This is a genomic window from Paenibacillus sp. FSL R7-277 (assembly GCF_000517965.1).
Classification (GTDB): Bacteria; Bacillota; Bacilli; order Paenibacillales; family Paenibacillaceae; genus Paenibacillus_AQ; species Paenibacillus_AQ silagei.
In genome coordinates this window covers 1-84,707 of record NZ_ASPX01000004.1, presented here as the reverse complement: position 1 = coordinate 84,707, position 84,707 = coordinate 1, and the positions used below count along the sequence as shown (strand labels likewise).

100 protein-coding genes, 1 rRNA gene and 1 other annotated feature are annotated in these 84,707 nt (G+C 49.5%); of the genes, 94 read left to right on the top strand and 7 right to left on the bottom strand.

The genetic code is table 11. The annotated features are described in order from the left end of the window. The first annotated feature begins 216 nt into the window (after window positions 1–216). From rrf to pssA, 9 genes are all read left to right on the top strand, one after another. A 5S ribosomal RNA gene (gene rrf, locus C173_RS02100) occupies window positions 217–333 on the top strand. Between the two features lie 434 nt (window positions 334–767). Further along, window positions 768–1,940, top strand: a complete 1,173-nt coding sequence (locus C173_RS02095; RefSeq protein ID WP_036721904.1) for a GNAT family N-acetyltransferase — start codon at window positions 768–770, stop codon at window positions 1,938–1,940. A gap of 361 nt (window positions 1,941–2,301) precedes the next feature. Beyond that, window positions 2,302–2,763, top strand: a complete 462-nt coding sequence (locus tag C173_RS02090) for a CtsR family transcriptional regulator (RefSeq protein WP_036721901.1) — start codon at window positions 2,302–2,304, stop codon at window positions 2,761–2,763. A 30-nt stretch (window positions 2,764–2,793) separates the two neighbouring features. Then, entirely contained in the window at window positions 2,794–3,318 is a 525-nt protein-coding gene (locus C173_RS02085) for a UvrB/UvrC motif-containing protein (protein ID WP_036721899.1), read from the top strand. Window positions 3,319–3,347: 29 nt separating this feature from the next. Further along, entirely contained in the window at window positions 3,348–4,412 is a 1,065-nt protein-coding gene (locus tag C173_RS02080) for a protein arginine kinase (protein WP_036721897.1), read from the top strand. Between the two features lie 37 nt (window positions 4,413–4,449). Continuing rightward, window positions 4,450–6,918, top strand: a complete 2,469-nt coding sequence (clpC, locus tag C173_RS02075) for an ATP-dependent protease ATP-binding subunit ClpC (protein ID WP_036721895.1) — start codon at window positions 4,450–4,452, stop codon at window positions 6,916–6,918. 217 nt (window positions 6,919–7,135) lie between these two features. Continuing rightward, a complete protein-coding gene (radA, locus tag C173_RS02070) occupies window positions 7,136–8,503 on the top strand; it encodes a DNA repair protein RadA (RefSeq protein WP_036692317.1) in 1,368 nt (455 codons plus the stop codon). A 13-nt stretch (window positions 8,504–8,516) separates the two neighbouring features. Beyond that, window positions 8,517–9,593 carry a DNA integrity scanning diadenylate cyclase DisA gene (gene disA, locus C173_RS02065; protein ID WP_036721893.1) on the top strand — a complete coding sequence of 359 codons (1,077 nt, stop codon included), beginning with the start codon at window positions 8,517–8,519 and terminating at the stop codon, window positions 9,591–9,593. Between the two features lie 64 nt (window positions 9,594–9,657). Next, window positions 9,658–10,395 carry a CDP-diacylglycerol--serine O-phosphatidyltransferase gene (gene pssA, locus C173_RS02060; protein WP_036721891.1) on the top strand — a complete coding sequence of 246 codons (738 nt, stop codon included), beginning with the start codon at window positions 9,658–9,660 and terminating at the stop codon, window positions 10,393–10,395. A gap of 177 nt (window positions 10,396–10,572) precedes the next feature. Here the strand turns inward: pssA and C173_RS02055 are convergent, their stop codons facing one another. Next, window positions 10,573–10,968, bottom strand: a complete 396-nt coding sequence (locus C173_RS02055; protein WP_036721889.1) for a hypothetical protein — start codon at window positions 10,966–10,968, stop codon at window positions 10,573–10,575. 209 nt (window positions 10,969–11,177) lie between these two features. Between C173_RS02055 and C173_RS02050 the strand changes: the two genes are divergently transcribed. From C173_RS02050 to tuf, 25 genes are all read left to right on the top strand, one after another. Beyond that, a complete protein-coding gene (locus C173_RS02050; protein ID WP_036721886.1) occupies window positions 11,178–12,266 on the top strand; it encodes a PIN/TRAM domain-containing protein in 1,089 nt (362 codons plus the stop codon). A gap of 100 nt (window positions 12,267–12,366) precedes the next feature. Further along, on the top strand, window positions 12,367–13,065 hold the full coding sequence (ispD, locus tag C173_RS02045; protein WP_036721883.1) for a 2-C-methyl-D-erythritol 4-phosphate cytidylyltransferase: 699 nt from the start codon (window positions 12,367–12,369) through the stop codon (window positions 13,063–13,065). After that, entirely contained in the window at window positions 13,062–13,550 is a 489-nt protein-coding gene (ispF, locus tag C173_RS02040) for a 2-C-methyl-D-erythritol 2,4-cyclodiphosphate synthase (protein ID WP_036721882.1), read from the top strand. Before ispD ends, ispF begins: the two co-directional genes overlap by 4 nt. 58 nt (window positions 13,551–13,608) lie before the next feature. After that, window positions 13,609–15,072 carry a glutamate--tRNA ligase gene (gene gltX, locus C173_RS02035; RefSeq protein WP_036721880.1) on the top strand — a complete coding sequence of 488 codons (1,464 nt, stop codon included), beginning with the start codon at window positions 13,609–13,611 and terminating at the stop codon, window positions 15,070–15,072. A gap of 438 nt (window positions 15,073–15,510) precedes the next feature. Next, window positions 15,511–16,203, top strand: a complete 693-nt coding sequence (cysE, locus tag C173_RS02030) for a serine O-acetyltransferase (protein WP_036721878.1) — start codon at window positions 15,511–15,513, stop codon at window positions 16,201–16,203. A gap of 51 nt (window positions 16,204–16,254) precedes the next feature. Then, window positions 16,255–17,661, top strand: coding sequence for a cysteine--tRNA ligase (gene cysS, locus C173_RS02025; protein ID WP_036721875.1), 1,407 nt, complete (start codon window positions 16,255–16,257; stop codon window positions 17,659–17,661). After that, window positions 17,658–18,095, top strand: coding sequence for a Mini-ribonuclease 3 (locus tag C173_RS02020; RefSeq protein ID WP_036721873.1), 438 nt, complete (start codon window positions 17,658–17,660; stop codon window positions 18,093–18,095). Before cysS ends, C173_RS02020 begins: the two co-directional genes overlap by 4 nt. 24 nt (window positions 18,096–18,119) lie before the next feature. Beyond that, complete coding sequence (gene rlmB / locus C173_RS02015; RefSeq protein ID WP_036721871.1) at window positions 18,120–18,881, top strand: 23S rRNA (guanosine(2251)-2'-O)-methyltransferase RlmB; 762 nt, start codon at window positions 18,120–18,122, stop codon at window positions 18,879–18,881. A 2-nt stretch (window positions 18,882–18,883) separates the two neighbouring features. Then, complete coding sequence (locus tag C173_RS02010; RefSeq protein WP_036692346.1) at window positions 18,884–19,405, top strand: NYN domain-containing protein; 522 nt, start codon at window positions 18,884–18,886, stop codon at window positions 19,403–19,405. Window positions 19,406–19,566: 161 nt separating this feature from the next. After that, window positions 19,567–20,211: an RNA polymerase sporulation sigma factor SigH gene (gene sigH / locus C173_RS02005; protein ID WP_036721868.1), complete on the top strand. Its 645-nt coding sequence runs from the start codon at window positions 19,567–19,569 to the stop codon at window positions 20,209–20,211. Between the two features lie 363 nt (window positions 20,212–20,574). Next, window positions 20,575–20,724 (top strand): 50S ribosomal protein L33, encoded by a 150-nt coding sequence (gene rpmG, locus C173_RS33465; protein ID WP_074086515.1) that lies wholly within the window; start codon window positions 20,575–20,577, stop codon window positions 20,722–20,724. A 21-nt stretch (window positions 20,725–20,745) separates the two neighbouring features. Further along, entirely contained in the window at window positions 20,746–20,937 is a 192-nt protein-coding gene (secE, locus tag C173_RS02000) for a preprotein translocase subunit SecE (protein WP_036692354.1), read from the top strand. A gap of 21 nt (window positions 20,938–20,958) precedes the next feature. Further along, window positions 20,959–21,492: a transcription termination/antitermination protein NusG gene (gene nusG / locus C173_RS01995; RefSeq protein WP_020427084.1), complete on the top strand. Its 534-nt coding sequence runs from the start codon at window positions 20,959–20,961 to the stop codon at window positions 21,490–21,492. 75 nt (window positions 21,493–21,567) lie between these two features. Continuing rightward, entirely contained in the window at window positions 21,568–21,993 is a 426-nt protein-coding gene (rplK, locus tag C173_RS01990) for a 50S ribosomal protein L11 (protein ID WP_019908208.1), read from the top strand. Between the two features lie 80 nt (window positions 21,994–22,073). Next, window positions 22,074–22,766: a 50S ribosomal protein L1 gene (gene rplA / locus C173_RS01985; protein ID WP_036692357.1), complete on the top strand. Its 693-nt coding sequence runs from the start codon at window positions 22,074–22,076 to the stop codon at window positions 22,764–22,766. Window positions 22,767–22,834: 68 nt separating this feature from the next. Next, window positions 22,835–22,988: a sequence feature (ribosomal protein L10 leader region), on the top strand. Between the two features lie 64 nt (window positions 22,989–23,052). Then, on the top strand, window positions 23,053–23,556 hold the full coding sequence (rplJ, locus tag C173_RS01980) for a 50S ribosomal protein L10 (protein ID WP_036721864.1): 504 nt from the start codon (window positions 23,053–23,055) through the stop codon (window positions 23,554–23,556). A 63-nt stretch (window positions 23,557–23,619) separates the two neighbouring features. Then, complete coding sequence (rplL, locus tag C173_RS01975) at window positions 23,620–23,979, top strand: 50S ribosomal protein L7/L12 (protein WP_036721862.1); 360 nt, start codon at window positions 23,620–23,622, stop codon at window positions 23,977–23,979. Window positions 23,980–24,115: 136 nt separating this feature from the next. Next, the gene (locus C173_RS01970) at window positions 24,116–24,712 is read left to right on the top strand and encodes a class I SAM-dependent methyltransferase (protein WP_036721860.1); all 597 of its coding nucleotides are present in this window, start codon (window positions 24,116–24,118) and stop codon (window positions 24,710–24,712) included. A 425-nt stretch (window positions 24,713–25,137) separates the two neighbouring features. Beyond that, on the top strand, window positions 25,138–28,683 hold the full coding sequence (rpoB, locus tag C173_RS01965) for a DNA-directed RNA polymerase subunit beta (RefSeq protein ID WP_036721858.1): 3,546 nt from the start codon (window positions 25,138–25,140) through the stop codon (window positions 28,681–28,683). A 113-nt stretch (window positions 28,684–28,796) separates the two neighbouring features. Then, window positions 28,797–32,408, top strand: a complete 3,612-nt coding sequence (rpoC, locus tag C173_RS01960; RefSeq protein WP_036721855.1) for a DNA-directed RNA polymerase subunit beta' — start codon at window positions 28,797–28,799, stop codon at window positions 32,406–32,408. Window positions 32,409–32,587: 179 nt separating this feature from the next. Continuing rightward, entirely contained in the window at window positions 32,588–32,839 is a 252-nt protein-coding gene (locus C173_RS01955; protein WP_036692367.1) for a ribosomal L7Ae/L30e/S12e/Gadd45 family protein, read from the top strand. Between the two features lie 134 nt (window positions 32,840–32,973). Beyond that, window positions 32,974–33,393: a 30S ribosomal protein S12 gene (rpsL, locus tag C173_RS01950; RefSeq protein WP_036721853.1), complete on the top strand. Its 420-nt coding sequence runs from the start codon at window positions 32,974–32,976 to the stop codon at window positions 33,391–33,393. A gap of 45 nt (window positions 33,394–33,438) precedes the next feature. Beyond that, window positions 33,439–33,909 (top strand): 30S ribosomal protein S7, encoded by a 471-nt coding sequence (rpsG, locus tag C173_RS01945; RefSeq protein ID WP_020427074.1) that lies wholly within the window; start codon window positions 33,439–33,441, stop codon window positions 33,907–33,909. A gap of 47 nt (window positions 33,910–33,956) precedes the next feature. Continuing rightward, complete coding sequence (gene fusA, locus C173_RS01940) at window positions 33,957–36,035, top strand: elongation factor G (protein WP_036721851.1); 2,079 nt, start codon at window positions 33,957–33,959, stop codon at window positions 36,033–36,035. A 108-nt stretch (window positions 36,036–36,143) separates the two neighbouring features. Further along, a complete protein-coding gene (gene tuf / locus C173_RS01935) occupies window positions 36,144–37,334 on the top strand; it encodes an elongation factor Tu (RefSeq protein WP_036721850.1) in 1,191 nt (396 codons plus the stop codon). Between the two features lie 91 nt (window positions 37,335–37,425). Here tuf and C173_RS01930 read toward each other — a convergent pair whose 3' ends face one another. Further along, window positions 37,426–37,767 (bottom strand): cupin domain-containing protein, encoded by a 342-nt coding sequence (locus C173_RS01930; RefSeq protein ID WP_036721849.1) that lies wholly within the window; start codon window positions 37,765–37,767, stop codon window positions 37,426–37,428. Between the two features lie 33 nt (window positions 37,768–37,800). Next, window positions 37,801–38,217 (bottom strand): V4R domain-containing protein, encoded by a 417-nt coding sequence (locus C173_RS01925; protein ID WP_235191733.1) that lies wholly within the window; start codon window positions 38,215–38,217, stop codon window positions 37,801–37,803. 194 nt (window positions 38,218–38,411) lie between these two features. On the opposite strand from C173_RS01925, the gene C173_RS01920 reads away from it, so the two are divergent. The 35 genes from C173_RS01920 to rpsI all read left to right on the top strand — a co-directional run bounded on the left by C173_RS01920 (window position 38,412) and on the right by rpsI (window position 56,587). Then, window positions 38,412–39,131 (top strand): Crp/Fnr family transcriptional regulator, encoded by a 720-nt coding sequence (locus tag C173_RS01920; RefSeq protein WP_036721843.1) that lies wholly within the window; start codon window positions 38,412–38,414, stop codon window positions 39,129–39,131. A gap of 236 nt (window positions 39,132–39,367) precedes the next feature. Beyond that, a complete protein-coding gene (gene rpsJ, locus C173_RS01915) occupies window positions 39,368–39,676 on the top strand; it encodes a 30S ribosomal protein S10 (protein WP_017692074.1) in 309 nt (102 codons plus the stop codon). A 38-nt stretch (window positions 39,677–39,714) separates the two neighbouring features. Further along, a complete protein-coding gene (rplC, locus tag C173_RS01910; RefSeq protein WP_036721840.1) occupies window positions 39,715–40,338 on the top strand; it encodes a 50S ribosomal protein L3 in 624 nt (207 codons plus the stop codon). A gap of 25 nt (window positions 40,339–40,363) precedes the next feature. Then, the gene (rplD, locus tag C173_RS01905; protein WP_036721837.1) at window positions 40,364–40,987 is read left to right on the top strand and encodes a 50S ribosomal protein L4; all 624 of its coding nucleotides are present in this window, start codon (window positions 40,364–40,366) and stop codon (window positions 40,985–40,987) included. Beyond that, window positions 40,987–41,280, top strand: a complete 294-nt coding sequence (rplW, locus tag C173_RS01900; RefSeq protein WP_019908225.1) for a 50S ribosomal protein L23 — start codon at window positions 40,987–40,989, stop codon at window positions 41,278–41,280. The genes rplD and rplW overlap by 1 nt, the downstream gene beginning before the upstream one ends. Window positions 41,281–41,307: 27 nt before the next feature. Continuing rightward, a complete protein-coding gene (gene rplB, locus C173_RS01895) occupies window positions 41,308–42,138 on the top strand; it encodes a 50S ribosomal protein L2 (protein WP_036692392.1) in 831 nt (276 codons plus the stop codon). 77 nt (window positions 42,139–42,215) lie between these two features. Beyond that, entirely contained in the window at window positions 42,216–42,494 is a 279-nt protein-coding gene (gene rpsS / locus C173_RS01890; RefSeq protein WP_036721834.1) for a 30S ribosomal protein S19, read from the top strand. A 31-nt stretch (window positions 42,495–42,525) separates the two neighbouring features. After that, window positions 42,526–42,858, top strand: coding sequence for a 50S ribosomal protein L22 (rplV, locus tag C173_RS01885; RefSeq protein ID WP_019908228.1), 333 nt, complete (start codon window positions 42,526–42,528; stop codon window positions 42,856–42,858). A gap of 13 nt (window positions 42,859–42,871) precedes the next feature. Further along, the gene (gene rpsC, locus C173_RS01880) at window positions 42,872–43,537 is read left to right on the top strand and encodes a 30S ribosomal protein S3 (protein WP_036721832.1); all 666 of its coding nucleotides are present in this window, start codon (window positions 42,872–42,874) and stop codon (window positions 43,535–43,537) included. A gap of 2 nt (window positions 43,538–43,539) precedes the next feature. Beyond that, window positions 43,540–43,974: a 50S ribosomal protein L16 gene (gene rplP / locus C173_RS01875; RefSeq protein ID WP_020427064.1), complete on the top strand. Its 435-nt coding sequence runs from the start codon at window positions 43,540–43,542 to the stop codon at window positions 43,972–43,974. Continuing rightward, window positions 43,964–44,161: a 50S ribosomal protein L29 gene (gene rpmC, locus C173_RS01870; RefSeq protein ID WP_019908232.1), complete on the top strand. Its 198-nt coding sequence runs from the start codon at window positions 43,964–43,966 to the stop codon at window positions 44,159–44,161. Before rplP ends, rpmC begins: the two co-directional genes overlap by 11 nt. 43 nt (window positions 44,162–44,204) lie before the next feature. Next, on the top strand, window positions 44,205–44,471 hold the full coding sequence (rpsQ, locus tag C173_RS01865) for a 30S ribosomal protein S17 (protein ID WP_036692400.1): 267 nt from the start codon (window positions 44,205–44,207) through the stop codon (window positions 44,469–44,471). A gap of 40 nt (window positions 44,472–44,511) precedes the next feature. Beyond that, window positions 44,512–44,880, top strand: a complete 369-nt coding sequence (gene rplN / locus C173_RS01860) for a 50S ribosomal protein L14 (RefSeq protein WP_036680556.1) — start codon at window positions 44,512–44,514, stop codon at window positions 44,878–44,880. A 56-nt stretch (window positions 44,881–44,936) separates the two neighbouring features. After that, window positions 44,937–45,290, top strand: a complete 354-nt coding sequence (gene rplX, locus C173_RS01855; protein WP_019908235.1) for a 50S ribosomal protein L24 — start codon at window positions 44,937–44,939, stop codon at window positions 45,288–45,290. Between the two features lie 30 nt (window positions 45,291–45,320). Beyond that, the gene (rplE, locus tag C173_RS01850; protein ID WP_036721829.1) at window positions 45,321–45,863 is read left to right on the top strand and encodes a 50S ribosomal protein L5; all 543 of its coding nucleotides are present in this window, start codon (window positions 45,321–45,323) and stop codon (window positions 45,861–45,863) included. Between the two features lie 44 nt (window positions 45,864–45,907). Continuing rightward, a complete protein-coding gene (locus tag C173_RS33460; protein WP_036589425.1) occupies window positions 45,908–46,093 on the top strand; it encodes a type Z 30S ribosomal protein S14 in 186 nt (61 codons plus the stop codon). A 32-nt stretch (window positions 46,094–46,125) separates the two neighbouring features. Further along, window positions 46,126–46,524 carry a 30S ribosomal protein S8 gene (gene rpsH, locus C173_RS01845; protein WP_036692403.1) on the top strand — a complete coding sequence of 133 codons (399 nt, stop codon included), beginning with the start codon at window positions 46,126–46,128 and terminating at the stop codon, window positions 46,522–46,524. A gap of 30 nt (window positions 46,525–46,554) precedes the next feature. Beyond that, complete coding sequence (gene rplF, locus C173_RS01840; RefSeq protein WP_036721827.1) at window positions 46,555–47,097, top strand: 50S ribosomal protein L6; 543 nt, start codon at window positions 46,555–46,557, stop codon at window positions 47,095–47,097. 84 nt (window positions 47,098–47,181) lie between these two features. Beyond that, window positions 47,182–47,550 (top strand): 50S ribosomal protein L18, encoded by a 369-nt coding sequence (gene rplR / locus C173_RS01835; RefSeq protein ID WP_036692407.1) that lies wholly within the window; start codon window positions 47,182–47,184, stop codon window positions 47,548–47,550. Between the two features lie 26 nt (window positions 47,551–47,576). Next, window positions 47,577–48,074: a 30S ribosomal protein S5 gene (gene rpsE / locus C173_RS01830; RefSeq protein ID WP_036652980.1), complete on the top strand. Its 498-nt coding sequence runs from the start codon at window positions 47,577–47,579 to the stop codon at window positions 48,072–48,074. Between the two features lie 14 nt (window positions 48,075–48,088). Continuing rightward, window positions 48,089–48,274 (top strand): 50S ribosomal protein L30, encoded by a 186-nt coding sequence (gene rpmD, locus C173_RS01825; RefSeq protein ID WP_019908243.1) that lies wholly within the window; start codon window positions 48,089–48,091, stop codon window positions 48,272–48,274. 41 nt (window positions 48,275–48,315) lie between these two features. Further along, complete coding sequence (gene rplO / locus C173_RS01820) at window positions 48,316–48,756, top strand: 50S ribosomal protein L15 (protein ID WP_036692409.1); 441 nt, start codon at window positions 48,316–48,318, stop codon at window positions 48,754–48,756. Beyond that, window positions 48,756–50,054 carry a preprotein translocase subunit SecY gene (gene secY, locus C173_RS01815; protein WP_036721825.1) on the top strand — a complete coding sequence of 433 codons (1,299 nt, stop codon included), beginning with the start codon at window positions 48,756–48,758 and terminating at the stop codon, window positions 50,052–50,054. The genes rplO and secY overlap by 1 nt, the downstream gene beginning before the upstream one ends. A 98-nt stretch (window positions 50,055–50,152) precedes the next feature. Next, window positions 50,153–50,797, top strand: a complete 645-nt coding sequence (locus C173_RS01810; protein ID WP_036721823.1) for an adenylate kinase — start codon at window positions 50,153–50,155, stop codon at window positions 50,795–50,797. Between the two features lie 4 nt (window positions 50,798–50,801). After that, window positions 50,802–51,554, top strand: coding sequence for a type I methionyl aminopeptidase (gene map, locus C173_RS01805; protein ID WP_036721822.1), 753 nt, complete (start codon window positions 50,802–50,804; stop codon window positions 51,552–51,554). Window positions 51,555–51,565: 11 nt separating this feature from the next. Then, window positions 51,566–51,874 (top strand): KOW domain-containing RNA-binding protein, encoded by a 309-nt coding sequence (locus tag C173_RS01800; RefSeq protein WP_036721819.1) that lies wholly within the window; start codon window positions 51,566–51,568, stop codon window positions 51,872–51,874. 2 nt (window positions 51,875–51,876) lie between these two features. After that, window positions 51,877–52,092, top strand: a complete 216-nt coding sequence (infA, locus tag C173_RS01795) for a translation initiation factor IF-1 (RefSeq protein WP_018753971.1) — start codon at window positions 51,877–51,879, stop codon at window positions 52,090–52,092. Window positions 52,093–52,145: 53 nt separating this feature from the next. Next, window positions 52,146–52,259, top strand: coding sequence for a 50S ribosomal protein L36 (gene rpmJ / locus C173_RS01790; RefSeq protein ID WP_003322638.1), 114 nt, complete (start codon window positions 52,146–52,148; stop codon window positions 52,257–52,259). A gap of 19 nt (window positions 52,260–52,278) precedes the next feature. Further along, on the top strand, window positions 52,279–52,647 hold the full coding sequence (rpsM, locus tag C173_RS01785; RefSeq protein ID WP_036721817.1) for a 30S ribosomal protein S13: 369 nt from the start codon (window positions 52,279–52,281) through the stop codon (window positions 52,645–52,647). 19 nt (window positions 52,648–52,666) lie between these two features. Continuing rightward, window positions 52,667–53,062 (top strand): 30S ribosomal protein S11, encoded by a 396-nt coding sequence (gene rpsK / locus C173_RS01780; protein WP_020427052.1) that lies wholly within the window; start codon window positions 52,667–52,669, stop codon window positions 53,060–53,062. A 131-nt stretch (window positions 53,063–53,193) separates the two neighbouring features. Then, entirely contained in the window at window positions 53,194–54,138 is a 945-nt protein-coding gene (locus C173_RS01775; protein ID WP_036692422.1) for a DNA-directed RNA polymerase subunit alpha, read from the top strand. A 42-nt stretch (window positions 54,139–54,180) separates the two neighbouring features. Continuing rightward, window positions 54,181–54,546 carry a 50S ribosomal protein L17 gene (rplQ, locus tag C173_RS01770; protein ID WP_019908254.1) on the top strand — a complete coding sequence of 122 codons (366 nt, stop codon included), beginning with the start codon at window positions 54,181–54,183 and terminating at the stop codon, window positions 54,544–54,546. A 179-nt stretch (window positions 54,547–54,725) separates the two neighbouring features. Beyond that, window positions 54,726–55,505, top strand: coding sequence for a tRNA pseudouridine(38-40) synthase TruA (gene truA / locus C173_RS01765; RefSeq protein WP_036721814.1), 780 nt, complete (start codon window positions 54,726–54,728; stop codon window positions 55,503–55,505). 231 nt (window positions 55,506–55,736) lie between these two features. Beyond that, complete coding sequence (rplM, locus tag C173_RS01760) at window positions 55,737–56,174, top strand: 50S ribosomal protein L13 (protein WP_036721811.1); 438 nt, start codon at window positions 55,737–55,739, stop codon at window positions 56,172–56,174. A 20-nt stretch (window positions 56,175–56,194) separates the two neighbouring features. Further along, window positions 56,195–56,587, top strand: coding sequence for a 30S ribosomal protein S9 (gene rpsI / locus C173_RS01755; RefSeq protein WP_036692433.1), 393 nt, complete (start codon window positions 56,195–56,197; stop codon window positions 56,585–56,587). Window positions 56,588–56,654: 67 nt separating this feature from the next. On the opposite strand, the gene C173_RS32635 is transcribed toward rpsI, so the two are convergent. Continuing rightward, on the bottom strand, window positions 56,655–57,548 hold the full coding sequence (locus C173_RS32635) for an ImmA/IrrE family metallo-endopeptidase (RefSeq protein WP_051477760.1): 894 nt from the start codon (window positions 57,546–57,548) through the stop codon (window positions 56,655–56,657). Window positions 57,549–57,634: 86 nt separating this feature from the next. Next, complete coding sequence (locus tag C173_RS34810; protein WP_051477759.1) at window positions 57,635–58,033, bottom strand: helix-turn-helix domain-containing protein; 399 nt, start codon at window positions 58,031–58,033, stop codon at window positions 57,635–57,637. A 252-nt stretch (window positions 58,034–58,285) separates the two neighbouring features. Between C173_RS34810 and C173_RS01740 the strand changes: the two genes are divergently transcribed. The 21 genes from C173_RS01740 (at window position 58,286) to C173_RS01645 (ending at window position 79,864) form a co-directional block, all read left to right on the top strand. After that, a complete protein-coding gene (locus C173_RS01740) occupies window positions 58,286–58,759 on the top strand; it encodes a sigma factor-like helix-turn-helix DNA-binding protein (protein ID WP_036721921.1) in 474 nt (157 codons plus the stop codon). A gap of 97 nt (window positions 58,760–58,856) precedes the next feature. Continuing rightward, window positions 58,857–59,279, top strand: a complete 423-nt coding sequence (locus tag C173_RS01735; protein ID WP_051477758.1) for a hypothetical protein — start codon at window positions 58,857–58,859, stop codon at window positions 59,277–59,279. Beyond that, window positions 59,276–59,548, top strand: coding sequence for a hypothetical protein (locus tag C173_RS01730; protein WP_036721808.1), 273 nt, complete (start codon window positions 59,276–59,278; stop codon window positions 59,546–59,548). The genes C173_RS01735 and C173_RS01730 overlap by 4 nt, the downstream gene beginning before the upstream one ends. 3 nt (window positions 59,549–59,551) lie before the next feature. After that, window positions 59,552–60,997, top strand: coding sequence for a phage tail sheath family protein (locus tag C173_RS01725; RefSeq protein WP_036721805.1), 1,446 nt, complete (start codon window positions 59,552–59,554; stop codon window positions 60,995–60,997). Between the two features lie 14 nt (window positions 60,998–61,011). Continuing rightward, window positions 61,012–61,530, top strand: a complete 519-nt coding sequence (locus tag C173_RS01720) for a phage major tail tube protein (RefSeq protein ID WP_036721803.1) — start codon at window positions 61,012–61,014, stop codon at window positions 61,528–61,530. 9 nt (window positions 61,531–61,539) lie between these two features. Further along, a complete protein-coding gene (locus C173_RS01715) occupies window positions 61,540–61,863 on the top strand; it encodes a phage tail assembly protein (RefSeq protein ID WP_081750971.1) in 324 nt (107 codons plus the stop codon). Window positions 61,864–62,012: 149 nt separating this feature from the next. Next, a complete protein-coding gene (locus tag C173_RS01710; RefSeq protein WP_036721800.1) occupies window positions 62,013–64,943 on the top strand; it encodes a phage tail tape measure protein in 2,931 nt (976 codons plus the stop codon). Continuing rightward, the gene (locus C173_RS01705) at window positions 64,940–65,140 is read left to right on the top strand and encodes a tail protein X (protein ID WP_036721798.1); all 201 of its coding nucleotides are present in this window, start codon (window positions 64,940–64,942) and stop codon (window positions 65,138–65,140) included. Before C173_RS01710 ends, C173_RS01705 begins: the two co-directional genes overlap by 4 nt. A gap of 5 nt (window positions 65,141–65,145) precedes the next feature. Beyond that, the gene (locus C173_RS01700) at window positions 65,146–66,177 is read left to right on the top strand and encodes a phage late control D family protein (protein WP_036721796.1); all 1,032 of its coding nucleotides are present in this window, start codon (window positions 65,146–65,148) and stop codon (window positions 66,175–66,177) included. Next, window positions 66,178–66,594 (top strand): phage baseplate assembly protein V, encoded by a 417-nt coding sequence (locus C173_RS01695; RefSeq protein WP_036721793.1) that lies wholly within the window; start codon window positions 66,178–66,180, stop codon window positions 66,592–66,594. It abuts the gene before it with no gap. Further along, on the top strand, window positions 66,591–67,031 hold the full coding sequence (locus tag C173_RS01690) for a phage tail protein (protein WP_235191732.1): 441 nt from the start codon (window positions 66,591–66,593) through the stop codon (window positions 67,029–67,031). Before C173_RS01695 ends, C173_RS01690 begins: the two co-directional genes overlap by 4 nt. Continuing rightward, window positions 67,028–67,357 (top strand): lysozyme, encoded by a 330-nt coding sequence (locus C173_RS01685; protein WP_036721791.1) that lies wholly within the window; start codon window positions 67,028–67,030, stop codon window positions 67,355–67,357. The genes C173_RS01690 and C173_RS01685 overlap by 4 nt, the downstream gene beginning before the upstream one ends. Window positions 67,358–67,360: 3 nt before the next feature. After that, entirely contained in the window at window positions 67,361–68,488 is a 1,128-nt protein-coding gene (locus C173_RS01680; protein ID WP_036721788.1) for a baseplate assembly protein, read from the top strand. After that, window positions 68,481–69,032: a phage tail protein I gene (locus C173_RS01675; protein WP_036721785.1), complete on the top strand. Its 552-nt coding sequence runs from the start codon at window positions 68,481–68,483 to the stop codon at window positions 69,030–69,032. Before C173_RS01680 ends, C173_RS01675 begins: the two co-directional genes overlap by 8 nt. A gap of 12 nt (window positions 69,033–69,044) precedes the next feature. Continuing rightward, window positions 69,045–74,738, top strand: a complete 5,694-nt coding sequence (locus C173_RS32630) for a phage tail-collar fiber domain-containing protein (RefSeq protein WP_051477756.1) — start codon at window positions 69,045–69,047, stop codon at window positions 74,736–74,738. Window positions 74,739–74,752: 14 nt separating this feature from the next. After that, on the top strand, window positions 74,753–75,304 hold the full coding sequence (locus C173_RS34585; RefSeq protein WP_051477755.1) for a hypothetical protein: 552 nt from the start codon (window positions 74,753–74,755) through the stop codon (window positions 75,302–75,304). After that, window positions 75,297–75,407, top strand: a complete 111-nt coding sequence (locus C173_RS35295) for a CD1375 family protein (protein WP_268748425.1) — start codon at window positions 75,297–75,299, stop codon at window positions 75,405–75,407. The genes C173_RS34585 and C173_RS35295 overlap by 8 nt, the downstream gene beginning before the upstream one ends. 438 nt (window positions 75,408–75,845) lie before the next feature. Continuing rightward, window positions 75,846–76,538, top strand: a complete 693-nt coding sequence (locus tag C173_RS01660) for a phosphoadenylyl-sulfate reductase (protein ID WP_036721783.1) — start codon at window positions 75,846–75,848, stop codon at window positions 76,536–76,538. A gap of 126 nt (window positions 76,539–76,664) precedes the next feature. Then, window positions 76,665–77,840, top strand: a complete 1,176-nt coding sequence (gene sat / locus C173_RS01655) for a sulfate adenylyltransferase (RefSeq protein WP_036721781.1) — start codon at window positions 76,665–76,667, stop codon at window positions 77,838–77,840. A 71-nt stretch (window positions 77,841–77,911) separates the two neighbouring features. Continuing rightward, window positions 77,912–78,658, top strand: coding sequence for an N-acetylmuramoyl-L-alanine amidase CwlD (gene cwlD / locus C173_RS01650; protein ID WP_036721779.1), 747 nt, complete (start codon window positions 77,912–77,914; stop codon window positions 78,656–78,658). Between the two features lie 96 nt (window positions 78,659–78,754). Beyond that, window positions 78,755–79,864 (top strand): Mrp/NBP35 family ATP-binding protein, encoded by a 1,110-nt coding sequence (locus tag C173_RS01645; RefSeq protein WP_036721776.1) that lies wholly within the window; start codon window positions 78,755–78,757, stop codon window positions 79,862–79,864. Window positions 79,865–79,947: 83 nt separating this feature from the next. Here the strand turns inward: C173_RS01645 and gerD are convergent, their stop codons facing one another. Beyond that, the gene (gerD, locus tag C173_RS01640; protein ID WP_036721773.1) at window positions 79,948–80,652 is read right to left on the bottom strand and encodes a spore germination lipoprotein GerD; all 705 of its coding nucleotides are present in this window, start codon (window positions 80,650–80,652) and stop codon (window positions 79,948–79,950) included. Between the two features lie 127 nt (window positions 80,653–80,779). Here gerD and C173_RS01635 point away from each other — a divergent pair, with 127 nt between their 5' ends. Together C173_RS01635 and C173_RS01630 are read left to right on the top strand one after the other, a co-directional pair. Continuing rightward, window positions 80,780–81,376 carry a KinB-signaling pathway activation protein gene (locus C173_RS01635; RefSeq protein ID WP_036721907.1) on the top strand — a complete coding sequence of 199 codons (597 nt, stop codon included), beginning with the start codon at window positions 80,780–80,782 and terminating at the stop codon, window positions 81,374–81,376. Between the two features lie 128 nt (window positions 81,377–81,504). Further along, window positions 81,505–82,326, top strand: coding sequence for a PPK2 family polyphosphate kinase (locus C173_RS01630; protein WP_036721770.1), 822 nt, complete (start codon window positions 81,505–81,507; stop codon window positions 82,324–82,326). Between the two features lie 21 nt (window positions 82,327–82,347). On the opposite strand, the gene pdaB is transcribed toward C173_RS01630, so the two are convergent. Next, window positions 82,348–83,151, bottom strand: coding sequence for a polysaccharide deacetylase family sporulation protein PdaB (pdaB, locus tag C173_RS01625; protein ID WP_036721768.1), 804 nt, complete (start codon window positions 83,149–83,151; stop codon window positions 82,348–82,350). A gap of 190 nt (window positions 83,152–83,341) precedes the next feature. Here pdaB and C173_RS01620 point away from each other — a divergent pair, with 190 nt between their 5' ends. Both C173_RS01620 and C173_RS01615 read left to right on the top strand, forming a co-directional pair. Then, window positions 83,342–83,896 (top strand): stage II sporulation protein M, encoded by a 555-nt coding sequence (locus C173_RS01620; protein ID WP_235191731.1) that lies wholly within the window; start codon window positions 83,342–83,344, stop codon window positions 83,894–83,896. 237 nt (window positions 83,897–84,133) lie between these two features. Further along, on the top strand, window positions 84,134–84,364 hold the full coding sequence (locus C173_RS01615; RefSeq protein ID WP_036692450.1) for a hypothetical protein: 231 nt from the start codon (window positions 84,134–84,136) through the stop codon (window positions 84,362–84,364). Window positions 84,365–84,707 lie beyond the last annotated feature (343 nt).

Here is an 84,707-nt window from a genome sequence, read left to right as displayed (position 1 = left end):
CAAAAAGTGAAGATGACGCTGACGAAGCGGATTCCGAGTACTTTCCGGGGGCCCCGTAAGAAGGGCAAACGCAGATTCGTTTCGGATTCAGTTTTCAGGCGATCAAGCCTGGCAGGAAGTTAAACCGATGGTTTGATATTTTCTGTAGCGATTATTTTGGAAGGTTCATTATTTTCCTGAAGAAGTTCAGGGAGTAAGCCGACCGGAAAAAATCCGTTTGGTGGCGATAGCGGAGGGGTTCCACGCGTACCCATCCCGAACACGACCGTTAAGCCCTCCAGCGCCGATGGTACTTGGACCGAAGGGTCCTGGGAGAGTAGGACGTTGCCAAGCACATGAGCCATTGTTGAGCAATCGACAGTGGTTTTTTTGCGTGCGGGCAGGGCTGTGGAAAAGCTGTGGATAGATTTCAGTAAGTACAGAAAAGTTGCGCACATGTGGATACCTTTACAGGAACAGAATGATCCCCGGATCATGGAGGAATCACGCACAATATTGTGGATGAGTCAAGCGAAAACATAAGTAATACACCGATTTTGTGGATAAAAAGTGAATATTGTGGATAGATAAAATGTAATCGGGGATAACTCTTTTGAGCCGGAAAGAAACTCTTTCCGGTTTTTTGCTTTGCTGTGCAAAAGCTGTGGATAACTATTCTTTTTGCAACTGGTGGCCAGCCTTTATTAGCATCCGTCGGCTTGGCTTGTTATACTCTCTATTAAGCAAATATCTGGAGCTAATTTATGGAATGTAACGGAGGGAACAGCATGGAAATCAGGCAATTACGTGCCGGAGAATTTGAGGACAGCCTAAGCTTGTCCGAATATGCTTTTAAGTATAAGGTTTCTGCAGAAGACAGAGTACGCGCCAAGGAGAGCTTCAAACCGGAACAAACCTGGGCGATTTTTGAAGGGGACAGTATCGGTGCGAAGCTGACGCTTCTTCCGTTACAGGTATATATACAAGGCAGGCCCATTTCTATGGGGGGCATCGCCGGTGTAGCCACTTGGCCGGAGAACCGCCGGCAGGGTTATGTAGCCCATCTGCTGACCCATGCGCTCGAGACGATGAATGAAGCCGGTCAGACATTGTCCTTTTTGCATCCGTTCCTGATTCCCTTTTACCGTAAATTCGGCTGGGAGATCTACTGTGAATATAAGAAGTATACTCTTCCGGTAGGGAAGTTCCCGCACAAGACGGAGATTAAGGGCAGCGTGAAGCGCGATATCCCGGATCTTGCAGTATTCCAGCAGTTGTACGACCAATTCGCTATGAGGTATAACGGGACTCTCCAGCGCACTGAGACCTGGTGGAAGGAAAGTGTGCTTGATGACGATACGCATTCCTGTGTGTTTTATTCAGAGCAGGGTGAACCGGAGGGCTATGTGCTGTATAAAATAGTGCAGCAGGAGCTGGTCATAGATGAGTTTATCTATGGGAACGAGCTTGCCCGCCAGGGCTTGTGGACCTTCCTGGCCAATCATGACTCCATGATTACGGCTGCACAGCTGAAGCTGGTGCCTGCTGACGATATTCTTCCCTTCCTCCTTCCCGATCCGCGGATTGCGCAGGAGAATTATCCATACTTCATGGCGCGTATCGTCAATGCTAAGGCTTTTGTGGAGAACATGACCTTCAATGTGCCGGAGGGTGACCGGGAGCGGATGCTTTATATTGAAGATAAGCATGCGTCATGGAACAACGGGTTATGGCGGTGGACTGTGTCGGAGCAAGGGGAAGCGGCGTTCACCCGGATTCAGGGCGAGCGGTCAGAGGCTGACCTGGAATGCAGTATCGGTACGCTTACTGTGTTGCTGATGGGATACAAGCGTCCGCTTCACGCGGCAAAGTACGGACAATTATCCGGGACTGCTGAGGCGACAGCTTGGCTTGAAGCGCTGATTCCGCAGGCCGAGACGGCATTATTCGATTTTTTCTGACAGAGAACGGCTCTTCCTCTTCCCCTGGGAGGGAGGAGCTGTCCTATACATAACGCCTCCATTCAGTGAACTAAGCAGGCAACCGGAATACAATACAGCCAAAACGTAAAAAATAAGAGTAACCCCTTGGCATTCAGCGAGAATATGTTATAATATGAAAAAGTCAAAGAAAGTCAAAGTCAACGCAGGCCGGATATCATCGTTCTCAGGAATGTAACATTTAGAGAAAAAGCGCAGGGCAGAGGCTATTGCAGCCGATTCTTATTACATTGCCCGGGTTAAGTTCTTAAGAGCATGTCTCTGACGGCAGGCGTTGGCGCAGCACAGATTTAACCAATGCTTATACACTGGAGGATGAGTGATGCGTAATATCTCCGATATTATTGAACAATATCTGAAGAATATTTTGCATGAAAGTCCCGAAGGTACGGTGGAAATTCAGCGCAATGATCTGGCGGACCAGTTCTCCTGTGTCCCGTCACAGATCAATTATGTCATCAGCACACGGTTCACATTGGAAAAGGGATATGTGGTGGAGAGTAAACGCGGCGGCGGCGGATATATCCGGATTCAGCGCTATGAGCTGCCTCAGAATGTGGCCTTATACGCACATCTGAACTCCACGATAGGGAATGATATTGATCAGAATTCTGCCGAAGGGCTGATTTATCAGCTGGAGGAGGCCCGTTTCCTCTCCAAACGTGAAGCGTGTCTGATGCGTTCTGCGGTTTCCCGGGAATGCCTGACGGTTAATCTGCCGTACCGGGATGAGATTCGTGCCAAGCTTATGAAGGCTATGCTAATCTCTTTATTGGGCAAATAATTTGTCAAATGGTAAGGAGGGACACCGCTCATGCTATGCCAGGAATGCGGCGTCAAACCGGCTACACTCCACTTCACGAAGATTGTGAACGGGGAGAAGACGGAATTTCATATCTGCGAAAGCTGTGCGCGGGAGAAGGGTGAACTGATTCCCGGAACTGCGGGAGGCTTCTCTATCCACAGCTTGCTTTCCGGTCTCCTGGATCTGGAAGGCTCGGGCAAGGGAAAGTCAGCAGCCGCACAAAGTGTGCAGGGGCTGCATTGTGAAAACTGCGGCATGACCTATTCACAGTTCAGCAAGCTGGGACGGTTCGGCTGCAGCTCCTGTTATAAGTATTTCGACAGTACACTTGACCCGCTCTTCAGGCGGGTGCATGGCAGTACAGCGCATGTCGGCAAGCTGCCCAAGCGGGCGGGCGCACAGATTATGTGCAAGCGCCAGATTGATGAGCTGAAGCAGGAATTGCAGCAGAGTATTGTGCAGGAGGAGTTCGAGACCGCAGCTGAGCTGAGGGACAGAATCCGCAAGCTTGAAAAAGAAATGCCACAAGAGTAAAGTCTTTGATATATAGGAGGGATCCGGGCATGTCAAGTCTCCGGTTTACCGAACAAGCACTGAGTGACTGGATGCGCTGCGGCGGCAGCCATTCCGAGATTGTCATCAGCAGCCGTATGCGGATCGCCCGTAATTTGGAGCATCTTCCGTTCCCGCTGCTCGCTTCAAGAGAGCAGTCGGAGGAGGTGCTGGAGCAGCTTGCCCCCGTATTTCAGGGTGAAGCTTCGGCCGACTTCGGCAGCTTCGAGCTGCTGAGACTGGATGAGCTGGGTGAGCTGGACAAAAAGGTACTGGTGGAAAAGCACCTCATCAGTCCTAACCTGGCGGATGATTCCAAAGGCGGGGCAGTCATTCTTAATGAGGACGAGTCGGTCAGCATTATGATCAATGAGGAGGATCATCTCCGCATTCAATGCCTGTTCCCGGGGCTGCAGGTCAGAGAAGCCTGGGTAAGGGCAACCGCCATCGATGATATTTTCGAGGCTGCTGTCAATTACGCCTTCGATGACCGCAGAGGCTACTTAACAAGCTGTCCCACCAATGTGGGAACAGGGCTGAGAGCCTCGGTTATGGTGCATCTGCCGGCCTTGGTGATGACGCATCAGATCAACCGCATTTTGTCCGCAGTTAATCAGGTGGGGCTTACCGTTAGAGGAATTTATGGTGAAGGCAGCGAAGCAGTAGGGAATATCTTTCAGATCTCCAACCAGATTACGCTCGGACAGACCGAAAATGAGATTATTGAGAATCTTCACAGCGTAGTCACCCAGATTATAGAGCATGAACGCAACGCCCGCGAACGCCTGCTGGTCGATTCCGCTCTGCGGATTACGGACCGTATCAAGCGCTCCTACGGAATTCTGGCCTATGCTGCTGTGATGGAACTGAAAGAATCGGCACAGCGGCTCTCCGATCTGCGGCTTGGTGTAGATCTGGGGATACTGGAAGGGCCTTCGATTTCAGTGCTCAATGAGCTGAATGTCAAGACTCAGCCGGGCTTTCTGCAAAAGCTGTTCGGTGACGAGCTGTCGCCTACTGAACGCGATATGTACCGGGCGAAGCTGCTCCGGGAGACACTGGGATCACAACATTAAATTATAGATATTTATTATCCGTGGAGGTGCAGGAGATATGATGTTTGGAAGATTTACGGAACGCGCACAAAAGGTGCTGGCGCTGGCGCAGGAAGAAGCCGTACGTTTGGGACACAACAACATTGGGACAGAGCATATTTTACTCGGACTGATTCGTGAAGGAGACGGCATTGCCGCTAAGGCATTGATCGGACTTGGTCTGGGTCTGGAGAAGATACAGGATGAAGTGGAAACACTGATTGGCAGAGGTCAGGAACAACCGACCAACATCGCTTATACTCCTCGTGCCAAGAAGGTGATCGAGCTGTCCATGGACGAGGCCCGCAAGCTGGGACACACGTATGTGGGAACAGAGCATATCCTGCTCGGTCTGATCCGCGAGGGAGAGGGCGTAGCAGCCCGTGTGCTGAACAATCTCGGCATTAGCCTGAACAAGGCCCGCCAGCAGGTATTGCAGCTCCTGGGCAGCAGTGAAGCCACCTCCAGCCACAGCGGAGCTCCGGCTAACGTCAGCACGCCAACGCTGGACGGCCTGGCCCGCGATCTGACGGCCTATGCCAAGGACGGTAACCTCGACCCTGTGATCGGCCGCAGCAAGGAAATTGAGCGTGTCATTCAGGTGCTGAGCCGCCGGACCAAGAATAATCCGGTGCTGATCGGTGAACCTGGGGTTGGTAAAACGGCGATTGCCGAAGGTCTGGCCCAAAAGATCATCAACAATGAAATTCCGGAGACGCTGCGCGACAAACGTGTCATGACCCTCGATATGGGTTCTGTAGTGGCTGGTACGAAATACCGCGGTGAATTCGAAGACCGCCTCAAAAAAATCATGGATGAGATTCGCCAGGCGGGCAACATCGTGCTGTTCATTGATGAGCTTCATACGCTGATCGGAGCGGGTGGTGCGGAAGGCGCGATTGATGCCTCCAACATCCTGAAGCCTGCCCTCGCCCGTGGTGAGCTGCAATGCATCGGTGCCACAACGCTTGATGAATACCGCAAATATATTGAGAAGGACGCCGCGCTGGAGCGCCGCTTCCAACCGATCACAGTGGATCAGCCTTCCCCTGAGGAAGCTGTACAGATTCTGTTCGGTCTTCGTGACCGGTACGAAGCCCATCACCGGGTGAAGATTACAGATGAAGCCATTGTGGAAGCAGTCAAGCTGTCTGACCGCTACATTCCTGACCGGTTCCTGCCAGACAAGGCTATTGACCTGATTGATGAAGCAGGCTCTAAGGTAAGACTGAATTCTTACACCATCCCGCCGAATCTGAAGGAACTGGAAATGCGTCTGGATGATATCCGCAAGGAGAAGGATTCCGCAGTACAAAGCCAGGAGTTCGAGAAGGCTGCTGCACTTCGCGATACCGAGCAGAAGATTCGTGAAGAGCTGGACACTACGAAGAACCAGTGGAAAGAAAAGCAGGGCCGCACCGATTCCCAGGTTACACCTGAGGATATCGCACAGGTGGTGGCCAGCTGGACCAGCATTCCGGTCAGCAAGCTGAAGGAAGAAGAGACAGACCGCCTGCTGAATATGGAAGCCCTGCTGCATGAACGTGTAATTGGCCAGGACGAAGCCGTTAAGGCGGTCAGCCGGGCACTCCGCCGGGCGCGTGCGGGTCTGAAGGACCCGAAACGTCCGATGGGCTCCTTCATCTTCCTCGGACCAACCGGGGTTGGTAAGACCGAGCTGGCGCGGGCGCTTGCCGAAGCGATGTTCGGTGACGAGAATGCGGTAATCCGCATCGACATGTCGGAGTATATGGAGAAACATTCCACCTCCCGGCTGGTCGGAGCGCCTCCAGGGTATGTAGGGTATGAAGAAGGCGGACAATTGACAGAGAAGGTTCGCCGCAAGCCTTACTCGGTTGTACTGCTGGATGAGATTGAGAAGGCCCACCCTGAAGTGTTCAACATTCTGCTGCAGGTACTGGAAGACGGCCGTCTGACCGATTCCAAGGGCCGCGTGGTCGATTTCCGCAATACCCTGATCATCCTGACCTCGAACGTAGGGGCACAGGCGATCAAGAAGAATTCGACGCTTGGATTCACCGCAGTACAGGATGCGGGCGCGGATTACAGCAACATGAAGGGCAAGGTTATGGAAGAGCTGAAGAAGAGCTTCCGGCCTGAGTTCCTGAACCGGATCGACGAGATCATTGTCTTCCACTCGCTGGATGAGAAGCATATCGCAGAGATCGTGACTCTGATGTCCGAGGAGCTGCGCAAGCGTCTGCGTGAGTACGATGTAGATTTCCTGCTCACTGACGGCGCCAAAGCATTCCTGGCCAAAGAGGGCTATGATCCGGCCTTCGGTGCCCGTCCGCTCCGCCGGGCGATTCAAAAGCATATCGAAGACCGCCTCTCCGAAGAGCTGCTCAAGGGCAACATCAAGAAGGGGGATTCCCTGAACATTGATGAGGTGAACGGCGAACTGGTCGTAACCACCGTTGAAGCACCGGCCGAGGTCTCCCTGGAGAAAACAGTCGAAACTGAATAATTGTTCCGGAAAATGAAACAAAGCTCCCGCTCCTCCGTATAGAGGGGCGGGAGCTTTATTTGTTTCCGCCCCTCAGGCATACCTTAACCCGCCTAAAAGAAGACGCAAATGAAAACTAGATCTTAAGTGTCCTTCCGTTCAGTGTGCAGAAATGGTAAACTTTGAATAAGAGTAAAATATCCGCAATTTTAGCAAGTTCGGACGGTAAGGAGTGCACATGGCTAAACCTAAAACAAAATTTTTCTGTACCGAGTGCGGCTACGAATCACCGAAGTGGTTCGGAAAGTGCCCGGGCTGCCAGGAATGGAACTCGATGGTAGAGGAAACGGAAAGCGTAGTCAAAACACAAGGCATGAATGCACCTATTTTTCAGAGTAAAGAAAAGGCGCAATCGATCATAAATATAGAAAGTGACAAGGAGCCCCGTATTCTGACGGGCATCGGTGAGCTTAACCGCGTGCTTGGCGGCGGGATCGTTCCCGGCTCGCTGGTGTTGGTCGGAGGCGACCCCGGAATCGGGAAATCGACACTGCTGCTGCAGACCTCGCATGCCTTGACTACACAAGGGCTGCGCGTGCTGTATATTTCGGGGGAAGAATCTGTGCGGCAGACCAAGCTGCGGGCCGACCGCCTCGGAGCGCTGTCTGCGGAACTGTACGTTCTATGTGAGACGAACATGGAGAGCATTGAGGAAGCGATTGAGCAGATTCAGCCTCAATTTCTGGTCATTGACTCGATCCAGACTGTATTTATGCCGGAGGTAACCAGTGCGCCGGGCAGTGTAGCACAGGTGCGGGAATGTACCACAAGATTCATGCGCATCGCCAAGATCCGGGGGATCGCCACAGTGCTTGTTGGTCATGTAACGAAGGAAGGCGCTATTGCCGGCCCGCGTATGCTGGAGCATATGGTGGATTGTGTCCTTTATTTTGAAGGGGAGCGCCATCATACGTACCGTCTGCTGCGGGCGGTGAAGAACCGCTTCGGCTCCACCAATGAGATTGGGATCTTTGAAATGGGGGAAATCGGACTGACTGAGGTGGAGAACCCGTCGGAGCTGTTTCTGTCTGAGCGCCCGCTCGGAGTGGCCGGGTCAGCGGTGGTAGCCAGCATGGAGGGCACAAGACCCGTTCTTGTTGAATTGCAGGCGCTGGTGGCTTCAACACATTTCCCTTCGCCCCGCAGAATGTGCACAGGTATGGATCATCAACGGATGGCGCTGATCATTGCTGTGCTGGAGAAGCGGATGGGCATGTTCCTGCAGAATCAGGACGCTTACCTCAACGTTGCGGGAGGGGTGAAGCTGGATGAGCCGGCGGTGGATTTGGCTGTCGCTATCAGCATTGCCTCCAGCTTCCGTGATTTTCCGACCAAGCCGTATGATGTGTTTTTCGGGGAGGTAGGGCTTACCGGTGAGGTGAGAGGGGTATCACGCGCAGAGATGCGGGTGAAAGAGGCGGCCAAGCTTGGCTTCCGGCGGGTTATTATGCCCGAGAAGAGTCTGAAGGGCTGGAAGCATCCGCAGGATATCCAGATTATAGGCGTCAGCACAGTAGCACAGGCACTAGCGGTCGCGTTAGATTAGGGGGCACAGGGACATGAAAGAATATAATCCATCAGATAATATGAATGATCTGCTTAGAATGGCTGCACCCGGAACACCCTTCCGGGAAGGGCTGGAGAATGTGCTTCGCGCGAAGACCGGGGCACTGATTGTTGTCGGATATAGTCCGGAGGTCATGGAGGTTGTCGATGGCGGCTTCTCCATTAACTGCGATTTTTCACCAAACTATTTATACGAGCTGGCCAAAATGGACGGAGCGATTATTCTGAGCGAGGATCTGAAGCGGATTCTGTACGCCAATACGCAGCTGATCCCCGATTCCTCCATCTCTTCGATCGAGACAGGAATCCGGCACCGGACGGCAGAACGGGTAGCGAAGCAGACCGGCAAGCTGGTCGTTTCCATTTCCCAGCGCCGTAATATTATTACGCTGTATCAGGGCTCCATCCGTTACGCACTCAAGGAAATTGGTTCGATTCTGGCCAAAGCCAACCAGGCGATTCAGACCCTGGAGAAGTACAGAGCCGTTCTGACACAAGGGCTGACCAACCTGTCCGCTTCTGAATATGAGGGGATTGTGACGGTGGCCGAGGTCGTCGGTGTGATCCAGCGCGTGGAGATGGTGCTGAGAATCAAAATGGAAATTAAGCGTTACATCAACGAGCTTGGCAATGAAGGACGGCTGATCAGTATGCAGATGGAAGAATTGGTTGGAAATACAGAGGAAGAAGCATGGCTGCTGTACAGAGACTATGCCAGAGAAGAGCAGGAGGAGAAGATCCGTGAGATCATTGCCGGGCTGAAGCGCAGCAGCGATGATGAACTGATGGATGACAACCATATTGCCCGCCTGCTGGGCTATTCCTCAACAGCCATTTCCTCCGAAGAAGCTGTAACTCCCCGTGGTTACCGCCTGCTGAACAAGATTCCACGGCTGCCGAATGTGATCATCCACAATTTGGTGGAACGCTTCGAAATGCTGCCTAACCTGATGAAGGCAAGCATAGCTGAGCTTGATGAAGTGGACGGCATTGGCGAGGTCCGCGCACGCAATATTCAGGACGGGCTGAAGCGGCTCCAGAAACAAGTTCTTATTGACAGACAAATGTAAATACCATACAATCACGTAATGTTGCAGTCCCATGCAGTACAAGTAGGAAAATTGAGGTGAAGAAATGATACAAAAATCAATTCCAAGTCTTTTTACGATTGGTAATCTGATGCTTGGAATGTTTGGTATCATGATGGCGTTTGACGGCAAGCTGAGCATGGCCGCTATCATGGTGATTATCGCGATGCTGCTCGATGGGCTGGATGGCCGGATGGCCCGTGCGCTGAAATGTGAGAGTGAATTCGGCAAGGAGCTGGATTCTCTATCCGATGTAGTTTCGTTTGGAGTCGCCCCGGCGCTGATTATGTATTTAACAAGTCTGCAGGAGCTGAATCCTGCACTGGGATGGACCGTCACGGCGATCTTCCCTGTATTCGGAGCCTTACGTCTGGCCCGGTTCAATGTCCGCCCGGGGATTCCGGGATATTTCGTAGGATTGCCGATTCCTGCTGCGGGCGGGGTTCTGGCCACGCTTGCACTTTTCCATAAGGATGTATCTGCACCATTCATGATTATGGCTACCCTGCTGCTGTCGTATCTGATGGTCAGCACAGTGAAGTATCCCAACTTCAAGAAGATTGGTTTTCCCAAAAAAGCGGTTATAGGCGCACCTGTAGTTATCGTGATCGCTGTAGCTGTTGCGGTGGTCTTCCCTGAACAGATTGCCAAGCTGATCTTTGGACTTCTGGCGCTGTACGCCTTATATGGCTTCAGACAGAGCTTAGGGCTGTTTAAGGTCCGCCGGCAACGCCGCCGCAGAAGACGCTCGGAGGATAAGGTATATCATTCCAAGAACGGTTAGCCCTTCTTCAGAACTTATTTCATTCATAGACCGCTATACGCTATATACAAAAGGCATTGCCTTTCCTGAATATCAGGAGAGTGCAATGCCTTTTTGCTGCCTGCGGGAAGGGAAGTATACGGAATAAGGTTCCCCCGGAGCTGGCGGAATGGATGAAGGAGAGCGCGGACGGTCTGCTCAGGACAAGTTGAACAACCCGAGTGTTGCGCATTTCTGCGATTCCTTGGCGACAACCTCGTCCATATTGATAGCAAGCAAATTGCAGAGTGCAGACATGTAGAACAGCTCGCGGCCCAGCTCGGAGCCAATGACCTCGCGGCAGTTCTCACACAGATCCCCTGCCAGATGGGTTCCGGCAAGCTCCTTGGCTTGCTCAAGGCCTAGAGTGGGCTCGAAGACCTGCTTGGTGGCATGCAGCTGAATGCAGCCGCATTCGGTAATGGCTTTGACGACAGCCCGGTTGACGGAAGCACTGCTCTGTCCGTTCTTGGACATGACATCCAGAAGACTACGGTGACGGAGCAGCAGTTCGGAGACTTGATCCTGGAAGGCCTGTAAACTTGGTGCGCTCATTTTCCATTCACCCCTGGGTTCGAATTGAATTCATTATATGCCAGGGTCTCCCTCATTTTCAACCAGGAATAGCAGTTTACGGCAACAGAACCGGACGAAATTCGGGGCTTGCAGAAAAAATAACGCGCCCCCGGATTATCGTCCTAAAAATTGGAACATACTGGTGAGGTATAGAGGATTGATGGATGAATAAAAGGAGGTGCGAGGTTATGTGGAAAAAGTCTGTTTTGATACTTGCCGGGTGTTGTGGAGCCTGGTCCGGTTATTCGCTATATCACGCGGCAGAAAGAGGGTTCCCGGTAGGCCTTGGGAAACTGGAGGATAGCTTGCCTATGGAAGGAAGCATTTTGTTTGCGGTGCTGGGTGCCATTATTTTTCTGATTGCGGGGACTTTATGCGCGGAATGGGCAAGTTCAAAGCTGCGGGAGATGGTTGCGTATTGCTCGCGTATCCCGATGAATGAGCTTGCTGCAGGCGCAGCAGGGCTTACGGGAGGTCTGCTGCTGTCTCTGCTGCTGTATCCCGCTATGTCCTGGCTGGGTAAAGCAGGGGAGCTGCTGCAGGTAGCTGCCACGCTTGCTCTGGGCTATATGGGCCTGCGGATCGGGCTGGAGAAGAAGGAGGAGCTGGCTTCGCTCTGGAACACCGGACGCTGGGCACGCTCTGCTGAACCGGAGGAGCGTGGAACTCAGGAGCATAAAATCCTCGATACCAGCGTGATTATTGACGGGAGGATTGCTGACATCTGTAAAACGGGCTTCATCGAAGGCACGATTGTTATTCCTGAGTTCGTGCTGGAGGAGCTGCAGCATATTGCGGATTCATCGGATCTGCTGAAGCGTAACCGCGGACGCAGAGGGCTTGATATTCTGAATAAGATTCAGAAAGAGCTGGACGTTAAGGTGCTGATCTATGAAGGGGATTTCGAGGAGATCTCAGAAGTGGACAGCAAGCTGGTCAAGCTGGCGAAAGTACTGCACGGCAAGGTCGTCACCAACGACTTTAACCTTAACAAGGTATGCGAGCTGCAGGGAGTGTCGGTGCTGAATATTAATGACTTGGCGAATGCAGTGAAGCCGGTGGTTCTGCCGGGCGAAGAGATCATTGTTCAGGTGATCAAGGACGGCAAAGAACATGGACAAGGCGTAGCCTATCTGGACGATGGCACGATGATTGTGGTGGAGGGCGGCCGGGATTATATCGGCACTACGATGGAGGTTCTGGTGACGAGCGTGCTGCAGACATCGGCAGGACGGATGATTTTTGCCAAACCGAAGCTTCTGGAAAAAGCACAATAAGTTCAGCTGTAGCCTCCGGCAGCACCCTTTCGGGCTTGGAAATGCCAGCCAAACACGTTATGATGGGAGTATACGTGAAAGAAAGACAGGAGCCGAAAGCATGTCAAACAGTGTTGGCGTCGTTATCGTAGCGGCAGGCAGAGGAACCCGGATGGGAACGGCAGAGAGCAAGCAATATTTGCTGCTGCAGGGCAAGCCGATACTCGTGCATACCCTGGAGGTATTCCAGCGGCATAAGCTGATCTCCGAGATTGTGCTCGTCACCGGGGAAGAGGATGTGCAGCGCTGTAAGCAATGGGTACAAGCCTTCAAGCTGGATAAAGTAGCTGCGGTCATTCCCGGGGGAACGGAGCGCCAGCACTCGGTACGCCGCGGACTGGATGAACTTAAGACCCATTGGGTCATGGTTCATGACGGGGTAAGGCCGTTCGTACAGGACAGCGAGATAGAAGCTTGCTACGAGCGGGCGCAGTCCGCCGGAGCGTCGGTGCTTGCAGTACCGGTTAAGGATACGATCAAGCAGGTCGACAGTGAAGGCAAGGTGCTGTCAACGCCGGACCGGCGAAGTCTGTGGGCGATTCAGACCCCGCAGACTTTTCGTTTGTCCGATCTGCTGTCCGCCTATGAGGAGGCAGAGCGGGACGGTTTTCTCGGGACAGATGATTCCAGTCTGGCGGAACGCAGCGGCATTACCGTGTCAGTTGTAGAAGGAAGCTACATGAATATTAAGATCACGACGCCGGAGGACTTGGATTTCGCTGAATTCACAGTAAGAAGCAGGGGAGAGGGACACAGATGATTGCTGTAGGACAAGGATTTGACGTACACCAGCTGGTCGAGGGAAGGCCGTGTATTATCGGCGGAGTGACGATTCCTTATGAGAAGGGGCTGCTGGGGCATTCCGATGCGGATGTGCTGCTGCATGCGGTAAGCGACGCTATACTGGGAGCGCTGGGCCTTGGGGATATCGGCAGACATTTTCCCGATACCGATCCGGCCTTCAAGGATGCAGACAGCCTGAAGCTGCTGGAGCAGGTATGGGCACTTGCGCGTGAGCGCGGATACCGGCTGGGGAATATCGATTCAACCATCATAGCGCAACAACCGAAGATGGCACCTTATATTCCGCAGATGACGGAGATTATTGCCCGCACGCTTGGCGCTGACGTAGCGAAGGTGAATGTAAAAGCAACAACGACCGAGCAGCTTGGCTTCGCAGGGCGCGGAGAGGGAATTGCCGCCCAATCTATTGTTTGTCTGCTGCAAGATGTGATATCATCGTGAGATGGCTTTAGCGTAAGTAAAGGCCTGATTTCAACCAATATGAAGCGGAGGGAAACCCATGGCGGATCAAGTTCGGGTGCGTTACGCACCGAGCCCTACGGGACATTTACATATCGGAAATGCCAGAACAGCCTTGTTTAACTATCTGTTCGCCCGCAATCTGGGCGGCAAATTCATTATCCGGATCGAAGATACGGATCTTAAGCGCAACATTGCAGAAGGTGAAGAGAGCCAGCTGAAGTATTTGAAGTGGCTGGGAATCGATTGGGATGAAAGCGTGGATGTAGGCGGCGAATACGGGCCTTACCGCCAGACTGAACGTCTGGATCTGTACCGTGTCTACTGGCAGGATCTGCTGGACCGCGGCCTGGCTTACCGCTGCTATTGCACAGAGGAAGAGCTGGAGGCTGAACGCGAGGAGCAGACGGCACGCGGCGAAACCCCGCGTTATTCCGGCAAACACCGTAATCTGACCGAGGAGCAGCGCCTGGCCTTTGAGGCAGAGGGACGCGTGGCCAGCATCCGTTTCCTTGTTCCGGAAGACCGCACTTATACCTTCAATGATATCGTAAAAGGCAGCATTTCGTTCAACAGCAAAGAAATGGGTGACTTCGTCATCGTGAAGAAGGACGGTATTCCGACCTATAACTTCGCTGTAGCGGTGGACGACCATCTGATGGCTATCTCCCATGTGCTGCGCGGAGAAGATCATATCTCCAATACCCCGCGCCAGCTCATGATTTATGAGGCACTGGGCTGGGAAGCTCCGCTCTTCGGACATATGACGCTGATTGTCGGCGATGACCATAAGAAGCTGAGCAAACGGAATGAATCGATCATTCAGTTTATTGAACAGTACGATCAGCTCGGCTACCTGCCGGAAGCTCTATTCAACTTCATCACCCTGCTGGGCTGGTCGCCTGAGGGTGAAGAGGAGATCTTCACCAAGGAAGAGCTGATCTCGATCTTTACGGCGGACCGTCTGTCGAAGAGCCCGGCAGTGTTCGATACGAACAAGCTGGCGCATCTGAACAATCACTATATCAAGCATGCCGATCCTAAGCGGATAGCGGCACTTGCCATTCCTCATTTGCAGAAGGCGGGCCGTCTGCCTGAGGTACTCAGTGAGGAGCAGCAGAGCTGGGCGGAGAGCCTGGTTGCGCTGTACCAGGAGCAAATGACAGCTGCGTCGGATATTGTCGCCCTCTCCGAGCTGTTCTTCCGCAGCCACCTGGAGCTGGAGACCGAAGCGGCAGGGGTGCTTGCCGAAGCTCAGGTTCCTGAAGTGCTGTCCGCATTTCTGGCCAAAGTGGAGGCTGCCGAAGATTTCAGCGCCCCGCATATGGCTGTTCTGATCAAGGAAGTGCAGAAGGAGACCGGTCACAAAGGCAAAGCGCTGTTTATGCCGATTCGTGTCGCTCTTACCGGACAGATGCATGGCCGCGACTTGAATGCAACGATTGCGCTGCTTGGCCGCAGCCGGGTGATCGAACGCCTGAAATCACAAATCAAAGGCGCTTAGGGCAGGGACATGCAGGGGGAGAAGACCCTTGTCAGTTCTGCGGCTTTTCGCTAAGATAGAAGGATATAAGAAATAGCTGGGATCAGGAAAAGTAGGCGTATCAGGACAATTACCAGAGAGAATAACCGCTTAAGGGCGAATGCCCTTGCAGGCTGGGAGTTATTCATTTGTCTGCCGCTGAAAATGCACCTGTGAGCTGCATGGTTGAATGTCCCTGTGCGGGGCTGTAGACTGTGCCGGGCTGTCGCCGTTACAGACACCAAGAGGAACACCGGATACAGCGGCTGCGAAGTGTAACAGCTCTGGCATATACGAATGTTCAAGCAGAGTGGGACCGCGGTTAAACGTCTCTGCAGCTATCATGCTGCAGGGGCGTTTTTTGTTGAAATATAAGAATGTAACTTGAAATATAGCATCTCAAAGAAGAGGGGAACCGCGATGTTTAAGCATATCAAGTCGGACATTCGGGCAGTATTCGACAATGATCCCGCTGCCCGCAGCAGGTTCGAGGTCGTCTTCACCTACGCCGGGCTTCATGCGATCTGGGCACACCGGATGGCCCACTCTTTTTATAAACGCCGCTGGTTTACCTTGGCACGCATGGTCTCTCAGATCAGCCGGTTCATGACGGGAGTGGAGATTCATCCGGGCGCGGTCATCGGCAGCCGGTTGTTTATTGACCACGGAATGGGTATTGTCATTGGTGAGACCTGTGAGATTGGCGATGATGTTATTATCTATCAGGGAGTTACACTCGGAGGGACCGGCAAAGAGAAAGGCAAGCGGCACCCTACCGTCGGCAACAATGTAGTCATCGGCTCTGGTGCCAAAGTACTGGGTTCCTTCCGGATCGGCGATAATTCTAATATCGGCTCTAACGCAGTCGTGCTGCGTGAAGTGCCTAACAACAGCACGGTAGTCGGCAATCCCGGGCGTGTAGTCAAGCGTAACGGCGAACGTGTATCCGACCGGCTGGATCATACCAAGATGCCTGACCCGCTAATCGATTCCCTCAAGTTCCTGCAGAAGGAGATTGAGGAGCTAAGAGAAAAGATGGGGGCTGAAGATAAGCAGAAGCAGGAACAGCGGCGGCTCGAAAGCCAGCAATATATCGGCGATTACGAAATTTAAGAGCACCGGCATTTCAGAAATCCGGGGACAATAGAAAGGGTTGGGACAAGAATGGCTTTGCACATTTACAACACAATGACGCGCACGAAGGAAGAATTTGTACCGCAGGAGCCGGATAAGGTGAAGATGTACGTCTGCGGACCCACGGTCTACGGCTATATGCATATCGGGAATGCAAGACCGGTCATTGTTTTTGACATGGTGCGCAACTACCTGGAGACGCTTGGTAATGAGGTCCGCTATCTGACAAATTTCACCGATGTGGATGATAAAATGATCCGCAAGGCGGAGGAGCTGAACATCACAGTAGCCGAGGTTGCCGAAATGTTTATTGCCGCCTACCAGGAGGATCTGGCCGGGCTGGGCGTGAAGCCGGCGACGATGAATCCGCGCGTTACGGAGAGCATGGACACGATTATCGAGTTCATTAAGGAGCTTGAAGACAAAGGCTACGCGTATGAGAACGGCGGAGATGTGTATTACCGTACCGGGAAATTTGCCAATTACGGCAAGCTGTCCCGCCAGAATCTGGAGGAGCTGCGCTTCGGTATCCGTGTCGAGGTGGATTCGCGCAAGGAGAACCAGGAGGATTTCGTACTCTGGAAGGCAGCCAAGCCGGGCGAAGTTCACTGGTCCAGTCCATGGGGAGAGGGCCGTCCAGGCTGGCATATTGAATGCTCGGCGATGGTGCGTGAATATTTGGGTACAACGATCGACATTCACGGCGGCGGAGAGGATTTGAAATTCCCGCATCATGAATGCGAATGTGCCCAGACCGAAGCGCTGACGGGTGAACCGCTGTCGAATTACTGGATGCATAATGCTTTTCTGAATATCGGTGACGAGAAAATGTCAAAGTCGCTGGGGAATGGCCTCCTCGTGAAGGATATCCGCGCGCGCTTCAAGCAGGGTGCTATCCGTTACTTCATGCTATCCAGCCATTACCGCAATCCGCTGAACTTCACCGAGGAAGCACTGCTGTCTGCTGAGAAAAGCGTAGAGCGGATCGCTCTGGCTGAAGGCAATGTGAAGCATCGCCTTGAACTGGCGGCGGAGGGGACAAAGGGTGAAGCAAGTCCGCAGGTTACGGAGCGGCTGGCCGCTATCCTTAGCAGCTTCCATGCGCGGATGCAGGATGATTTCAATACACCGGACGCTATTACGGCGGTGTTCGACTGGGTGAGCCTGGCGAACCTTACGCTTGCTGATCCTGAGGCGAATCCGGCTGACTTCGCCGCGCTGCTGAAGGCTTTTGCCGAGATGAATGCGGTGCTTCGCCTCACGGTAGAGACTGAGGAAGAAGTGGCAAGCGAAGAGGTGGAACGCCTGATTGCAGAGCGTGTGGAAGCGCGCAAGAACAAGAACTGGAGCCGGTCGGATGAAATCCGCGATGAGCTGAATGCGCTGGGAATTCTGCTGGAAGATACTCCACAGGGAATGCGGTGGCGGCGCAAATGAACGGGCTGTTTGATCTGAACCGCGCCTGGTTCCCGTATGAACCCTCTAAGCCTGCCCATCTGCTGCCTCCAATCGTCCTTGCTTATGCAGGTGACGCTATCTACGAAGTTGCAGTCCGGCAGTATCTGATCTCGCTGCCTAATTTGCGCCCCCAGCATCTGCACCGGTCGGCGACCGGACTGGTCTCCGCCAGAGCTCAGAGCAACATTCTTGCTTATCTGGACCCGGTGCTCACCGAGGATGAGAAGGATGTGGTCAGACGGGGGCGCAATGCCAAATCCGGCAGCATTCCCAAAAATGCGGATGTGCTGGAATACCGCCACGCCACTGCTTTTGAATGCATGATCGGCTATTTATATTACACAGGACAGCAAGCGAGAATCCAGGAGCTTGTTCACAGCAGTATCGAATATATGATGCACCGCCCCAAGTGAGTATACAGAACAGGAGATAAAACAATGGAAGAATTGAGAACTGAAGAGGAAATACTGGCAGGCAAGCATTCGGTGCTTGAAGCCCTTAGAGCGGGACGTACACTCAACAAAATATGGATCGCCGAAACTGCACAAAAGCACCTGACCGCACCTATCGTTGCGGAAGCGCGCAAGGCGGGCATTGTCATTCAGCATGTAGACAAGCGCAAGCTGGATCAGCTTGCACCTGGCGTTCAGCACCAGGGAGTGGTGGCGCAAGCGGCGCCTTTTGCCTACACGGAGGTTGCTGATATTCTGGCAATTGCTGAAGCCAAGGGAGAACCGCCGTTTCTGCTCCTGCTGGACGAAATTGAAGATCCGCATAACCTCGGGTCTATCCTGCGTACGGCTGACTGCACAGGTGTGCACGGAGTCATTGTGCCGAAGCGCCGCTCTGCGCAGATTACAGCTACCGTATCCAAGACCTCGGCTGGTGCAGTCGAATATGTGCCTGTGGCCCGCGTAACGAATCTGGGACAGACCATTGATCGGCTGAAGGAGCAGGGAGTCTGGGTAGTCGGCACGGATGTGGATACCGATCAGAATCTGTTCGGATCGGATATTGTCACCGGGCCGGTAGCAGTGGTGATCGGCAATGAGAACAAGGGGATGGGCCGCCTGATCCGTGAGAAATGCGATGTGCTGCTTAAGCTGCCGATGGCCGGAAGAATCAACTCTCTGAATGCTTCAGTAGCAGCGGGCGTAATCATGTACGAGGTACTCCGCCGCCGCCAAGAACAGGGATAACTATGGCAGACTGGCGCGATATCCTGCTCGTGGACGGATACAATATGATCGGCGGCTGGCCGGAGCTTGCGGCATTGTCGCAGACCGGTATGCAGGGGGCACGCGACCGGCTGCTCGATATGCTGGCCGATTATCAGGCATTCTCCGGGCTGCGCGTCATTGCCGTATTCGATGCCTACCGTGTGCCGGGACTGGGCAGGTCGTTTGAACAAGGGAAGATCCAGGTCTTCTTCACCAAGGAGAAGGAAACGGCAGATGAATGCATCGAACGGCTGGTTGGGGAATTCACGCACCGCCGCAGACAGATCTCGGTAGCCACCAGCGATTTTGTGGAGCAGCATGTCGTTTTTGCCCAGGGCGCACTCCGGATTTCAGCCAGGGAACTGAGGCTTGAGATTGAGGAGAACCAGAAGCAGGTGAAGAAGGCGATCGAGCCGGGAAGCGTGAGCGGGACCCGTCACTCGCTTGAAGACAAGCTGCCGCCGGAGACACGTAAACGGCTGGAGGACTGGCGCAGGCAGTAGGACAGGAATAGCAGTTGCCCCTCACGAGAAAATTACATAATATGTTATTGAAGATTGTTTTTGGACAAATCCGGTTGACGGTGTAAGGTAACATAATATATACTGTTCCTATATTTCGAGAAGTAACGATGTGTCTTGCGTTGCAGCCGGGGGGATTCTTGGTGAGTGTCGACCTCAAGGAAATAATGCTGTCCGAGTATGATTTCATAAGTGATGAAGAAATTGTCGAGATCTTCCGTGGTGGCGACAGTGGCGCATTGGAGCATTTAATTAACAAGTACCGTAATTTTGTGCGTGCCAAGGCCCGTTCCTATTTTTTGATCGGGGCAGATCGTGAAGATATTGTGCAGGAAGGCATGATTGGCTTATACAAGGCCATCCGTGACTTCAAGGGTGACAAGCTGTCATCGTTCAAGGCCTTTGCCGAGCTGTGCATCACCCGTCAGATTATAACCGCCATTAAGACCGCTACCCGCCAGAAGCATATTCCGCTTAATTCATATGTCTCGTTAGACAAGCCCATCTATGATGAGGACTCCGACCGGACATTGATGGATGTGATATGCGGAAGTCAGGTGCTGGACCCGGAAGAGCTGATTATCAACCAGGAGGAGTTCATCGGACTGGAAGATAAGATGGCCGAGATTCTGAGTGATCTGGAACGCAAGGTTCTGATGCTCTATCTGGACGGACGGTCCTATCAGGAGATTGCCGAGGATTTGAAGCGGCATGTGAAGTCCATTGACAATGCTTTGCAGCGTGTGAAACGTAAATTGGAAAGATATCTGGAAGTGCGTGACAATTAATGATATAATGACTAGGAAGGCTCGGGACTCGAGTCTTTTTTTAGTGTCCGCTAGATTTGGATACGACGAATTTACAATTGCTGAAAACGTTGGATGATGGCAGGTTTATACACAAGCGGATTGCAGCATAATGATTATGGAAGACAGCTAGCGGTAAAAGAAGAAACAGGATCAAAGATGACTTATGGCATAAGGCTACAGCACCCGGAATTACCCAGTGCGATGGGGGAAACTTTCGTTGACACAGACATTGATATTATGCTAAAGTGTTTTAGGTAGGCCTAAATTCGCGGCTTTTTTTTGAATCAATATCTACGTCTTCTAATTTGATGATTAGAAGTACGTCTTCGGGAGGTGCACATCATGCGGGTAATTATCACTTTGGCTTGTACAAGTTGCAAACAAAGAAACTATGCAACAACCAAAAACAAGCGAAATCACCCCGACCGCTTGGAGATGAAGAAATTTTGCAAGTTCTGTAACGAGCAAACTCCTCATCGCGAAACCAGATAGTCTTTTGGAGGTGTAGTCGGCGTGAAACGTAGTTTCAAGTCTTTGTTTTCCTTTTTCACTGAGAGCTGGAGTGAACTCAAAAAGGTTCGCTGGCCTAGCCGTAAAGAACTGAAGAACTATACATTGATCGTTCTCGGTACAATTGTAGTTATTTCTCTTTACTTCTGGGTTCTGGACATCGGTATTTCCGCTGTGATTGAAGCGATTATTTAGAGAGGTCCCAGGTGGCTTGATATGGAAAAAAGATGGTACGTTGTTCATACCTATTCCGGGTATGAGAATAAGGTCAAGGCCAATTTGGAAAAACGCGTTGAGTCCATGGGCATGGAAGACAAAATATTCCGCGTTCTTGTTCCTATGGAAGAAGAGCTGGTAAACAAGGATGGCAAGAAAAAAACTGTCATGCGCAAAGTTTACCCTGGTTACGTTTTGGTCGAAATGGTTCAGACTGATGATTCCTGGTATGTTGTCCGCAATACACCGGGCGTTACCGGATTTGTCGGTTCAACTGGTTCGGGCTCTAAGCCTACCGCTCTGCTACCCGAAGAGGTTGAACAGATTCTGAAGCATATGGGCATGGTTGAACCTAAAGCGAAGATTGATTTCGAAATTAAGGAATCCGTACGTATTATGGTCGGTCCATTTGCGAATTTTGTGGGCTCCGTGGAAGAAATTTTGGCAGACAAAAGCAAGATCAAGGTACATGTCAACATGTTTGGACGGGAAACCCCGCTGGAGTTGGATTTCACTCAAGTGGAGAAGATATAACAAGCACAAGGGTTTCTTGTGGGAGAATGCTGTTTAGCATTCGAATACCACTATTTACGCAAGGAGGTGTCACTCATGGCTAAAAAAGTTATTAAAATGGTGAAACTGCAGATTCCTGCAGGGAAAGCGAATCCAGCGCCTCCAGTAGGTCCGGCGTTAGGTCAAGCGGGTGTCAACATCATGGCATTCTGTAAGGAATTCAACGCTCGTACTGCCGACCAGGCTGGTCTGATCATCCCGGTTGAAATTACAGTATTTGAAGACCGTTCGTTTACCTTCATCACCAAAACTCCTCCGGCTGCTGTTCTGCTTCGCATCGCTGCAAAAGTAGAAAAAGGCTCCGGTGAACCAAACAAGAAAAAAGTAGCGAAGCTGGGCCGCGCAGCGGTTCGTGAAATCGCTGAAACCAAAATGCCCGATCTGAACGCTGCATCTGTTGAAGCTGCAATGCGTATGGTTGAAGGTACTGCCCGCAGTATGGGAATCACAATCGAAGACTAATATGTATTCGATGAACCGGTCATTCATGACCGCAATATGTGGGAGGAATTTCCGCTAATACCACAAAGGAGGAACATTTCATGGCTAAACATGGTAAGAAGTACCAAGAATCCGCGAAGCTGATCAACAGCGAAGCGACTTACGAGCCTTCAGAAGCTGTAGAGCTTGTGAAAAAGGCGGCAACTGCCAAATTCGACGAAACCGTTGAAGCAGCAGTTCGTCTGGGTGTAGACCCGCGTAAACAAGACCAGGCAGTTCGTGGTGTTGTTGTCCTGCCTCACGGCACAGGCAAAACACAACGCGTGCTTGTATTTGCAAAAGGTGAAAAAGCGAAGGAAGCGGAAGCTGCTGGCGCTGATTTTGTTGGTGATGCTGATATGATCAACAAGATTCAACAGGGCTGGTTCGAATTCGACGTCTGCGTAGCTACACCTGATATGATGAGTGAAGTCGGTAAACTGGGTCGTCTGCTCGGTGGTAAAGGTCTCATGCCTAACCCTAAAGCAGGTACAGTTACTTTCGACGTTACCAAGGCTGTTCAAGAAATCAAAGCCGGTAAGATCGAATACCGTCTTGACAAAGCGGGCCAAATTCACGCGCCAATCGGCAAAGTGTCTTTCAACGCTGAACAACTGAACGAGAACCTTAAAGCTCTTATGGACGCTCTGAACCGTGCGAAACCGGCTGCTGCCAAAGGTGTATACCTTAAAGGCATCGCTATTTCGTCAACAATGGGACCTAGCGCTCGTGTGAACGCGGCTGCTTTCAGATAATTAAAGGTTGACTCCTCGAGTTATCTTTGATAATCTATAACAGTTGTAAACATTAAGGTGATCAATCTTAAATGTGAATATGCTTACCGTAGACAGTAGGTGCCGTAGGGCTTAATTTCCTACCGAGGTGTTGTGATAGAAACAAAAAGTGCCAGGCTCGCCTGATTAACTTTCCGTTTTATCAAGCCTTCGTGAATCTGCGGAGGCTTTTCTAATGCCTGCGTAGGAACGGCGGGGTTTCTCCGGAATAACCGCCGTGACATAAATTTTCAGGAGGTGTATATAATTGGCAAATGCAAAAGTAATCCAAGCTAAACAGGATGCGGTTGATGTTGTGACTGGCAAACTGCAGAACAGTGTCTCCACTGTTGTTGCAGACTACCGCGGATTGAACGTATCGCAAGTGACTGAACTGCGTAAGCAGCTTCGTGAAGCTGGCGTTGAGTTTCAAGTCCTGAAGAACACATTGCTTCGCCGTGCAACTGCGGCAGCTGAGCTGACTGATCTGGACGCTGTCCTGACGGGTCCTACAGCGATCGCATTCAGCGAGACTGATGCGGTAGTAGCAGCTAAGATTCTAAATGACTTCGCTAAGAAGAACGACGCTTTGAAACTGAAAGGCGGCGTTGTAGAAGGTAAAGTTATCGATGCGGACCAACTGAAAGCACTGGCTGAACTGCCATCCCGCGATGGTTTGCTCTCCATGCTGCTTAGCGTGCTTCAAGCTCCAATGCGCAACTTCGCGCTTGCAGTTAAAGCTGTTGCTGAGAAAGAAGAACAAAGCGCGTAAGCCTTTGCTTCCAGCTTCATAATCAAGACCACAAACCAATTCAAATATAATGGAGGTTCAATCATGAGCAAAGAAACAATCTTAGAAGAAATTAAAGGCATGAGCGTACTGGAACTGAACGACCTGGTAAAAGCAATCGAAGAAGAATTCGGCGTAACTGCAGCAGCTCCAGTAGCAGCTGGCGGCGCTGTAGCAGCTGTTGAAGCTGAACAGTCCGAATTCGACGTAATTTTGACAAGCGCTGGCGCTTCCAAAATCAACGTTATCAAAATCGTTCGCGAAATCACAGGTCTTGGCTTGAAAGAAGCTAAAGAAGTTGTAGACAACGCTCCAAAAGCAATCAAAGAAAAAGTAAGCAAAGAAGAAGCCGAAGCTACCAAAGCAAAATTGGAAGAAGCAGGCGCAGCTGTAGAAGTAAAATAAGTTGATTCAATAGGTACTGCCCCGGGGCAGAAGTCATTCTCTCCGGTTTCCGCAACCCCCTTGAACTTGTTCAAGGGGGTTGCTCTATAAGGGAGCCTTGCAGGTATGTGTAGTTCAACGTGAAAGGGAGGATAGTATGTCGCAGCATTATTACTCGCAGCAGCCGGAAGCGCGTCATGACAGACGCAGCATCGATACGGAGCTGAGAGGCAAACGCCTACGCTTTACCAGCGACGCCGGTGTTTTTTCAAAAGGAGATATTGATCATGGCAGCCGTGTTCTGATTGAGGCGATGGAGATTCCGGAGGATGCGAAGGTGCTGGATGTGGGTTGTGGTTACGGGCCTATAGGGATTAGTGCGGCGCATCTCGCTTCCAAGGGACATGTAACGATGATTGATATCAACAGCCGTGCGGTAGAGCTTGCCCGCGAGAATGCGCAGCATAATGGAATCCGCAATGTTACGGTGATGGAAAGTGATGTGCTATCGGCAGTAGAGGGGCAGACCTTCGATGTGATTCTAACCAACCCGCCGATTCGCGCCGGCAAGGCCGTAGTGCATGCGATTTTTGAACAGGCGTATGATCATTTGAATGAGGGCGGTTGTCTGTGGGTTGTCATTCAGAAGAAGCAGGGTGCGCCGTCGGCGGTTGCCAAGCTGGAGAGTATGTTTGCAGTGGTAGAAGAAGTAGGGAAAGACAAGGGCTATAGAATCTTAAAAGCTCAAAAATAAATAATAATACTCATTGACATGCGATGTCCGTAGTGGTATTATTATAAAATGTCAGTATTAAGATAGGCTCCATGTCTTTAGTTTGCTGAAATGTCAAGTGATATATTGTCGCCCGGTAAGCGCATGCCGCACGGCAGGTTTTTGCGAATTCCGTTCTCTATGTTCCTGTCACGGCGAAGGTCGCCGGGGCAATAGATAATAGCGCATGAACTGTAGCCTGGTGACGTATAATACGCACGTTTTGGGCAAATCTACTGGATAAGGAGTATTTTGGCCGTGGATAGATGTGCTCTTTTTTCGAAAGATTTCGATAAGGGGCTTTTCTGTATTTATGGCTGAATCCTTGTGTTATGGTTCCATTATACGGGTCCAAACAAGGGTTCGCAATCAATTTTTAAGTGAGTAGACATGAGGGGTGAGTAAAGTTGGCAGGACATCTTGTTCAGTATGGTCGACGCACTCGGCGGAGCTATGCGAGAATTAACGAGGTACTCGAGGTCCCGAACCTGATCGAGATCCAACAAAAATCTTATGATTGGTTTTTGGAGGAAGGATTGCGGGAAATGTTCCAGGACATCTCGCCGATCCAGGATTTCACAGGGAATTTGGTACTAGAGTTCATTGATTACAGCCTGGGTGAACCGAAGTACACGGTTGACGACGCTAAAGAGCGGGACGTAACATATGCAGCACCTCTGCGTGTGAAGGTGCGTCTCATCAATAAGGAGACCGGTGAGGTTAAAGAGCAGGAAGTGTTCATGGGAGATTTCCCTCTGATGACGGAAACCGGCACTTTTATTATCAATGGTGCGGAACGGGTTATTGTCAGCCAGTTGGTTCGCTCTCCAAGCGTCTATTTCAGCACAAAAGTGGATAAGAACGGCAAAAAAACTTACACCGCCACAGTAATTCCAAATCGCGGAGCCTGGCTGGAGCTTGAGACCGACGCTAAGGACATCATGTATGTCCGTATCGACCGGACTCGTAAGATCCCGGTAACAGTCCTCTTGCGTGCTCTGGGCTTCGGCAGTGATGCTGAAATTCTGGAACTGCTTGGCAATGATGAATATATTCGCAACACGCTGGATAAAGACAACACGGATTCCACGGAGAAGGCGCTTATTGAAATCTACGAGCGTCTGCGTCCGGGCGAACCACCTACACTTGATAATGCCAAGAGCTTGCTCGTCGCACGTTTCTTTGACCCGAAACGTTATGATTTGGCCAATGTAGGCCGTTACAAAATCAACAAAAAGCTGCATATTAAGAATCGTCTGTTCAATCAGCGTCTGGCACAGCCTTTGGTTGATGAATCTACCGGAGAAATCCTGGCAGAATCCGGCCAAATGGTGGACCGCCGCCTGCTTGATGAGCTGATTCCTTATTTCGAGAAGAGTATGGCTGCCAAAAACTACCGTGTAACCGGCGGTGTAATGGACAGCGAAGATATTCCGCTTCAGACCATTGACGTATTCTCGCCAATCGAAGAAGGCCGTATCATCAAACTGATCGCCAATGGCAACATTGATAAATCGGTTAAGCATATTACTCAGGCTGATATTATATCCTCAATCAGCTACTTTATTAATTTGCTGCATGGTATCGGCAACACGGATGATATTGACCATCTGGGTAACCGCCGTCTGCGTTCTGTAGGTGAGCTTCTGCAGAATCAGTTCCGGATCGGTCTATCCCGTATGGAGCGCGTAGTCCGCGAGAGAATGTCGATTCAGGATGCCAATGCGATTACACCGCAGGCGCTGATCAACATCCGTCCGGTTATCGCATCGATCAAAGAGTTCTTCGGCAGTTCGCAGCTGTCCCAGTTCATGGATCAGACGAACCCGCTTGCCGAGCTTACGCATAAGCGCCGTCTGTCTGCACTCGGACCCGGCGGTCTGACTCGTGAACGCGCAGGCTTTGAAGTCCGCGACGTCCATCACAGTCACTATGGCCGTATGTGTCCTATCGAGACTCCAGAAGGTCCGAATATCGGTCTGATCAACTCCTTGTCCACCTTCGCCCGCATCAATGAATACGGCTTTATCGAAGCTCCGTATCGTTGGGTAGATCCGAAGACAGGTAAGGTAACTGAGCAAATCGATTATCTGACTGCCGATGAAGAAGATAACTATGTAGTTGCACAGGCTAATGTACTGATCGATGAGGATGGCTCCTTTAAGGAAGACCAGGTTATCGTTCGTTACAACAAGGATTCAGACAACATCACTACTATGCCTAGCAACCGTGTAGACTACATGGACGTTTCGCCAAAACAGGTCGTATCGGTCGCAACGGCGCTCATCCCGTTCCTTGAGAACGATGACTCCAACCGCGCACTGATGGGATCGAACATGCAGCGTCAGGCCGTTCCGCTTCTTATTCCTAAGGCTCCGCTTGTAGGGACAGGGATGGAGCATAAGTCTGCTAAAGACTCCGGCGTATGTATTGTCTCCAAATATGACGGTATTATCGAACGCTCCTCTGCTAATGAAATCTGGCTGCGCCGTGTTGAGGCAGTTGAAGGCAAGGAAGTCAAAGGCGATATCGTTAAATATAAATTACACAAATTCATGCGTTCGAACCAGGGTACCTGTATTAACCAGCGTCCACTGGCTAAACGTGGGGATATCGTCAAAAAAGGTGACATCCTGGCAGATGGACCTTCCACAGAAATGGGCGAACTTGCGCTTGGCCGCAACGTAGTCGTTGCGTTCATGACTTGGGAAGGCTACAACTACGAGGATGCGATCCTGCTGAGTGAGAAGCTGGTGAAGGAAGATGTATACACTTCGATCCACATCGAGGAATACGAATCCGAAGCCCGTGATACGAAGCTCGGACCTGAAGAGATCACACGTGATATTCCTAACGTCGGTGAAGAGGCGCTCCGCAATCTGGATGAGCGCGGAATTATCCGTATCGGTGCGGAAATCAATGCCGGCGATATTCTGGTAGGTAAGGTTACTCCGAAGGGTGTAACTGAGCTGACTGCTGAGGAACGCCTGCTGCATGCGATCTTCGGTGAGAAGGCCCGTGAAGTTCGTGATACCTCCCTGCGCGTTCCGCATGGTAGTGATGGTATTATCGTTGACGTCAAAGTATTCACACGTGAGAACGGCGATGAGCTGCCTCCTGGCGTGAATCAGCTGGTTCGTGTCTACATCGCCCAGAAGCGTAAAATTTCTGAAGGTGACAAGATGGCCGGACGTCACGGTAACAAGGGTGTCGTTGCCCGTATCCTGCCAGAAGAAGATATGCCGTTCCTTCCTGACGGTACGCCGGTACAGGTTGTCCTGAACCCGCTGGGCGTTCCTTCCCGTATGAACATCGGACAGGTGCTTGAAGTCCATATCGGTATGGCTGCACTGCGTCTGGGTATCCACGTGGCTACTCCGGTATTCGACGGAGCCCGTGAGTATGACGTGTTCGATACGATGGAAGAAGCCGGTATGCAGCGTAATGGTAAGACTGTGCTGTATGACGGACGTACAGGCGAGCGCTTCGAGCGTGAGGTTACTGTCGGCGTCATGCACATGATCAAGCTTGCGCACATGGTTGACGATAAGATTCATGCCCGTTCCACAGGTCCTTACTCACTCGTTACACAACAGCCACTGGGCGGTAAAGCTCAGTTCGGCGGACAGCGTTTCGGGGAGATGGAAGTGTGGGCGCTTGAAGCTTACGGTGCGGCGTATACACTGCAAGAGATTTTGACCGTGAAGTCTGATGATGTGGTCGGCCGTGTGAAAACGTACGAATCCATTGTCAAAGGTGAAAATGTTCCAGAACCGGGTGTACCGGAATCGTTCAAGGTATTGATCAAGGAACTGCAGTCGCTCGGGATGGATGTCAAAATCCTCAGCGGTGACGAGCAGGAGATCGAGATGAAGGAACTGGACGATGAGGACGAGACGTCAGGCGATAAGCTGAGCCTCAATTTGGAAGGCGCAGAAGTTGGCATAGAGTAGTTCACCAGCAAGCCACTAATTTCATTACACAAAGGACCATGCCCTCTGTTGACCTCAGCGTCAAGAGAGGGCTGTGGTACTAAATCAGGATATAGGTTAAGGAGGGTTGCTCCTTGTTGGACGTTAACAATTTTGAATTTATGAAAATCGGGCTCGCTTCCCCGGAAAAAATTCGTTCTTGGTCCCGCGGAGAAGTTAAAAAACCGGAAACCATTAACTATCGTACATTGAAACCGGAAAAAGAGGGTCTCTTTTGCGAACGTATTTTTGGACCGCAAAAGGACTGGGAATGTCACTGTGGTAAATACAAACGCGTCCGTTATAAGGGCGTAGTGTGCGACCGCTGCGGCGTGGAAGTTACCCGCGCTAAAGTCCGCCGCGAACGTATGGGCCACATCGAACTGGCAGCTCCTGTATCTCATATCTGGTATTTCAAAGGTATTCCAAGCCGTATGGGTCTGGCACTGGATATGTCTCCTAGATCGCTCGAAGAGATTATCTACTTTGCATCTTATGTTGTAACTGATCCAGGGGAAACTCCGCTGGAGAAGAAGCAGCTGCTGTCCGAGAAAGAATACCGCAGCTACCGTGAGAAATATGGCTACGGATTCCAGGCCGGCATGGGTGCAGAAGCTGTCAAAAAGCTGCTTCAGGATATCGACATCGATAAAGAACTGGAATTCCTCAAAGAAGAGCTGCGTACCGCTCAAGGCCAGCGCCGCAACCGGGCAATCAAACGTCTGGAAGTCATTGAGGCATTCCGCAACTCCGGCAACAAGCCTGACTGGATGATCATGGATGTACTCCCGGTTATCCCTCCGGAGCTTCGTCCAATGGTTCAGCTTGATGGCGGCCGTTTTGCTACGTCTGACCTTAATGACCTGTACCGCCGTGTAATTAACCGGAACAACCGTCTGAAAAGACTGCTGGACCTCGGCGCGCCTGACATTATCGTTCAGAATGAGAAACGGATGCTTCAGGAAGCTGTAGATGCGCTGATTGACAACGGCCGCCGCGGCCGTCCTGTAACAGGACCAGGTAACCGTCCGCTCAAATCGCTCAGCCATATGCTGAAAGGTAAACAGGGACGTTTCCGCCAGAACTTGCTCGGTAAACGTGTTGACTATTCCGGACGTTCGGTTATCGTCGTAGGACCTTACCTGAAGATGTACCAATGCGGTCTTCCTAAGAAGATGGCACTGGAGCTGTTCAAACCGTTTGTAATGAAAGAACTGGTTAACAAAGGGCTAGCCCACAACATAAAGAGCGCGAAGCGTAAGGTTGAGCGCGTAAGTCCTGAAGTATGGGATGTGCTTGAAGAGGTAATCAGAGAGCATCCGGTTCTGCTGAACCGTGCCCCTACGCTGCATAGACTGGGTATCCAGGCGTTCGAACCAATTCTGGTAGAAGGTCACGCGATCCGTCTTCACCCGCTCGTATGTACGGCTTACAATGCCGACTTTGACGGTGACCAGATGGCGGTACACGTTCCTCTGTCCGCTGAGGCTCAAGCTGAAGCCCGTATTCTCATGCTGGCGTCCGGTAACATCCTGAACCCTAAGGACGGTAAGCCGGTCGTTACCCCTTCCCAGGATATGGTCCTTGGTACGTTCTACCTGACCATGGACAACAAGGAAGAAAAGGGTACCGGGATGATCCTGCGTAACGTGAATGAAGCGGTCTCTGCTTATCAGCGCGGAACTGCAGGTCTGCATGCACGTGTTGCTATTCCTGTTAAGGCTCTGGGTAAAACCAGCTTCACAGAAGCGCAGCAGAATGCTCTGCTGATCACTACTGTGGGTAAGATTATCTTCAACGAAATCTATCCAAGCAGCTTCCCGTATATCAACGAAGCTACCAAAACTAACCTGCTGCAGGGAACTCCTGAGAAGTACTTCATCTATGAAAAGGGTGCGGATGTCCGCGAACTGATCATGGCAGCTCCGGAAGCCAGTGCTGTAGGTAAAGAATATCTGGGCCTCATTATCGCCCGCTGCTTTGAGACGTATCACACCACCAAGACTTCAGTGATTCTGGATAAAATTAAGCAACTCGGCTTTACGTACTCTACACGTTCCGGCGTTACGGTTGCCGTATCGGATGTTATCGTGCCTGAAGAAAAAGCTACCATTCTTAAGGAATCCGAAGCTAAGGTTGATGTGGTTGCGAATCAATACCGCCGTGGTCTGATTACCAATGATGAGCGGTATGACCGCGTTATCGAGATTTGGTCGAAGACCAAGGATGATCTGACTAACGTATTGCTTAAATCAATGGACCGCTTCAACTCCATCATGCTCATGGTCGACTCCAAGGCGCGTGGTAACAAATCGCAGATCACCCAGCTCGGTGGGATGCGTGGTCTGATGGCAACACCTTCGGGCCGAATCTTTGAATTGCCAATCAAAGCGAACTTCCGTGAAGGCCTAACCGTCCTCGAGTACTTTATCTCCACTCACGGAGCGCGTAAAGGTCTGGCCGATACAGCGCTGCGTACAGCGGATTCCGGGTACCTGACACGCCGTCTGGTTGACGTAGCGCAGGATGTTATTGTCCGTGAAGAAGATTGTGGTACTGATAAAGGCTTCATGGTTAGCCGGATTCAGGATGGCAAGGAAGTCATTGAGGATCTCTACGACCGTATTGAAGGCCGTTATTCCTTCGAGACCGTCCGTCATCCTGAGACGAAGGAAATCATCGTTCACCGTAACGATCTGATTGACTCGGATAAGGCTGAAGAAATCGTGAATGCTGGCGTGACCAAGCTGCAGATCCGCTCTGTACTGAGCTGCCGTGCCCGTCACGGTGTCTGCAAGAAGTGCTACGGACGTAACCTGGCAACAGGTAAATTCGTGGAAATCGGGGAGGCTGTCGGTATTATTGCCGCACAATCCATCGGTGAACCGGGAACACAGCTTACCATGCGTACGTTCCATACCGGCGGTGTAGCCGGAGACGATATTACGCAAGGTTTGCCGCGTATCCAGGAGCTGTTTGAAGCCCGTAACCCTAAAGGTCAGGCTACAATCAGTGAGATTGACGGGGTAGTTAAGGAAATCCGCGAAACCAAGGACCGCCGCGAGATCGAAGTCCAGGGTGAAGCAGAGTCCAAAACGTATTCCATCACTTACGGCTCCCGTCTGCGTGTCAGCGAAGGCCAGGAGATTGAGGCCGGCGATGAATTAACAGACGGTTCAATTGACCCTAAAGAAATGCTGCGTATCAAAGGGATCCGCGGGGTACAGAACTACATTCTGCAAGAAGTACAGCGTGTATACCGTAACCAGGGCGTTGAAATCAATGATAAGCACATTGAAGTTATGATCAAGCAGATGCTGCGCAAAATCCGTATTATCGATGCCGGAGATACCAGTCTCCTGCCGGGTGCATTTGCGGATATTCATGAATATGAAGCAGCCAACAAGGAAGCCATTCTTGCCGGAAATGAACCAGCAGTCGCCAAACCGGTTCTGCTCGGGATCACCAAGGCCTCCCTGGAAACTGATTCATTCCTGTCTGCGGCATCCTTCCAGGAAACTACCCGCGTCTTAACAGATGCAGCTATTAAGGGTAAAGTGGATAAGCTGCTCGGTCTGAAAGAGAATGTAATCATCGGTAAGCTGATTCCTGCAGGTACAGGCATGAATCGTTACCGTAATGTGAAGCTGAGCGATCCGAATGCTGAAAGCAGTGAAGAAGCTTTAGAGCCGGTACCCGCTGAATAATTGAATACTCATGGCAAGCAGTATCCGCGTCACGCAGAAATCTGGCGTGACGTGGCTGTCTGCTGTGATTATTAATAAATTTATTGTCGTTTTTCTTGACATCATGTGCTGAGGATGCTAATATGTCTAAGGTGCGTGAGTAGTCTTGTCATTCTTATTCAGTGGAGGTAATGATTTTCATGACTGATGACAGAGGGTTACAGGATGCTCAGGTCAAGATCGGTTCCAAGCAAACCGTCAAGGCGGTGGAGTTGGGCCAAGCCGCAGAAGTCTATGTGGCAGAGGACGGAGATCAACGGCTTACTTCCAGAATTGTAATGCTTTGCAACAAACAAGGTGTGAAGGTCACTTATGTGGACACGATGCTGAATTTGGGCAAGGCCTGCGGTATAGAAGTTGGTGCTGCGATGGCAGCCGTCTTAAAACAATAGCAGCAAGAGAACGTTTTTGTACCGGGGTACACTTCGGCAGCAAGGACTTTTCATTTGTCTTTTTATGAACCACCTGGGTCTGTGGACTTAATGTTTGTAAATTGACTATCATTTCAGGAAGGGGGTGGCACAACATGCCAACTATTAATCAATTGGTTCGTAAAGGCCGTCAAGCCAAAATCGAAAAATCCAAATCTCCCGCTCTTCAAAAAGGGTTCAACGCCCTCAAGCGTGAGGCTACAAATTTGAGCGCTCCGCAGAAACGCGGTGTATGCACTCGTGTAGGCACAATGACTCCACGTAAACCAAACTCAGCACTTCGTAAGTATGCCCGTGTTCGTCTGACGAACCGTCTTGAGGTGACTGCTTACATTCCGGGTATCGGACACAACCTTCAAGAGCACAGTGTAGTATTGCTGCGCGGAGGTAAAGTTAAGGACCTTGCAGGAGTTCGTTACCACATCGTTCGTGGTGCACTGGATACTGCAGGTGTTGCTAACCGGATGCAGGCTCGCTCCAAATATGGTGCGAAACGTCCTAAAGTCAAGAAATAAGATGAGCTTATCAGAATAATAACCATATAAGAAAGGGGGATATCCATGCCACGCAAAGGTCCAGTTACTAAAAGAGATGTATTGCCAGATCCATTGTATAATAGCAAGTTGGTTACTCGTTTGATCAACCGTATTATGCTGGGTGGTAAAAGAGGTGTCGCTCAAAGCATTTTGTACAATTCGTTCAAGTTGATTCAAGAACGTACAGGTAAAGAGCCGATGGAAGTTTTCGAAGCTGCCATCAAGAATATCATGCCTGTATTGGAAGTTAAAGCTCGTCGTGTCGGCGGTGCTAACTACCAAGTACCTATTGAGGTTAAACCTGAAAGACGTACTGCTTTGGGATTACGTTGGCTTGTAAACTACTCACGCAACCGCGGTGAGAAGACTATGGAAGAACGTTTGGCGGCTGAGATTATCGATGCTTCCAACAACACAGGCGCTTCCGTTAAGAAACGTGAAGACACACACAAGATGGCTGAAGCGAACAAAGCGTTTGCTCACTACCGCTGGTAGGATTGCAGTCGTTCAAATAACTTCTATTTTGAAAGGAGATCCATTTCATGGCAAGAGAGTTCTCCTTAAAAAATACACGTAATATCGGGATCATGGCGCATATTGATGCTGGTAAGACTACTACCACTGAGCGGATTCTATTCTACACAGGCCGTACGCACAAAATCGGTGAAGTTCACGAGGGTGCTGCTACAATGGACTGGATGGAACAAGAACAGGAGCGCGGAATCACGATTACTTCCGCTGCTACAACTGCTGCATGGAAGGGTCACCGCATCAATATCATTGATACCCCAGGACACGTTGACTTCACCGTTGAAGTTGAACGTTCCCTGCGTGTATTGGATGGGGCAGTTGGTGTATTTAGTGCGAAAGAGGGCGTAGAACCTCAGTCTGAAACCGTATGGAGACAGGCTGACCGTTACAACGTTCCACGGATCGCATATGTGAACAAAATGGACATTATCGGTGCGGATTTCCTTAACGTTATCGAAACGATGCGTGATCGTCTTCAAGCCAATGCAGTTGCTATTCAACTGCCAATCGGTGCAGAAAATGATTTCGCAGGTATCATCGACCTCGTTGAGCAAAAAGCACATATGTTCAGAGATGATTTGGGCCAAAATATTGAAGTTACGGATATTCCGGAAGAATATTTGGCAAAGGTTGAGGAACTGCGTCTCGAGCTGATCGAGAAAGTTGCTGAACTTGATGAAGATCTGACTATGAAGTACCTGGAAGGCGAAGAAATTACTATTCCGGAAATCAAAGCTGCTCTGCGCAAAGGCGTAGTTGAAGTTAAAATTTTCCCAGTAATTTGCGGCTCTTCCTACCGGAACAAAGGGATTCAGCTTATGCTGGATGCTGTTGTTGATTACTTGCCTTCACCTTTGGATGTACCGGCTATTACGGGTCATCTGGAGGATGGAACAGAAGCGGAACGTCATCCTTCGGATGAAGAGCCATTCGGTGCCTTGGCATTTAAGATCATGACAGACCCTTATGTTGGTAAACTCACGTTCTTCCGTGTATACTCCGGTATCCTGGAATCAGGTTCTTATGTAATTAACGCTACTAAGGGCAAACGTGAGCGTATTGGGCGTATCCTGCAGATGCATGCGAACAGCCGTCAAGAAATCTCCATCGTTTACGCTGGTGATATCGCGGCAGCCGTTGGTCTGAAGGACACTAGCACAGGCGATACACTCTGCGACGAGAAGCATCCGATCATTCTGGAATCCATGAACTTTCCAGATCCGGTTATCGAAATCGCAGTCGAGCCAAAAACCAAAGCTGACCAAGATAAACTGGGTGTTGCTCTCGGAAAGTTGACTGAAGAGGATCCTACTCTTCGTGCTCACACTGATGAAGAAACAGGCCAAACCATCCTGGCAGGTATGGGTGAGCTTCACTTGGACATCATCATCGACCGTATGCGTCGTGAATTCAAAGTAGAAACCAATGTGGGTAAACCGCAGGTTGCCTACCGCGAAACGTTCAAGGCATCTGCCCGCGTAGAAGGCAAGTTTGTTCGCCAATCCGGCGGTCGCGGTCAGTACGGTCACGTATGGGTTGAGTTTGAACCCCTCGAGCCAGGTACTGGCAGCCAATTCGAAAGTAAAGTTGTCGGTGGCTCGGTTCCAAGAGAATACATCGCTCCTGCACTTGCCGGTATTGAAGAGCAAATGAAGAACGGCGTTATTGCAGGCTTCCCGCTTGTTGACGTTAAAGCTACCATCGTAGATGGTTCTTACCATGATGTTGACTCCAACGAAATGGCGTTCAAAATTGCCGGTTCGATGGCGCTTAAAGCTGCAAAAGAAAAATGTCAACCTGCATTGCTTGAGCCAATCATGAAAGTGGAAGTAACTGTTCCTGAGGAATACATGGGCGATGTAATGGGTATGCTGAACTCCCGTCGCGGTAGAATCGAAGGTATGGATTCCCGTGGTGGAGCGCAAATTATCCGTGCGAAGGTGCCTTTGTCCGAAATGTTCGGATACTCCACAACACTCCGTTCCGGTACTCAAGGACGCGGCGTATTCTCAATGGAGCTTTCTCACTATGAAGAAGTACCTAAATCCATTGCTGAAGAAATCGTAGCCAAGAACAAAGGCGGAGAATAAGCTTAATTTTTAACTTGCCGTCCGGGTATAACACTTAAGTCATCTTAGAACTGCAAATAGGCGGACGGCTCAAATATATGGACCCCACAATAAGGAGGAACTGTTCAAATGGCAAAGGCAAAGTTTGAACGTAACAAACCGCACGTTAACATCGGTACTATTGGTCACGTCGACCATGGTAAAACAACTCTGACTGCTGCAATCACAACTGTATTGTCCAAAAAATACGGTGGTGCTGCTGTAGCATTCGACCAAATTGATAAGGCTCCTGAAGAACGCGAACGCGGTATCACTATCTCCACCGCTCACGTTGAATATGAAACTCCTAACCGTCACTACGCTCACGTAGACTGCCCTGGACACGCCGACTATGTTAAAAACATGATCACTGGCGCAGCGCAAATGGACGGAGCGATCCTGGTTGTATCCGCAGCTGACGGCCCTATGCCACAGACTCGTGAACACATCCTGCTGTCCCGTCAAGTAGGCGTTCCTTACATCGTTGTATTCCTGAACAAATGCGACATGGTTGAGGACGAAGAGTTGCTTGAATTGGTTGAAATGGAAGTTCGCGATCTGCTTAGCGAATACGACTTCCCAGGCGATGACACTCCAATCGTTCGTGGATCTGCTCGTGAAGCTCTGCAGAACCCTGATGGCGAGTATGCACAAAAGATCGTTGAAATGTTCGAAACGATCGACACATACATCCCGCTTCCAGAACGTCAGACTGACAAGCCTTTCTTGATGCCTGTCGAAGATGTATTCTCCATCACTGGCCGCGGTACTGTGGCAACTGGTCGCGTAGAACGCGGAACAGTTAAAGTCGGAGAAGAAATCGAAATCGTTGGTATTCACGAAGAAACTAAGAAGTCTGTAGTTACTGGCGTGGAAATGTTCCGCAAATTGCTTGATTCCGCTCAAGCTGGCGACAACATCGGCGCACTCCTGCGTGGTGTTGACCGGAACAACATCGAGCGTGGCCAAGTATTGGCTAAGCCGAACTCCGTTAAGCCACACACTGAGTTCACTGCTCAGATCTACGTTCTGACTAAAGAAGAAGGCGGACGTCACAAACCATTCTTCACTGGTTACCGTCCACAGTTCTACTTCCGTACAACTGACGTAACTGGCATCATCAACCTGCCAGAAGGTACTGAAATGGTTATGCCTGGTGACAACATCACTGTAACTGTTCAGCTGATCTCCCCAATCGCTATTGAAGAAGGTACTAAATTCTCCATTCGCGAAGGCGGACGTACAGTTGGTGCCGGTTCCGTAGCTTCCATCCAGAAATAATTCAGGCTCTATCCGTTAGGATAGACTGAATATAAGTCAGGCCCCCTTCATTTGAAGGGGGCCTGTTTTATTTTATAGATAAGATTGAGAATTAGATTTCCTTCGCATAGTCCGCACTTGGCAACTTGGATAAAACCACATGCAGGCTGGACGGCGATGAACTATTATTCGTATAAGCGAATGACTCGTCACCGGCAATGTAGATGGTCTCTCCTTGGATGAAGGAGAACTCTTCCTCATTAACATGAATGGTACCGTCACCGTGTAAGGCGAGGATATACACATCTGCTCCCGGGTGCTTGTGAACGGGCAGCTTTTGCCCAGGCATGAAATTAAGCACAAATACTACGCTATCGCCTTTTTGGAAAATGATCTTTTTGGTAAAGCGTTCCTCTTGATACTGTACGGCCTCAGCTAGTGTTTTCTTTTCCATTATAAATCCCTGCTTTCATTATATTAGTATTATTTAAAGCTTAACTTCGTACTCGCAGTGCTCATGACCGGTGACATTACATTTGATCTCTTTCACTGAAACCTTGCGGCCGAGAATTCGGCACAGAGCACCTTCAATGATAGCTCCCTCCAGATCACAGACCATTCTTTCATCTTCAAGGGAAGGTAGTCCTTTGCAGAAGCAATCGTCAACAGCGATATTAATTTTGCGCTCATCGGAATGAACAATTCGGGGAATCCCGATTTTGAGCTCCTCAAAGATCTGCAGCAGCTCTTCCACGGAATGGACAGGCAGGCTCTCGCCGATCTTTCTGCCAATGGTCACAGTCGTTCCCTTTCCGCCTAACGGCAATCCCTGGTTCATTCCAATTAGACGGATGGTCCGGAATAGTTCAAGGGGCACCATATTGCCCAGAATTGTTCTATTCATCTGGCGCATGTCCTCAAAAGTGTATTGCTGCAAGCCCATCAACTCCTTTTCTCTCTATGAACCTATTGTATAGACAGCCGGCGCGTTAATCCTTGATATAGATCAAGTTTTATGAAAATTTGTGCGTCCAGTCACCTGGCAGCGCTTCGATCATTGATATGGTGGGATAAGCGACAGTAGAGGAGGAATGATGTATGGAATGCAATACGTGCAGTTCTCATGCCTGTGTGCGCCAGGTTCCGGTATTCAGGAGTTTGTCCGATGAAGAATTGGCTATCATAGAATCAATCACAGAATCCCATTCATATAAAAAGGGTAGCCAAGTTTGCCGAGAAGGGGAGCCGTCTGAAGCCTTGTTTGTGGTGAAGAGCGGGCTTATCAAATTAACGAAGAACAGTAAAGAAGGGAAACAGCATATTGTCCGTTTTCTTTTCCCGGGGGATTATTTCGGTCAGTTTGCCCTGCTTCACAATAAAAATAATGATGTAACGGCGGAGATTATTGAGAGTGGAGTGGTCTGCCGGATGCACCGGAAGGATTTCATTCCCCTGCTGGAGCAGAATGCGGGCCTGGCGTTTAGCTTTCTGTTGTCTGTTAGTGAGCAGCTGCATCTGGCGGAAGAAACAGCAGGGGCACTGCATATGTTTGAAGTGGAAAAACGGTTAGCCCGGCTTCTAGTCTACTTGTACACGAGGAATCTACCAGAATCAGCTCTGACAATGCAAGCTTTAAGACATTCCGTGGATCTCCCATCGGCGCAAAAAGAAGTGGCAGCGATGATCGGCACTACTGCCGAGACCCTAAGCCGTAAGCTGAACAAGCTGGAAGCGCTGAAGATCATCGCTATGCATAAAAGAACCGTGAATATTTTGGAGATGGAGACTCTAATTCAGCTCGCTGAAATCAGTCATTAACAATTTTCAGATAAAACCGTGTATTTTTAAACTTTTTTTCTGGAAAAAGTGATTTGTTTTGCAAAGGCTCTTGCAATATAGCCGCCTATTAGATATAATAATAAATGTTGTTCTGAGACGTTGCGATGATGTGAGAGGTTACTGACACACCCGGCCCCTTTGCCATGAGGTCGACGTCAGAAAATTTTCACGGAGTATGTCCGATAATAAATTGGGCGATAGAAGGAGGGACTAAAATGGCAAAGCAAAAAATTCGTATTCGCTTGAAAGCATACGACCACAGAATTCTTGATCAATCCGCAGAGAAAATCGTTGAAACAGCAAAACGTTCGGGTGCTGGTGTATCCGGGCCGATTCCGCTGCCAACTGAGAAGCAAATCATTACCATTCTCCGTGCGGTACACAAGTACAAGGATTCCCGTGAACAGTTTGAGCAACGGACTCACAAACGTTTGATCGATATTGTGAACCCAACACCACAAACTGTGGATGCCTTGATGCGCTTGGATCTACCGTCCGGTGTAGATATCGAAATCAAATTGTAATTCATTAAGTAATCAGGAAAAGAAAAGAGGTGTCAACATTGAAAGGTATCTTAGGAAAAAAACTCGGTATGACTCAAGTGTTTACTCCAGAAGGTAACGTAATCGCGGTTTCTGTTATCGAAGCTGGACCTTGTGTGGTACTGCAAAAGAAAGACCTGAATATCGACGGATATGAAGCAGTGCAGTTGGGCTTTTCCGATAAAAAGGAAAGTCGCTCCAACAAGCCTGAACAGGGTCACGCCAAAAAGGCAAATGCAACACCTAAGCGCTACGTTCGCGAAATTCGCGGTGTTGACCTCGGGTCACTCGAGGTTGGACAAGAGCTTAAGGCTGACATCTTCGCTGAAGGCGAGTTTGTTGACGTAACAGGTACTTCGAAGGGTAAAGGCTTCCAGGGTAACATCAAACGCTGGGGACAAAGCCGCGGACCAATGGCACACGGATCGCGTTACCACAGAAGACCGGGCTCGATGGGTTCCATCCAGGCTAACCGTGTTCCTAAGGGCAAACGCCTGCCAGGACATATGGGTCACACGACCGTAACGGTTCAAAAGCTTGAAATCATCCGGGTTGACGTAGAACGTAATGTACTGCTGGTTAAAGGCGCTATTCCAGGTCCTAAGAACAGCTTCGTGAAAGTTAAACAAACCGTTAAGAAATAATTACTGAAGAAAGGAGGAACATGAAATGCCAAAAGTAACACTTTTCAATACTAGTGGTAACGAAGTTGGCGAAGTTGAACTGAGTGATTCAGTTTTCGGTATTGAACCGAACGTACATGTGCTGCATGAAGCTGCACTTATGCAAAGAGCTTCCCTTCGTCGCGGTACACATAAAGTAAAAGGACGCTCTGAAGTGCGTGGCGGCGGACGTAAGCCTTGGAAACAAAAAGGTACAGGTCGTGCTCGTCAAGGCTCCATTCGTTCTCCACAATGGAAAGGCGGCGGCGTAGTCTTCGGACCAACACCACGCAGCTATTCCTGGAAATTGCCTAAGAAGGTTCGCCGGTTGGCCATCAAATCCGCGTTGTCCTCAAAAGTGCTTGAGAATGACATCATCGTATTGGATAGCTTGACTCTGAATGCTCCGAAGACGAAAGAATTCGCAGCGATTCTGAACAACCTTAAAGTGGGCAGCAAAGCCCTGATCGTAGCTCCTAGCTATGATGACAACGTAGCACTTTCCGCTCGTAACATCCCTGGGGTGAAATTCGTAGCGGCTGACGGCATCAATGTTCTTGACGTACTGACGTACGACAAACTGATCATCACTAAAGAAGCAGTTCTGAAGGTAGAGGAGGTGTTCGCGTAATGAAAGATCCTCGTGATATAATCAAGCGTCCAGTGATTACGGAACGCACATCCGAATACATGAGCGAACTGAAGTACGCTTTTGAAGTGGATATCCGTGCTAACAAGACCGAAATCAAAAAAGCTGTCGAGGCTATTTTTAAAGTAAAAGTCGTTAGTGTGAACACAATGCGCGTACCTGGTAAACTGAAACGTTACGGCAAATATTCCGGTTATACTCCGGAGTGGAAAAAAGCCATCGTGAAGCTTAGCCCGGACAGCAAACCGCTTGAGTTCTTTGAAGCGGTAGAATAATACTCTTAAAGTAAGGAGGAAACTATAGTGCCAATCAAAAAGTACAAACCGACCTCTCCGGCAAGACGCAACATGTCTGTGTCTACGTTTGAAGAAATTACAACAAACCAGCCAGAGAAATCGTTGCTGTCCCCGCTGTTCAAGCATGCCGGACGCAACAACCAAGGTAAAATTACGGTTCGTCACCATGGCGGCGGACACAAACGTAAATACCGTATCATCGACTTCAAGCGGACTAAAGACGGCATACCAGGTAGCGTTGCTACAATCGAGTATGACCCGAACCGTACTTCCAATATTGCTTTGATCCACTATGCTGATGGAGAGAAACGTTATATCATCGCTCCTAAAGGCCTTAAAGTTGGGGATAAAGTTGAGTCCGGCCCTGCTGCGGACATCAAAATTGGTAACAGCCTTCCGTTGATCAACATCCCGGTAGGTACAGTTATCCACAACATCGAGTTGAAACCAGGCAAAGGCGGACAATTGGTTCGTGCTGCAGGTACTGAAGCTCAGCTGCTGGGTAAAGAAGATAAATACGTATCTGTTCGTTTGAACTCGGGTGAGGTTCGCAGAATCCTCAGCGTTTGCCGTGCGACTATCGGAGCCGTAGGTAACGGAGATCACGAACTGATCAAGATTGGTAAAGCCGGACGCAGCCGCTGGCTCGGACGTCGTCCTGAAGTACGCGGTGTTGTCATGAACCCTAACGATCACCCACACGGTGGTGGTGAAGGCCGCGCTCCTATCGGACGGAAATCGCCAATGTCACCTTGGGGCAAACCAACCCTCGGCTACAAAACGCGTAAGAAAAACAAAGCATCTGATAAATATATCGTTCGCCGCCGCACGAAATAAGACGCTTCAGGCAAGTTAGTTAAGCGCGAAGCGTCGATTCGCGGTTTTGAAGAACCGGATGAAGGGAGGATTCACACATGGGTCGCAGTTTAAAGAAGGGGCCGTTCATCGATGGCTACCTGCTGAAAAAAGTTGAGGATTTGAACGAGTCAGACAAGAAAGTCGTAGTAAAAACCTGGTCCCGTCGCTCAACCATTTTCCCTCAGTTTATCGGACATACGTTTGGTGTATATGACGGCCGCAAACACGTGCCTGTATACGTAACGGAAGATATGGTAGGTCACAAGTTGGGCGAGTTCGCGCCAACACGTACTTACAAAGGCCACGCGGGTGACGATAAGAAAACCAGAAGATAATTAACGTCTTCGTTTGAGAGGAGGGAAAACAATGGAAGCAAAAGCACATGCAAGATCGGTGCGGATTTCCGCTCGTAAAGCGAAACTGGTTGTTGACTTGATTCGCGGCAAGCAAGTGGGGGAAGCAATTGCAATTCTTCGCCACACTCCGAAGTCCGCTTCTCCGGTTGTTGAGAAGCTACTGAACTCGGCGATTGCGAACGCTGAGCATAACTACTCTATGGACGTTAACAGCTTATTCGTAAGCGAAGTTTTCGTTAACCAGGGTCCTACAATGAAACGTTTCCGTCCGCGCGCCATGGGCCGCGCAAGCCGGATCAATAAACGTACCAGCCACATTACTTTGGTGGTATCTGAGAAATAAGGAGGGATAACACGTGGGTCAAAAGGTAAATCCAGTCGGACTCCGAGTCGGTATTATTCGCGATTGGGAATCAAAATGGTATGCAGGCAAAGATTTCGGTACTCTTTTAATGGAAGACGTCAAAATCCGGGAATACCTTAAAGGCAAGTTGAAAGATTCCTCTGTTTCCCGCATCGAGATCGAAAGAGCGGCAAGCCGAGTGAACGTTACAATTCACACTGCCAAGCCAGGTATGGTAATTGGTAAAGGCGGAGCAGAAGTAGAAGTACTTCGCAGCGCAGTTACAACTATCGCCGGCGGTAAGAAAGTACACATCAACATCAATGAAATCAAACACCCTGAACTGGATGCTATTCTTGTTGCTGAAAGCATTGCACAACAGCTGGAACGTCGCGTATCGTTCCGTCGTGCTCTGAAACAAGCGATTCAAAGAACTATGCGTTCCGGCGCAAAGGGAATTAAAACTCAGGTTGGCGGACGTCTTGGCGGCGCTGAGATTGCCCGTTCAGAAGGTTATAGCGAAGGAACAGTTCCACTTCATACGCTTCGTGCTGATATCGATTACGGAACAGCTGAAGCACATACAACTTACGGCCGTATCGGCGTAAAAGTATGGATTTATCGTGGAGAAGTTCTTCCCCCAGCTAAGAAACAAGCTGCTCAGGAAGGAGGCAACTAATCATGTTGGTACCAAAGCGCGTTAAACACCGCAAGCAACAACGCGGTCACATGAAGGGTATGGCAAAAGGCGGAACCGAACTTAACTTCGGCGAATTCGGTTTGCAGGCACTGGAGCCATCTTGGATCACTAACCGTCAGATCGAAGCTGCTCGTATCGCAATGACACGTTACATCAAACGTGGCGGTCAGGTTTGGATCAAGATTTTCCCGGATAAGCCAATCACTCAGAAGCCTCTCGAGGTTCGTATGGGTAGTGGTAAAGGTAACGTTGAGAAGTGGGTAGCTGTAGTTAAACCGGGTAAGATTATGTTCGAACTCGGAGGCGTGTCGGAAGAAATCGCTCGTGAAGCGATGCGTCTTGCCGCTCACAAGCTGCCTGTAAAGACTAAGTTTGTGAAACGTGAAGAATTGGGTGGTGAAGCAAATGAAAGCTAATGAACTTCGCAACTTAACCACTGCTGAGATTGAACAGAAAATCGCCGGATTTAAGGAAGAACTTTTCAATCTCCGTTTCCAATTGGCAACAGGCCAACTGGATAACCCGACTCGGATTCGTGATGTGCGTAAGGAAATAGCTCGTGCTAAAACCGTTATCCATCAAAGAGTACTTGGGATTAGTTAAGTGACGGCGGATGCATAATCCGTAATCAGGAAGGAGGCTAATTATGAGCGAAGAGCGTAATGCACGTAAAGTGCTGATCGGTAAAGTAGTCAGCGACAAAATGGATAAAACCATCGTAATTGCTGTTGAAACCTATAAAAAGCACAATCTGTATCACAAACGCATCAAGTCCACGAAGAAATTCAAGGCACATGATGAAGAGAATGTAGCTAAAATTGGTGATGTCGTGAAAGTCATGGAAACTCGTCCATTGTCGAAGGACAAACGGTGGAGACTGGTTGAAGTGGTAGAAAAAGCGGTAATCATCTAAGACATGAAGCAGATCCCTTTCCGGAAGGAGGAAAATAATAATGATTCAACCATTTACACGTTTGCATGTGGCTGACAACTCTGGTGCGAAGGAACTGATGTGTATCCGCGTACTGGGTGGTACTGGACGCCGTACAGCAGCAATCGGCGATCTGATCGTTTGTTCCGTTAAACAAGCAACACCAGGCGGCGTTGTCAAAAAAGGTGATGTTGTTAGAGCGGTAGTTGTTCGTACAAAACGTTCGGTACGCCGTAAAGATGGATCTTACATCGCATTCGACGAAAATGCAGCTGTTGTTGTCAAAGACGACAGAAGCCCGCGCGGAACACGTATCTTCGGACCAGTTGCTCGCGAACTTCGCGACAAGGACTACATGAAGATCGTTTCCTTGGCACCGGAAGTAATCTAAAAATCCGAGTGATGCTCGGTTGTACTTGAAAAGGTCAGTTATAGGAGGTGTAATCAATGCCTAGAGTTAAAAAAGTTCTGGAATCCCATAACAATAAACTGCACGTGAAAAAAGATGATGTGGTGCTTGTGATCAGCGGGAAAGACAAAGGTAAAAAAGGCCGTGTCATCGCTGCTTATCCTCGTGAAAACCGCGTCCTGGTAGAAGGCGTGAACATGGTGAAGAAACACCAGAAGCCTAACCAGTTGAATCCGCAAGGCGGAATCATCGAGCAGGAAGCTTCGATTCATGTGTCTAACGTAATGCACATTGATCCGAAGAGCGGGAAAGTTACGCGTATCGGCTATAAAGTACTAGATAACGGTAAGAAGGTTCGGGTAGCAAAAAGATCCGGAGAGATTATCGACTAATACAGTCCTAATGAAAGGAGGTAAATCTTCATGGCAGCAAGAATGAAAGAACGTTATCTGAATGAAATCACACCATCTTTGATGCAGAAGTTTAACTACACAACAGTTATGCAAGTGCCTAAGATCGAGAAGATCGTCATCAACATGGGTGTAGGTGACGCTGTTCAAAACTCCAAAGTACTTGACGCTGCAGTTAACGATATGCAACTGATTTCTGGTCAAAAGCCGGTTATCACTAAAGCTAAGAAATCCATCGCCGGTTTCAAACTGCGCGAGAATATGCCGATCGGGGTTAAAGTAACACTGCGCGGCGAGCGTATGTATTACTTCCTGGATAAATTGATCAACGTAACGCTTCCACGCGTTCGTGACTTCCGTGGTATTTCCAGCAAAGCCTTTGATGGCCGTGGTAACTACACACTGGGTCTTAAAGAACAATTGATCTTCCCGGAAATCGAGTATGACAAAGTGGATAAGGTTCGCGGTATGGACATCGTTATTGTAACGACTGCTAAGACGGACGAGGAATCCCGTGAGCTGCTGAATCAGCTGGGAATGCCTTTCACAAAATAAGAATCATCCATTTCTCCGAAAATGTTTAGGAGGTGTCAGTCTAAGTGGCAAAGACTTCAATGAAAGTTAAACAACAACGCGAGCCTAAGTTCAAAGTACGTGCATACACACGTTGCGAGCGTTGCGGTCGTCCACATTCGGTACTGCAAAAGTTCAAAATTTGCAGAATTTGTTTCCGTGAATTAGCTTATAAAGGCCAGATTCCTGGCGTGAAAAAAGCAAGTTGGTAAGAAGTTTATAAACGGGAAGGAGGTTTACACACATGACTATGTCTGATCCTATTGCAGATATGCTTACTCGTATTCGTAACGCCAACACTGTGCGTCACGAGACAGTAGAAATGCCTGCTTCTACTATGAAAAAACAAATCGCGGACATCTTGAAGCGTGAGGGCTTCATCCGTGATGCTGAATTCGTTGAAGATAGCAAACAAGGGATTATCCGTATTTTCCTGAAATACGGCCCAAGCCAGGAGCGCGTTATCACTGGTCTGAAAAGAATCAGTAAACCAGGTCTGCGCGTATACACGAAGAGCAATGAAGTGCCTCGTGTACTCGGTGGCCTTGGAATCGCGATTATCTCCACATCTAAGGGAGTTATGACCGACAAAGAAGCTCGTCAATCTAAATCCGGCGGAGAAGTTGTCTGCTACATTTGGTAATAAACGTCACAAGATAAGGAGGTGCAACACATGTCTCGTATTGGTCGCAAACCAATCGCAGTACCTAGCGGTGTAGATGTCACTTTGGACAACGCCGTTATTACAGTAAAAGGTCCTAAAGGCACTTTGACTCGTGAGCTTCATAAAGACATGAAGATTACAGTTGAAAATAACGAAATCACTGTTGTTCGCCCGTCGGACAACAAATTGCATCGTTCACTTCACGGCACAACCCGCTCCGTTGTCAACAACATGGTGAGTGGTGTGACTGAAGGTTTCTCGAAATCTCTGGAACTGGTTGGGGTCGGATATCGTGCAAGCAAATCCGGAGATAAGATCGTATTGAACGTTGGTTACTCCCACCCGGTTGAAATCACACCGGAAGCGGGTATCGAGTTCGATGTTCCTGCGAACACGAAGATCATCGTTAGAGGGATTGACAAAGAACGCGTTGGCGCTTATGCTGCCAAAATTCGTTCCGTACGTGAACCTGAACCATACAAAGGTAAAGGTATCAAATATGAAGGCGAGCGTATCATCCGCAAGGAAGGTAAAGCTGGTAAGAAGAAATAACCAGCTCTACCTTAATTGTAAGATACCCCGTGCATCTTAAAGTGAAGCTGTTTACGGCAAACTGAAGGGAGTGAAAGGGAAGTCATGATTACAAAAGAGGATAAAAACAAGGCTCGTCTCAAAAGACACCTGCGTGTTCGTAAGAAGATCCAGGGTACTACTGAGCGTCCACGTTTGAATGTGTTCCGTTCTTCGAAACACATCTACGCTCAACTGATCGATGATGTGACTGGCGTTACTATCGTATCGGCCTCCACACTTGATAAGGAATTGAGTGCTACAATCGGAAATGGCGGCAGCGTTGAAGCTGCAAGCAAAGTGGGTCAATTGATCGCTGAGCGCGCCAAAGAAAAGGGTTATGCAGTGGTTGTATTTGACCGCGGTGGATACTTGTACCATGGACGGATTCAGGCTCTGGCTAGCGCAGCTCGCGAAGCTGGTCTTGAATTCTAGAATATTTCTAAAAGGAGGTTAACGACTTGCGTGTAGATCCGAACAGTTTAGAACTGACAGAAAGAGTTGTACACATCAACCGTGTTGCAAAAGTTGTAAAAGGCGGACGCCGTTTCAGCTTTAGTGCACTTGTTGTTGTGGGCGACGGCAACGGCTACGTTGGTGCTGGTATCGGTAAAGCCGGCGAAGTTCCGGATGCCATCCGTAAAGGCATTGAAGACGCCAAGAAAAACCTGATCCACATTCCAATCGTAGGAACTTCGATTCCTCACCTGGTTACTGGACATTTCGGCGCAGGACGCGTTCTGCTGAAACCAGCATCCGAAGGTACCGGCGTTATCGCTGGTGGACCGGTTCGTGCGGTGCTTGAATTGGCAGGCGTTGGCGATATCTTGACAAAATCTTTGGGTTCTTCGAATTCCATGAACATGGTCAATGCTACTCTAGAGGGACTTTCCCGTCTGAAGCGCATTGAAGAGGTCGCGAAGCTTCGCGGCAAATCTGTCGAAGAATTACGCGGTTAAGGAGGGGAACGTCAATGGCTAAATTGCAAATTACCCTCGTACGCAGTGTAATTGGACGTCCAGAAACACAACGTGTTACTGTTAAGACGCTCGGCCTGCGCAAAACCAACTCGTCCGTGGTTCACAACGACACTCCTGCAATTCGCGGGATGATCAACAAAGTGAGCCACTTGCTGTCCGTTACTGAAATTGAAGGCTAATAAGCCTCGCATAAATTAACAAACATAAGGAGGTGCAAACGATGAAGTTACATGAACTTGCTCCAGCTCCTGGATCACGGAAAGAACGCAACCGCGTTGGTCGTGGACCAAGTAGCGGTAACGGTAAAACTTCGGGCCGTGGACACAAAGGTCAAAACTCCCGTTCCGGCGGTGGTGTACGTCCAGGCTTCGAGGGTGGACAAAACCCACTCTATCGTCGTCTGCCTAAACGTGGTTTCGTCAATCCTACCCGTAAAGAGTACGCGATTGTGAACCTGGAAGATCTGAATAGCTTTGCAGAAGGAACAGAAGTAACTCCTGAGCTTTTGCTTGAAACTGGTGTTGTCAGCAACACTAAGAGCGGCATCAAGATTCTCGGCAATGGTGAACTGGCTGTTAAATTGACTGTCAAAGCAAATAAGTTCTCTCAATCTGCGGTAGAGAAAATCGAAGCTGCCGGCGGTAAAACCGAGGTGATCTAATGTTCAAGACGCTTAAGAATATATGGCATGTTGAAGATTTGCGCAAAAAGATCCTGTTTACCCTGTTCGTTCTGATCATTTACCGCATCGGTTCGTTTGTACCGGTTCCCGGTGTGAACAAAGAAGTACTGGAATCAACAAATCAGGGCGGAGACGCTTTGATGGGTCTTTTGAACACCTTCTCGGGCGGAGCGCTCAAAAACTTCTCGATTTTTGCGATCAGCATTTACCCGTATATCACAGCATCCATCATCGTTCAATTGCTTTCGATGGATGTTGTCCCTAAGTTTGCCGAATGGGCTAAGCAAGGGGAACACGGGAAAAAGCAACTGGCGCAAATTACGCGTTACGGCACAGTAGTGCTAGGTTTGATCCAAGCGTTTGCCACATCTATCGGGTTTAACCGGATTTATGGCACTGAGATGATTCCAAATGCAACCTTTGCGGATTACCTGCTTATTGCGATCATATTGACGGCGGGTACATCGTTCTTGATGTGGTTAGGTGAGCAGATCACTGAAAAGGGTATAGGAAACGGGATTTCGATCCTGATTTTTGCGGGAATCGTCGCCGCCTTTCCGGGATATATCACCACTACGGCGCAATCAAGCTTCATTCAGCCGGGTCAGATGTTCCTGAATATTCTTAAAGTCGTTATTGTACTGATCGTGGTTGTTGCGATTATTGTCGGGGTGATCTTTGTTCAACAAGGTATCCGTAAAATCCCTGTACAATATGCCAAGCGCGTAGTCGGTAACAAAATGTACGGTGGACAGAATACGCACATTCCGCTTAAAATTAATGCGGCTGGTGTAATTCCTGTTATCTTCGCCGTTTCACTGCTTCAATTCCCGGTCGTTTTATCGAGCTTCTGGTCCACCCACGCTTGGGCTAAATGGGTCTCGGCCAATCTGGATCATACCAAGCCGCTCGGCATGCTGCTGTATGTAGTCATGATCATCGGATTCACGTTCTTCTATACGTTTGTCCAGATGAACCCGCAGCAAATGGCTGACAATATGAAAAAGAATGGCGGATACATTCCAGGTATACGTCCAGGTAAGGCTACTGAGAAATATCTGACTAGAGTTATGTCGCGTCTGACCATGTCCGGTGCGCTCTTCCTGTCATTAATCTCTGTACTGCCAGTATTATTTGGATCGTTGTCCGGGTTACCGAAGCAAGTGCAGATTGGTGGTACGGCACTGCTGATCGTAATTGGTGTTGCGCTGGATACCATGAAGCAGATCGAGAGCCAATTGATCAAACGCCATTACAAAGGCTTCATCAATAAATAGGCGATAGGTTCCGGAGAAGTACCTAAGGCTTTAAACTTCCCGGTACCTATTGTGCTGTTTCTTGCTTGGTGGCGAACTTTCGGGGGGAGAAGAGAATCGTGAACATATTATTCATGGGCCCTCCTGGGGCAGGCAAGGGAACACAAGCCGCTGTTGTTGTAAAAGAGTTGGGTATTCCTCATATTTCGACTGGTGATGCATTCCGCTTGGCTATTAAGCAAGGCACACCGGTTGGACTTAAGGCCAAATCTTATATTGATCAAGGGTTGCTTGTACCTGATGATGTGACTATTGGAATCGTCGAAGAACGGCTGCAGCAGTCCGATTGCGAAAAAGGTTTTTTATTGGATGGCTTTCCAAGAACCCTTTCGCAAGCGGAAGCGCTGGGAGAAATCCTCAGCCGGCTTGGAACTTCACTGGATCACGTTGTCAACTTGAATGTGGACCGCGGACTGCTGATGGCGCGTCTTACCGGACGCCGGATCTGCTCAGTTTGCGGAACATCCTACCATTTAATTTTCAACCCGCCGAAGCAAGAAGGCGTCTGCGACATTGATGGCGGAGAATTGTATCAGCGTCCGGATGACAACGAAGAAAGTGTAGGCAAGCGTCTGGATGAGTACGATAACAAGACAGCGCCGCTGCTTGCATTTTATGACGATAAAGGTCTTGTGCGTCAGGTCAACGGAGAAAACGAAATCAATGTCGTTTCTTCTGAAATCGTATCTATGCTGCGGGGTTAATGTAATGATCATTTGCAAATCCGAACAGGAACTTGTCTTTATGAGGGAAGCTGGTCGAATTGTTGCCGAGAGTCACCGTCTTATTGCTGAAGCTATCCAGCCAGGCATTACTACCGGTGAGCTCGACAGAATCGCCGATGGGTACATTCGCAGTCAGGGTGCTGTGCCGTCTTTCAAAGGCTACAACGGTTTTCCTGCCAGCATTTGCGCTTCAGTCAACGAACAATTGGTGCACGGATTTCCAGGGAAACGCAAACTGGTAGAAGGCGACATCGTTACGCTGGATATCGGTGCAGAGTACCGTGGTTATCACGGTGATTCCGCCTGGACATACGGGGTGGGCAGCATCTCCGAAGAGGCTCAGCGTCTGCTGGACGTCACGGAAGGCTCCCTGTACGCTGGACTGGCGTTAGTCAAACCGGATGTGCGCTTGTTTACAATCTCCCATGCCATTCAGTCATACATTGAAGACGCCGGATTCTCCGTTGTCCGCGAGTATGTTGGTCATGGCATTGGGGCAGAACTGCATGAAGAACCGCAAATTCCGAACTATGGCATAGCGGACCGCGGACCACGTCTGAAGCCGGGTATGGTACTCGCCATTGAGCCGATGGTTAACGCTGGAGAACGTTATGTCAGAACGCTGGATGATAACTGGACGGTCGTTACGGTAGACGGTTCACTGTGCGCTCACTTCGAGCATACAGTAGCAGTTACACCGGACGGCATGGAAATTTTCACAAAACTGAATGCGTAGGTGATCTTCACGTGAATACTGGGAGCAGCCCGCAGGTTGGTCAAATCGTGAGAATTCTCAAAGGCAAGGATGCCGGAGAGGCTGCCGTTGTTATCGCAGTTGTGGATAGCAGATTTGTATATATTGCTGATGGGGACAAACGTAAGTTTGACAGCCCAAAGAAGAAGAATATTCAGCATTTGGAGCTCATACCCTTCATCAGCAGTGAGATTGTAGACAGTTTGGAAGAAACCGGCCGGGTCACCAACGGAAAGCTGCGGTTTGCAGTGATGAAGTATGGCCAGCCCGCTGGAAAAAGTGCTAATGAGAAAGGAGACTAACTGTGGCTAAGGAAGACGTCATTGAGGTAGAAGGAACGGTTATTGAACCGTTGCCTAACGCAACTTTTAAGGTTGAGCTTGAGAACGGTCATCAAATACTTGCCCATGTGTCCGGGAAATTGCGGATGCACTTTATCCGTATCCTAACCGGAGACAAAGTGGTCGTGCAGTTATCGCCTTATGATTTATCAAAAGGCCGTATAACTTACCGTAAATAGATGGGAACTACAACAAAAGTTTTGCTTCGCAAAACTTTGAGGAGGTAATTAACATGAAGGTAAGACCTTCTGTAAAGCCCATTTGCGAAAAATGCAAAGTCATCCGCCGCAAAGGGACTGTTATGGTAATTTGCGAAAATCCGAAACACAAACAAAAACAAGGTTAAGAAGGGGGTGTAGCGTAAAATGGCTCGTATAGCTGGAGTGGATTTGCCACGTGATAAGCGCGTTGAGATCGCCTTGACTTATATTTTCGGAATCGGTAAAACGACTTCCCAGAAAATTCTTAATGAAACAGGCATTGACGTTAACACACGTGTCCGTGATTTGACGGAAGATGAAGTCAGCAAACTGCGTGAAACGATCGACAAAGAGGTTAAGGTTGAAGGTGACCTTCGTCGTGAAATTTCCTTGAATATTAAGCGTCTTACTGAGATCGGCTGTTACCGCGGTGTTCGTCACCGTCGTGGATTGCCTGTTCGCGGTCAACGTACCAAAACCAATGCTCGTACCCGTAAAGGCCCGCGTCGTACTGTAGCAAACAAAAAGAAATAAGAAGAGGTGATAAGAGACAATGGCTAAACCGAAAAAAGTCGTACGTACGAAACGTCGCGACCGGAAAAATATCGAGTCTGGCGTGGCACATATCCGTTCCACGTTCAATAACACTATCGTTACGATCACGGATCCCCACGGAAATGCAATTTCCTGGGCAAGCTCCGGCGGTCAAGGATTCAAAGGTTCCCGTAAATCGACTCCATTTGCAGCGCAAATGGCAGCCGAAACAGCTGCTAAGGCAGCTATGGAACACGGCATGAAGTCCGTTGAAGTTATGGTTAAAGGACCGGGCGCGGGCCGCGAAGCAGCCATCCGTTCCCTTCAGGCCGCTGGTCTTGAAGTAAACCTCATTAAAGACGTTACTCCAGTTCCTCACAATGGATGCCGTCCGCCGAAGCGTCGCCGCGTTTAGTACAATCAGAATTGTGATTGTGGTATAATTCTGACGCATCTGCTAATAATAGGTGTTTAGGCATACTACATGATACACCTGATGGGGTGACTGTTTCATATAGGAGCGACGTTTGAAGGAGGGGTACACTCGTGATAGAAATCGAAAAGCCGAAGATTGAGACCGTAGAAGCCAATGATGATGGGACCTATGGGAAATTCGTAGTTGAACCGCTGGAACGTGGATATGGCACGACTCTGGGGAACTCGCTTCGCCGGATCCTGCTTTCCTCCCTTCCGGGAGCCGCAGTGACTTCGGTCCAAATTGACGGCGTTCTGCATGAGTTCTCGACCGTTCCCGGCGTAATGGAAGATGTGACGGAAATCATCCTGAACCTTAAAGCTCTGTCTCTGAAGATTCATTCGGATGAAGAGAAAGTGTTCGAGATTGATGCTGAAGGAGAAGGCATCGTTACCGCGGGTGATATCCGTGCGGACAGCGATGTTGAGATCCTGAACCCGGATCTTCATATTGCAACGCTGGGACCTGGCGCGAGACTGCACATGCGCATTTTTGCTGGCCGTGGTCGCGGCTACGTCCAAGCGGACCGGAACAAACGCGACGATCAGCCAATTGGTGTAATTCCAGTTGACTCTATCTACACTCCTATTTCACGTGTGAATTACGGTATTGATAATACCCGTGTTGGTCAAGTGACTAACTACGACAAGTTGACGCTGGAAATTTGGACAGATGGCAGTATCCGACCGGAAGAAGCCGTTAGCCTTGGAGCCAAAATTTTGAACGAGCACCTCGTTCTGTTCGTAGGTCTTACGGATGAAGCGAAAGACGCCGAAATTATGGTTGAAAAAGAAGAAGACAAAAAAGAAAAAGTACTTGAGATGACGATCGAGGAGCTTGATCTTTCTGTCCGTTCCTACAACTGCCTCAAACGTGCCGGTATTAATACCGTGCAAGAGCTGACTACGAAAACTGAAGAAGATATGATGAAGGTTCGTAACCTGGGCCGCAAATCTTTGGAAGAGGTTCAAGAGAAGCTTGAGGAACTTGGTTTGGGACTTCGTACAGAAGAATAGGACCCCGGAGTTCTTGAGACTTGAGTGAAGGAGGGAAAACAAATGGCATACCAAAAATTGGGCCGTGATTCCAGCGCGCGTAAAGCTTTGTTCCGCGATATGGTAACGGATCTGTTCCTATACGAACGTATTCAGACAACAGAAGCCAAAGCGAAGGAAGTTCGTTCCATCGCTGAGAAACTGATCACTAAAGCGAAAAAGGGCGATCTTCATGCTCGCCGTCAAGTAGCTGCATTTGTTCGTCGTGAGACTGTAGATGGTGAACAAGATGCAATCCAAAAATTGTTCTCTGACATTGCTCCACGTTACACAGAGCGTCCAGGCGGATACACTCGTATCCTGAAGCTGGGACCTCGCCGTGGCGATGCTGCGCCTATGGTTTATCTTGAACTGGTAGACCGCGCGTAGTTTCACAAGCCATGATTTCCGGATGTACGCTTTACGTATTTAACGTTATTGTACTGCAGGGCATAGTACCCTGCCGTGCAAATAACCGCGGGAATCACCTTGTATAGAGTAGAAGGAGCTCCCGCCGGGGCTCTTTTTTTTGAGAATAAATTAAGTATATGGACCAACAGGAGAATGAAATGCGCAATCTATTGATGAAAGTCAATTATGACGGTACCCATTATGATGGCTTTCAGACCCAGCCTCAGGGCAATACGATTCAGGACAAGCTGGAGCATGCTATTCAGCATCTGACCGGTGAGACGCTCAAAATCACGGGCTCAGGACGGACTGATGCAGGGGTACATGCTTATGGCCAACCTTTTAACTTCATAACCTCCTCACAGATTCCGCTGGAGCGCTGGTGTCTGGCGCTGAATGCCAGGCTGCCGCAGGATATCGTGGTTACTGAGGCTGCTGAGGTTCCGCTCTCGTTCCACTCCCGTAGAGGGGCGAAGCGTAAAACCTACCGCTACACGATTAACGGCAACCGGTTCCCGGACCCGTTCCAGCGGCGCTGGCAGCATCATCATCCGATGAAGCTGAACGTTCCTGCGATGGAGCTGGGGCTAAGCGCGCTGCTGGGTACCCATGATTACACCTCGTTTGCGTCCAGGAAGTCTACCAAGACTTCGCATGTGCGGACCATTTATGAGGCTTATCTTGAAGTAGACCGCAGCATGTGCCGCCCGGGCTCTCCTGACCAAGGAGTGATCCATACCTATATTACAGGCAGTGGCTTTTTGCAGCATATGGTACGCATTATTATGGGCACGCTGATGCAGGTGGGGCAAGGTAAAATCAGCGCAGATAGAATGCCTGTCATTCTTGCGGCTTGTGATCGTGCAGCGGCCGGACCTACGGCTGTGTCTAAGGGGCTGGCACTCTGGAGTGTGGAATATGACGAGATAGACGACTAAACCGCCGATACTATATTTTTTATGAAAATAAGTACTGATTGTTTAAAAATCGCTTGCGCTTGTCATGTTTATACTGTAATATAAAAGTTGTGTTTTCTTGATGGCTATCCCACAGCCCCGATCAAGGAAATGCCAACAAATAAGTTTTTTAACTCACTAAATTGTAATTCAATCGCGAAACAAGATATACGAAACAGATGATTTTCGTACGAGAACAAGGAGGAAACATTCATGCGTACCACCTACATGGCGAAGCCGAACGAAGTTGAACGCAATTGGCACATCATTGATGCCGAAGGCAAAACACTTGGCCGTTTGGCAAGCGAAGCCGCTGCCCTGATCCGCGGCAAACACAAACCGCAATTCACTCCACACGTTGATACTGGTGATTTCGTAATTGTTATCAACGCTGAGAAGATTCACCTCACAGGTAAGAAAATGCAAAACAAGAAATACTACCGTCACTCGATGCACCCAGGTGGCTTGAAAGTTACCGTTGCGGAAGAACTGCTCAAGACCAAACCTGAGCGTATGATTGAATTCGCAGTTCATGGCATGATTCCTAAGACTCGTCAAGGTAATCACATGAAGCTGAGACTCAAAGTATATGCAGGCGCTGAACATCCACATGCAGCACAAAAACCTGAAGTTTACGAACTTCGCGGATAAGAATAAAGGAGGACAGTTTCATGGCACAAGTACAATACTATGGGACAGGTCGTCGTAAACATTCGGTAGCACGTGTTCGCCTTGTACCGGGTGAAGGACGCATTGTCATTAACAAACGTGAGATGGACGAATATTTCGGTGTTGAAACACTGAAGATGATCGTAAGACAACCTTTGAACCTGACTGAAACTCTGGGCAGCTACGATGTAATCGTACTTGCACATGGTGGCGGCATTTCCGGTCAAGCTGGCGCAATCCGTCACGGGATTTCCCGTGCATTGCTCAAAGTAGACCCTGAATATCGCGGTACGCTGAAGAAAGCCGGCTTCCTGACACGTGACCCACGTATGAAGGAACGTAAGAAATACGGCCTCAAAGCTGCTCGTCGCGCACCTCAGTTCTCGAAACGTTAAGAATCCCTTGTTCTCAAGGAAAAGAAGCTCCTGGCCTATTGGCTGGGAGCTTTGTTTTTGTTACCCCTCACAAAAATCTTCGCACCGTACTCTGATCCGCTTCAAAGATCTGTTCAATATCTCTCATTTGGAGTACAAAGTTACGTTTGGATGAACCATACCGGTGTACAAGCTGGTGAAGCTGTAAGGTAAGCTGTCCATCGAAGCAGATCAGATCTCCCCTTGCGGCTGGCGCAAGTTCGAAATTCCTCAGGGCATCCAGCTCAATTTCGTGAAACCTCTCCTCTAAAGGAATCCTCCATTCAGTTCGTGTAGATAACGTGTGTTGATCAAGACAGACAATAAGCTGATCTGGGCCATCCAAAGTGCTGTGAGGATCATAATAGGCAAAGACTGCTGGCTGATCCGAAGCTTGGCACCATTCCTCATCAGCTTGATAAAAGGCATACGGATGCTCTTTTCTCTTCTTAGGCCACATTTCTCCTTCATACTCCCGACGTAAGATTTGATCAAACCGGATTTTGGCCATATCTATGGGTACACCAAAGAGCTCTGAAATCTGCTGAACTGCAATAGAATATTCATCGGATAAACTGTACGTTTGGAGCATAAAAAAGGGCAAAGTAGCATAAAGAACGAATTTCTCGGCATCCTCCTCCTGAGCTTTGATGAAGGGGACAGGCATTACCGTCTGATTGCCAGCGTGTCTCAGGATGTGGCATAGCTCATGCAGAAAATCAAACCGCTGCTTCATAGGAGAATTCCGATTATCCAGAAGTATATAACGTACACCTAATGAGGACTCATAGGCACGGCTTGTCATCGGCGCATAATTAACAAGCACATCTAACTCCTCTGAAAGCTTAGGAATCGTGATGTCCTCTGGTTGCAGAATCGAATGTGTTATGTAGAGGTCCTCCACGAAATGTTCCAAATGTGTTTTTGTATAATGAATAAACATAATAAACCTCCAAAATAGAATGTATGTTCGTATATATGGATATGCGGAATCAGCCCGTTGGCTGAAACCACGATTTGTACTACTTTTTAATTGGTGTCTGAAGAATTGGCTTTTTTCTTTTCTTGGTCTTTGATGAATTGCCAGAAGGTTAACATTTCGCGTTTACGCTCCTCGGGTGCATCCAGGTAATCCTTGAAAAATAGCCCATGCTCCGGATTGTTTAAAAAAGCTTCAAATTCAGACAACTCAGATAATGATGAAGACGAAGTGTCTTCTGCGCCTCCATTGGCCAGACGATCCATTTCTTCGGTAGTGATCCCTAAAGCACGGCAAACCTTAAGAACATTATCAACAGAAGCTCCTCCGACACCTCGCATTAGAATAGACCTCAGCGTAGTATAAGGAATTCCTGCCTTTTCTGAAAAAGCCTTGGTGTTCAGGCCGGTTTCCTCGATTAATCGCTTTAAGACTTCAGCCCGTTGCACACGCAGTCCTCCTCAAAATCCATCAGTGTATACGCTATTTCGTATTCTTAAGTTTATTGTAAAAGGTTTGAATTCAAATGTAAATATGCATTTTCGTATTATTTCGGGTACAAGGCTTGACATAATGCGTAATTGAGCATATTATGATTTAAAAATACGAAATTGAGTATATTTAAATCTATTTTCGATAAGGGGGGAGTAAACATGTGGTGTATAGAGCAGGAGGATTTGGAACTTCTGGATTCGAATTTTGTGCAAAAACTGCTTCCGGAATATCAAATTTCTTTAAAGAGTGTAGAGCAATTATACAGAAATGCAGATGCGGATGATAAGAAGGTAATCGCCGGAATGGTCAGTGACTGCAAGTATGTGATTGAGTGGCTGAGCAGCGGCCGGCGGCCGGGGAACAAGCGGGGGATTGAACGGCGTGCGGGATATGAGCGGGAAATTCTGTTAGAGCCGGTTCGTATGCAGAACTTTACCGCCGGGTTCAATGCAGTTCCTTCTGAAGGACTCACTGAGGATCAATGTTTTCAATTGGAATATGTATTGGGGCTGTTAAGCAGAAGGGAGCGGGAGTGCTATATGCTGGCTAACGGTGAAGGATTCTCGCATGTTGCTATTGCTGGAATGCTCATGATTTCGGCAGGCAGTGTAAGTGAGTACATCCAGCGGGCACAAAAAAAGATCAGCTCCGTAATGGAGGAGTATAGGTCCCTTATCTAACAAAGTGAGCTTATTATAAATAATTAAATGGGTTTGTCTAGTGAAAGCCCCTAATAAATAGAAGGGAGGTTAACTAACGTAAATAAGGAGGGCGACAGTGACCATCACATTATTAATTTTGGCCATTCAAAAGTTTCTGCAAAAGGAGTTGGCTGATGATACGCAGCCCGTGCCCCCAGTGCAGCTTGGATATCTTTCACCGAATACAAGCGTAAATCCGGTATATCCGGTAATTATGATTCGGCCTGCTGAGGGTGAAGGAGATTCTGGCCAAGGGCAAATTCAAATGAAGCTTCAATTTGGTACTTATTCTGAAGATGACACAGGCCTGGTTGAGCTGCTTAATCTGATGGAGCGGGTACGTATCCTGCTATTGCGCCAGAGAGTTCTTGAACAGAAATTCAGTTTGGAGGCCAGTTGGACATGGAAGCTTGACGAAGAGCACCCTTCAGCAGTCTGGAGGGGCGAACTTACAACAACCTGGGCATTGCCCCAAATTCGACAGGAGGTAGTATTGTGAATTCTATTGAAAATGAAGACCAGAAACAAACCCAGCGGGAGACGATCCGGATTTATCTGGGGCCTAACCTGCGTGGCGGTCAACTGCTGCAATCCACCGTATTCCGTTCAGGTATTCCATCTTATTTAACGCCGTTAATGGCTGAACAGCCGGATGTGGCAGAACTGATTGTACCTGTTGATGAAATGACGGAAGTGCAGGAGCGCATCCTTCAAGCGGGTACCGCTGAATATACAGTCTATCAAAGGCTTCTAGGGAAGGGGAACTAATCAATGGCATTTAAACATGGTGTAAGCATTATTGAACAATCAACTTCGGTTCTGGCTCCGGCAAAAGCAACAAGCGGTATTCCTTTTGCAGTAGGTACGGCTCCGCTCCATCTGGCGACGAAGGCTGTACCCGTTAATACTCCCGTGCTTGTGAATAACTACGCGGAAGCCGTTGCGGCTCTAGGATATAGTGAAGACTGGTCAAAATACACGCTGAGTGAGTTAGTATATTCTCATTTTGCCTTGTACGAGAGAGCTCCAATGATCCTGGTCAATGTGCTTGACCCGGCTATCCATAAGACAACGGTTGCTCCTGAAACGGTGGCAGTCAGTAACCGGCTGGCAACCGTGCAGACCGAAGGCGTGCTGCTGTCAACGCTGGTTGTTAAATCTTCAGATGGCACTTCCACTTATGTGTCCGGTACGGATTACACAGCTGCTTTTGATGAGAATGGTCATGTATTGATTACAACGAAGTCTTCTGGAGCCATTGCAGCAAGTGCAGATCAGCTATCTGTGGGATATGACAAACTGAATCCCGGTGCTGTAGAAGCTGAGGATATCATTGGAGGCGTAACCGCTTCGGGTGAATACACTGGTTTTGAACTGATTCATCAGGCTTACCCGCGTTTCGGGATCCTTCCGGATCTACTGCTGGCCCCGGGCTGGTCGCATTTGCCTGCAGTTGCCGCAGTGATGAAGGCGAAGGCCGGAAATATTAACGGGAATTTCAAAGCGATTGCCCTGACGGATATTGATCCATCCCGATCTTATACAGAGGCCGGTACTTGGAAAGCTAACAATAGCTATACGGGTGCTCTGCAAGTTGCTGCTTACCCGATGCTGACGCTTGGGGATAAAAAATATCATTTTTCCACTCAGCTTGCCGGCCTTATTGCTGCGGCGGATGCCGATAATGGCGGTATCCCTTTTGTATCGCCTTCAAATAAGCCTCTGCAAGCGGATGGCACTGCACTATCCGATGGGACAAGCCAATTCCTCGGAATTGATCAGGCCAGCTTCCTGAATAGTGCAGGCATTGTAACAGCACTTAATTTGGGAACAAGCGGCTGGAAGAGCTGGGGGAACAACACCGCTGCGTATCCGGGCGTAACCGATCCTAAAGATAGCTTTATTCCGGTCCGCCGGATGTTCAATTGGATCGGAAACAGTCTCATTCTGACTTACATGCAGAAGGTGGATGATCCGATGAACAAGCGACTGGTTGCTGCGGTTACGGATTCCGTTAACATTTGGCTGAATGGCCTGACGGCATCAGGAGCACTGCTGGGCGGACGGGTAGACTTCAATGAAGCCGAGAATCCGGTGACAGATCTGATGGCCGGTAAAATTACATTCCATCTGCATCTTACCCCGCCTGGACCAGCACAGGAGATTTCCTTCCTGCTTGAATACGACACAACATATTTAGCTGCGCTGGTAGCGTAGAAGGAGGAGCAATAATGCCAAAAAGATCAGAACGGGTTATTGATTATTCAGTGTACTTGAATGCCGTCGATTACTTGGGAACAGCAACCGCGACTCTGCCGGAAATTACGTACCTGGTAGATACCATCAAAGGGGGCGGGATTGCCGGAGAAATGGCGGCGCCTTCTCCAGGGTATACGGGAGCGATGAGTCTGGCGCTTAAATGGCGTACGATTGAGAATGCAGCAGCCACTCTACTGGCACCCAAGGTCCACACGTTGGATCTGCGTGCTTCCATTCAGACATTCGATACTGCGACAAGCGAATACCGCGAGGTGCCGTTCAAGGTTACTGTTCGGGCGAGACCGCTCGGCTTGACACTCGGTAATCTGGAGACTGGAGCAGCAATGGATACTACCAACAACTTCTCGGTTAACTATCTGAAGGTCACCCTGGATGGTGTTCAGGTACTGGAAATTGATAAGTATAACTACATTCATAAAGTATACGAAGTGGATTACCTTGCGGCTACTAAACAGAATCTTGGTCTATAAGGAGAGAGCATGATGGGAACAAAAGAACTGGAGGAGACCGGAGCGGAAGTATACACTTTCGCCCGGCCCGTCAACTTTGAGGGCGATACGTTTGAAAGCCTGAGTATTGATTTTGACAAGTTAACCGGTGAGGACATCCTTACCTGTGACCGGCAATATCAGATGGAATCTGCCCGTCAATCTGGCGGGGAATTGATTAAAGAGACCAATAAAGCTTATCAGGCTTATATTGTGGCCAGGGCTGCTGGTGTTCATGTGGGGCTGATTAAAGCTCTGCCTGCTAAGGATTTCACAAAACTGACCTTACAGGCACAAAGTTTTTTGCTGCTGTAGGCTGCGGAGACGGCGATGGGATCAAAGACATCGCCGTCTCTTTGGCCATGCTTACCCATACTCCAATCTCCTATTTTCTCGGCCTGCCTGTTGAGGAACTGGGGGATTGGGCAGAGCGGGTGGCGAGAATTAAAGAAGGGAGGTAACTTATGGCAGGTTCAGGTTCAGGCAATCCAAGCAGCATCAGTGAGCTTATTGTCCGGTTGAATGTATTGGTGAATCCAAATGTTCCCCGCTCTGTTGAGGAAGTGGAACAGCAAATTAAGGATTTGGAAGACGTGCTTAAGGGGCTGGCCAGGGCAGGCTACTTCGATCAACTGCGCGGAGATGCTGAGGACGCTGGCGACGAAGCCGAACAACTTGGTGACAAACTTAAGGCTGCTTTCGAAAAAGTGGATTTCTCCATGCTGACTAAAGCGGTTGAACCCCTAAAAGCCGTCTGGACGGCTGTAAATGATTCTGCCGGGGCAATGGCGCAGCTTCAGGCATCAACCGGATTAACCGCCGCTGAGATGAGCGGAATGAAAGAAATCTCCGATAGCCTGTACAGTCAGAATTACGGTAAAAACTTCGAAGATATCGGTGAGGCGGTTGGAACGGTACAGCAAGTTCTGGGCCAAACCGGAGATGAGCTGGAGAAGACCACCCAGACGGCTATGACGTATCGCGATGTTTTTAAGGGGGATATATCAGACTCAGTACAAGCCGTTGACGCGATGATGCAAAAGTTCGGCATCTCTTCAGAGCAGGCCTATAATCTGATGGCCCAAGGTGCGCAGAAGGGCATGAACACATCCGGCGGGCTTCTAAGTGCCGTAGAGAAGTACAGCGCTGACTTCAAGAAGATGGGATATTCTGCTGACGAGATGTTTGAATTATTAAGCTCTGGCATGGACAATGGGGGGAATTCCCTTGAGGGTCTTGCCGGGCTTGTGAAGAAATTCAGCTCCACCGTAAAAGAGGGTTCGGATTCCACAAAGGCCGCTGTCTATGAGCTGTTTGCACCTGAGCAGCTGAATCAATTCAGTGCTGCGCTTGTAAGTGGCGGAACGAAGTCGAAGGAATTCGGCGAATTGGTGAAAGTGGCCGGGAAGAATGGAGCTGTTGCCCTGGTCAAGGATTTGAAGGCGGGCGGAGATTCGGCGAGCAAGGCCATGCTTCAACTGCGCAAGACAATGGGCAATGGGGATGAAATCTTCAAGGGGCTGGCAGACGGGTCTATGACCGGTAAGGATGCCATGAATCAGTTGATTGCGAAACTAAAAGCAATTAAAGATCCGGTTCATCAAGCGGCCCTGGCCAGCGCTATATTCGGGTCTCAGTTTGAGGAGATAGGTAACAAAGCGGTGTTGTCGCTGGGCCAGACTCGGCATCAGTTTGATATGACCCGGCAGACGATGGATGAAGTGTCTGCGATTAAGGATAATACGCTAACCGAGCAGTTTGCAGCCATAGGGCGGGAGTTGATGTCCGGTCTTGTGGTTCCTCTGGGAGAGAGCGTGATGCCTGCACTTCAGGGGTTGACCAGTTGGGCGTCAGACAACAAAGAAGTGCTGATGGTCATCGGTCTCGCTGTTCCTGCTGCGATGCTGGCCACAAAAACAGTGAAGATTGTTCAGGGGTTCTCCACGATCATTAAGGCGGCCAGCGCGGCCAGCGGAGCGGCTGGAGGATTTGCAGGTGCACTGGGATTGCTGACGAATCCCGTAGGTCTCGCTGTTGCCGGTGTCGGACTGGTCACGGCCGGTGTCATCGCCTTCAAAAAGCATCAGGAGGATGCGCGCCAGGAGCTTTTGAATATGGGGGATGTGCTGGGTGAATCCTATGCTAATTATTCAGCGATTGAGGAGGCTAATTCCAAAACCCAGAATCTAATCACTGAGCATGACCGATTGACAGGGAAGATTAAGGATGCAAGAACTCCAGCTGATGAATTGTTAGAAGCCAGACGAAAACTGAAGGATGTAGAGCAAACACTTATCGATATGAATCCTAATATTTTGTCTGCTGAAGGCTCCAAGAATGATAAATTCCGAGAACAGATGGGTCTTGTCGGAGATATTGCCAAAGCCCGAGAAGAAATGGGACGTCGTGAACTAGAACATGAGGCCCTTACTGCACAAGCCAAATTGCCTGAATTGGAGAATAATTATTCAGAGCTGACTCAGAATCTTAAAGATCAAAGTGCCGCCTATGAGGAGATGAAGGTAAAGTATAGGGACTACGTCGTGCTTATGGAGGAGTACAACGAAATAGAATATAGTGATCTCGATCCTAATCAAAAAGGCGAGAAGTTTTTAGCTTTTTCTAAAAAAGCAAGCCAAGTGACTGGGAAAGATTATACAATAATAGATCACTTTGAAGATGACTATTTTAAAATGGAGGAATCCATTAATAAGAAGAACAACCAACTTAAGAAAACAGATAGTGATAGGAAAGAGGCAGAAGATGGTCTGGTCAATTATTATAATACTCAGAAAAAAATAATTGAACTTGATCTTGGTGGTACCTTGCAAGAGCAAGCAGCCAAGTACAAGGATATGTCTGTTGCTGAACAAGATCGATTTAGGCAGGCTCTGGATAAGGTGATGCTTCTTAACGCTGCGCTTGATAAGCTGCCTGCTGAAATGAAAGTGAATTTGCAGCTTATTTGGGAGCAGATAGGGAAAGTTCCGAATGCTACTGGAGTTCCAGGGGGAGAAGGCAAAGAAGGTGTCAAACCGAAAGTGAAACCATACCACCCGCTCTATGGTGGGCCAAGCATTGCAGAATACGCTGAAGGCGGTATCGCATACGTGCCCTCTATTTTTGGTGAGGCTGGCCCTGAAATTGCTATTCCCTTAAACCGCAAGCCCCGGTCGAGGTCTTTGCTTGAGAAGGCAAATGATTTAATGGGGTATAATAATAATTCTGTTAACAATGGGGATATCCATGTAACCTGGGCGCCTAGTGTAACCCTTCAGGGTGGCGATAAATCTGTAGCTGAACAGGTACGGGAGGCTTTAAGGCAGTCTGAGGACGGATTCGAACGCCGGTTCAAGTCGATGCTAGTGCAACAGAGGCGGGTGAGCTTCCAATGATCTATAGAACGGTACAAGGCGATATGTGGGATGGGATTGCTTTTAAAATCTATGGAGATGCCCGTTTCCTGACGCTGCTCCTGAATGCTAATCCGGCACATGCTGCGGTCAGTGTATTCTCAGGCAATATTGTACTAAATGTACCGGAGCTGCCCACAGACATATCCAGTTCACTGCCTCCCTGGCGAAGGGAGTGAAGCATATGGAACTCATGCAGGATGCACGCAGAGCGGTACTCGAGCTGCGCTATAACGGAAAGGACGTTACTCAGGATATCACTAGATCGCTGACAGACTTTCAGTATAATGATGCTGCCTCGGGTTCATTAGATGATCTTACAGTTACGCTTGAGGATAGGGAGCGCAATTGGCAGGGGCCTTGGTCACCAGTTGAAGGCGATCAACTGATTGCTGCCATCCGCACGGTCAACTGGGACAAGCCGGGTGAAGTCAAGAAGCTGCCGCTGGGCACCTTTGAGGTAGACAGTATTGATTTTAGCGGCCCTCCTGATACGATCTCCATTAAGGCGGTCTCGCTTCCTGTTACCTCCGAGGTTCGGATGCAGCGCAGCTCACGCAGCTGGGAGAAAACCAATCTGAAAACAGTAGCCGCCCAAGTGGCCAAACGCGCGAAGCTCAAATTAATCTACGAGGCACAGGACAACCCCTCTTATGATCGGCTGGAGCAGTCGGAGGTGTCGGACTTGGCCTTTTTGCTGAACACAGCTACGCAAGAAGGTATCGCGATTAAAGTATCTTCTGGAAGCCTGGTGCTTTTTGATGAACAGGAATATGAACAAAAAGCAGCGGTGGCCACGATCGTGCGGGGGGAGACTAATGTGACGGATTACAGCTTCGCTTACAATACGGCCTATGCAGCTTATCGGGCATGTACTGTGACGTATACTCCCTCTCAGGGCAAAGAGTCCTTGAAGGCCACGTATACCCCTCAAGGCGCGCCTAAGAGCGGTCCAATTCTTAAGATTAATGAACAGGTCGACTCGCAAGCAGATGCTATGCGGCTGGCCCGTAAAAGGCTCCGGGAAAAGAATAAAGAGGGCGGCAAAGGTACTCTCTCACTTATGGGAGATCTAAGGATGGCCGCAGGACTCACGATTAATATCAAAGGCTGGAAGCGGTTCGACGGTAAATACATTATTGAATCGGCAAGGCACTCAATTGGAAGCAGCGGATATACAACCAGTCTGGACATTCGTAAAGTATTGGGGTGGTGAATGGTGATACTTATTGGCAGGGTATCTACAGCTAATCTGGCAGCCGGAAGTGTCAGGGTTACTTTTGCAGACCGTGATGATATGGTTTCCGGCGAGTTACCGGTTCTAACACCGGGCGGCTGGGGAAAAGGCAATGCAGTACCGTTGCCGGGAGAGCGGGTCGTGTGCGCTTTTTTGAATCATGCGCGTTCCGCTGGCATCTGTTTGGGAACCTACTTTGCGGATGACGGTCAGCCTTCCGGCACCCAGGATCAGCGGGGAGTATGGTTTGAGGATGGCAGCTATGTCTATTATGACCGAACAGCCCAGAAGCTGAATGTTAAGGCAACCGGCGGGGTGCTGATCGAGGGAGACTTGACGGTTACCGGCAAGCTGTCTGCTAGCTCAGTTCATGATGGAGGAGGCAGAACCGGATGAGCAATAAGGGCAGTAATGACCAGAAGCAAGATTATAAGATGAATAAAATTGGCAGTCTAGGCCCGGTGGTCTTTGTCGTTGCGGAAGGCGCCATTCGTACCATAGATGAATTCAAACGCAGCAGCTCCAGCCGGTGGGCGCAGCATGACATTATCGGCAAGAAGCCCAAGAAGGAATTTCTGGGACCGGGCGCAGATTCGGTTTCATTCTCGGTTCATTTCTCGGCGGCGCTTGGCCTTAATCCGCGCAAAGAGCTTGACAGGCTTACCGAGCTGGACCGTGCCGGCAAAGCGATGCCGTTAATCATAGGACGCAAGAATGTCGGGGTTGGGCTATGGGTGATCAGCAGTCTGTCGCAGGATTGGAACAGGCTGGATAGCATCGGCAATGTGCTGGACGCACAGGTCACGATCTCGCTTGAGGAGTATGTGAAATGATGTATACCATTGATATGACTCAGCCTAGCCTGATTGATTTTAGCCCGGTAACAGTAGCAGAGGAAGTGGCTCAGAATATAAGGATGATCCTGGCTACTCCGCTTGGGAGCGCACCGTTGGCCCGTGGAGTTGGTCTGGACTACTCGATTATTGATGAACCGGCATACATCGCTGAATCCCGCCTGACGGCAGCGATCATCACAGCCATTACAGAGGAGGAGCCGCGCGCAATCGTGGCCGATATTTCTTTTCACAAGGATATAGAAGAACAGCTTACAGGCAGCTTGGCCGTTGTATTGAAATATAGCCTGGCAGAGGAGGAGTAGGAATTGGAATATGCTGAATTACCGGATATCCGCTTTTCGGAGGAGGATGCAGCAGCCATACAGCAGAATGTCATCACTGTATATGAAGGCCTTGCCGGACGCACTCTACAGCCTGCCGATCCGGTGCGGCTTTTTTTGTCTTCGCTCGCAGCGGTGATTATCCAGCAAAAGGTGCTGATCAATCAGACAGCCAAAGGGAATTTACTGCGGTATGCCTCCGGAACATTATTGGATCACATGGGGGCTTTTCAAGGATCGAAGCGATTGGAAGCATCAGCGGCAATCGTTACGCTCCAGTTTGTTTTATCCATCCCGCTAGCATCAGCAACCTCGATACCAGCAGGGACACGCGTCGGAGTACAGGGCGGGAAGGGTTCGATATATTTTATAACCATGGAGTACTTGGAGATTCCTCCGGGAGAGACTGCGGGAATGATTAAGGCAAAATGCTCCGAATCGGGGACAACAGGGAACGGGTTCTTGCCCGGGCAGATTAATGTTCTAATGGACCCGCTGCCTTTTGTCCAGTCGGTAACGAATCTGACCACCAGCTCTGGCGGCGCTGCTGCTGAGACAGATGAAGCATTCAAGGAACGCATACGCCATGCGCCGGAATCATATTCAACGGCTGGACCTCAGGGAGCATATGAATTCTGGGCCAAGTCCACATCCTCGGCAATCAAGGATGTTCATGCTTACTCTCCGGCACCCGGGCGAGTTACCGTGGTTCCCTTACTGGCAGAAGGGGAAATTCCAGGGGAAGATGTTCTGAATTCAATTGCCGAGACTTTGGAGGACAGGGGAATCCGGCCACTGACAGATCAGGTAACCGTGAGTGCGCCGCAGCCTGTCAGTTATAATACTGCGCTGACCTATTATATTAGCCGCAGCCGGGCTGCTGAGGTTCCGGGTATCCAGGCGGCAGTATCGGCAGCTGTTGCTGCTTATCAGCTATGGCAGCGCTCCAAGCTTGGCAGGGATATCAACCCGTCAGAACTAATATCCCGTGTTATGGCTGCTGGGGCACTAAGGGTGACGGTAACAGAGCCCGTGTATAAAACCATGTCCGCAACCCAAGTGGCTTTGGCAGGCACAACGGCACTGACTTACGGGGGGCTGGCAGATGATTAATATCCAAACTTTAAGCCTGATCGAGCTGCTGCCGCTTCCTATTCGTAAGGACCCTGCCATGGCTGCGGCTGCGGCTGCGTTAGATATACAGTTGCAAGAGACAACCGCTATGATCGCCGGTCTGAATATATTCGGCCGGTCCGCTGAATGGACGGATGAGGAAACGGATGAACTGGCCTGGCAATTCAAGCCGCCGTATTATGATCCGGCTCTGCCTGTGGAACAGAAGCGGCTGCTGATTCAAAATGCAATTCCTTTTCACAGACACAAAGGGACTGCCAGTGCAGTAGAAGATTTGATCGCCATCCTGTTTGGCCAAGGGGCAGTCGAAGAATGGTGGCAATATGGAGGAGACCCTTATCATTTCCGGGTGGTCACCAACAATGCGGATGTGACTGCTGCACGGGCTCAGGAATTCATTGCCGCTGTCGATGCGGTTAAGAGGTTGTCTGCTGTATTGGATAGCGTCACTATTTCGCAAGCGGAGCCGCTGCCTCTTTATATGGGCGGCTTTTTACATTTCGGGGAACATATTCAGATTTAGGGAGGGAATCATGTGGCAGTATTTGGAGGCATGACACTGACCAATAAAGGTCTTGTGCTGCAGGGGAAAGCCCAAGCGGGGGGCAAGTTGAATTATACCCGCATTGCTGTAGGCGACGGTTCACTTACAGGACAAGCTGTTCCAGCGATGAATGGCCTGATTTCGCAAAAGATCAGTTTGCCGATTACACGAATAACCACACAGCCGCCTAATAAGGCGATTATTGGTTCGGTGCTGCGGAACGCGGATGTCTCTACAGGATTTTACTGGCGTGAAGTAGGAGTCTTCGCACAAGACCCGGATGCGGGGGAAATTCTCTACGCCTACGCTAATGCCGGAGTAACCGCAGACTACATTCCGCCAGGCGGCGGATCAGACATTATCGAGAAAACGTTCGATTGTGTCGTAGTGGTAGGCACAGCCGCCAATATTACCGCAGTCATTGATGAGTCGCTGGTGTTTGCGAAGAAGACCGAACTGGACGCTCTTGCTGACGCCAAGGTGGATAAGGTATCTGGCAAGGGGTTGTCTGCTAATGATTACACCACGGCTGAGAAGAATAAGCTGGCCGGGATCACCGCAGGAGCAGGCGGGGCAGGCACTGCCACGGATGCAGTTATTGGAAACCGGACGATCTCAGATACGACAGCGCCAACAGGAGACAGCGGCACCGTCACCAATCTGCTCGGTTGGCTCGCAAACACAGTCAAATCTATTACCGGTAAATCCTCCTGGCGGACTGCGCCGGCGACAACACTGGAGGCAGCTAAGGCGCATGCGGATGATGCTACCCGGCACCTGACGGCAGCGGATCGGACGGCTTGGAATGCTAAGGAGACAACAGCGGGAGCGCAGGCCAAGGCGGACGTTGCTCAAGCTGCAGCCGCAACGGATGCAAGTACTAAGGCAAATGCCGTTCAGGCTAATCTGACTAACCATGTAGGCAATACGACGGCGCACATCACAGCGTCAGAGCGGTCAGCCTGGAATGCCAAAGCAGATGCTTCCCAATTGGGCCGGGTAGACCTGACACAAACCCTGGGACCGGGCACATCGGTGGTGACGGCGAATCAGAACGGTAGTGAGCTGGAATTGGTGGTGCAGGGGCGGACGCTTACTAATATCGCAGCTAACACAACAGTCAGCTTTATTCCAAATGGAGCATACGCTTTAGTCACTACAGAAAACACTATAAAAAAGTACCAAGGTGTAGATGCAATCAAGGTAACTTACACTGGAACAGTGGGCAGTTCAACGACTGGTTATCAAATTTTGCATCCTAAGATTGATCCAACCAAATATTATGTGTTTGCCGTAGATGTGCAAGTAGTGGATGCAACATCAGGTCGAGCACTGTTTGAATACAGTGGAGGGGGGAATTCTAGTCTCACTGTTGCAGGAGCTTATGTAACCACATTAGGCTCTTGGCAGACTTCTTTTGGAAGAGTTGGCCCAACTGAACTAAATGGACGAACTGGCTTTTATCTTCATCTACAAGTACATGGTAGTGGGGCTAATCAGTCAGCTATTGGAACTGGATTCCGCATGTATGAAGTGTCGAAGTCTGAGTATGACTTGATAGGCACAACAGTGAACGCTTCTAATTTTAATGATTACTATCCGTTTGTCGCGGGCAGGCAGCACGTACAGGGTATTGCAGTGACTAAGCAAGGACGGAACCTGTTACCTGCAATTCCCCCATGGTTGCACGCTAATGCTAAAATAAACGGTCCGTATGATTTTACTCTGTCACCAACTGCTACTTACCAGTCATCAAACATTTATGTTGACGTTCTTCCCAATACCACATATACATTTCGTACAATGGGGGCGGGAGGTAACCTATGGGAGATTAAAGCTGAATCTACTCAAAATGGCGGAGTATCTTTTGTTGCAGGAACGCCACGTACCATAACTACAAAGTCAGATACGTATTCCCTAAGGGTTGAATTCACATCTACATTGACAAGTGGAACGATCAATTGGAAAGAATGGATGCTCGTTGTTGGGGATGCTACCTCCTTGCCTGAGTCATTTACACCAGCGGAGTCGCAGACCGTTATCCTTCCGGTGACGCTGGGGCAAATCGGGGATGTGCGAGACAGTATTTATAACGCAGGTAATGAGTGGATGTATGTGGAGCGGGTGCGAAAAGAATCTCTAAACGGCACACGTTCATGGTTTGTCTATGCTACTGGTACTGGCTATAAAGTAATCACTACTGCGCTGTCAACAATTCACAAGACTGATACTGAAAGAGTAATCAAGTACGATGGAACATTGCTAAAACACTTTTATCCTATAAATGCAGCAGATCAATCATTTTTCAATGCGGCTGGAAGTGTATATTTTAGTGTCAGCGTCTCCGATTCCGGCTGGGGAGATTCATTTGCTCCTTCGGGTACAGAATTAGCAGCGTATCTCTATGGGTACAAGATGAATAACGGGACCTTTGGAACGCCCTATAATGGAAGTGGCACAAAGACCTGGACGCCGATTTCTGCGACCAGCAATACCGGTGCTGTGACATCGGTGCCAACAACACAAGCTCCTGAATTCAATCCCTACACTGTTGATTATCTTCTGGCACAAGCGGCAGCTCCGATTTCCGTCCCGAACACCGAAGGAAGCATTACCCTGCATCCTGGAGGTAATCAGATCAGTGTGGAGACTGGGGTTATTCAGCGTGAATCCGTTGTTCCTAAGTTGGATTCGGGAAGATATTATGTTCTATCAGCAACACCACCAGGAACATACTGGGGAGCAGCCCGTTTAAGCAAAGAATCATCTAAAATGTTAGCGATTTATAAAGGTGCTGGCATTGACAACAAGTGGAGGTTCACAACACCGAGTAATGTCGCCGTTGCTTCACTTGCTCCAGAAGATTTCGACCCAAAAGCGGCCTACTACGTAACCTATATAGCCCGTGATAAATACGCTTTGACTACCAATGTCACAGAGACCGCTGCGACCTGGCGGACGGGCCTGGGCGGCGTGGTTTCCGATGTGGTCCAGAGTGTCGCGGAGCTGCGGCAGGATAATGACCGGCAGGACTTTGCTGATGATTATATCGAGGCCAAAGTCGATAATCTGTGGAGGGGTATTTCGGACGCTTCAGCGCTGCCAGACGCCATTCAAAAGTTTAAACTGACTGAGAGTGGAGGATGGGCCAAAAGGTATACAGGGACGTTGAATAGCTTGAGCACCCCAGGCTACTACTATATACCTAGTACACCTTCAGATGCGCCTAGTGGCTATACGGGTTCAGGTATTCTAGAGATACTCAGATTAGCAGATAGCACAGCAAATGTAATTCAAAGACTGACCATTTACGGAGCAGGGAGAGTATTTACTAGAGGCGGGGGGCAAGCTGGCGGCTGGGGAGCTTGGCAGGAAACCGGAATGAAGGCGTCACAGTTAGCCAATAACACGGATTTAAACACTCTGCCGGAAGGAGAGTACTTTGCTGCAAGCAATGCATCTGCTGCAACTCATATAAATATGCCTGCTGAGGTTGCGGGAGTATCGTACACCTTGAAGGTTTCAAGGAATGTTGGAGACGGGGTGACACAACTATTAACGACTTATCTAGTAAGTTCTCCAAGAATGTTTGTTCGGAGCAATTACAATGGATTATACGGGGCTTGGTACGAGATTGAGACCACTCGTACTAAGAATGCTGCTGGAGGATATGCCGGGCTAGACAGTTCTGCAGACATAGCTCTTTCTGTCATTCCCGATGTGGTCCAGAAGTACAGCCTCACCAAAGATGATGGAAAGGCTCTGACTATTCCGGCTGGAACCGACCTGAATACGCTCCTTACCATAGGCTTCTACACTGGCAATAATCTTGTTAATGCGCCGGGAGGCTCCGCTCAATGGTTCCATATACTGGTACAGACCCATTCTGGGGCATCCGATGGTACCGCTTATGTTGTACAACGGTTAATAAGCCTGACTGATGCAGGTACGCCAGTGGAGTGGATCAGACGAAGAGCTAATACTGTTTGGCAGCCCTGGGCTTCAATCCCAAACAGCAGTCTGTACAATGTTGCAAACGGAATAGCGGGTTTAACCTCCAGCGCTGTTTTACCGGACAACATCATACCACAGTCTATTACCAGAAGAGTACCATTGACGAACCAGCTACAGAAAAGTTCATACTACCGATCCGTTGTAGCGTTGTGCGAGCTAACAAACACGAATCCAAGCTACAATTCTTATAGCAATGGGTTGTTAACTATGCATCGTGGTAACGGTCTGAGCGGACAAGTAACGGCGCTTGTGAATGCAGAGAAACGGTATAATACAACGACCATGAACTATTCTGCGTTTCGTATAGGCACGACAGCGCAGGTGTTCCGCCCATGCACCTTCACATATAACGGTGTTAAGTATGGCGGCATCGACTTGTACATTACAGATGCAGAGTTTTCCTTTGTGGAGTTCAATGGGGCGACCAACTTTGGTATATTTGCAGTAGATTACTACAATAATCAGACGTCAACTAAGCTAAATTCCGAGATATTTGATTCCTTAAACACGACAACGGACCATACGTATATTAACGACATTAGCTTAAATGGGTCGGGATTAAACGCTGAACGTGTTGCAGGAAAAACCTTGGCCGAAGTGGTTCAGGGTTCTTTGTCCTACCTTGGTACCCTCGCGGGCAGCTCGCCTAATTACACCTGCACAGCAAATCCACCAATTGCGGCGCTTGCACCTGGGCAGCGGCTATCCTTTAAGGCCTTGTCATCCACCTCCGGCCCGATTACGCTCAACGTCAACGGCCTGGGAGCCAAGTCCATTAAAAAGCCAAACGGTAATAACCCGCCTTTGGTGCAGGGCGGAGTGTACACAGTGGTGTATGATGGAACGGCTTTTATCTTACAGGGTGAAGGGGGTGAGTATGGAACTGCCGAAGCAGCCCAGGTATTAACCGGCTATACCGTGGGGAGGGAGTCCGGTGTGGTGAACGGCGCGATGCCCAATAGATCAGCCGAGAATAACAATATCCCACCACTGGCTACCGCGTACTGGAAACCTTGGGACGGTGGACAACCAGAGGCTATGATTCATTTAAGACCTCCTGATGGTTACTACAATGGATCAACTTGGGTATCCGTTATTGTACCTGATTTGTTAGCGCAAAATTTGCCGGCAGATAAAAACGTCCTTGGTATGCAGGGGGCTATCCCACGCCGAGGCGCTTATACTGATTCTTCATCAACTGGCTGGGATGGCAACTACATGTATGTACGGATACCACAAGGTGTTTACCAGGACAACAGCGGATTGGGAACACCCGAAATCAGAGTCAGCGCTGCCCAGGCCCGGGCAGACGGCAATATCATTGCAAGGAATATCCGCGCAGGTGTCTGGGTGTATGGAATAGTTGGGACGTTGAAAGAAGGAAAGCAAGTAGATTCTTACGGGGACGGGCGCCCAGTATTAGGCGCTTTTCTACTAACCTCAACAGGACCTGCGACAGCCGTTGTTATATACTTTCAGATTAGCGGGATAGTTTATAGGGCTGTATACGATGAATACAATGTCGGCGGAGCAAACGAAAAGGCATATCGAGTAGATGGTGCCGGGTATGTAAGGATACAATGGTGGACTGGCAGTAATGTCGGGTTTAAATTCCCGGATGGTCAAAGTGCAGATGATGTTCACCAACCGTTTATTTTTGTTGCTAAATAAAAGGAGGTATTATCGTGCAAATCGGAATGAAAATCTATTATGACAAGGCAACCGGCAATATAATCCACAATACAGGAGAGTATGTCGGCCGGGGCCATGTTGAGACCACTGAGGACCAGGACTTCGCCAGCATCAAGGAGCTGGCCCAGCGCGTCCGGGAAACGGTCGGTGTGGTCAAGCTGCAATACGGCCAGTACTCCCGGGAGTTTGCGCAGTGCGACAGCTACCGGGTGGACCCGGAGACAGGTGAATTGTTGTTTACGTATCTTAACGAGCCGAACCCATTGGAGGGCCGCATGGCTGCTGTGGAGGCTGGAGCGGTGGACACCACGAAGCAGCTTGAAAATGCACTGTCACGGCTGAACGAGACTGAGGCGCAGCTGATGGATACACAGGTTGCATTGGCAGAGAGCTATGAAGAGCTTCAGGCTGCAAAGGTTGAACTGCAAGTCACCAAACAGGAAACGGTTGATGCCCAGGTAGCAATCACTGAGTTGTACGAACTGGTAATGGGCGGGCAGCAGCCGGAATCGCCCGTAGAGGGAGGTGAGACAGACAATGGCTAAGATATATGCAAACCTGATCAATAAGGGGATCAAGATGTTGGTACAGGTGCCTGAGAGCATTCGCGCCGATGTGGCCGCTCTGTTGGAGAGAGAAAATAAATAAGTCATAGCGTGCATTAGGTGTGAACTTGCATCAGGGGGCTATATCCAATGGTCTTCTTATTCCTCTAGAATATAATGAGAATTCTCAGTTAAAAGTCCCGAGGAAGACAGTAAGAATATTTATGTTATAACTTTTTCGTTCAATGAGAATGGAAAAGTAAAATCAATAGGGTTAAGCGATGCCTTTGCTATGCAAACCTTTAAATGAAAAATTTAAGTTTCGAAATATCTTAACGGCCTCTCCAGAAACGGAGAGGTCTTTTTTTGTCTTAAACCAAGTTAATCTTGATCAGGGTTAAATTCCACTCCAAACTTTATTCCAACTTGAACAAAACCCATTGACTTCGCCGGATAAACGGATATACTATATCTTATAGAATTAGTCGGGATTAACCTCGTAGGTTTCGATCTTGACGATATCCGGATGGAGGAAACTAAGATGAACCTGCTCGAGAAAGAGGATTTAATCAAAGTGAAAGCGGAAGAGCTGGAGAATGCTTCTCCCGAGGAGATTATCCGCTGGGCGGTGGAGACCTTTCCGAATATAACCTTTGCCTGCAGCTTCGGGGCGGAGGATGTAGTGCTGGTGGATATGATCCAGAAGGTGAGTCCTTCGACAGATGTGTTCTATCTAGATACGGATTATCATTTCAAGGAAACCTATGAGACTAGAGATATTATGGCTGATAAGTACGGGATGGAATTCGTCCGGGTATCTCCGCAGATTACGGTGGAGGAGCAGGCCTTGCAGTATGGGGAGGCCCTATGGAATACTGACCCTAACCAGTGCTGCGCGATCCGTAAGGTAGAACCGCTGACCCGTATTCTCTCACAATACGACGCTTGGATTACCGGGATTCGCCGGGACCAAGCCCCTACCCGGGCCAATGCGAAGAAGATAGAATATGATAATAAGTTCGGGCTGGTCAAGTTCAATCCGATTGCGAACTGGACTACAGAGGATGTGTGGAATTATATCCGCGAGAATGATGTAGTCTACAATCCGCTGCATGACCGCAATTTCCCGAGTATCGGCTGTGAGCAATGCACCCGGGCTGTTATGCCTGGTGAAGATCCGCGTGCCGGCAGATGGTCTGGTTCGGACAAGACAGAATGCGGACTACACAAATAAGATACGCCTAAATAAATATCGCTCAGATATGATCACTAATTTATCCGAACTTATTTACCCGCACGCACTAAGTTACCAGCACTCTATACAGCACACACAGGCATTGCACAGGAGGAGAGAACAGGGATGACTTCAATACTTCCTCACGGAGGAACGCTGATCCGGCGCATCGCAGACGGTGAAGAGAGAGAAGAACTGCTGAAGCAAGCTTCAGGCCATCAATCGATTGCCCTCAATACATGGACCTTATCTGACTTGGATTTAATTGGTGTAGGTGCCTTCTCGCCGCTCACCGGATTCCTGAACGAAGAGGATTATCACTCGGTAGTAAGCAATATGCGCCTGGCTAACGGAACCGTATGGAGTATACCGGTTACGCTGGCTATAGGTGACGAGCAGGCAGCGACTCTTGCAATAGGCGACAGAGTGGCACTCAAAGGCGAACACGATGATATCATCTACGGTTTGCTGGATATTGAGAGTATTTATACGGTAGACCAACAGGTTGAGGCGCACAATGTGTTCAAAACAACCGATCCCGCGCATCCCGGAGTCAGTAAGCTGCTGTCCCGGCCGGCAACTTATGTAGGCGGACCTATAACTGTGCTCAACCGCCCGCAGCCGGAGAAGTTCGCTGAATTCTATTTTGACCCCGCCGAGACCCGCCGGATCTTCGCCGATAAGGGCTGGAGAACGGTTGTAGGCTTCCAGACGCGTAACCCGGTACATCGTGCCCATGAGTATATCCAGAAATGCGCTATGGAGGTTGTAGACGCTCTGTTCCTCAATCCCCTGGTTGGTGAGACCAAGTCGGATGATGTTCCGGCCAACGTGCGGATGAAGAGTTATCTGGCCTTACTGGAGAATTATTATCCGGAGAACCGTACCTTCCTTGGCGTCTTCCCGGCAGCGATGCGTTATGCGGGCCCCCGTGAAGCCATCTTCCATGCCATGGTGCGCAAGAATTACGGCTGTACACACTTCATTGTCGGCCGTGATCACGCGGGTGTTGGTGATTATTACGGCACGTATGAAGCGCAGGAGATCTTTGCGAACTTCACCGCCGAGGAGCTGGGCATCACGCCTCTGTTCTTCGAGCACAGCTTCTTCTGCGTGAAGTGCGGCAATATGGCCTCCAGCAAAACCTGCCCGCATCCGTCTGACCAGCACTTGACTCTCTCCGGTACGAAGGTACGTGCGCTGCTGCGTGACGGACAGTGTCCGCCTCCTGAATTCACTCGCCCTGAGGTGGCGCAGATTCTGATTGAAGGTATGTCACCGGAAGTCTCTGTAAACTCCTGAGAGCCAGTACTATTTGGCCCTCTTGTCCCATATAGATGAGTAGAATCTATCGGGACGAGGGGGTTTTTGTTATGTCTGGAGGGCAGAAGCATAAAGTCTCGGTCTGGATCTCTTGGCGCAGCATCAAAAAAGGTATCCTGGGCGCTGTGCTGCTCACGATAATGATCGGAATCATCGCCTACGACATGCCGACTGCCAAGACGGTCAATTATTGGAGCCTGCCGCTCTCCGGCAAGGTGATTGCCATTGATGCAGGTCATGGGGGACCGGACGGGGGAGCAGTGAGCCGCTCAGGCCTGATTGAGAAGGATATCAATCTCTCTGTGTCGCTGTACTTGCGCGATTATCTGCAGCAGGCTGGGGCGATTGTGGTGATGACCCGTGAAGGGGATTATGATCTGGCCCAGGGCAGCACCAAGGGGTACGCAAGACGCAAGACGGAGGATCTGAAGCAGCGGGTGCGGAGCATTGAAGAGAAGGGCGCCGATCTGTTTGTCAGCGTACATATGAACAGTATTCCCTCCAACCGCTGGAGCGGGGCGCAGACCTTTTATTATCCAAGCAGCGAGAGGAACAAGGCCTTGGCCGGGCTGGTTCAGGATGAGCTGAGAGCTACACTTGAGAATACGGACCGCGTGGCGAAGACAGCGAATACCATTTATTTGTTAAAAGTGTTAAAGATGCCGTCCGTGCTCGTTGAGGTAGGCTTCCTGTCACATCCTCAGGAGTCCTTGCTCCTTGGGGATGATCTGTATCAGCGGAAGGTGGCAACCAGCATCTACCGGGGCATCCTGCGGTACAGCTCCGAGCAGCCATAGCGGCATAGGGTGGGACTACTCTTCCCTCCGGGGGTAATGCTATAATAGGTACAAATACCGGGGCTTACCGCCGGATAGGAACAGAGGTGCTTTTCCATGCAGACCAGGGAACAAATTCAGGAACTTTTACAGCCGCTTACAGACCCGGAATCCGGAAAAAGCCTGATCGAACTACAGTTAATCCGCGATATCATGATCAAAGAGGACCGTATTTCGTTATCCATCGTATGTCTGGATTCGGATGAGAAGAAGCGGATGGAGCTGGAGCAGCAGGTACGTGACCTGCTTACGGCGGGCGGGGCAGAACAGATTCATATCCGCCTGCGTGATGCCACCGATTATGAACGGGCTATGCTTCGCGGAGAGGGCAGCGGGGACGAGCCGGATTCAGATGAAGGGGAGAAGCTCAAAGGACACGCAGCAGGCCTTGAGGGGCATGAGCTGATTAACGAGAACTCAGGGGTGAACTTCATCGCGATCGCCAGCGGCAAGGGCGGGGTCGGGAAATCAACAGTAACCGTGAATCTGGCCGTGGCACTGGCCCGTAAGGGCAAGAGAGTCGGCCTGATCGATGCAGATATTTACGGCTTCAGTATCCCGGACATGATGGGAATTGAAGAAGGGCCGATCGTGGAAGAAGGAACGATTATTCCGGTAGAACGCTTCGGCGTCAAGGTCATGTCGATGGGCTTCTTCATCCGAGAGAATAGTCCGGTGATCTGGAGAGGACCGATGCTTGGCAAAATGCTGCGCCAGTTCTTCGCCGATGTCGGCTGGGGGGAACTCGATTACCTGCTGCTGGATCTGCCTCCAGGTACGGGCGATGTGGCCCTTGATGTCCACCAGATGCTGCCGCACAGCAAGGAGATCATTGTCACTACCCCTCATGCTACAGCTGCCTTTGTGGCAGCGAGAGCAGGCTCTATGGCTCTGCAGACCGAGCATGAGATTCTTGGCGTCATTGAGAATATGGCGTACTACGAATGCTCCTCCTGCGGCAAAAAGGATTACATCTTCGGCAGAGGCGGCGGAGCCCGTCTGGCGGAAACGCTGCATACAGAGCTGCTGGCCCAGGTGCCGCTGGGTGCCCCGGACAACCATATTTCCGAGCCGGACTTTTCACCGTCAGTATATAAGGCGGATACGGCTACCGGAATATTGTTTGCAGACATTGCAGACAAGCTGATTGCCAAGTACGAGCAATAATCATCCTTGGCTTTGCCATGCACATAAACAAATAAGGCCATGTCCCATCCACGGGGCAAGGCCTTATTTTAAAATATAAGAGGTTAAGAACCCGAACCGGAATCGTCTCCGCCTTCCTGCTTCTGGCTGTCACCGCCCTGCTTGTCCTCCCCGCCGCTGCCGCCTTTACCCCCATCCTTTTTCTCAACCTTAGGCTGCAGTTCATCCTGGACCACGGATTTGAGAAGCGTAAGTACTTCCATTCGGAATAGCGGGTTCTGCATAGCCTCCTGCATAATCGTCATGGACTGCTTGCGGTAATCCGGAGTCTTCGTAAGATCGAGGAACATTTTCGTCATTTCGGGCGACTTCATAATTTCTCCAACCGACTTCTGATAAGTGGGGTCCTTGATCAATTGAAGATGAAGTTCCTTGCTCTGTTTATTAATCGCTTTGGCGAAATCGCCGGCAAACTGCGGATCAGTCATGATTTTTTCAATTTCCTTCTGATACTCCGGCGCGGTGAGGGTATCTTTAACAGCGAGCCGGATCTGCTCCGTGGTTTGCATAGGCATCATCTTCATGCTTAAGCCGCTGGCGGCGCTGCCCTCTTCTGAGCTTGGAGTAGACAAGGCCTCCTCTACAGCCTTTTTCCCTTCATCACTTTTCAATATATCGACAACCATCGTCTTCATTTCCTTATATCCGCCTTGTCCCGAAGAAGAACTGCTCTGTTCGCCCCCGCAGGCCGTCAAGGTGATTATCAAGCCAAGTGCCAAGCCTCCAGACCAGATAGCCCTCCATTTCATTGGCGCTGCCCTCCTTTATAGAATTACTGATTGTAGTATGCCGCGCCAGGGCACATTTATGTTGAAGCGGAATGGTTTTTTGACGGTAACCTTGGTAAAATAAATCTGACACGGGGAGGTGGAAGTACTGAGCTTGAGAAAATGGTTTTATTTGTTCTGGACCACGCTTTTGATCGGTGCAGGCGGGGCTGTCATTGCTGGACTTGCTCTGCAGATAGGGAATGGCGGTATACAATTTAAAGGCACTGCCGATCTTCTCCTGTACTCCCTCATTCTTTTGGGCTACGGAGTGCTTGTAAGCGTATACGCCCAGCTCGGATTTTTTGCATATCTGATCCTCAACTATACGGGCATCGGGGTGTTCCCGCGCAAGGCGTGGCGTTACATACAGCTGGTGCTGGCCGTGCTGGCGTTGTTTGAGCTGATGTTCCTGCGCACCTTTGTCAGCGGAGACCAGAGCGCCCGGACGGATTTGACGCTAGGCGTGGCAATTCTGTTCACTGCACTTATTGTATCTTGGGTCAAAATTCGCAGCACGAACGCGTCAGCCTGGGTCCCGACCTTTTTTTTCATGACAGCCATCACTATAGTGGAGATTATCGGTGTGCTGCGGATCGGCGTGGACAGCGCCACCATCTTTATTCTTGTACCGCTTATCGCCTGTAATGCCTTCCAGATTCTGATGCTGCACCGTGTACTGAAGCCGGCCACAATCGGACCATAGCAATCATGCTCAAAACCCCGCCCCTCTGTATACAACCAGGGAGGCGGGGTTTTGGCATTGCCTGTGGGGAGCGGTTAGAATGAAGATGAAGAGGTTAATCTTAAAGAACAGAGTGGAGGAGGGAATATATGAACATCAAGCGCTATATGATAAAAGACACCAGTGAAACACGCCTGAAGGACCTCGATCCTGATGAACGGGGAGACTTCAAATCCAAAGAAGAAGCCGAAGCCAAAATGGAGAAGCTGAAGGAACGGCTGGTCAAGCTGCAGGATATCCTTTTTGCACAGAAAAAGCATTCGCTGCTGGTCATCCTGCAAGGAATGGATTCAAGCGGTAAGGACGGAACCGTCAAACACATCTTCTCCGGCATCAATCCGCAGGGGTTCATCGTAACCAGCTTCAAGAAGCCTTCACTGGAGGAAGAAGCGCACGATTTCCTGTGGAGAGTTCATATGAAGACCCCGCCCAAAGGCTATATTGCCGCATTCAACCGTTCGCATTATGAGGATGTGCTGGTGCCCCGCGTGCATGGCAGTCTTAGCAAGGAGGATGCCAAGCGGCGGTTCCGCTACATCCGCCAGTTCGAGGAGATGCTGGCGGAAGAGGGAACGACGGTCATTAAGCTCTTTCTGCATATCTCCAAAGAGAAGCAGCTGGAGAAGATTAAGGAGCGGCTTGAAGATCCGGCGAAGCACTGGAAATTCGATGCCAGTGATCTGCAGGAACGCGAATACTGGGACGATTATCAAAAGGCGTATGAGGATGTTTTCCAGGAGAGCAGTATAGATAAGGCTCCGTGGTACTGGATTCCGGCGAATCACCGCTGGTACCGCAACTATCTGGCCCTGAAGATTGTGGTCAAAACGCTGGAGGGGCTTGACCTGAGCTACCCGAAGCTGAATACACCGACGCCTGATATCTCTCAGCTGATCTCACCGCGTCACTGATGCCATACACAGGTAAGGGAGTTACATTCCTGCAGCGTCTTCCAGGCCATTATTCAGCAAGGCGGAATCGCGGACTTCCTTACCGTTTGCACTGCTTTGGCTAATTAGCTCAGAGACGGTTACGAACTCATACCCCTGGCTGCGGAGCTTATCAATAATTTGAGGCAGGGCTTCATGTGTTTGTTTGCAGGAGTCGCTGGCATGCAGCAGCACAATATCCCCGGGATGGGCTTTGCTCGTTACACGGTTAACGATGTTATCCACACCGATGTTCTTCCAGTCCAGTGAGTCCGTGTCCCATTGAATGACTTTATAGCCGAGATCGGTGGCCACCTGCAGGACTCTTTTGTCAAAATCACCGTTAGGCATTCTGATCAGGTTGGGCTGAGAACCGGTTAGCTCCGTCAATACTGTATGGGCAGTACTGATCTGCGTGCGGATTTCATCATTGCTTAGCGTACTGTAGTTCACATGCTTGTGACCGTGGCTGCCAATCTCGAACCCGGCGTCTTTGATGCTTGTAACGATCTCAGGATGGGTTTTGCTCCAAGGTGAGGACAGGAAGAATGTCGCTTTATCCACCTTTTTGTCTTCCAGCACCTTCAGAATCGGCTCAGGCCGTTTCTCTCCCCAGCTGATATCGAAGGTTAAGGCGATCAGCTTCTTTTCCGTCGGCACACTGTAAATGGCAGAAGGGGCAGCTTCAGAGAATACGGTGATATTGCCCCTCTCCACATAGACAACGCCGGCGGTAAGAAGCGCAGCAGCAAAAATGTACAGGAACCGTTTGATCTTTTTGCCGCTAAATACATAAAAAGAATTCATAATGTCAGCGCTCCTCTCCCATGCGAAATGCTTGTTTGTTCTAAATGTATGCTCGTACAGGGCGCTTATGACCTCAGATATGAATCATTCCATACGAAATGCAATTCGGCAGAATCCAAATCAGGAGGTACGCATGTTATCTTTTAATACATTTATCAAAGATCTAAGGACAATTCGCACCGCGCTCCTAATGGCCACAATCCTGTTCATAGCCGGGGGAATCTTGGGCTGGCTCGGCACAGGTAGTCTTCAGCAGCTGCTGAATGAGCAATTGAAGGGGATCAGTAAGATTAGCGGGAACCTTAGAGAGTCGTCCAATCCGCAGTGGAGCTTTTTTGTATTCATTTTTCTGAACAATAGTATCAAAAGCGTAGTCATCATTTATCTGGGCGCCTTATTCGGCCTCTTGCCGGCATTCTTCCTGCTCATCAACGGTGCGGTTATCGGCTATCTGATTCATTTGTCCGCGATACAGGGACAGGATCTGTTCACGCTGATTGTAAAAGGACTGCTGCCGCATGGCATCATTGAGATTCCGGCCATCATCATTGCCTGCGCCTTTGGGCTGAAGTTCGGCAGTAAGGTGCTCTCTGCACTCTTTGGAGCGATGAAGCGGAGCGGGGAAGGGGCAATGAATTGGCAGGCCTTTATGCGGCAGACCTTCACCGCTTCGGTCTGGATTGTGATTCTGTTATTTGTGGCAGCAATCATCGAGAGCACAATTACATTTTGGCTTTTATCATAAAATCTTGGGGAATTGTGCATAACAGTAAAGCCGAAACATTTGGATCTGCTGCCAGGTTGAATAAAGAGAGTCCATAAATGGAATTTTCTTATGATAATGGTTATAGGTTCAATACTCCGGTTAATTTAGTGTAAGCACTTCAATAGAGCTTCCCACATCAAATGGCTTTTTTGAGTGAGATGAAACGGCGTTTGATGGTTTTGGATAATTATGAATTTCATGAAGGAGGCCAAGCATATGTTGGGGATGTTATTCAATGAGAAGGAATGCAAGGAGCTGGACTATGTTTTGCGCAAAGAGCTGGATGAGATGCTACTGGATATGAGTGATCAGCGTTTAGATCAGAACATTAGGCATGCGATTGCCAATCGATATAAAACAGTTTTCCGTATGTATGCACGATTTGCTCCACAGAAAGAGCTGTCTAAGTATGCATGGGGTGGACGTTCTTCTCAGTTCAAGCACTAGGCTGAAGCAGGCTGATAACCGGAATAAATAAAATGAATGAAATAGCTTGACGAAAAGGGAGCCGACATGATACATTATATCTCGCGCTCCTTTTGAATGTTTAAAGAGAAGACGCAGGCAAGAAATAATGAAAAATAACTTTTTCAAAAAAAAGCTTGCCAAACAACGAAACACTATGATATATTATGAAGGTCGCCGCTGAGATGCGGTGAAGAGCTAAAATGAGACATTGATCTTTGAAAACTGAACAACGAGTGAGTGGGAAATCGCTTCGGCGAGATCCAAAAATGAGAATGTAAATTCTCGTCAGATGTTTCAAAATGAGCAATCGCTCTTTCTAAAT

Coding starts and splice junctions, on each gene's coding strand:
- C173_RS01620 (WP_235191731.1), top strand. CDS start 83,342: ATGGCCACAATCCTGTTCATAGCCGGGGGAATCTTGGGCTGGCTCGGC.
- rplE (WP_036721829.1), top strand. CDS start 45,321: ATGGCAGCAAGAATGAAAGAACGTTATCTGAATGAAATCACACCATCT.
- rplD (WP_036721837.1), top strand. CDS start 40,364: ATGCCAAAAGTAACACTTTTCAATACTAGTGGTAACGAAGTTGGCGAA.
- C173_RS01630 (WP_036721770.1), top strand. CDS start 81,505: ATGAACATCAAGCGCTATATGATAAAAGACACCAGTGAAACACGCCTG.
- secY (WP_036721825.1), top strand. CDS start 48,756: ATGTTCAAGACGCTTAAGAATATATGGCATGTTGAAGATTTGCGCAAA.
- gerD (WP_036721773.1), bottom strand. CDS start 80,652: ATGAAATGGAGGGCTATCTGGTCTGGAGGCTTGGCACTTGGCTTGATA.
- rpsQ (WP_036692400.1), top strand. CDS start 44,205: ATGAGCGAAGAGCGTAATGCACGTAAAGTGCTGATCGGTAAAGTAGTC.
- C173_RS01615 (WP_036692450.1), top strand. CDS start 84,134: ATGTTGGGGATGTTATTCAATGAGAAGGAATGCAAGGAGCTGGACTAT.
- ispD (WP_036721883.1), top strand. CDS start 12,367: ATGTCAAACAGTGTTGGCGTCGTTATCGTAGCGGCAGGCAGAGGAACC.
- fusA (WP_036721851.1), top strand. CDS start 33,957: ATGGCAAGAGAGTTCTCCTTAAAAAATACACGTAATATCGGGATCATG.
- rpsI (WP_036692433.1), top strand. CDS start 56,195: ATGGCACAAGTACAATACTATGGGACAGGTCGTCGTAAACATTCGGTA.
- pdaB (WP_036721768.1), bottom strand. CDS start 83,151: ATGAATTCTTTTTATGTATTTAGCGGCAAAAAGATCAAACGGTTCCTG.
- C173_RS01660 (WP_036721783.1), top strand. CDS start 75,846: ATGAACCTGCTCGAGAAAGAGGATTTAATCAAAGTGAAAGCGGAAGAG.
- C173_RS01685 (WP_036721791.1), top strand. CDS start 67,028: ATGATGTATACCATTGATATGACTCAGCCTAGCCTGATTGATTTTAGC.
- C173_RS02050 (WP_036721886.1), top strand. CDS start 11,178: ATGTGGAAAAAGTCTGTTTTGATACTTGCCGGGTGTTGTGGAGCCTGG.
- cysE (WP_036721878.1), top strand. CDS start 15,511: ATGTTTAAGCATATCAAGTCGGACATTCGGGCAGTATTCGACAATGAT.
- C173_RS01920 (WP_036721843.1), top strand. CDS start 38,412: ATGGAATGCAATACGTGCAGTTCTCATGCCTGTGTGCGCCAGGTTCCG.
- C173_RS02085 (WP_036721899.1), top strand. CDS start 2,794: ATGCTATGCCAGGAATGCGGCGTCAAACCGGCTACACTCCACTTCACG.
- C173_RS02095 (WP_036721904.1), top strand. CDS start 768: ATGGAAATCAGGCAATTACGTGCCGGAGAATTTGAGGACAGCCTAAGC.
- sat (WP_036721781.1), top strand. CDS start 76,665: ATGACTTCAATACTTCCTCACGGAGGAACGCTGATCCGGCGCATCGCA.
- rplW (WP_019908225.1), top strand. CDS start 40,987: ATGAAAGATCCTCGTGATATAATCAAGCGTCCAGTGATTACGGAACGC.
- rpmJ (WP_003322638.1), top strand. CDS start 52,146: ATGAAGGTAAGACCTTCTGTAAAGCCCATTTGCGAAAAATGCAAAGTC.
- rplX (WP_019908235.1), top strand. CDS start 44,937: ATGCCTAGAGTTAAAAAAGTTCTGGAATCCCATAACAATAAACTGCAC.
- rplV (WP_019908228.1), top strand. CDS start 42,526: ATGGAAGCAAAAGCACATGCAAGATCGGTGCGGATTTCCGCTCGTAAA.
- rpsH (WP_036692403.1), top strand. CDS start 46,126: ATGACTATGTCTGATCCTATTGCAGATATGCTTACTCGTATTCGTAAC.
- rplO (WP_036692409.1), top strand. CDS start 48,316: ATGAAGTTACATGAACTTGCTCCAGCTCCTGGATCACGGAAAGAACGC.
- rpsS (WP_036721834.1), top strand. CDS start 42,216: ATGGGTCGCAGTTTAAAGAAGGGGCCGTTCATCGATGGCTACCTGCTG.
- C173_RS02080 (WP_036721897.1), top strand. CDS start 3,348: ATGTCAAGTCTCCGGTTTACCGAACAAGCACTGAGTGACTGGATGCGC.
- C173_RS01690 (WP_235191732.1), top strand. CDS start 66,591: ATGAGCAATAAGGGCAGTAATGACCAGAAGCAAGATTATAAGATGAAT.
- rplL (WP_036721862.1), top strand. CDS start 23,620: ATGAGCAAAGAAACAATCTTAGAAGAAATTAAAGGCATGAGCGTACTG.
- nusG (WP_020427084.1), top strand. CDS start 20,959: ATGGAAAAAAGATGGTACGTTGTTCATACCTATTCCGGGTATGAGAAT.
- rplK (WP_019908208.1), top strand. CDS start 21,568: ATGGCTAAAAAAGTTATTAAAATGGTGAAACTGCAGATTCCTGCAGGG.
- C173_RS02010 (WP_036692346.1), top strand. CDS start 18,884: ATGGCAGACTGGCGCGATATCCTGCTCGTGGACGGATACAATATGATC.
- radA (WP_036692317.1), top strand. CDS start 7,136: ATGGCTAAACCTAAAACAAAATTTTTCTGTACCGAGTGCGGCTACGAA.
- rplQ (WP_019908254.1), top strand. CDS start 54,181: ATGGCATACCAAAAATTGGGCCGTGATTCCAGCGCGCGTAAAGCTTTG.
- C173_RS01700 (WP_036721796.1), top strand. CDS start 65,146: ATGGAACTCATGCAGGATGCACGCAGAGCGGTACTCGAGCTGCGCTAT.
- rplR (WP_036692407.1), top strand. CDS start 47,182: ATGATTACAAAAGAGGATAAAAACAAGGCTCGTCTCAAAAGACACCTG.
- rplM (WP_036721811.1), top strand. CDS start 55,737: ATGCGTACCACCTACATGGCGAAGCCGAACGAAGTTGAACGCAATTGG.
- clpC (WP_036721895.1), top strand. CDS start 4,450: ATGATGTTTGGAAGATTTACGGAACGCGCACAAAAGGTGCTGGCGCTG.
- C173_RS01705 (WP_036721798.1), top strand. CDS start 64,940: ATGATCTATAGAACGGTACAAGGCGATATGTGGGATGGGATTGCTTTT.
- C173_RS01925 (WP_235191733.1), bottom strand. CDS start 38,217: ATGAATAGAACAATTCTGGGCAATATGGTGCCCCTTGAACTATTCCGG.
- rplF (WP_036721827.1), top strand. CDS start 46,555: ATGTCTCGTATTGGTCGCAAACCAATCGCAGTACCTAGCGGTGTAGAT.
- C173_RS02055 (WP_036721889.1), bottom strand. CDS start 10,968: ATGAGCGCACCAAGTTTACAGGCCTTCCAGGATCAAGTCTCCGAACTG.
- cysS (WP_036721875.1), top strand. CDS start 16,255: ATGGCTTTGCACATTTACAACACAATGACGCGCACGAAGGAAGAATTT.
- map (WP_036721822.1), top strand. CDS start 50,802: ATGATCATTTGCAAATCCGAACAGGAACTTGTCTTTATGAGGGAAGCT.
- disA (WP_036721893.1), top strand. CDS start 8,517: ATGAAAGAATATAATCCATCAGATAATATGAATGATCTGCTTAGAATG.
- gltX (WP_036721880.1), top strand. CDS start 13,609: ATGGCGGATCAAGTTCGGGTGCGTTACGCACCGAGCCCTACGGGACAT.
- C173_RS35295 (WP_268748425.1), top strand. CDS start 75,297: ATGGCTAAGATATATGCAAACCTGATCAATAAGGGGATCAAGATGTTG.
- C173_RS01930 (WP_036721849.1), bottom strand. CDS start 37,767: ATGGAAAAGAAAACACTAGCTGAGGCCGTACAGTATCAAGAGGAACGC.
- C173_RS01675 (WP_036721785.1), top strand. CDS start 68,481: ATGATTAATATCCAAACTTTAAGCCTGATCGAGCTGCTGCCGCTTCCT.
- C173_RS01645 (WP_036721776.1), top strand. CDS start 78,755: ATGCAGACCAGGGAACAAATTCAGGAACTTTTACAGCCGCTTACAGAC.
- C173_RS02020 (WP_036721873.1), top strand. CDS start 17,658: ATGAACGGGCTGTTTGATCTGAACCGCGCCTGGTTCCCGTATGAACCC.
- rpmC (WP_019908232.1), top strand. CDS start 43,964: ATGAAAGCTAATGAACTTCGCAACTTAACCACTGCTGAGATTGAACAG.
- tuf (WP_036721850.1), top strand. CDS start 36,144: ATGGCAAAGGCAAAGTTTGAACGTAACAAACCGCACGTTAACATCGGT.
- pssA (WP_036721891.1), top strand. CDS start 9,658: ATGATACAAAAATCAATTCCAAGTCTTTTTACGATTGGTAATCTGATG.
- rpmD (WP_019908243.1), top strand. CDS start 48,089: ATGGCTAAATTGCAAATTACCCTCGTACGCAGTGTAATTGGACGTCCA.
- truA (WP_036721814.1), top strand. CDS start 54,726: ATGCGCAATCTATTGATGAAAGTCAATTATGACGGTACCCATTATGAT.
- rplN (WP_036680556.1), top strand. CDS start 44,512: ATGATTCAACCATTTACACGTTTGCATGTGGCTGACAACTCTGGTGCG.
- rpsK (WP_020427052.1), top strand. CDS start 52,667: ATGGCTAAACCGAAAAAAGTCGTACGTACGAAACGTCGCGACCGGAAA.
- C173_RS02090 (WP_036721901.1), top strand. CDS start 2,302: ATGCGTAATATCTCCGATATTATTGAACAATATCTGAAGAATATTTTG.
- rpsL (WP_036721853.1), top strand. CDS start 32,974: ATGCCAACTATTAATCAATTGGTTCGTAAAGGCCGTCAAGCCAAAATC.
- C173_RS01725 (WP_036721805.1), top strand. CDS start 59,552: ATGGCATTTAAACATGGTGTAAGCATTATTGAACAATCAACTTCGGTT.
- rplA (WP_036692357.1), top strand. CDS start 22,074: ATGGCTAAACATGGTAAGAAGTACCAAGAATCCGCGAAGCTGATCAAC.
- rpmG (WP_074086515.1), top strand. CDS start 20,575: ATGCGGGTAATTATCACTTTGGCTTGTACAAGTTGCAAACAAAGAAAC.
- ispF (WP_036721882.1), top strand. CDS start 13,062: ATGATTGCTGTAGGACAAGGATTTGACGTACACCAGCTGGTCGAGGGA.
- cwlD (WP_036721779.1), top strand. CDS start 77,912: ATGTCTGGAGGGCAGAAGCATAAAGTCTCGGTCTGGATCTCTTGGCGC.
- rplP (WP_020427064.1), top strand. CDS start 43,540: ATGTTGGTACCAAAGCGCGTTAAACACCGCAAGCAACAACGCGGTCAC.
- C173_RS01715 (WP_081750971.1), top strand. CDS start 61,540: ATGATGGGAACAAAAGAACTGGAGGAGACCGGAGCGGAAGTATACACT.
- C173_RS01710 (WP_036721800.1), top strand. CDS start 62,013: ATGGCAGGTTCAGGTTCAGGCAATCCAAGCAGCATCAGTGAGCTTATT.
- C173_RS32635 (WP_051477760.1), bottom strand. CDS start 57,548: ATGTTTATTCATTATACAAAAACACATTTGGAACATTTCGTGGAGGAC.
- rpsM (WP_036721817.1), top strand. CDS start 52,279: ATGGCTCGTATAGCTGGAGTGGATTTGCCACGTGATAAGCGCGTTGAG.
- rpsG (WP_020427074.1), top strand. CDS start 33,439: ATGCCACGCAAAGGTCCAGTTACTAAAAGAGATGTATTGCCAGATCCA.
- C173_RS01720 (WP_036721803.1), top strand. CDS start 61,012: ATGCCAAAAAGATCAGAACGGGTTATTGATTATTCAGTGTACTTGAAT.
- C173_RS01695 (WP_036721793.1), top strand. CDS start 66,178: ATGGTGATACTTATTGGCAGGGTATCTACAGCTAATCTGGCAGCCGGA.
- C173_RS01955 (WP_036692367.1), top strand. CDS start 32,588: ATGACTGATGACAGAGGGTTACAGGATGCTCAGGTCAAGATCGGTTCC.
- rpsJ (WP_017692074.1), top strand. CDS start 39,368: ATGGCAAAGCAAAAAATTCGTATTCGCTTGAAAGCATACGACCACAGA.
- rlmB (WP_036721871.1), top strand. CDS start 18,120: ATGGAAGAATTGAGAACTGAAGAGGAAATACTGGCAGGCAAGCATTCG.
- C173_RS01970 (WP_036721860.1), top strand. CDS start 24,116: ATGTCGCAGCATTATTACTCGCAGCAGCCGGAAGCGCGTCATGACAGA.